Here is a 111,892-nt window from a genome sequence, read left to right as displayed (position 1 = left end):
CGTCGGCTGCACGGCGAGCGAGATCGACATTCGTCCGAGCTGCGTGCAGATGCTCGCCGACATCGGCCATCCGCACAGCACGGGCGCCGAACAATACGACATCACGTACGAGAACGTGCAGGCGGGCGAACGCACGAGCCATCTGTTCCGGCTTGCGAACTTCAACCATGCGATCGTCATCGGCACGGGCGATCTGAGCGAGCTCGCACTTGGTTGGTGCACCTACGGAGTGGGCGATCACATGTCCCACTACAACGTGAACGCGAGCGTGCCGAAGACGCTGATCACGCATCTGGTGCGCTGGGTTGCCGAGTCGGGACAGATCGGCGGAAGCGGAACCGATGTGCTCGAAAACATCCTCTCCACCGATATCAGCCCGGAACTCATCCCCGGCAAGACGAGCGGCGTGGTGGAGCAGAAGACGGAGAGCGTCATCGGCCCGTACGAATTGCAGGACTTCAATCTGTACTACACGTTGCGCTTCGGCTTTGCACCAACGAAGGTCGCGTTTCTCGCGTTGCATGCATGGCGCGATCGCGATGCGGGCGCGTGGCCGGAAGGACCGACCGTTACGCGGAATCAATACGACATCGGCGCGATCCGCAAAAATCTGCGCATCTTCCTGGATCGGTTCTTCCGCACGAGTCAGTTCAAGCGCTCATGCGTGCCGAACGCGCCGAAGGTCGGCTCGGGCGGCTCGCTTTCGCCGCGCGGCGACTGGCGCGCGCCGAGCGACGGCCAGGCGACGGTGTGGCTCGCGGACCTCGAACGCGTGCCGACGAAGGAGTGATATCCGACGTCCTCGCGAATATACGGACCGCCTGCTCGATGAAACGCGGCTAGAATCGAAAACATCTGTCCCGCGCGGGACACGACCTTTTTTCGAACCCCTTGAATCGATCTTTACGCGAGGCACGCCATGAAACGCATCACCGCCATCATCAAACCGTTCAAGCTCGACGAAGTTCGCGAAGCGCTGGCCGAAGTGGGCCTGACCGGTCTCACGGTCACGGAAGTGAAGGGCTTCGGCCGTCAGAAGGGGCATACCGAGCTTTATCGTGGTGCAGAGTATGTCGTCGACTTCCTGCCGAAGGTGAAGATCGAAGTCGTCGTCGCGAACGATCAAACCGATCAGGTCATCGACGCGATCATCGGCGCCGCGCGCACGGGCAAGATCGGCGACGGCAAGATCTTCGTCGCCGATGTCGAGCGCGTGATCCGCATTCGCACCGGCGAGGAAAACGAAGCGGCAGTCTGAGCGCCGTCGTTCTTTCGTTTTCATCGAGGCCCGCCGTTTGCGCGGGCCTTTTCTTTGCGCTTGCACCAGCGCGATGCGCGTCGAAAAGATCGCTTGCCGGAGGGCAGGAATCCGCGTCCGTGCGGTAACATCGGCTATCCCATTATCATTTTGTAAGGAAATAGTTGATGCATCACGCGATCGGCTTCATTCAGGATCTCGCAGTGATCATGGCCATCGCGGGCGTGGTGACGGTGCTCTTTCACCGTCTGCGGCAGCCGGTCGTGCTGGGTTATATCGCGGCGGGCGTGATCATCGGGCCGTACACGCCGCCGTTCAATCTGATCCACGACGAAGCGACCATCCAGACGCTCGGCGAACTCGGCGTCGTCTTCCTGATGTTTTCGCTCGGGCTCGAATTCAGCTTGCGCAAGCTCTTCAAGGTCGGCGCGACCGCCTTCGTCGCCGCGCTTTCGGAAATCGTGCTGATGATCTGGGTCGGCTACGAGATCGGGCGATGGTTCGGCTGGAGCTCGATGGACTCGCTCTTTCTCGGCGCGATGCTCGCGATCTCGTCGACAACCATCATCGTGAAGGCGCTTTCCGAACTCGGCATGAAGGGCGAGCACTTCGCGCAGATCGTGTTCGGCATTCTGATCGTCGAAGACATACTCGCGATCGCGATGCTCGTGCTGCTCTCCGGCATCGCGCAGACGGGGTCCGTAAGCGCTGGCGTCGCGGTCGTCACGCTCGGCAAGCTGCTGCTTTTCATGACGGTGTCGCTGGTCGTCGGCATTCTCACGGTGCCGCGCGCGCTCAACTACGTCGCGAAGGCGAAGAGCGACGAGATGCTGCTCGTCACCGTGCTCGGCTTCTGCTTCGGCTTCTGCCTGCTCGTCGTGAAGCTCGATTATTCGATCGCGCTCGGCGCGTTTCTCATCGGCGCGATCATGGCGGAGTCGCGGCATCTCGCGCGCATCGAGCATCTGATCGCGCCGGTGCGCGACATGTTCTCGGCGATCTTCTTCGTCACCATCGGTTTGCTGCTGAACCCGACGGTGCTCGTCGACTACGCGTGGCCGATCGCCGTCATCACGATTGCCGTCGTGCTCGGCAAGATCGTGTCGTGCGGGCTCGGCGCGTTTCTCGCCGGCAAGGACGGCCGCACGTCGATGCGCGTCGGCATGAGCGTCTCGCAGATCGGCGAGTTCTCGTTCATCATCGCGTCGCTCGGCCTGTCGCTGAAGGTCACGAGCAGCTTTCTCTATCCGATCGCGGTGGCCGTGTCCGCGCTCACGACGCTCTTCACGCCGTATCTGATCCGCGCCGCCGATCCGCTCACGATGCGCCTTTCCCGCGCGATGCCCGCGCCGCTCGCGCATACCTTCGGCCTGTATTCGCAGTGGCTCGCGAGCCTGACGCCCGCGTCCGGCGGCCCGACGCTTTTCTCGATGACGCGGCGCATCGTCATGCAGATCGCGGTGAATCTCGCGCTCGTCGCGGCGATTTTTCTCGGCGCGTCGTATGCGGCCCCGTTCGCGTCGGGCTATCTCGCGCGCTGGCTCGACACCGATAACGCGCAGCGCGTCGTGCTGTGGGGCGCCGCGTTGGTGATCGCGCTGCCGTTTCTCGTCGCGGTGTATCGCAAGCTCGAATCGCTCGCGCTGCTGCTCGCCGAAGTGAGCGTGCAGCCCGCGAAAGCGGGGCGCTTCACGAGCGCGATCCGTTCGGCGATTTCCGGGCTCATTCCGATCGTCGCGATGTTCGGCGTCTTCCTGCTCGTCGCGGCACTGTCGGGCGGGATCCTGCCGCCGTTCGGGTTGATGGTCGGCGTGCTCGTGTGCGTCGCGCTGTTGCTGACCGTGTTGTGGCGCTGGTGCGTGAAAATCCACGCGACGATGCAGATCGCCTTGCGCGAGACCTTCGAGGAGCCGCGCGACCATTGAGGGTTTTCGTCACGGGATAGCCCCGACAGCGGCCCGTACCGGGTTCCCGCGATAATGTGAGCCAATGTGACCAAATGTGTGCTGGTTTGCCCCGTGCAGGTCTCAGGCGGATAATCGGGGTTTGTCCACTCTCCTTATGGCGTTCGAGCGCCTGAATCAGGAATGAGCGATAACAAAACGTCCAACGACGCAAGCAGCACCGATGCCCGCCGCAGCGGCGCCGATTCACAAGCCGCCCCGCGCAGCGCGAACCCGACGGCCTCGCCCGAAGCCGCCGCCGCGGCCTCGGCGCCCGGTCCGCAGGCGAGCGCGACCGAACGGGCATCGACGGATGCGCCTTCGAGCGCGTCGAACGTCGAGCCGGCCGACACGGCGCAAGCCCGCCGCGACGACGCGCTGCAGGACGCCCGCGAGGCGCGCGCATCGGCGGCTAGCGCGACCGCCGCGCAGGAAGCCGCGGTGCGCGAGAAGCAGCGCGCATCGGCGAAACCGCGTGCGAGCCTCGCCGAAAACTTCGAGGCCGCGACCGATGCGGAAGCCGCCAGCACCGCGAACGCGCAATCCGCGTCATCCGATTCCCCGACTGGCCGCGCCACCGTTCTGCCGCCCGAATTCACCGAGGTGCCGGACTTCGGCAAGCTCAATCCGCCGCCGCTGCCCGCCACCGAGCAGACGTCCGCGCAGCCTCAACCCGCGTATCTCAAGCAATCCGATTCGGCGTGGTCCGTCTTTGGCCGCGTGATCGCGGCGCGCGCGCGGCAGATTTTCGATCGCGCGGGACAGCGCATGACTCAGCGCACGTTGCGCATCGGCGTGTCGGCGCGGATCTTTCATCCGGAGCCGGGCGCGAAAGGGTTGCGCGGCAAGACGCTGCAATATCTCGAGGAATCCATCGCGCATTGGGTGATGTCGCGCGACGTGCTCGTGTTCATGATTCCGACGGTCGGCAATCAGGGCATGCTGCACACGAGCAATATCCGTCTGCGCGACTACGCAAAGCATCTCGACGGCCTGCTGCTGCAAGGCGGCGCGGACGTCTCGCCGCAGTCGTACGAAGAAGCGACGACGCGTCCCGAATGGCCGGGCGACCGCGTGCGCGATATGTACGAACTGGAGTTGCTGCATGAGTTCGTCGAGTCGGGCAAGCCGGTGCTCGGCGTGTGCCGCGGCTGTCAGCTCATCAACGTGGCGTTCGGCGGCACGCTTTACGGCGACATCGCCACCGATGTGCCCACGGCCGGCATCCACGTCAACGAGCAGTACGACCAGCATAGGCATTCGATCCGCTTCCCCGAAGGCTCCACGCTCGTCAACATGTTCCCCAACCAGCGCGAGGCGATCGTCAACTCGATCCACCATCAGGCGGTGAAGACGATCGGGCGCGATCTGAACATCGAGGCGGTGTCGGCCTCCGATGGGATCATCGAGGCGGTGCGCTACCGGAAGGCGCCGTTTGTCGTCGGCGTGCAGTGGCATCCGGAGTTTCATCGCGCGGGCGGCGCGGAACTGCTCGATTGCACGCCGCTGCTCGATACGTTTCTGCGCGTCGCGCGCGAAACACGCTTCTGACGCGAGACGCGTTTTCGACGTCGCCAAGCAGGAAGGCCCGCTCGGATCGAGCGGGCCTTCTTCGTTTTCAGATGCGTATCGCGCAGATCAACGCGACGGCGACGCGCTCACCGGCGCGAGTCCGGCTTCCGTCTGCTTTTGAAGCTGCTCGACCTGCAACTGCAGCGTGCGCAGCTTACGTTCGGCTGCGAGCTTGTCCGTCTGCAGCACGGCCGATTCGGCCTGCAATTGCTGCTGACGTTGCGACACCTGCGAATCCTGCTGCTGCGCGAGTTCGAGATCGGCGGTGAGACGGTTGGCGCGATCCGCCGATTTCGCGATCACGCGATCGAGCAGCGCTTTCTGCGCCTGCAATTGCGCGCGGCGGATTTCGCCATCGGCAAGCTCGAAGCTCTTGCGTGAGAACTGCGCGTAGATCGTTTCCGCGCGGGCCGCGTCCTGTGTCTTCACGACGCGCCACAAGCGCGCGTCCTGCGACAGCGCGACGTAATACAGCATTTCCTGCGCGAGGAAGTAGAGCCGCGCCCCGTAACTGCCGTTGCGCGTGGCGCGCAACTCGGTGAGGCTTCCCGCCTGCACGAGACTCTGCAACTCGGCGATGTTCCCCTCGACGCGCGGCGCGTTCGAGTTGGCGGTCAAGTCGGAGAGGTCTACGGGCGCGGGTTGCGCGGGCTCGCTTGCGGCGGATTTCGCCGCCGTTGCGGGCGCCGCGAACGTGCTGCCGAAAGGCGCAAGGAAACCACACAGGGACAAGGCGAGGGCGAGCGTCGCGTAACGGAGATGATGACGTAGTTGCTTCATGTTGGCGTCGTGGCCGGGAATGGTTGATCGTTCTGATGCGTATTGCGCGCTTCAGCGCGCGCTGTTCGCGGATGCGCGACCGGACGAGGCCGCGTTGCTGTCGAGTGTCGGTGAGTGCTGAAGCATCGCGTAGAGCGTGGCCGGATTCGTCGATTCCGACGCCTTCGACTGGCTCGCGATTGTTGCGGCCGGCGTCGAGCGCGTGCGCCGCGCGGGTCCGTGCTTGGCGGACCGGCTCGCGATTTTTTCGACCCGCGTCGCCCGCGCCGGTCGCGCCGATTCCTGCTTCACGACGCGCGCGTCCGACGCAGGGATGCGGTAAAAGGCCGGCTTCCCTCGCGGCGTCAGTACGGCTCGCACACGACCGCCGTTCTTTTCCGGTCCTGCCGTCGATGCCGCAGGTGACTTCGGATTGTCAGCAGTCACGATTCCTGGCGCGACGGAGTCATTGGCGGTTGCGGCCGGGAGCGAGGCGGGAGGCTCCGCGACCGAAGGCTGCGCGTCCGTCGCGGGTTGATCGGCCGTCGATACGGCGGTCGCCGCGACCGGCGCCGGAGCCGATGCGGGCTCGGCTTGCTGCGTGCGCGTCTCGCTCTGCGCGGCCGGTGCGGCGTCGCGCTTCGAGTCCGACGGATATCCGGGCACGAGCCATACGATGAACACGCCGCAAGCCGCCGCGATCGCAGTCGCGACCGGCGCGCTCAGGCGATAGGTCCGTACGGTCTTCGGAGCGTTGACCGCCAGTTGGATGGGATCGGTGCGCGAGTCGCTGGCGTTGCTCGGGGCATTCGAGCCTTGCATGAGGCGCAGCATCGCGCGGGGAATGTCCTCTTTGCCGAACACGCCCCACAGGCTCGTGGCGCGATAGGGCGAACTGGTGTCGGACAGGCTCAGCGCCGGCACATAAGCCGTGGCGAAGCGCGCGGCGAACAGCGCGACTTCGGATTCCGACTGGACAGGTCGCGCGCACGCGGGCGTCCACTCGCAACCGAATTTCAAGGACGGATCCTTCAGCACGCGCAGCGCCGGCAGACGCAGATTGCCTTCCACTACGATCAAGGGTTCGGACATGAAGATTCCACATGCATGCGCCCGGGCGTGGGCAACGCGACAACTCACCCGGACCATCGTGGTGTATGGAGACAGCACCGCGGGTTCGACGCGAGAATCGCCGAAATTTCGACCCGCGATCATACGAAACGGTCACGTCCCCGACGACCAGAAGATTCCTATTGTCGATTTTTGACAGGAATGCTTATTGACCGAGCCGATCCTCGTGTGCTCAGTCGAGCGGATACACGTATCGAAGAGAGAAAAGCGCGACGCCCGCCATGTGATCCGCTTCGCGCGCCGCGAGTTGCCAGCCGCGCGATTCGTAAAAGCCGATCGCCACGGCGTTCTGTTCGAGCACGGAAAGATACAGTTCCCGCGCCCCGCGCGCGCGTGCCCAGCGCGCCGCTTCCTCGAGCATCGCGGTGCCGGTGCCGAGGCCGCGATGTCCCGGCAGCGCGTGCAGATTGTCGACGAGCACGCTGCCCGCCGCATCCGGCTCGACGAGACAGATGAAGCCGACCGGCTCGCCCTCGTGCTCCGCGATGAACACGGTCGCCGCGCCGGCCGCGACATCCTTCATGCGTGCGATCCAGTGTTCGGCGCGCTCCGCGCTCAGATCGCGATCGAGATACTCGTCCGGCAGGATGCCCCGATACGCCGACGCCCAACTCGACGCGTGCATCGAGGCGATGAGGGCGGTGTCTTCGGCGGTCGCCGTGCGTAGCCTGATATTCGCGTTCATCTTTTGAGGTGCTGTCAGTTAAAAGTTAGGCATACGTAATCGTATTTTAAGCTTTATTTCGGCGATATTGCGCGAAGTTGTGTACAGTCGCGAGCGGCGCGGCGTTAAGATTGTCGACGTTGCACTTACAAAAGATGGCACAAGTCGTCCCGTCGTGGCGGCCGGCCGAGCACGGCGACCGTGTACGGTCTTGCGGCCACGCCGAAACCAAAACTGAGTGCGCCCACAGCTCTTTCGAGAAATTCATGTCCACAGCCCACGTAGCACCCGCCAACGAGTCGAAGTTCAAGACGGTGTTTCGCGTCGTCAGCGGAAACTTCCTTGAAATGTATGACTTCATGGTCTACGGCTATTACGCCTCGGCGATCGCCAAAACCTATTTTCCGAGCGGCAACGAATTCGCCTCGCTGATGCTCGCGCTGTCCGTCTTCGGCGCGGGCTTTCTGATGCGGCCGGTCGGCGCCATCGTGCTCGGCGCCTATATCGATCATCACGGCCGGCGCAAAGGCCTGATCCTCACGCTCGGGCTAATGGCCGTCGGGACCGCGTGCGTCGCGCTCGTGCCGGGCTACGCGACCATCGGTGCGCTCGCGCCGGTCATCGTACTAGGCGGGCGGCTGCTGCAAGGATTCTCGGCCGGCGTGGAGCTGGGCGGCGTCTCCGTGTATCTGTCCGAAATCGCGACCAAGGGCAACAAGGGCTTCTATTGTTCGTGGCAGTCGGGCAGCCAGCAGGTCGCCGTCGTGTTCGCCGCCCTGATCGGCGTCATCATGAACCGGCTCCTTCCGCCCGAGCAGATGACCGCGTGGGGCTGGCGCGTGCCGTTTTTGATCGGCTGCCTGATCGTGCCGTTTCTCTTCATCGTGCGGCGCTCGCTGCGTGAAACAGACGAGTTCCTCGCGCGGAAGCATCGTCCGAGCATGGGCGAGATCGCGCGCTCGATCGGGCAGAACTGGGGCATCGTGCTGGCCGGCATGGGCATGGTCATCATGACGACGGTGTCGTTCTACATGATCACCGCGTACACGCCGACCTTCGGCAAGGAAGTGCTGAAGCTCTCCGCGATCGATGCGCTCGTCGTGACCGTATGCGTCGGCATCTCGAATCTCGTCTGGCTGCCGCTGATGGGCGCGGTCTCGGATCGCGTCGGCCGCCGCCCGGTGCTGCTCGTCTTTACGATTCTCACCATTCTGACGTCGTATCCGGTCGTGCAATGGCTCGTCGCGGAGCCGTCGTTCGTGCGTCTGCTGATGTGCGAACTGTGGCTCTCGTTCCTGTACGGCAGCTACAACGGCGCGATGGTGGTGGCGCTGACCGAAGTAATGCCCGTCGATGTACGCACGACCGGCTTCTCGATGGCCTATAGCCTCGCGACGACCATCGGCGGTTTCACGCCCGCGATTTCGACGTATCTGATCCACGCGACCGGCAACAAGGCCGCGCCCGGACTGTGGATGGGACTTGCCGCGGTGTGCGGCCTGATCGCGACGCTCGTGCTGTATCGCTCGCCCGAGGCGCGCAATCAGTACAAGACGGCGTGATCCGGCTGAACAGTCGAAAAAAATCTCCGCCGATGATGAAGCGGGGATTTTTTATGCGGGAAGCGCCGCCAGCGCCGCCGCGGTGTCGTCGATGACTTCGCGCCATTGCCCCGGCGCGCGCTGACGCACGAGCCGCGCGCCCGGATACCACGCGCATTCGGCGCTGCCGATGCCCCAGCGCCAGTCGGCGGCGAACGGCAGCATTACCCAGAGCGGCTTGCCGAGCGCGCCCGCGAGGTGCGCGACGGACGTATCGACGGAGACGACGGCGTCGAGCCGATCGACGATCGCGCCCGTATCGGCGAAGTTTTCGAGCCGGTTTTCCAGCAGATGAATCGATGCCGCGTTCGGATGCGCGCCCAGCAAGTCACGCTCGCGGCCCGTGACGAACGGCTGCAGCACGACCCAGTCGATGCCTTCGAGCGCGAACAGCGGCGCGAGCTCGGCGACAGGGATCGAGCGCGTTTCGCCCGGCTGCATCCGTCCGGACCAGGCGATGCCGATCTTGCGCTTGTGCTGGCCACCGATCGAGCCGCGCCACTTGCGCCGGTATTCGGCGGGCACGACGAGATAGGGCGCGCGCGCCGGGATCGCGTCGAGCGCGGTCATGCCGAGCGCGAGCGGCAGGCTTAACAGCGGACAGAACGCGTCGGCGTGCACCGGGACGCCATCGGACTTGCTCTTCAGTTCCACGCGCGCGGCATGCGCGGCAGGCGCGAGCAGCGGCACGAGCGCGGGCTGCACTTCGAGCACCAGCTTGCCGGCGAGCTTCGCCGCGAACGGCACGAAACGCGCGAACTGCAAGGTGTCGCCAAAGCCCTGCTCGGCGCGCACGAGCAGCGTGCGGCCCGGCATCGGTTCGCCGTTCCAGCGTGGCAGGCGCGGCGGCGGCTCGCTGCCGGGCGTCTGCAGACGCCACTCGTAACCGGCGAGACCGCGCGCGTAATCGCCGATGGCGAGCAGGGCCAGCGCCCGGTTCAGATGCGCGGCGGGCATCGAAGGATCGATGCGCAACGCTTCGTCGAATGCGCGCAGCGCCGCCTGATGCGCGCCGAGCGCAAGCCGCGCGTTGCCGAGGCACAGCCAGGCGACGCCGTATTTCGGATCGAGCCCGACCGCGCGCTCGAAGTGCGCGATGGCGTCATCGTGACGGCCCAGCTTCGCGAGCGCGTGACCAAGCCCGAAATAGCCCGGCGCGAAATGCGGATGCAAGGCGACGGCTTTCTGCAGCGCTGGCAGCGCGTCTTCCGGATGGCCGTGCGTTTCGAGGAGATTGCCGAGATTGAAGTGCGCGGCGACGTAGTTCGGCTCGGCGTCGAGCGCGGCGCGAAAGTGCGCGATCGCGCCGAGGGTATCGCCGAGCGCGTTCAACGCCATGCCGAGATTGTTGTGCGCGCCGGCATGACGCGGACGCAGCGCGAGCGCGCGCCTGAACGCCTGCGCGGCGTCTTTGAAGCGCTGCAGCGCGGAAAGCGAGTTGCCGAAGTTGTTCCACGCGGCGGCGTCGTTCGGCTGCAGGCGCAGCGCCTTTTCGAACGCGTCGGCGGCGTCTTCGTGACGGCCGGCCGCCGTGTAGGCGTTGCCGAGGTTGTACTGCGCGAGCGGAAAGCCCGGCGCGAGCGTGAGCGCGTTGCGAAAGCGCTCGATCGCGTCGTCGAGACGGCCGAGCGCCTTCAGCGCGTTGCCGAGATTGAGCTGCAGGCCGGCATCGGTCGGGCGCAGGTCGACCGCGCGGCGCACGAGCTCGGCCGCTTCCGCGTGCTGGCCCTGTTGATGGCGCAGCACGCCGAGATAGTGCAAGGCGTCGACATGATGGGGTTCGGCGGCGAGCGCGGCCTGATAGTCGCGCTCCGCGTCGGTCAGGCGACCGTCGCGATGGGCCGCGAAACCGCGGGCGAATACGGTGTCCATGACGGGGAAACTGCTGTCCCGGAAAAGCAAACCTCGCATTTTCCCACACCGGCGACAGCGCCCCGCCAAAGCGACGTTGACTTGTTGCGGCGATGGCACTTAACATATGAACATCTATTCATATGTTGACGATGTCCGTGGCTTCCGATCCGGTTTCCGATTCTTCCGCCGCCGTCCCGATCACTTCCGATGACCGCGTCGTGCCGCTCGCCGATCTGTTCCGTCTGCTCGGCGACCCGACGCGCCTGCGCATCGTGCTCGCGTGCGTCGAACGCAAGCGCGCGGTGGGGGCGATCGCGGAGTTGCTCGGGTTGTCCGCGTCGCTGGTGAGCCATCATCTGCGGCTCTTGCGCGCGGCGCGAATCGTGCGGGCCGAACGCCAGGGCAAGCAGGTTTTCTACGTGGCGGCGGATCGCCATATCAGCACGATGCTCGCCGAGTTGCGAGAGCACATCGCGGAGCCGCAGGCCGATGCCGCGGACATCGAATGACACTCACCGAACAACGAGCACGCCGATGAGCACGCATCAGCACGACAAACACGAGCATCACGACGGGCACGAGCACGGGCACGCGCACGGGCACGGGCACGGCGGACATGGACATCACCATCATCACGCGCCGCAGGAAGGGCAGGGCCGCACGTTCGCGCTCGCGGTCGGCCTGAATCTGCTGATCGTGATCGTGCAGGCCATCTACGGCTTTCTCGCGCATTCGACCGCGCTGCTCGCCGACGCCGGCCACAATCTCTCCGACGTGCTCGGCCTGCTGCTCGCGTGGGGCGCCGTGTGGCTCGGCAAGCGCCGGCCGAACGCGCGCTATACGTTCGGTCTCGGCAGCTCGTCGATTCTGGCGTCGCTCGCCAACGCCGCGCTCCTGCTGTTCGCGTGCGGCGCGATCGTCCTCGAAGCGATCGAGCGTCTCTTCGATCCGGCGCCCGTCGCGGGCCTCGACGTGTTCATCGTCGCGACGCTCGGCATGGTCGTGAACGGCTTTTCCGCGTGGCTCTTCATGCACGGCAGCAAGGAAGACCTCAACGTGCGCGGTGCGTTCCTGCACATGGCCGCCGATGCCGCGATCTCCGCCGCCGTCGCGGTGAGCGGCCTCATCATCCTGTTCACGGGCGCGAGCTGGCTCGATCCGCTGATGAGCCTGATCGTCGTGTCGGTGATCGTCTACGGCACCTGGGGACTCGGGCGCGACGCGATGCGCCTCGCGATGGCCGCCGTTCCGCCTTCGGTCGACATGTCGCGCATCGAGCGATATCTGACCGGGCTTCCCGGCGTGCGCGACGTCCACGACCTGCACGTCTGGGCGCTCTCGACGACCGAAAACGCGCTCACCGTGCATCTCGTGATGCCGCAAGGCCATCCCGGCGATGCGTTCGTGCAGGACGTCGTCACGACCTTGCGCAGCGAATATTCGATGCATCACGCGACCGTGCAGGTCGAGTTCGGCGAGGCATGCCAGGCGTGCGTGCTCAGCGAGCGCGGCCACGCCCACTGAGCGAGCGGTTCGCGGGCGTACACTAGAGCGCGTGACGTTTCAGGGAGGACCGACTGCATGTTCGCGCCAAAGCTGAATCCGAACGACAAGCTGGACGTGGCGCCCGTTCTCATCGTCGGCGCCGGTCCGACGGGCCTCGCCGCCGCGATGAGTCTCGCGCGCGCGCACATTCCGGTGAGGCTCGTCGACCGCGCGCGCGAGCCGTCGCCGCATTCACGCGCGATCGGCATTCAGGCGCGCACGCTCGAACTCTTCGAACAGCATCGCGTCGTCAAGCCGTTTCTCGAGCTCGGCCATCGCGCGCGCGTCGCGAATCTCTATTCCAACGGCCAGCGCCTCGCGCGCCTCGATTTCGATCCGCTGCAGACGCGTTATCCGTATCTGCTCTTTCTCGAACAGTCGCAGACCGAACGTCTGCTCGCCGAGCATCTGGCGGGCTGTCGCGTCGATATCGAGCGCGGTGTCGAAGTGGTCGATGTGTCGCAAGGCTCCGCCGGTCTGCACGCGACGCTGCGCCATCCGAACGGGCGCGACGAGCTGCTGCGGCCTTCGTATCTGATCGCCGCGGACGGCGCGCACAGTTTCGTGCGGCATCGGCTCGGCATCGGTTTCGACGGCAAGACGTTCGATCAAACGTACCTGCTCGCCGATCTCGATGCGGACTCCGACTGGCCCGACGACGAATTTCACATCTTCGCTTCGGGCGAAGGCTTGGCCGCGCTCTTTCCGATGGGCGGCGACCGCGCGCGCCTGATCGCCGATCTGCCCGCGCCTGCCGCAAGCGCGGTCAACGCGGCCGGCGCGAAAGCCGGCCCGACGCTCGACGAATGCCGCGCGCTCGTCGAGCGGCGCGTGCATCACAAGATCGCGCTGTCGAACATGACGTGGTCGTCGTACTTTCATCTGAATAGCCGCATGGTCGACAAGCTTCGCGTGGAGCGCGTGTTCCTGGCCGGCGATTCGGCGCACGTGCATAGTCCCGCCGGCGCGCAGGGCATGAACACCGGCATTCAGGAAGCATTCAATCTCGGCTGGAAGATCGCTCGCATGCTCGCGGGCAACGCGCCCGAGCGGCTGCTCGACACTTATCACATGGAGCGGCATCCGATCGAGCGCGACGTGCTGCGCCAATCGAGCATGCTCACGCAGATGGCCGGTGCCGAGCATGGCCCGATGAAGCTGATGCGCGATCACGTGATGCCCGCGCTCGCCGCGATCGGTCCGTTGCGCGACGCGATGCGGCGCACGGTCAGCGAGCTGTCGATCAACTATCGCAAGAGTCCGCTCACGCTGGAGCGTCTGCTCGACGGCGGTCCGCGCGCGGGCGAGCGCGCGCCCGATGCGCGTGTGCATGTCGTCGACGGGCCGCTCGGGCGTTTGCCGGGCGTCGGCTGTCTTTACGATCTGCACGATCCCGGCTGCTTCTCGCTGTTTCTGCTGGTGAATCCGTCGGGCGAGGACGATATCGCCCTCGCGCCCGCGACGATCATCGTCGCCCACGCGATGCGCGATCCCGATCTCGACGGCCTCGCGCGGTCCGTCGAAGCGATCCTGCCGAACGCGGTGCGCGTGTGGCGCATCACCGACACGCAAGGCGACGGCGCGAACTCGCTCACCGACAACTATGGCCGCACGCGCCCCGCGTTCTATCTCGTGCGTCCCGATGGCTATATCGCGGCGCGCGGGCGGGCGCCGTCGGATGTGCACGCGCTCTTGCGTCACTGCGAAACGTGGTTCGGCGCGCAGGAGACGAACATCGAGCGGCAGCCGCAACGCGAGTATCGGGAGGATTGAAAAAGCCCTGCGGTGCAGGGCTTCGAGGAGTTTCAGGCGGTCGCAGCTTTCGGCGTCAGATCTATTCGATGCAGACTGAGCGCCTCGCGCACGATCGGCTCCATCGTCGCGCTCGCTTCCGGATTGTCGAGCGCGGCGAGAATCGCGAGCCGCATGCGCGGCTCCCAGAACCGGCGGATGTGGTCCGCGACGCTATCGACGGCTTCGGGGCGGTCCGGCATCGAATCGAAGAATTCGCCGATGCGGTTCGCCATCTCGATCAGGTTATCGACATCCATTGCTTATTTTCCTGAAGAAGTCGTGGCCAGGTTGAGCAGTTCGAGCTGCTGCGTGTTGAAGCGCGAATACTCCTTCTGCCATTGCGACGGCTGCTCGACCGGCATCACCTGCACCGCCGTCACCTTGTACTCCGGACAGTTCGTCGCCCAGTCGGAAGAATCCGTCGTGATGACGTTCGCGCCCGACTCGGGGAAGTGGAACGTCGTATAGACGACGCCCGGCTGCATGCGCTCCGAGATCTTCGCGCGCAACACGGTCTGCCCCGCGCGCGACTCGATGCCGACCCAGTCGTCCATCTTGATGCCGCGATCTTCCGCGTCGACCGGATGGATCTCCAGGCGATCCTCGTCGTGCCATTGCGAGTTTTCGGTACGACGCGTCTGCGCGCCCACGTTGTATTGCGACAGGATGCGCCCCGTCGTGAGCAGCAGCGGATATTTGCGCGTGACCTTTTCCGGCGTCGCGACGAACTTCGTAATGACGAAGCGTCCCTTGCCGCGCACGAATTCGTCGATGTGCATGGTCGGCGTGCCGTCCGGCGCGCGCTCGTTGCACGGCCACTGGATGCTGCCGAGCTCGTCGAGACGTTCGTACGAGACACCGTGGAACGTCGGCGTGAGACGCGCGATCTCGTCCATGATCTCGGACGGGTTCGCGTAGTTCATCTCGTAGCCGAGCGCGCGCGAAAGCTTGATGGTCACTTCCCAGTCGGAGAAGCCCGCGAGCGGCGGCATCACCTTGCGCACGCGCGAGATGCGGCGCTCGGCGTTGGTGAAGGTGCCGTCCTTTTCGAGGAAGGTCGAACCGGGCAAGAGCACGTGCGCGTACTTCGCCGTCTCGTTCAGGAAGATGTCCTGCACGACGATGCATTCCATCGACGACAGCGCATCGGCGACGTGCTGCGTGTTCGGATCCGACTGAACGATGTCCTCGCCCTGGCAGTAAAGGCCCATGAAGGTGCCGTGCATCGCGGCATCGAACATGTTCGGAATGCGCAGGCCCGGTTCCGGCTGCAGCTTCACGTCCCACGCTTCTTCGAAGAGCGAGCGCGTCGCAGCATCGCCGATATGCCGATAGCCCGGCAGCTCGTGCGGGAACGAGCCCATGTCGCACGAGCCCTGCACGTTGTTCTGGCCGCGCAGCGGATTCACGCCGACGCCTTCACGGCCGACATTGCCGGTCGCCATCGCGAGGTTCGCGATGCCCATGACCGTCGTCGAGCCTTGCGCGTGCTCCGTGACGCCGAGGCCGTAATAGATCGCGCCGTTGCCGCCCGTCGCGTACACGCGCGCGGCTTCGCGCACCAGTTTCGCGGGCACGCCGGTGACGCTTTCCATCGCTTCGGGCGAGTTCTCTTCCGTCGCGACGAAATCGCGCCATTGGCCGAACGCGCGCTCCTCGCAGCGCTCGGCGATGAAATCGTCCTTCAGCAAGCCTTCCGTGACGATCACGTGCGCGAGCGAATTGACCATCGCGACGTTCGTGCCGGGGCGCAATTGCAGGTGATACTGCGCCTTGACGTGCGGCGTATCGACGATATCGATGCGGCGCGGATCGATCACAATGAGCTTCGCGCCTTCACGCACGCGGCGCTTCAGCCGCGAGCCGAAGACGGGATGGCCGTCGGTTGGATTCGCGCCGATCACGATGATCACATCCGACTGTTCCACCGATGCGAACGTCTGCGTGCCCGCCGATTCGCCGAGCGTCGTCTTGAGGCCGTAACCGGTCGGCGAATGGCAGACGCGCGCGCAGGTATCGACGTTGTTGTTGCCGAACGCCGCCCGCACGAGCTTCTGCACGAGATACGTCTCTTCGTTCGTGCAGCGCGACGACGTGATGCCGCCGATCGAATCGCGTCCGTACTTGTCCTGAATGCGGCGGAACTCGCTCGCCGCATAGTTGAGCGCTTCGTCCCACGACACTTCGCGCCACGGATCGGTGATCTTCGCGCGGATCATCGGCTTCTTGATGCGGTCCTTGTGCGTCGCGTAACCCCATGCGAAGCGGCCCTTCACGCACGCGTGGCCTTCGTTCGCCTGGCCGTTCTTGTTCGGCGTCATGCGCACGACGGTGTTGCCCTTCATCTCCGCCTTGAGCGAGCAGCCGACGCCGCAATACGCGCACGTCGTGATGGCGGAATGCTCCGCCTGGCCGAGCATGATGACGCTCTTTTCCTGCAGCGTCGCGGTCGGGCACGCGGCGACACACGCGCCGCACGACACGCATTCGCTTTCCATGAACGGCACGTTTTCGCTCGCGGCGACGCGCGATTCGAAGCCGCGTCCGGCGATGGTCAACGCGAACGTGCCTTGCGTTTCCTCGCACGCGCGCACGCATCGATTGCAGACGATGCACTTCGACGGATCGTAGGTGAAGTACGGGTTCGACTCGTCCTTCCTGTCCTTCAGATGGTTTGCGCCTTCGTAGCCATAGCGCACTTCGCGCAAGCCGACGACGCCCGCCATGTCCTGCAACTCGCAATCGCCGTTGGCGGGACAGGTGAGGCAGTCGAGCGGGTGATCGGAGATATAGAGCTCCATCACGTTCTTGCGCAGCGATTGCAGCTTGTCGCTTTGCGTGCGTACTTTCATGCCCGCTTCGACGGGCGTCGTGCACGATGCCGGATAGCCGCGCTTGCCTTCGATCTCGACGAGGCACAGGCGGCACGAACCCCACGGTTCGAGCGAATCGGTGGCGCAGAGCTTCGGCACGTTGACGCCGGCTTCGATCGCGGCGCGCATCACGGACGTGCCGGCCGGAACCGTGACGCTTTCGCCGTCGATTTCCAGCGTCACGTCGACATCCGCATGACGCAGCGGCGTGCCGTAGTCGGTTTCGTCGAACGGATCGCGGCGCTGCACCGATGCCGCGCTCTTGCACGCGCAGTTGCCGGAGCCGCAGCCGTTGATGGTGTTGGACATGTTTGTCTCCTTTTCTTTACGCCGCCTTCTGCGCGGGCGTGCGGGGCAAGCCGAAATCTTCGGGGAAGTGATCGAGCGCGGACATCACCGGAAACGGCGTCATGCCGCCCATCGCGCAGAGCGAGCCGGACACCATCGTGTCGCACAGTTCGCGCAAGAGCGTGATCTGCTTCACCGACGTATCGCCCTCGCGAATCTTCGCGATGACTTCCTCGCCGCGCGTCGAGCCGATGCGGCACGGCGTGCACTTGCCGCACGATTCGAGCGCGCAGAAGTGCATCGCGTATTGCGCGAGCTCGGCAAGGTTCGACGTGTCGTCGTGAACGACGAGCCCGCCGTGGCCGACCACCGCGCCGACCTTCGCGTACTCCTCGTAATCGAGCGGAATATCCCACTGGCTTTCCGGCAGATACGTGCCGAGCGGACCGCCGACTTGCACCGCGCGCGCGGGACGTCCGCTCGCGGTGCCGTCGCCGTAGGTATAGATCAGCTCGCGCAGCGTCACGCCGAACGCGAGTTCGACGAGTCCGCCTTGCTTCACGTTGCCGGCGATCTGGAAGGGCAGCGTGCCGCGCGAACGGCCCATGCCGAAGTCGCGATAGAAGGCCGCGCCCTTCGCGAAGATGATCGGCACCGTCGCGAGCGTGATGACGTTGTTGATGACCGTCGGCTTGCCGTACAGACCCGTGAGCGCGGGCACCGGCGGCTTCGCGCGCACGATGCCGCGCTTGCCTTCGAGCGATTCGAGCAGCGCCGTTTCCTCGCCGCACACGTACGCGCCCGCGCCCTTTGCGACATACAGCTCGAACTCGTGCGACGTGCCGAGCACGCTCGCGCCGAGCCAGCCCGCGTCGCGCGCCTTGTCGATCGCACGGTTCAGCGTCGCGATCGAATGCGGATACTCGCTGCGCACATAGATGTAGCCCTTGGTCGCGCCGACCGCCACGCCCGCGATGATCATGCCTTCGATCAGCATGTACGGATCGCTTTCCATGACGAGGCGGTCGGAGAACGTGCCGGAGTCGCCTTCGTCGGCATTGCAGACGATGTATTTCTGGTCCGCCAGCGCGCCGCGCACGGTCTTCCATTTGATGCCCGCCGGAAACGCCGCGCCGCCGCGTCCGCGCAGGCCGGAATCGAGCAGCGCTGCGCAGACGGCGTCGCCGTTCATGTCGAGCACGTTGCGCAGGCCATGGAGTCCGCCGAGCGCGACGTAATCGTCGATCGACAACGGATCGGTAATGCCGATGCGCGCGAACGTCAGACGCTGCTGGTTCTTCAGATACGGAATCTCATCGACGATGCCGACGTTCTTTTCATGCGCGCTGCCTTCGTGGAAGCCCGCATCGAAGAGCGAGGCGACGTCTTCCGCGTCGACGTTCGAATAGCCGATGCGCCCGTCCGGCGTCTCGACCTCGACGAGCGGTTCAAGATAGAAGAGGCCGCGCGAGCCGTTGCGCACGAGTTGGACGTCGAGGCCGCGCTTCAGCGCTTCGCTCGCGATGGCTTGCGCGACGGCGTCCGCGCCCAGCGCGAGCGCGGCGGAATCGATCGGTACATAGATGCGGGTCATGCCGTCACCTCCGCGACTTTCGTCTGCGCCGCTGCATACAGGCGGTCGAACTTCGCCGGCGTCACGCGCGCGTGCAGTTCGCCGTTGATCGTCATCGCCGGGGAGAGCGCGCATTGACCGAGGCAGAACACGGATTCGAGCTCGGTCTCTTCGGCATGGCCGCTGTCGAAGCGGCAACCCGTGTGTCCTTCGATGTGATCCTTCAGCGCTTCCGTGCCCATGCTGCGGCACGCTTCCGCGCGGCAAAGCTGCACGGTCACGCGCGCGGGCGGGGCGGACCGGAAGTGATGGTAATACGTGACGACGCCATGAACTTCTGCGCGCGACAGCGACAGCGTTTGTGCGAGCGGCGCGATCGCCGTCTCCGGCACATAGCCGACTTCGTCCTGGATGGCGTGAAGAATGGTCATCAACGTCGCGCCTTGTACCGCGTGGCGACGCACGATTTCAGCGGATGCAGCGGCGGAAAGCTGCGGATGTGTCATGGGGCTCCTCCAACACTCGGCATATGTTTTGTTGGTACATATTTGGACGGATATAATTACGGGTGCCGAGCCTGTAAAAGAACAATAGGCGTCGTGATATATCTTGGCAATAGGAAGGGGGAGTGCATATGGTGGACGTCGAATGCCGCGCGGAGTTGATCCTGCGCGACGCGGATGGCCGGGAAACCAGTCTCAGCGCGGTTGTGCCGCTTTTGAAGCTCGTCGCGCAGACGGGCAGCATCGCGAACGCCGCGAGCGCTAAGGGTTTGTCCTATCGTCACGCGTGGGGTTTGTTGCGCGAAATCGAAGCGCGGCTGGGCGGTGCGCTCATCACCAAATCGCGCGGTCGCGGCTCGGTGCTGTCCGAACTGGGCGAATCGGTATTGCGCGCGCAGCGCGTGTGCGGCGAGCGGCTCGAAACGCCGTTGCAGGCGGTGGCGAACGATGTGGCCATCGAGCTGAACCGGCGTCTCGCGGGCGGCGTCAGCCAGGTGCGGATTCACGCGTCGCACGGTTACGCGGTCGCGGCGCTCGTGCGCGCGCTGGGCGATCAACGCGTGCCGGTCGACATCAAATATCGCGAGAGCGCCGAAGCGGTGAGCGCCCTCGCGCGCGGCGAGTGCGAACTGGCGGGCTTTCACTTGCCGATCGGCGAATTCCGTTCCACTTGCGCGGACATTTATCGGCCGTTTCTGGACCGGAACAGGCATCAGCTCATCCGGCTCACACGCCGCACTCAAGGGCTGTTTCTGCCGAAGGGCAATCCGAAGCAGATTTCCGGCTTGCGCGATCTCGCGCGCGGCGACGTGCGCTTCGTCAATCGTCAGCCGGGTTCGGGCACGCGCATGCTGCTCGATCTGTCGTTGCGTAGCGTGGGCGTCGATCCCGATCAAATCAACGGCTACGCGACCACCGAGCTCACGCATTCGGCGATCGCCGCGTTCGTCGCGAGCGGCATGGCCGATCTCGGCTTCGGCGTGCAGCCCGCCGCTCATCATTTCGCGCTCGATTTCATCCCGATCATCGACGAGGATTACTTCTTCGCGTGCGAGCGCGCCCGGCTCGACGAGGCGCAGCTCGCGTCGGTGCTGCGTATTTTGCGCAGCGACGGCTTCACGGAGAGCGTCGCTCATCTGGAGGGCTACGATCCGGCGCACTGCGGCTTGCTCGTCGATGTCGACGAAGGCCTGCACGGCTGAAACGGAAACGCGCTGTAAAAGAGCGGGGCGGACGCAAAACTGCCATCGACGGCGAATTGAGCTAACCTAACGCTTTGCTGTCGACTTCACTGCCATGAAACTCTCGTTGCTTGCTTGTTCTTCCGCCGCGCTCGTCGCTGGCGCGATCTATATGGTTCCCGTCGCCTTTGCCCAGAACTCGCCGGGCGTGCCGGGCGGCGTGCTGCAGGACCAATTCCGTTTGAACGAGCATCCGCAGATGCAGTTCGCGGCGTCGGCGCCGTCGGCGAAATATCAGCAGGGCAAATCGGCCATGCGCCGCCGTGGCGATAACGGCGATCCGAACGGCTGCAATCTGAAGTGTCCGCAGGACGGTTCGAACTAAGGCAAAAAAAAGACCTCGCACGGAGCGAGGCCAAGGTACTTGGAATGACACCTGGCCCGCCGCAAACCGCCGACGTTCCGAAGTGCAGCTTCAGAATAGGCTGAGGCTCGGACGGCGAGAATCGGAGTTTTCTGAGTAAACCGGCTTTCGATCTGTTGGTCATTGACACAAAGCAACAGCATTCGGACCGCTCCGATACGAACGCAGCGCGTGGCCGCCTATTCTCTCGGACGTAGCGATGGTTGTCTCTGTCCTCGCTATGTCTCTCAAGGATGTTTGCCCCGCCCCCGTGCGGGGCTTTTTTTTCGTCTCTCGTTGTGCCTGCCGTGCGGCCAAAGAAAAACCCGCGATGCTTGCGCGATCGCGGGTTTCACGGGGGTGTTTTGGTGGAGGCGGCGGGAATCGAACCCGCGTCCAGAAGCGCTCTACGACCAGTTCTACATACTTAGTTCTGTCATTTGATTTAACCGTAACGACGCGGACGAACACGCTGCGTTACGGCGATTCACTAGATTTTCGACTCGGGCGTCGTGACGCCACCAAAGCTTATCTGACGTATATGACCTCTCGTGGTATTGCTACCCTAACCCGTCAGCGAATTAGTGAGAGGACGGCTAGCCCTTAGGCTGCCAGTGCGAACGTATCGTCGTTTGCAGTTACGTTTTTCCCATTGATTAACGAGGTGACGGGTCCTCGGTATGCCCTGACCGCTTCACAACCCCTGTCGAAACCAGGTCGCCCCCAAGCGGAAGAGAAATTATCCCACGAAAAGCCATGTGAGGCGAATCGCGGGACTTTCAAGTCAGGCGATGTCACGCAGCAGATGCTGCAACTCCTCAGGCGAATCGACGACGTGATTGGCGTGCCAGCGGCGCGGCGGAATATCGTCGCCGCAATAGCCGTAGGCTGCCGCCACGGTGATCATGCCAGCCGCGAAACCGGCCTGCACGTCGCGCAAATCGTCGCCGACATAGACGATGCGCTCCGGCGCGACATCCAGCAGCTCGGCCGCGTGCAGGAGCGGTGCCGGATGCGGCTTCGAATGCGGCGTCGTGTCGCCGCAGACGAGGCAGCCCGCGCGCGTGTCGAGTCCCAGCAAGGCCACGAGCGGCGCGGCGAACCGCGTCACCTTGTTCGTGACGATGCCCCAGCGCACGCCGCGCGCATCGAGTTGATCGAGTATCTCGGCGATGCCCGGAAAGAGCGTCGTCTCGATGCACAAATCGGCTTCGTAATTGGCGAGGAATTCCTCGCGCATCGACGCGAAGTCGTGATGCTCCGGCCCGATCTCGAACGCGCCGCCGAGCAGACCGCGCGCGCCCCCCGACGCGAACGGCCGCAACGTTTCGAGCGGGCGCATTTCGAGGCCGCGATCGTGCCGCATCTTGTTCACCGCGGCGACGAGGTCGGGCGCGGTGTCGGCGATCGTGCCGTCGAGGTCGAACAGCACGGCCTGGCACAGCCCGAGGCCATCGCCTTCTGCGAGGCGCTGGGGCAGGGGATTCGTGTCTTCCGGAAGGGGCGTGGTATCGATGGTGCCCGTAGACAAGGGATCGTCGTTGGTCATGGCGTCAGGCTTCGCGGCGGCAAGCCATCATGTAGTTGATGCTCGTGTCGTTCGACAGGCCGAAGTGCCTGGAGATCGGCCGATACGTGATGCCCTTGATATCGACGGGCAAGAGCGAGGCGGCGCGCGCGAACGTGGCGAGCTCCGACGGTTTGATGAAGCGCGCGTAATCGTGCGTGCCGCGCGGCAGCATGCGCGCGATGTATTCCGCGCCGATGACGGCGAACAAATACGCCTTCGCGTTCCGGTTCAACGTGGAGAAGAAGACCCAGCCGCCTGGCTTCACGAGCGCGGCGCAAGCGGCAACGGTGCCCGCGGGATTCGGAACGTGCTCGAGCATCTCCATGCAGGTGACGACGTCGTATGAGCCCGGTTCGCGCGCGGCGAGCGCTTCCGCCGAGATTTCTTCGTACGCGACCTCGACGCCGCTTTCGAGACTGTGCAGATCCGCGACGCCGAGCGCGCTCGACGACAAGTCGATGCCTTTGACGTTCGCGCCGCGCGTGGCCATCGACTCGGACAAAATGCCGCCGCCGCAGCCGATGTCGAGAACGCGTTTGCTCATCAGATGCGCGTGCGCGTCGATCCAGTCGAGCCGAACCGGGTTTAGTTCATGCAGCGGCTTGAACTCGGCGTTCGGGTCCCACCAGCGATGCGCGAGCTCGCTGAATTTCTGCAGTTCGTGGGGATCGACGTTGGTCATGTTCGGGAGTGCCTTGTTTGAGTCGTGAATCGATTAGGACCGAGTATATAGGCGACGCAATGGGCGGGCAAAACGCGCCATAGCCGAAGCCTACCTGAATCGGCGGCCCATTAAACGAATGCGCGAAATGCTTCGGGCATAAAAAAACCCCCGCCGAGGCGGGGGTTTGATCTGCGGCAATCCTGCTCGCTATTACTGCTGCGGCTGACGCGTCGTGCCGACAACTTCGACTTCCACGCGACGATCCGGTGCGAGGCAAGCGATGAGTTGCTTGCGATTCTTCTGTTGGCAGCTACCCTTCGTGACCGGGTCGCGCTTGCCCTTGCCTTCCGTGTAGATACGGTTGGCTTCGATGCCCTTGCTGACCAGGTAAGCCTTCACAGCTTGCGCACGGCGCAGCGACAGACGATCGTTGTACTTGTCCGAACCGATGCGGTCGGTGTAACCCGTTGCAACCACGACTTCGAGGTTCAGCGCGCCGATCTTCGATGCCAGGTCGTCAAGCGCCGTCTTGCCAGCCGGCTTCAGAACAGCCTTGTCGAAGTCGAACAGGGCGTCAGCTTGATACGTGATCTTCTGCGTCGTGATAGCAGGCGGCGGCGGAGCGACCGGCGTCGGCGGCGGTGCAACTTGCGCGACCAGCGCGCCGTCGCACTTCGCGTTTGCCGTAGCCGGCGTCCAGAATGCGTCGCGCCAGCACAGTTCGTTCGTGCCGTTCATCCACACATACTCGCCCGTACCGTTCACCCAGTTGTCATTCACGGCTTGTCGCGAGGCCGGCACCGACTGTGCCGAGGCCGATGCAGCCATAACTGCGGTAGCTGCAATGAACGCGAGCTTTGAAAGTTTATTCATATTTCTCCTCTCGAAATTGAGATTACCGCAGGTTTACTGCGAGCCTGTAGACGAAGACAAGTCATACATTGCTCGAAGTATAACATTCCCTACGGAACAAAACGCGCTGTATAGACTTCGAGCAGTGTCTAAGTTTGTGCGTTGGCATTTTGCCATATCGTTCCCTTGCAACGATAAAAATATCCCCGCACGCTGCACGCCCGCAACCTTATGTGGTGCATGCGCAACAAGAAGGGGACAGGAGACGGTCAGGCCCGAAGAAGGCGCGAAATCCGCGCATATTGCGTGCCTGAATGCCATTTCCTGCGTGTTTTTATCGCGGGTACTTTATCGATCAGCAAAAAGACGAGGCGGCATGATAGCCCGCCGAAGTGACGAAAGGACGGAAATCGTTCCCCGGTTTTTGTAAGTAATTGGTACGACGTTGCGCAATGCGAACTCGGTGTGCACATTCCGGCTGGACGCGCAACACACTGTATGTATACAGCAGTCGTCAGGGCGCCAATGTCGCGCGTGGTAGAATCTCCTGATGCGCTGCGTTCGCACGCATAAATATGACATGCGCAGCATATGCACCGTACGCAGCGCTCAGAGGCGTGCGCCGCATATGGGGGCGCGCAGCGTACGCCGGCTACGCCCCGCGGCAGCCTCAAGTCGTGCGGCTGACGGGCGAGTTTCGCGAAATCGTCGCGCGCTGCCGTGTCGCCGCTGCATAGTTCAAGACACGGATAATGGATCAATTCGCCAAAGAGACTCTGCCAATCTCCCTCGAGGAGGAAATGCGCCGCTCGTATCTCGATTACGCGATGAGCGTGATCGTCGGGCGGGCGCTTCCCGATGTACGCGATGGCTTGAAGCCGGTGCATCGTCGGGCGCTCTACTCGATGCACGAGCTGAACAACGACTGGAATCGCGCGTACAAGAAGTCGGCGCGTATCGTCGGTGACGTCATCGGTAAGTACCATCCTCACGGCGACGCGTCCGTCTACGAGACGATCGTTCGGATGGCGCAGCCGTTCTCGCTGCGCTACATGCTGGTCGATGGCCAGGGCAACTTCGGTTCGGTCGACGGCGACAACGCCGCGGCGATGCGTTACACCGAAATCCGCATGGCGAAGATCGGCCACGAGCTTCTGGCCGACATCGACAAGGAAACGGTCGACTTCGGGCCGAACTACGACGGCAGCGAAAACGAGCCGCTCGTTCTGCCGGCGCGCATTCCCAATCTGCTGATCAATGGCTCGGCCGGCATCGCGGTCGGCATGGCGACCAACATTCCGCCGCACAACCTGCGCGAAATCGTCGACGCCTGCCTGCATCTGCTGAATACGCCCGAGGCCACCGTCGACGAACTCATCGAGATCGTGCCGGCGCCGGACTTCCCGACCGCCGGCATCATCTACGGCGTGGCGGGCGTGCGCGACGGTTATCGCACGGGGCGCGGGCGCGTCGTGATGCGCGCGGCCACGCACTTCGAAGAGATCGACCGCGGCCAGCGCATGGCCATTATCGTCGACGAAATTCCGTATCAGGTGAACAAGCGCACGCTGCTCGAGCGCATCGCCGAACTCGTCAACGAGAAGAAGCTGGAAGGCATTTCCGATATTCGCGACGAATCCGACAAGTCGGGCATGCGCGTCGTGATCGAGCTGAAGCGCGGGGAAGTGCCGGAAGTCATTCTGAACAACCTGTACAAGCAGACTCAGCTGCAGGACACGTTCGGCATGAACCTGGTCGCGCTCGTCGACGGCCAGCCGAAGCTCCTGAACCTGAAGGAGATGCTCGAGTGCTTCCTGTCGCATCGACGGGAAGTGCTGACGCGGCGCACTGTATACGAACTGCGCAAGGCCCGCGATCGCGGGCACGTGCTCGAAGGTCTCGCTGTCGCGCTCGCTAACATCGACGAATTCATCGCGATCATCAAGGCCGCGCCGACGCCGCCTATCGCGAAGCAGGAACTGATGGCGCGTCCGTGGGATTCGTCGCTCGTGCGCGAAATGCTCACGCGCACCGAGACCGAGGCTTCGGGCGGCCGCGCGGCGTATCGTCCGGAAGGGCTGAATCCGGCATACGGCCTGCAGGAAGACGGTCTGTATAAATTGTCGGACGTTCAGGCGCAGGAAATTCTGCAGATGCGTCTGCAGCGCCTGACGGGTCTGGAGCAGGACAAGATCGTCGGCGAGTATCGCGAAGTGATGGCGCAGATCGCCGACCTGCTCGACATCCTCGCGCGGCCGGAGCGGATTCGCCAGATCATCGTCGAGGAGCTGGGCCAGATTCGCGCCGAGTTCGGCGACGACCGCCGTTCTCGTATCGAGATGAACGCGACCGAGCTCAACACCGAAGACCTCATCACGCCGACGGACATGGTCGTCACCATGTCGCATTCCGGTTATGTGAAGTCGCAGCCGCTTTCCGAATATCGCGCGCAGAAGCGCGGCGGTCGCGGCAAGCAGGCGACGCAGATGAAGGAAGACGACTGGATCGACACGCTCTTCATCGCGAACACGCACGATCACATGTTGTGCTTCTCGAATCGCGGCCGCGTGTACTGGATCAAGGTCTATGAAGTGCCGCAGGGCTCGCGCAACTCGCGCGGCCGTCCGATCGTCAACATGTTCCCGCTGCAGGATGGCGAGAAAATCAACGTCGTCCTGCCGGTCAAGGAATTCTCGGTCGACAAGTACGTGTTCATGACGACCGCGCTCGGCACGGTCAAGAAGACGCCGCTCGAAGCGTTCAGCCGTCCGATGAAGAAGGGCATCATCGCGGTGGGTCTCGACGAGGGCGATTACCTCATCGGCGCCGCCATCACCGACGGCCAGCACGACGTCATGCTGTTCTCCGACGCGGGCAAGGCCGTGCGCTTCGACGAGAACGACGTGCGCGCGATGGGCCGCGAGGCGCGCGGCGTGCGCGGCATGCAGCTCGAAGACGGGCAGCAGGTCATCGCGATGCTCGTTGCGGGCGGCGAGAACCAGTCGGTGCTGACGGCGACCGAGAACGGCTACGGCAAGCGCACCCCGATCAACGAGTACACGCGTCATGGCCGCGGCACGAAGGGTATGATCGCGATCCAGACGTCGGAGCGTAACGGCCGCGTCGTCGCGGCGACGCTCGTCGAGCCGGAGAGCGAGATCATGCTGATCACGACCGCGGGCGTGCTTATTCGCACGCGAGTTTCGGAAATCCGCGAAATGGGCCGTGCAACTCAAGGTGTTACACTCATCAGCCTTGACGAGGGAACGAAGTTGTCGGGACTGCAGCATATCGCCGAAGCGGAAGCCGAGGCCGAACTCGAGGCAGACGCCGGTTCGGAAGATTCTGCAGCGAAACCGGGTGACGCGGAAAATGGTGAAGGCGAAGAAAACGCCTGATATTTTTTGTGTCCCAACGCTCTCGTTATCGCTTTTGAAAGCTCGGATTGGTTAAGCTGCGCGACGTGACATGAGCGGGTTGCCGGCGTCGAAACGACAGGCAACGCTCGTCGCCAGTGCTGAACTGGATATTTTTTACAGGGAGTAATAATGCAAGGACGTTTCAAGCAGTGGATGTTGCTGGCCGCTTTCGTGCCGACCTTCGCGATGGCTCAGTCGCTTCAGAATCAGGCGCCCGCGCAAACGGCCGCACCGGCAGCCGCAGCAGCACCGGTTGATCCGGCCAAGCAAGCCGCGATCAAGGACCTGCTCGACGCGATCGACGCGCAGAAGCTGGTCGGTGCGATCGGTAACAGCGCGCAGATGCAATCGAAGCAACTCGTGCCGGCGATCCTCTCGGACGCGCTGTCCGAGAACAAGACGATGAACGACAAGCAGAAGCAAGCCGCCGTTCCGACGCTGCAGAAGAACGCAGTGCCGAAGCTGGTTGACTCCGCCGGCCAGGTTTTCGCCACCGACGCCTTCCGCAAGGACGCGATGCAAGCTCAGTACGACGCATACGCGAAGTACTACTCGACGGACGAGATCAAGGATCTGACCAACTTCTACAAGAGCACGACTGGCCGCAAGTTCATCCAGGTTCAGGACCAGGTTGGCCGCGACGTCGTGAATGGCCTGATGCAGAAGTACATGCCGCAAGCCATCAAGGCAACGCGCACGCAAGCCGATCAGGAAGTGGCGAGCGTCAAGCCGAGCGCCAAGTAAGCTCGATGACGTCGGCCTGACGGGAATCCGCCGGCCGGGCTCACCGCCCCGTGCATTGGCGGGTTTTCAGGACAGTGCGATAATGGCTGTTTGCGCGCGAGCGCAAGCAGCCATTTCTTTTTCGGGCGCGAAAACGGTGATTGCGCGGTCTTCGCTGCATTCGCCGCGCAATTCGCGCCTGCCGAATCGGATTTCCGGGACCTCCAGATGCGCGTGTTCAATTTCTCCGCCGGCCCAGCCGCCATGCCAGAAGAAGTCCTGAAGCAGGCAGCCGATGAAATGCTCGACTGGCAAGGCAGCGGCATGAGCGTGATGGAAATGAGTCACCGCGGCGCGGAGTTCATGTCGATCCACGAGGCCGCGCTCACCGATCTGCGTGAACTGTTGGACGTGCCGGCGTCGCATCGCATTCTGTTTCTGCAGGGCGGCGGCATCGGCGAAAACGCCATCGTGCCGATGAATCTGCTTGGCAAGCGGCAAACCGCCGACTTCGTCGTCACCGGTTCATGGTCGACGAAATCGTTCAAGGAAGCGCAGAAGTACGGCACGCCGCATCTCGCGGCGAGCGGCAAGACCGAAGAAGGCTTCACGCGCGTGCCGGCTTTCAGCGAATGGAAGCTGTCGGACGATCCGGCCTACGTGCATCTGTGCAGCAACGAAACCATCGACGGCGTCGAAGCCTTCGAGATTCCCGATCTGGGCGACATCCCGCTCGTCGCCGACGCGTCCTCGCACATCCTCTCGCGCCCGATGGACATCGCGAAGTTCGGCGTGCTCTTCGGCGGCGCGCAGAAGAACATCGGCATGGCGGGCGTGACCGTCGTGATCGTGCGCGAAGACCTGCTCGACCGCGCGCTATCCATCTGTCCTTCGGCGTTCGAGTGGAAGACCGTCGCCGAGAACAACTCGATGTACAACACGCCGCCCACGTATGCGATCTACATCGCCGGTCTCGTGTTCAAGTGGCTGAAGAAGCAGGGCGGCCTCACGGCGATCGAAGCGCGCAACGTCGAAAAGGCGAAGCTGCTGTACGACACCATCGATTCGAGCGATTTCTACGTCAACAAGGTCGAGCGCCCGAACCGTTCGCGCATGAACGTGCCGTTCTTCCTCGCCGACGAATCGCGCAACACCGATTTCCTGGCCGGCGCGAAGGCGCGCGGGCTGTTGCAACTGAAGGGCCACAAGTCCGTCGGCGGCATGCGGGCATCGATCTACAACGCGGTGCCGATCGAGGGCGTGAAAGCGCTCGTCGATTACATGAAGGAATTCGAGCGCGAAAGCGCTTAAACCTGGCTTCAAACATCAAGCACCGCATGGACGACGATCTCAATTCAAGACTCAAACCGCTGCGTGAGCGCATCGATGCGCTCGACGCGCAACTCATCGGGCTGCTGAATCAGCGCGCTTCCGTCGCGCTCGAAGTCGGCGAAGTGAAGAAGCATTTCAATGCGCCCGTGTTTCGTCCGGAGCGCGAGATGCAGGTCATCGCGCGCCTGCAGGAAATGAGCGACGGGCCGCTCGCCGACGAGCACATCGCGTCGATCTGGCGCGAGATCATGGCCGCGAGCCGCGCGCTCGAACAGACGATCAGCGCTGCGTTCCTCGGCCCGGTCGGCACCTATAGCGAACAGGCGATGTTCGAATACTTCGGGCATTCGATTCAGGGCGTGCCGTGCCCGTCGATCGACGAAGTGTTCCGCGCCGTCGAGGCGGGCGCGGCGCAGTACGGCGTCGTGCCGGTCGAGAATTCGGCGGAAGGGGCGGTGTCGCGCACGCTGGATCTGCTGCTGCAGACGTCGCTCTTGATCGGCGGCGAACTCGCGTTGCCGATCCATCACAATCTGCTGACCGCGTCCGGCACGCTCGACGGCGTGAAGCGCGTATGCGCGCATCCGCAGGCGCTCGCGCAGTGCCAGCGCTGGCTGTCCGCGAACGCGCCGCATCTGGAACGGCAAGCGGTGTCGAGCAACGCGGAAGCCGCGCGCATGGCGGTCGAAGATCCGACGGTCGCGGCCATCGCCGGCGATCGCGCCGCGACGCATTACGGCCTCGGCGTCGTGTTCTCGATGATTCAGGACGATCCGCACAATCGCACGCGATTCGTGATCGTCGGCAAGCAGCCGACGGATTCGAGCGGCCACGATCAGACGTCGCTCATCGTCACGGTGAAGAACGAATCCGGCGCGGTCTTCAAGCTGCTCGAGCCGCTCGCGAAACACGGCGTTTCGATGACGCGCTTCGAGTCGCGTCCCGCGCGTTCGGGCGCGTGGGAGTACTACTTTTATATCGACATCGAAGGCCATCGCGACGATGCCGCGGTTGCGGCCGCGCTCGACGAACTCGGGCGCAAGTCCGCGTTCCTGAAGATTCTCGGTTCGTATCCGCGGGCGCGTTGAGCGGCCGCTTCGTTTTCAGCTTCAGGCTGCATCGATGTTCTCTTTCAATAAACTGGTTATCTTCGGCGTCGGCCTGATCGGCGGATCGCTCTCGCGCGCGTTGCGTGAGCGCGCGGGGCTCGAAGGTCGCGTCGTCGGCGTGGGTCGGTCGCGTGCGTCGGTCGAGCGCGCCATCGAACTCGGCGTGATCGACGAAGCCGCCGCGCTCAACGACGACGCCGCGCTCGTCAAGGCGCTCGAAGGCGCCGACGTGGTATTGCTCGCCGCGCCCGTCGCGCAGACCGAGCCGCTGCTCGCGCGCATCGCGCCGTTTCTCGACGCGCGAACCATCGTCACCGACGCCGGCAGCACGAAATCCGATGTCGTCGCGGCGGCGAAGCGCGCGCTCGGTGCGCGCGTCGCGCTGTTCGTGCCGGGCCATCCGATCGCCGGGCGCGAGTCGAGCGGCGTCGATGCGGCATTGCCCGATCTGTACGTCGATCGCAATGTGGTGCTGTGTCCGCTGCCGGAAAATGCGGCGGATGGCGTCGAACGCATCGCGTCGATGTGGCGCGCGAGCGGCGCGTGCGTGCGTCAGATGAGCGAGGCGCAGCACGATCGCGTGTTCGCGTCGGTGAGTCATTTGCCGCACGTGCTCTCGTTCGCGCTCGTCGATCAGATTCTCGACACGCCCGATGCCGATCTGAAATTCTCGTTCGCCGCGGGCGGCTTTCGCGATTTCACGCGCATCGCGGCGTCGAGTCCCGAAATGTGGCGCGATATCTGTCTCGCGAACCGCGCCGCGCTGCTCGCCGAGCTCGACGATTACACCGCGGTGCTCGCGCGTTTTCGCGCGGCGATCGACGCCTCGGACGGCGCGGCGCTCGAAGCGGCGTTCGCGCGTTCGCGCGTCGCCCGGAAAGAATGGCAGGAACGCGGCGGCATCAAGCCTTCGAACGACATCGCCGCCAAGTAAGCCGCGAAACAAGGAAACAACATGGAACATCTCGATCTCGGACCTTTTTCCCGCGCGTCCGGCACCGTGCGCCTGCCCGGCTCGAAGAGCATTTCGAACCGCGTGCTGCTGCTCGCGGCGCTTGCGCACGGTGAAACGTCGATCACGAATCTGCTCGATTCCGACGACACGCGCGTGATGCTCGCCGCGCTCCGGAACCTGGGCGTCGCCGTGCGCGAGGACGGCGAGCGCGTGATCGTCGGCGGGACGGGCGGCGCGTTTCCGTCGAAATCGGCGGAGCTGTTTCTCGGCAACGCGGGTACGGCGGTGCGTCCGCTGACCGCGGCGCTGGCCGTGAACGGCGGCGAATATCGCGTCCACGGCGTGCCGCGCATGCACGAGCGGCCGATCGGCGATCTCGTCGACGGGCTGCGTCAGATCGGCGCTGCGATCGATTACGAGCTCAACGACGGCTTCCCGCCGCTCAGGATCCACGCCGCGAAGATCGCCATCGACAAGCCGATCCGCGTGCGCGGCGACGTGTCGAGCCAGTTTCTCACCGCGCTCCTGATGAGCCTGCCGGTCGTGGAAGGCCGTAACGGTCCCGTTACGATCGAGATCGAAGGCGAACTCATTTCGAAGCCGTACATCGAAATCACGATTCGTTTGATGGAGCGCTTCGGCGTCACGGTCGAGCGCGACGGCTGGGCGCGCTTCACCGTTCCCGCCGGCGTGAGCTACAAGTCGCCGGGCGCGATCATGGTGGAAGGCGATGCGTCGTCGGCCTCGTATTTCCTGGCGGCGGGCGCGATCGGGCATGGACCGGTGCGCGTGGAGGGCGTCGGTCGTTCGAGCATTCAGGGCGATGTCGGCTTCGCGGACGCGCTGAACCGCATGGGCGCGAACGTGATGATGGGCGAGGACTGGATCGAAGTGCGCGGCGTCGAATCGGACGATGGCAGGCTCGCGCCCATCGACATGGATTTCAACCTGATTCCCGACGCCGCGATGACGATCGCCGTGGCCGCGCTCTTCGCGAGCGGCACGACGACGCTGCGCAATATCGCGAGCTGGCGCGTGAAGGAAACGGATCGCATCGCCGCGATGGCGAACGAGTTGCGCAAGGTCGGCGCGACCGTGGAAGAGGGTGCGGATTATCTCGTCGTCACGCCGCCGGCGAAACTGACGCCGAACGCCGCGATCGACACCTACGACGATCACCGCATGGCGATGTGCTTTTCGCTCGTGAGCCTCGGCGGCGTGCCGGTCCGCATCAACGATCCGAAATGTGTGGCTAAAACCTTTCCGGACTACTTCGACCGCTTCTCGACGCTCGTGAAAGCGTAACGGGAGCGCTGTACCGTGAAACGCGATGACTTCGACTTCCATGATCGTAATAACGGGCCAGAACGGCCAGACTCAATGAAACCGACCCGTCCTTTCGACCCAACACCAGTGATTACCATCGACGGGCCGACGGCGTCGGGCAAGGGCACGGTCGCGGCGATCGTCGCGGCGACGCTCGGCTTCCACCTGCTCGACAGCGGCGCGCTCTACCGGCTCGCGGCGCTCGCGAGCATCCGCTACGAAGTGGACAAGGACGACGCCCCCGGCCTTGCAAAACTGGTCGAGGCGCTCCATATCACGTTCCGCGAAGGTTGCGCGCAGCTCGATGGCGCCGATGTCTCGGGCGAAATCCGGCAGGAAGAAGTCGGCAACCGCGCCTCCGCCATCGCCGTGCATCCCGAAGTGCGCCAGGCGCTCGTCGCGCGCCAGCGGGCTTTTCGCAAGCGCCCCGGCCTCGTCGCCGACGGCCGCGACATGGGCACGGTCATCTTCCCCGACGCCACGCTGAAGGTGTTCCTGACTGCAAGCGTCGAGGCGCGCGCGGCGCGGCGGTATAAGCAATTGATGCAAAAAGGTTTTTCTGCTAATATGGATGACTTGCTGCGAGATTTGCGCGCACGCGATGCCCGGGACATGAACCGGAGCGCCGCGCCGCTCAAGCCTGCGGCGGATGCGAAGACGCTGGACACCTCCGGTTTGTCGATCGATCAAGCGGTCGAGCAGATCATCGGCTGGTTCAGCGAGATTCGTGTAGTGCAGTAGAAGTAAGGTGCTCTGCCGGGAGGCAGGGCGTGTGTTAAACCATTAACCCCGTATGGCGTTGCGCATCTGGGTAAAGCCCGCCGGTTCATTCCGAATCACCGCGCAAAGGCCGTGCAAATATCGATTTTTATGTCCGACCTGCAAACCTCCACCCCGAATACCGAATCCTTTGCGGCTCTGTTCGAAGAGTCGCTGACCAAGCAGGACATGCGCGCCGGCGAAGTGATCTCCGCCGAAGTCGTGCGTGTCGACCACAACTTCGTGGTCGTCAACGCTGGTCTCAAGTCCGAAGCCTATATTCCGCTCGAAGAATTCCTGAACGACGCGGGTGAAGTGGAAGTGCAGGCGGGCGACTTCGTTTCCGTCGCGATCGACGCGCTGGAAAACGGCTATGGCGACACCATCCTGTCGCGCGACAAGGCGAAGCGCCTCGCTTCGTGGCTGTCGCTGGAAAAGGCGCTGGACAACAACGAACTCGTGACCGGCACGATCACCGGCAAGGTCAAGGGCGGCATGACCGTGATGGTCAACGGCATCCGCGCGTTCCTGCCGGGTTCGCTCGTCGACACGCGTCCGGTCAAGGACACGACGCCGTACGAAGGCAAGACGCTCGAATTCCGCGTCATCAAGCTCGATCGCAAGCGTAACAACGTGGTGCTGTCGCGCCGCGCGGTCATCGAAGCGACGCAGGGCGAAGAGCGCGCGAAGCTGCTCGAGACGCTGAAGGAAGGCGCGATCGTCGAAGGCGTGGTCAAGAACATCACCGACTACGGCGCGTTCGTGGACCTCGGCGGCATCGACGGCCTGCTGCACATCACCGACATCGCATGGCGCCGCGTGCGTCACCCGTCGGAAGTCCTGTCGGTTGGCCAGGAAGTCACCGCCAAGATCCTCAAGTTCGACCAAGAGAAGAACCGCGTTTCGCTCGGCATCAAGCAACTGGGCGACGATCCGTGGGAAGGCATCTCGCGCCGTTACCCGTCGGGCACGCGCCTGTTCGGCAAGGTCACGAACATCACCGACTACGGCGCATTCGTCGAAGTGGAATCGGGCATCGAAGGCCTCGTCCACGTGTCGGAAATGGACTGGACCAACAAGAACGTTGCGCCGTCGAAGGTTGTTCAACTGGGCGACGAAGTCGAAGTCATGGTTCTCGAAATCGACGAAGACCGCCGCCGTATCTCCCTCGGCATGAAGCAGTGCAAGCCGAATCCGTGGGATGACTTCAGCCGCAACTTCAAGAAGGGCGACAAGATCAGCGGCGCCATCAAGTCGATCACCGACTTCGGCGTGTTCATCGGTCTGCCTGGCGGCATCGACGGTCTGGTTCACCTGTCGGATCTGTCGTGGTCGGAAACCGGCGAAGAAGCCGTCCGCAAGTACAAGAAGGGCGACGAAGTCGAAGCCGTGGTTCTGGGCATCGACGTCGACAAGGAACGCATCTCGCTCGGCATCAAGCAGCTCGAAGGCGATCCGTTCAGCAACTTCGTGGCGATCAACGACAAGGGCGCTATCGTCGACGGCGTTGTGAAGTCGGTCGATCCGAAGGGTGCGGTCATCACGCTGTCCGGCGAAGTCGAAGGCTACCTGCGTGCTTCGGAAATCGCGCAAGACCGCGTGGAAGATGCGCGCAACGTGCTGAAGGAAGGCGAGAAGGTCAACGCGATGATCATCAACATCGATCGCAAGTCGCGTGGCATCAACCTGTCGATCAAGGCGAAGGATTCGGCCGAACAGCAGGAAGCCATGCGCAGCCTGCAGGGCGACTCGAACGCCGCCGCGACCGGCACGACCAACCTCGGCGCGCTGCTCAAGGCCAAGCTCGACGGCCAGAACAGCTAAGCCCTTAACGGCACAGCTGCAGAATGACCAAATCGGAATTGGTCGCCCAGTTGGCGTCGCGATTTCCGCAACTTGTCCTCAAGGATGCGGATTTCGCGGTGAAGACGATGCTGGATGCGATGTCGGAGGCTCTGGCCAACGGTCATCGCATCGAGATTCGCGGCTTCGGCAGCTTCGGGCTCAATCGTCGTCCGTCGCGCGTCGGGCGCAATCCCAAGTCGGGTGAAAAGGTGCTGGTGCCGGAGAAATTCGTGCCGCACTTCAAGCCGGGCAAGGAATTGCGCGAACGCGTCGACGGCCGCGCGGGCGAGCCGCTGAAAGCTTCGAATGACGACGATGCCGACGATCTCTGATCGGCACGCATCCTGACTGATGATCCTTCAGGATTTTCGGTTCGCGGCGTCGGCCTGCGAGGCAATCGACCAGAAAAGCACCCTTCGGGGTGCTTTTTTTATGCGCGGCGTTTCGATAGCAGCGATCCAGCGCGACGGGTGCGTTGTTTGCTAAAAATTCATGCGTCGAGCGGGCGACTGCCGGCGCCCGGGAGCATCAATTACAATACCGGTCACTTTGACCTGGGTGTTCAACCGCGCAGGCCCGGCCGAAACGGAAGGGCCGTCTGGTGCAACCGCTCTTGCGAGACCCTACATGAAATTCATCGTCTGGCTGATCCGCGTTCTGGTATTCGTGCTGTTGCTGGTGCTGGCGCTCGCCAATACCCAGCCCGCGACGCTGAACTTTCTCGCGGGCTACGCGTGGCAGGCGCCGCTTATTCTGATCGGCCTCGCGTTTTTCGTGGTGGGATTGCTCGCGGGGCTCGTGTCGGCTGTGCCGGCCAGGGTGCGTCTGCGCATGGAGAACGGGCGTCTGAAGCGCGAGCTGCGCGTCGCTCGCGAGACGCCGGTGGTGAAGGAAGAACCGCCGATGCCGCCGCTCATCTGACCTTTCGCGCAGACATCTGACACTCAACGACTAATCGCATGGATCTAGACTTCTGGTGGCTGCTTGTCATCCCCGTCGCTTTCGCGCTGGGGTGGATGGCGTCCCGCTATGACTTGAAAGCGCTGTTGTCCGAAAATGCGAATCTGCCGCGCTCGTATTTTCGCGGCCTCAATTTTCTGCTCAACGAGCAACACGACAAGGCGATCGATGCGTTCATCGAAGTCGCCAAGCTCGATCCCGAAACGATCGAACTGCATTTCGCGCTCGGCAATCTGTTTCGCCGTCGCGGAGAGACCGATCGCGCGATTCGCGTGCATCAGAATCTGTTGAGCCGCGCCGATTTGCCGGTCGCGGAACGCGATCACGCGCTCTACGAACTCGGACAGGATTTCCTGAAGGCGGGCCTGCTCGATCGCGCCGAGGAAACGTTCAAGTCGCTCAACGCCGGCGAATATTCGCTCGGCGCGCAGCGCGCGCTGCTGACCATCTACGAGATCGAAAAGGACTGGCCGAAATCGATCGCGACGGCCGAGCAGATCGAAAAGATGGGCGCGCCCTCGCTGCATATGGAAATCGCGCATTTCCACTGCGAGCTCGCGCAGGAAGCGCTTCAGCGCAAGAATCCAGATGGTGCGCGCGCCGAACTGAAGCTCGCGCTGGCATCGAACCCGGACAACGTGCGCGCGACCATCCTGGCAGGCGATGTCGAAGCGGCCGCCGGCAACGTCGATGTGGCGATCGCGCACTGGAAGCGCGTCGAGGAGCAGAACGAGGCGTATCTGCCGCTCGTCGCCGAGAAGCTGATGAAGGCGTACGCCGCGCTCGGGCGCAAGGAAGAGGGCGTCGATCTGCTGATCGATTACGCGACGCGCTATCCGTCGAACGATCTGCTCGATGTCGCCTACAAGCACGTTCAAGAGTTGCGCGGTCTCGAAGCCGCGCACGAGCTGGCACGCAAGCAGATGCAAAGCGCGCCGAATCTCGCGGGCATGACGCGTCTGCTCGAGGCGCAGGAGGCGACGGCCGACGAGCCGCGCCGCGGCGAGCTCGAACTGATGCGTAATCTGGTGAAACAGCGCACTAAGAATCTGCCGCGTTATACGTGTCAAACTTGCGGGTTCCGTGCGCGTCTATTCTATTGGCAATGCCCCGGCTGCAGCGGCTGGGAGACGTACGCGCCGCGTCGCGTCGAGCCGATCACGAGCTCGGCCTGAGCCAGCGCGGCGAGCATGACATCGGGCGGCGCGCGAATGCGCCGCTTCTGCCACCGGCATTTCAGGAACAACCGGAAAGCGTATGAAAGTGACCATCGTCGGCACGGGTTACGTCGGTCTCGTAACCGGCGCGTGCCTTGCCGAAATCGGCAATGACGTGTTTTGCGTGGACGTCGATCCGCGCAAGATCGAAATTCTCAACAATGGCGGCGTGCCGATCCACGAGCCGGGCCTTCAGGAAATGCTGAGGCGCACGCGCGCGGCAGGCCGCATCCAGTTTTCCACCGACGTGAAGGCGAGCGTCGAGCACGGCGACATTCAATTCATCGCGGTCGGCACGCCGCCCGACGAAGACGGCTCAGCCGATCTGCAATACGTGCTCGCCGCCGCGCGCAATATCGGCAAGTATTCGAACGGCTTCAAGGTGATCGTCGATAAATCGACGGTGCCGGTCGGCACGGCGCTGCAAGTGAAGCGCGTCGTCGAGGAAGAGTTGCGGGCGCGCGGGCTCGGCGAGTCGGAGAAGCACGGCTTCTCGGTCGTGTCGAATCCTGAGTTCCTGAAGGAAGGCGCGGCTGTGGACGACTTCATGCGCCCGGATCGCATCGTGATCGGCATCGACGACGACCGCGCGGGCAACCTCGCGCGCGAGAAGATGAAGCGCCTCTACACGCCGTTCAACCGCAATCACGAGCGCACGCTGTACATGGACGTGCGTTCGGCCGAGTTCACGAAGTACGCCGCTAACGCGATGCTCGCGACGCGCATCTCGTTCATGAACGATCTGTCGAATCTCGCGGATACCGTCGGCGCCGACATCGAATCGGTGCGGCGGGGCATGGGCTCGGATCCGCGCATCGGCTATCACTTCCTGTATGCGGGCTGCGGCTATGGCGGCTCGTGCTTCCCGAAGGACGTGCAGGCGCTCGCGCAAACCGCGCGCGAAAACGGCCACACGCTGCGCGTGCTCGAGGCGGTCGAAGCGGTCAATAACGATCAGAAGGAAGTGCTCGTCAACAAGATCGTGAAGCGCATGGGCGAGGATCTGCGCGGGCGCACGTTCGCCGTGTGGGGCCTCGCATTCAAGCCCAATACCGACGACATGCGCGAGGCGTCGAGCCGGCGCATCATCGAGGCGCTGCTGCAGCGCGGCGCCACGGTGCGCGGCTACGATCCCGTCGCGCGCGACGAGGCAGAGCGCGTGTTCGCGCTCGATCTCGCGGATCGCCCCGACGACTTCCAGCGCCTGCATCTCGTGAACACGCAACAGGATGCGCTGACGGACGCGGACGCGCTCGTCATCGTGACCGAATGGAAGGAATTCAAGAGCCCGGATTTCTGGCACTTGAAGAGCGCGTTGAAGACGCCGGTGATCTTCGACGGCCGCAATCTGTATGAACCGGAAGCGATGGCCGAAATGGGCATCGACTACTTTGCAATAGGACGTCCCCATGTCGAACTCGACCGCAACGGCAGCCACAACTAACGCCGATATTCCCGTCGTCCCGCTTGCGCGCGTTTCGGCGGCGCGCGTGCTCGTGGTCGGCGACGTGATGCTCGACCGCTACTGGTTCGGGGACGTCAACCGCATCTCGCCCGAAGCGCCCGTGCCGGTCGTGCACGTGCAGAAGAAGGAAGACCGCCTCGGCGGCGCGGCGAACGTCGCGCGCAACGCGGCGGCGCTCGGCGCGCAGGCCGGCCTGCTTTGCGTAGTGGGACATGACGAGCCGGGCGAGCGCATCGTCGAGTTGCTCGGCGAAAGCAAGGTCGCGGCGCATCTCGAGCGCGATCCCGAACTGCTCACGACCATCAAGCTGCGCGTGCTGTCGCGTCAGCAGCAGTTGCTGCGCGTCGATTTCGAGAACACGCCGAATCATGAAGTGCTGCGCGCGTGTCTCGAACGGTTCACCGAGATCCTGCCGCAGCACGACGTGATCCTCATGTCCGATTACGCGAAGGGCGGCCTCACGCACGTCACGCAGATGATCGCCGACGCGAAACGCGCCGGAAAGCCCGTGCTCGTCGATCCGAAGGGCGACGACTGGGACCGTTATCGCGGCGCGACGCTCATCACGCCGAATCGCGCGGAGTTGCGCGAAGTCATCGGCCAGTGGAAATCGGAAGAAGATCTGCACGAGCGCGTGAGGAAACTGCGTGCGGAGCTCGATCTTTCAGCGCTGCTCCTCACGCGCTCGGAAGAGGGCATGACGCTCTTCACCGAGGACCAGGTGCTGCACACATCGGCCGAAGCGCGCGAAGTGTATGATGTCTCGGGCGCCGGCGACACCGTCATCGCAACGGTCGCGACCATGCTGGGCGCGGGTGTGCCGCTCGTCGACTCGATCGTCTATGCGAACCGCGCGGCGGGCATCGTCGTGGGCAAGCTCGGTACGGCGACCGTCGACTACAACGAACTCTTCGCCTGACCTTATCTGAAATAACGCCATGACCATCATCGTTACCGGTGCAGCCGGCTTCATCGGCAGCAATATCGTCAAGGCGCTCAACGAGCGTGGCGAGAATCGCGTGATCGCGGTCGACAACCTCACGCGCGCCGACAAGTTCAAGAATCTCGTCGATTGCGAAATCGACGATTACCTCGACAAGACCGAGTTCGTCGAGCGCTTCAAGCGCGGCGATTTCGGCCGCGTGCGCGCGGTGTTCCACGAAGGCGCCTGTTCGGACACGATGGAAACCGACGGCCGCTACATGATGGACAACAACTTCCGCTACAGCCGCGACGTGATGGACGCGTGCCTCGCGCAGGGCGCGCAGTTCCTGTATGCATCGTCGGCGGCGACATACGGCGGATCGAGCCGTTTCGTCGAAGAGCGCGAAGTCGAGAAGCCGCTCAACGTGTACGGTTATTCGAAGTTCCTCTTCGATCAGATCGTGCGGCAGGTGCTGCCGAAGGCGGAAAGCCAGATCGCCGGCTTTCGCTATTTCAACGTGTACGGCCCGCGCGAAACGCACAAGGGACGCATGGCGTCGGTCGCGTTCCACAACTTCAATCAGTTCCGCTCGGAAGGCAAGGTCAAGCTCTTCGGCGAGTACAACGGCTATGCGGCCGGCGAGCAGACGCGCGACTTCATCTCGGTCGAAGACGTCGTGAAGGTGAATCTGTTCTTCTTCGATCATCCGGAGAAGTCGGGCATTTTCAATCTCGGCACCGGGCGCGCGCAGCCGTTCAACGACATCGCGTCGACGGTCGTGAACTCGCTGCGCGCGTTGAACGGCGAAGCGGCGCTCTCGCTCGCCGAACTCGTGCAGCGCGGTCTGATCGAGTACGTGCCGTTCCCCGACGCGCTGCGCGGCAAGTACCAATGCTTCACGCAGGCGGACCAGTCGAAGCTGCGCGCAGCCGGTTACGACGCCTCGTTCCTTACGGTTCAGGAAGGTGTCGATCGCTACGTGCGTTGGCTATTCGGCCCGCTATAAACGCGCTTCGAGCCTCTCTAAACTGGGTCTCACGGTTGGCGCTGGTGCCGGCCGGTTCTTCACGGAGACTCAGTCATGTTCAAGCAAGCACTCTCGTCGATCGCTGCGTTCGCGCTCATCTTTTCCATCGGTAGCGCGTTCGCGGCCGTCGACGTCAATACCGCCAACTCCGACGCGCTGCGCGGCATCAAGGGCATCGGTCCGGCGAAGGCGAAAGCCATTCTCGATGAACGTCAGGCGCACGGTCCGTTCAAGGACGCGAGCGATCTCGGCACGCGCGTCAAAGGCATGGGCGGCAAGACCGTCCAGCGTCTGGAAGCGGAAGGACTGACAATCGGCGCAACGACGAAGACCGCGGCCGTCGCCGCACCGCCTGGCGGCGCGAACTCGGCTGTCGCGACGCCGGTTTCGGCGTCCGCATCAGCTAAACCGGTCATTGTGAAGAAATAAGCACGGCCCGGAGGCGCGCCCTGGTGCGCGGCGCGCCATCGATCTCCTTCAGCCTTCGGATGTCTTGGGCTCCCCGCGGACGGCCTCCCCGCGGGGCTTTTTGCATGCGTGGACGGCGCGCGCGAGCGGCATTCCATCCGTGCATCAGGGATGCGCCGGCATCGGCGGAACCGGTGGGCTACAATCGACGAATCCCTATATCAAAATCCGCGCGGAAAGGCAGTGTCGTCCGCGGGAATCCGAATCGGCTCCGCATATGGCTTACATGACTATCGAAGACACGATCGGCAACACGCCGCTCGTGCAACTCGTCCGCATCGTGGACGATGAAATTCGCAGCCGCAACAACGTCGTGCTGGGCAAGCTCGAAGGCAACAATCCGGCGGGATCGGTGAAGGACCGGCCGGCGCTGTCGATGATCAGGAAAGCTGAAGAGCGCGGCCGCATCAAGCCGGGCGACACGCTCATCGAAGCAACGAGCGGCAACACCGGCATCGCGCTCGCGATGGCCGCCGCGATGCGCGGCTACAAGATGGTGCTGCTGATGCCGGAAGATCTGTCGATCGAGCGCCGCCAGAGCATGGCCGCGTATGGCGCCGAAATCGTGCTGACGCCGGTGACGGGCGGCATGGAATACGCACGCGATCTCGCCGACCAGATGCAGCGTGACGGCAAAGGCATCATTCTCGATCAGTTCGCGAACCCGGACAATCCGCTCGCGCATTACGAAGGCACGGGCCCGGAGCTGTGGCGTCAGACCGAAGGCCGCCTTACGCACTTCGTCTCGTCGATGGGCACGACCGGCACGATCATGGGCGTGTCGAAGTATCTGAAGGAGCAGAACGAAAAGATCGAGATCATCGGCGCTCAGCCGGAAGAAGGCTCGCGCATTCCGGGCATCCGCAAGTGGCCGGAAGCCTATCTGCCGAAGATTTTCGATCGCAGCCGCGTGGATCGCGTGGAGAACGTAAGTCAGGCGGCCTCCGAAGCGATGGCGCGACGCCTCGCATCGGTCGAAGGCATTTTCGCGGGCATTTCGTCGGGCGGCGCGTGCGAAGTGGCGCTGCGCATTGCGCGCCAGGTGGAGAACGCGACGATCGTGTTCATCGTCTGCGATCGCGGCGATCGTTATCTTTCGACGGGCGTGTTCCCGGCATGATGCCGCGCATCCTGATCGCGCAATGAGAGAACCCCGGCGAGCCGGGGTTTTTTACGTCTGTAGCGGACAAACGTCACTGCGAATTCGCGCCCGTGTCGCCCGCGACCATGCGCGCCTTGACCGCTTCGCCAAGCTGATACACCGCGAGCGCGTAGAAGAAGCTGCGGTTGTAACGCGTCAGCACGTAGAAGTTCTTCAGCCCGAGCGTGTATTCGGTCGCGCGGCCGGGCGTGGGCAAATCGACGACGGTGAGCGGCGTCGGCGCTTCTGCGTCGATATTCAAGCCCGGCTCGTTGAGCAGCATGCCGGCCTTCGTCAGTTGCGCGAGCGACCATTTCGGTTCCGGCGCGCCATCGGCGGCGGCCTGCGCGATGCCCTGACTGCCGACATCGCCGGCGATGCGCCACACGACCGGCCGGCCCGGTTCCCAGCCGTTCTGCTTCAGATAGTTCGCCACACTGCCGATGGCGTCTGCCGGGCTCGTGCGCAGATCGATGCGGCTGTTGCCGTCGTAATCGACCGCGTATTGCACGATGCTGCTCGGCAGGAACTGCGGAATCCCGATCGCGCCCGTGTATGAACCGAGGACGGTCGTCGGATCGATCTGCGAATCGCGCGTCCACACGAGCAGGTCTTCGAGATTCTTGCGGAACGTCGCCATGCGCTCGACGCGGTTCGGCGTGTTCGGGTAATCGAAGGTGAGCGTGGTCAGCGCGTCGAGCGCGCGGAAGTTGCCCATGTACTTCCCGTAGATCGTCTCCACGCCGATGATTCCGACGATTACCTCCGGCGGCACGCCGAATTGCTCGGACGCGCGCTGCAGCGTCGCCTGATTCGCGCGCCAGAACTTCACGCCCGCGTTGATGCGAACCGGCTCGATGAAACGCCCCTGGTACGCGCGCCAGTTCTTGGCCTGCGGCGTGGGCGAAGGCAACACCAGTTTCGCCGCGGTCGCCGAATAGCTCACGCGCGCGAACAGGTCGTGCAGCGCAGACGAATCGAAGTCGTAGCGCGCGACCATGTCATTGATGAACGCATCGACATTCGGATTGTTCGCGTAGCGCTGCGGCACGATCTCTTCTTCGAACACCTGCCCTTGCGGCGTCGCGGCCTGCGGCTGCTGCGACTGCGCAAAGGCACTGTTCCCGGAGAGAAAGCCGAGCGCGCAGACGAGGGAAGCAACGAGTGCGCGCTTTGCCGGCCTGGATGAAGCCGTGAAGACGAACGGAGCAAACTGGAAAGTCATAGTGTGCGTGGTTGGGGGCGGTTGGGGCGATGCCGGATGCGCGAGTGGCCAAAAACGCCTGTGAAGTCGAATCGATGCAACGATTCTCAACGGAACGCAACAGCCTGCAACATGCCGCGCGCAATCGCTCGGCCGGCAAGGCGTCGGGGCAGTATAACCGACGCTTCGCGCCCATATCGGCCATGTGCCCGGGCGAGGGCGGCCGTGCCGGACGGTGTGGTAACTTAACGTCAATTACGCGACAAGTGGTCGCGTATGACGAAAAAATACGAGACGAGAGCCGACGACAAGCGGCATTGCGAGACATCATGGCCACCGGCTTCTACTCCCACCCCGACTGCCTCCAGCACGACAACGGCCAATGGCATCCCGAGTGTCCGGCGCGCCTGCAGGCGATCGAAGACCAGCTGATCGCGAGCCGGATCGATTCGCTCATCGAGCGCGAGGAAGCGCCGCTCGCCGACGAAGCCGACCTTGCGCGCGTGCATACGCAGGCGCACATCGACTACATCAAGAGCCGCACGCCGGAATCGGGCCGAAGCGAACTCGACCCCGATACGTCGATGTGCCCCCAGTCCTATCGCGCGGCGTTGCGCGCGGCGGGCGCGGCGGTCGCGGCCACCGATGCCGTCATCGAAGGCCGTTACGACAACGCGTTTTGCAGCATCCGGCCGCCGGGCCATCACGCCGAGCCCGCGCGCGCGATGGGCTTCTGCCTATTCAACAACGTCGCGATCGCCGCGCGGCATGCGCTGGAAGTGCACGGCCTGCAGCGGGTCGCGATCGTCGATTTCGACGTGCATCACGGCAACGGCACCGAAGCCGCGTTCAGCGGCGATTCGCGCGTGCTGATGTGCAGTTTCTTCCAGCATCCGTTCTATCCGTTTTCCGGCGCCGACAATCACGCGGCGAACATGGTCAACGTGCCGCTCGCCGCGCGCACTAAGGGCATGCAGGTGCGCGAGGTCGTCGACATGATGTGGCTGCCGCGGCTCGAAGCGTTCAAGCCGCAGATGATCTTCGTCTCGGCCGGCTTCGATGCGCATCGCGAAGACGACATGGCGAACATGGGTCTCGTCGAGGACGATTACGCGTGGATCACCGAGCAGATTCGCGGCGTCGCGAAGCGCTACGCGCAAGGGCGCATCGTGAGTTGTCTCGAGGGCGGCTATAACCTGTCGGCGCTGGGCCGCAGCGTCGTTGCGCATCTGCGGGTGCTGGCGGAAATCTAGCGGGCGCGAGCGCGCGCGTAGTCCGCGCGCACGAGCGTCCAGTCGATCAGCTCGCGGATCACGCGCTCGCGGTCGAGATCGTTGAGCGTTTCGTGGGCGCTGCCTTCGTGGACGATGAGCGTGGTGTCGGTCGATCCCGCGTTGGCTTCGAACTCGCGGCTGCCGGCGGGATCGCAGATCGCGTCCGCGCTGCCGTGAAAGACGAGAAGCGGCAGCTTGATGTCGCCGCGCTTTTCCGCCACGCGCTCCATGCCGGCGAGAATCTGCGCGGCAGTGCGTGCGCAGACGGCTGCGTGATGCACAAGCGGATCGCGCTTGTACGCTTCGACGACGCCCGGCGCGCGCGACAGCAGCACCGGATCGATGCTGAACGCGGCGACGCGCGGCGCGACCACGCCCACGATGCGGCTCAGTTTGGCCTTCCAGCGCGGCGTGCCCGGTCCGATCTTCAACGCCGGGCTCGACAGGATCAGACCGGCCAGCTTGTTCGCCTGCGCACGCTCGGCGGCGTAGAGCGCCGCGATCGTTCCGCCCATGCTGTGGCCCATCAAAAAGAGCGGCGTGCCGGCGGGCGGCGTGGCCGCGCACGCTTCGAGCAGGACATCGGTGTCGCGCAGATAGTCCGTGAAGACGCGAACCCACGCCCGTTCGCCCGACGACTTCCCGTGTCCGCGCAGATCGATCGCGATCAGCTCGATGCCCGCCGCGTTCAGCGCGGTCGCGAGCGCGTCGTAACGGCCCGCGTGTTCGCCGAGACCGTGGACGAGCGCGATCCGCGCGTTGAGTTCGATGCCCGGCGCGGGGTGCCAGCGATGCAGAAACAGTTCGACGCCGTGTCGCGTCGTGACGGCGCTCGTCGAATAGATAGTGCGTGACATGGCGCGGTAAATATCTCCACGTTATTAGCCGATCTGAAATCATTATTAAACAGAATGTAACGCGTCCTGTAAAATCCCCGCCACGATACGAACAGCTAAGAACGAGCGGCGGCCGGCGGCGCGGGTGGGTTCCACCCGACAAGCCTTCCGCCGTTTGCATTTTCATGATCGAAATACGCAATCTTTCGCAGCGTTTCGCGGGGCCCCGAGGCTGGGTCGAAGCGCTGCACAACGTCAATCTGACGATTCCCGCCGGCGAAGTGTTCGGCATCATCGGGCGCAGCGGCGCGGGCAAGAGCACGCTGGTTCGCACGATCAATCTGCTGACGCGGCCGAGCGAAGGCAATGTGATCGTCGACGGACGCGATCTCACGACGCTCGGCAAGGACGATCTGCGCGCCGCGCGCCGCGACATCGGCATGATCTTCCAGCATTTCAATCTGCTGAGTTCGCGCACGGTGTACGACAACGTCGCGCTGCCGCTCGAACTCGCTGGCAAGAAGCGCGCGGAAATCGAAGCGGCCGTGTTGCCGCTGCTCGATCTCGTCGGCCTCACGACGCACAAGGACAAGTATCCCGCGCAGATCAGCGGCGGACAGAAGCAGCGCGTCGGGATTGCGCGGGCGCTCGCGAGCAAGCCGACAGTGCTGCTCTCCGACGAAGCCACGTCCGCGCTCGATCCCGAAACCACGCGCGCGATTCTCGATCTGCTGCGCAAGATCAATCGCGAGCTCGGGCTCACCATCGTGCTCATCACGCATCAGATGGAAGTGATCAAACAGGTCTGCGATCGCGTCGCGGTGCTCGACGCCGGGCGCGTGGTCGAAGAGGGCAAGGTCGTCGATGTCTTCATGCAGCCGCATCACGAAGTCACGCGCGCACTGATCGGCGACGTGATCGCGCACGAGTTGCCGCCCGCATTGAAGGCACGCGTGATCGAGCGGCTCAAGACCGGCAGCGGTCATTTGCTGCGGCTCGCGTTCACGGGCTCGGGCGTCGATCAGCCGATTCTCTCGGAGACGATCCGCCGCTACGAACTCGATTTCAACATCCTGCACGGCCAGATCGACGAGATTCAGGGGCAGGCATTCGGATCGCTCGCGGTGCTCGCGGGCGGTCAGCCGGTGAAGATCGCCGAAGCGATCGAATATTTGCGCTCGCAGGGCGTCGTCGTGGAGGAGTTGTCCCATGTTGAGTGAAATGTTCGACATGTTCGTCCAGTCGTTCTGGGAAACGCTGATCATGGTCGGCATCTCGGGACTCGTCGGCGCGGCGGTCGGTTTGCCGCTCGGCGTGCTGCTCTATCTCACCGATCGCGACGGCGTGCTGCAGAACATCGGCGTGAATCGGGTGCTCGGCGGCATCGTGAATGCGGTGCGCTCGACGCCGTTCATCATCCTTCTCGTCGCGGTGATTCCGTTCACGCGGCTCGTCGTCGGCTCGTCGATCGGCACCGCGGCCGCCGTCGTGCCGCTGACGATCGCCGCTGCGCCGTTCATCGCGCGGCTCGTCGAGACGGCACTGCGCGAAGTGGATCGCGGACTCATCGAGGCCGCGCAGGCAATGGGCGCGACGACATCCCAGATCGTCTTCAAAGTGCTGTTGCCGGAATCGCTGCCGGGCGTCGTCGCTGGATTGACGATCACGTTCGTGTCGCTCGTCGGCTATTCGGCGATGGCGGGCGCGATCGGCGGCGGCGGTCTCGGCGATCTCGGCATCCGCTATGGTTATCAGCGTTTTCTTCCTGAAGTGATGATCACGGTCGTCGTGATTCTCATCGTGTTCGTGCAGCTGGTTCAGTCGTTCGGCGACTGGCTCGTTCGTCGTCTCAGTCACAAATAACCACTCAAGAAACCATGCAACGTCGATTCATTCTGAAGTTCGCCGCCGCGCTGTTGAGCGCAACGCTGTTCAACGGTGCCGCGCACGCCGATGAAGCCATCAAGTTGGGCGTGACCGGCGGCCCGCACGCGCAGATCATGGACGTGGTGAAGCAGGTCGCCGCGAAAAACGGGCTGAAGATCACGGTCGTCGAATTCTCGGATTACGTGCAGCCGAACGCCGCGCTCGCCGCCGGCGATCTCGATGCGAACAGCTATCAGCATCTGCCGTATCTCGACGCGCAAGTGAAGGATCGCGGCTACAAGCTCGTCAAGGTCGCCGATACGGTGACGTTCCCGATGGGCATCTACTCGAAGAAGCTGAAGTCGCTGTCGGCGCTTGCCAACGGCGCGCGCATCGCGGTGCCGAACGATCCGACCAACGGCGGCCGCGCATTGCTGCTGCTGCAGAAGCAAGGTCTCATCAAGCTGCGCGCGGATGCGGGTCTGAAAGCGACGCCGCTCGATATCGTCGAGAATCCGAAGAAGCTGAAGATCGTCGAACTCGACGCCGCGCAGATTCCGCGCTCGCTCGACGACGTCGATGCCGCCGCCATCAATACGAACTTCGCGATGGAAGCGGGCCTGAAGCCGAAGTCGGACGCGATCGCAATCGAAGATCCACGCGGTCCGTATGTGAACATCATCGCGGTTCGCGCGGCCGACAAGGACAAGCCGTGGGTTGCGAAGCTGATCGCGGCGTATCACTCGCCGGAAGTGAAGCAGTTCATCGAAGGCAAGTACGCCGGCGCGGTGATTACGGCCTGGTAATCGTTTTCATGGTCGGATTCGGGTTTTCGTGGATATAAATAGAACGATCGTTCGATAAAATTCGGCTCATACCTATTGCACGATCGCCGACCCCACCCGCTTTTGGAGGGGTGATCTTACGCGTCACTCGTATAATGGCGCTGGGTTGACGTAATCGTAACTTTGGAGCGTGTGCATGAAAATTCTGGTGCCAGTCAAGCGCGTGGTCGACTACAACGTGAAGGTCCGCGTGAAATCGGATAACACGGGTGTCGATATCGCCAACGTGAAGATGTCGATGAACCCGTTCGACGAAATCGCCGTGGAAGAGGCGGTGCGTCTGAAGGAAGCGGGTGTTGCTACGGAAGTGATCGCCGTATCGTGCGGCGTGACGCAATGTCAGGAAACGTTGCGGACGGCGCTGGCGATCGGTGCGGATCGCGCGATTCTGGTCGAATCCGCCGATGAGTTGCAGCCGCTGGCGGTCGCGAAGATCCTGAAGGCATTGGTCGATCAAGAGAAGCCTGAGCTCGTCATCCTGGGCAAGCAGGCCATCGACGACGACTCGAATCAAACCGGCCAGATGCTCGCTGCACTGGCGGGTCTGCCGCAAGCGACGTTCGCATCGAAGGTCGTCGTTGCCGATGGCAAAGCCACGGTATCGCGCGAAGTCGATGGCGGCGCCGAAACGCTGTCGCTGAAATTGCCCGCAGTCGTCACGACCGATCTGCGTCTGAACGAGCCGCGCTATGTGACGCTGCCGAACATCATGAAGGCGAAGAAGAAGCCGCTGACGACGGTGAAGCCCGCCGATCTCGGCGTCGATGTCGCGCCGCGTCTGAAGACGCTGAAAGTCGTCGAGCCACCGAAGCGCAGCGCGGGCATCACCGTGCCCGACGTGAAGACGCTGGTCGAAAAACTGAAAACCGAAGCGAAGGTGATCTGAACATGACGATTCTCGTAATTGCAGAACACGACAATGCGTCGATCAAGGCAGCGACGCTGAACACGGTTGCGGCGGCATCGAAGATTGGTGGCGATGTGCATGTGCTGATCGCAGGATCGAACGCGCAGGGCGCGGCGGATGCGGCGGCGAAGATCGCGGGCGTTTCGAAAGTGCTCCTCGCCGATGCGCCGCAACTCGCTGAAGGCTTGGCGGAGAACGTCGAAGCTACGGTGTTGAACATCGCGAAGGATTATTCGCACATTCTGGCTCCGGCGACCGCGTACGGTAAGAACATCGCGCCGCGTATCGCTGCACACTTGGATGTCGCGCAAATCAGCGACATCACCGCCGTCGATAGCGCCGATACTTTCGAACGCCCGATCTACGCAGGCAACGCCATCGCCACGGTTCAATCGAGCGATCCGATCAAGGTCATCACCGTTCGCGCGACGGGCTTCGATCCGGTCGCGGCGGAAGGCGGCAGCGCAGCGGTCGAGAAGATCGAAGCCGCAGCCGATGCAGGCATTTCATCGTTCGTGTCGCGCGAAGTCACCAAGCTCGATCGTCCGGAACTGACGAGCGCGCACATCATCGTGTCGGGTGGCCGTGGTCTGGGCAGCGGCGAGAACTACACGAAGACGCTAGAACCGCTCGCCGACAAGCTCGGCGCGGCGCTGGGCGCATCGCGCGCGGCGGTCGATGCGGGCTATGTCCCGAACGATTTTCAGGTCGGTCAAACCGGCAAGATCGTCGCGCCCCAACTGTACGTGGCGGTCGGCATCTCGGGCGCGATTCAACACTTGGCCGGCATGAAGGACTCGAAGGTCATCGTCGCCATCAACAAAGACCCCGAAGCGCCGATCTTCAGTGTCGCCGATTACGGTCTCGTCGGCGATCTGTTCTCGGTCGTGCCGGAACTGGTGAAAGAGCTCGGCTAACCGCGCCATGTGAGTCGAACACTCACCACAAAAATAAGAAAGGGCGCGACGAACGTTGCGCCCTTTTTTTGTACCCGAAAATTGAAACAGGAGGAGACAGGACGATGAGCTATCGCGCACCCGTCAAGGACATGTTGTTCGTAGTGAAGGAGCTGGCGGATATCGACTGCATCGCCGCGCTGCCCGGTCACGAAGACGCGGGCTTCGATACGGCGCAGGCCGTCGTCGAAGAAGCCGCGCGCTTTTGCAGCGAAGTAATCGCGCCGCTGAACGTCGAAGGCGATCGCAATCCAAGCGCCTGGGCGAACGGCGAAGTCACGACGACGCCCGGCTTCAAGAACGCGTTCCGCCAGTTCGCGGAAGGCGGCTGGCAAGGCGTCGTGCATCCGGCGGACTTCGGCGGACAGGGCCTGCCGAAGCTCATCGCGACGCCGTGCATCGAAGCGCTCAACTCGGCGAATCTCTCTTTCGCGCTGTGCCCGCTGCTCACCGACGGCGCAATCGAGGCGCTCCTCACCGCCGGCAGCGACGAGCAGAAGGCGCGCTATCTGCCGAAGTTCATTAGCGGCGAATGGACCGGCACGATGAACCTCACCGAGCCGCAGGCGGGTTCCGATCTCGCGCTCGTGCGCACGCGGGCCGAGCCGCAGGGCGATGGCACGTACAAGGTCTTCGGCACGAAAATCTTCATCACGTACGGCGAACACGACATGGCGAAGAACATCGTCCATCTCGTGCTCGCGCGCACGCCCGATGCGCCCCAGGGCGTGAAAGGCATCTCGCTCTTTCTCGTGCCGAAGTTCCTCGTCAATGACGACGGCTCGCTCGGCGAGCGCAACGACGTGCATTGCGTGTCGATCGAGCACAAGCTCGGCATCAAGGCGAGCCCGACGGCCGTGCTGCAATACGGCGATCACGGCGGGGCGACCGGGTATCTGATCGGCGAGGCGAATCGCGGCCTCGAATACATGTTCATCATGATGAACGCGGCGCGTTTTGCGGTCGGCATGCAGGGTGTCGCGATCGCCGAGCGCGCGTATCAGCAGGCGGTCGCGTACGCGAAGGAGCGCGTGCAGAGCCGTCCCGTCGATGGCAGCGCGAAGGAGCCGGTGACGATCATCCATCACCCCGACGTGCGCCGCATGCTCTCGACGATGCGCGCCTACACTGAAGGCGCCCGCGCGCTCGCCTACGTCGCAGCGTCGCACAGCGATCTCGCGCACGGCCATCCGGACGACGACGCGAGGAAGAGTCATCAGGCGATCTACGAATATCTCGTGCCGATCGTGAAGGGCTTTTCCACGGAAATGTCGGTCGATGTCGCGAGTATCGGCGTGCAGGTGCATGGCGGCATGGGCTACATCGAGGAGACGGGCGCGGCGCAGCATTATCGCGACGCGCGCATTCTGCCGATCTACGAAGGCACGACGGCGATTCAGGCGAACGACCTCGTCGGCCGCAAGACCGTGCGCGATGGTGGCCGTGCGGCGCAAGCGCTGCTCGCGCAGATCGATCAGACGATCGCCGCGCTCGCCGAAGTCGATGGCAAGCCGTTCAAGTCGATGCATCGACATTTGAGCGCGGGAAGTCTGTCGCTGGCGCGCGCGATCGAGTTCATCGTCGCGAAGTTCAAGAGCGACCCGAACGCGGTGTTCGCGGGCAGCGTGCCGTATCTGCGGCTTGCGGGCATCGTGTTGTCCGGATGGCAGATGGCGCGCGCGATGCTCGTCTCGCAGGTGAAGCGCGCGGAAGACGAGCGCTTTCATTCCGCGAAGATCGCGACAGCCGAGTTTTTCGCGGAGCACATTCTGTCGCTGGCTCCTGGGATCGAGGCGTCCATCGTCAGCGCGAACGGCGGGGAAGGGGTGCTCGCACTCAGCGAAGATCAGTTCTAGAAACGACAAAGCGCCTTCATCGAAGGCGCCTTTGCTTTGCTTTGATGCGACAACGCGAATTACGCGTTCGCGTATCCCGGACGCGTCTTCACGCCGACGTCGCCGAAATAGCGATGCACCGAAAGGTCGTCCGCGCGGATCGCGGGCTGCTTGCCGGACATGAGATCGGCGAGCAATTGGCCGGAGCCGCACGACATCGTCCAGCCGAGCGTGCCGTGGCCCGTGTTCAGGAACAGGTTCGGCACCGGCGTGCGGCCGACGATCGGCGTGCCGTCAGGCGTCATCGGGCGCAGGCCGGTCCAGAACGTGGCGTTCGTGGTGTCGCCGCCGCCCGGGAAGAGGTCGTTCACGCACATTTCGAGCGTTTCGCGACGCGCCGCTTTCAGGTTCTTGTCGTATCCGACAATTTCCGCCATGCCGCCCACGCGGATGCGGTCGTCGAAACGCGTGATCGCGATCTTGTACGTTTCGTCGAGCACGGTCGACACAGGCGCGCGGTTCGCATCGACGATCGGCGCGGTAATCGAATAGCCCTTCAGCGGATAGACCGGAATCTTGACGAGATCGCCGAGCAGTTTCGGCGAATACGAGCCGAGCGCGACGACGTACGAATCCGCCGTCACCAGTTCCTTGCCGCACTGCACGCCGGCGATGCGGCCATTCGCGACGGCGAGCGCGTCGATCGACGTGTTGTAGCGGAACTTGACGCCGAGCGCTTCGGCCATTGCGGCGAGCCGCGTGGTGAACATCTGGCAGTCGCCGGTTTCATCGTTCGGCAGACGCAGACCGCCCGTCAGCTTCTGCGACACGGCGGCGAGCGCGGGTTCGGCCTTCTTGAGTTCGTCGGCGGTGAGCAGCTCGAACGGCACGTTCGCGTCTTTCAGCACGGCGATGTCCTTGCCCGCGCCATCGAATTGCTGCTGCGTACGGAACAGTTGCAGCGTGCCCCCCGTGCGGCCTTCATAGGAAATGCCCGTGTCCGCGCGCAGCGCCTGCAGGCAGTCGCGGCTGTATTCGGCGAGGCGGACCATGCGGCCCTTGTTCACCGTGTAGCGATCTTGCGTGCAGTTACGCAGCATTTGCCACATCCATTGCAACTGATTCATCGTGCCGTCGAGGCGGATCGCGAGCGGCGCGTGCTTTTCGAACATCCACTTCACGGCCTTCAGCGGCACGCCCGGCGCGGCCCACGGCGATGCATAACCGGGAGAGATCTGTCCGGCGTTCGCGAAACTCGTTTCGAGCGCGGGGCCGGCTTCGCGATCGATGACCGTGACTTCGTGGCCGGCGCGAGCAAGGTAATACGCGCTCGTCACGCCGACGACGCCGCTTCCGAGGATAACGATTCGCATGTGATCTCCAATTCGATTTCGCTGGACAGCCGGCCAAACCTGCGACACCCTGTCCGTCTAGTGTTATCGCCTATAGTATTGAGATCAAAGCAGTTTTAGTTATTGTATTTGGTCGATTTTCAGGAAAAAGAAATGCGAACGCAGCGAAATCCGGTCCGTACGCTCGACAAGCTCGATCACAAGATCTTGAACATCCTTCAGGAGGACGGCCGCATCGCGATGAAGGATCTGGCGGAGCGCGTCGGATTGTCCGTGACGCCGTGTATCGAGCGCGTGAAACGCATGGAGCGCGACGGCGTCATCGTCGGCTATTACGCGCGCGTGAATCCGACTGAACTCGGCGCGGCGCTGCTCGTGTTCGTTGAGATCACGCTGGATCACAAAAGCGGTAACATGTTCGAGCAGTTCCGGCGCGAAGTGCAGAAGATTCCCGAAGTGCTCGAGTGTCATCTCGTGTCGGGCGATTTCGACTATCTGATCAAGGCGCGGATCGGCGAAATGGCGGACTATCGCAAGCTGCTCGGCGACATCCTGTTGCAACTGCCGGGCGCGGTTCAGTCGAAGAGCTATGTGGTGATGGAGGAGATCAAGGAGACGCTGAAGATTCTCGTCGAGACGTGATTTTCCGCTTGCGACGAAACGTCGATACTGTATATTTGTACAGTATCAATCGTTGGATTTTGTCGCAAATGTCATCGCCGGATCGTGAATATCCCGTCGCGCCGCCCGCTCCGTTGAAGGGGCGCGGCGCGGTCACGAACATCCAGGGCCGCTACGAGAAGGACGAGCGCGAGCGCGTCGACGACGGCTGGCTGCACGCCGCGGATGCCGAGGACGAGAGCGCGCCGCCGCTGCGCACGCAGGTGTTCGAAGAGCGCGCCAAAACCATCCTCACGCGCAACAGTTCGCCGGACATTCCGTTCTCCGTATCGCTCAATCCCTATCGCGGATGCGAACACGGCTGCATCTACTGTTTCGCTCGTCCGACGCACAGCTATCTCGGACTGTCGCCCGGCCTCGATTTCGAAAGCCGCATTTACGCGAAGATCAACGCGCCCGAATTGCTCGAACGCGAACTGGCGAAGCCGAACTACGAGCCCGAGCCGATCGCGCTCGGCGTCAACACCGACGCGTATCAGCCGGTCGAACGGGATCTGCAACTCACGCGGCGCGTCATTCAGATGCTGCACGACTGCGGCCATCCGTTCGCGGCGATCACGAAGAGCTCGCTGATCGAGCGCGACATAGACCTGCTCGCGCCGATGGCCGAACGCGGCCAGATGATGGCGGCGATCACAGTCACCACGCTCGATGCCGATATCGCGCGCACGCTCGAACCGCGCGCGGCCACACCTTCGCGGCGTCTACGCACGATTCGCACGCTCGCGGAGGCGGGCATCCCAGTGGGCGTGAGCATCGCGCCGGTCATTCCGTTCGTGACGGAGCCGGACCTGGAGCGTGTGCTGGAAGCGTGCGCAGAGGCGGGCGCGACGACCGCGAGCTATATCGTGCTGCGTCTGCCATGGGAAGTCGCGCCGCTCTTCAAGGATTGGCTGGCCGCGCATTTTCCCGACCGCGCGGATCGCGTGATGAGCCGCGTGCGCGACATGCGCGGCGGCAAGGATTACGACTCGGATTTCTCGAAGCGCATGAAAGGCGAGGGCCTTTGGGCCGACATGCTGAAACAGCGCTTTCAGAAGGCGACGAAACGTCTTGGGCTTAATGCAAGACAGCGCGGGATTCTCGATATGTCCGAGTTTCAGCGACCGGCGAAACGGCCGCCGCCGCCGGCGAGCCCGCAGCTCGATTTGTTCTGACGTTCTATTGCGACAAAGTCTTCGCGGCTTCGACCTGGCCTTCGAAATAAGTCTGGAACGTGAGCGCGAGACCGGTCATCAGCAGAAATGCGCCGATCAGCAGCGAAAAGATCACGACGAAGATCACGGTCCAACCGGAGCGGCTTTCGCGTCCCGTGTGCGCGTTGAATTGCGCGTCCCACTTGGCGTCCGGGCGCAGGCCGTAGACGAGCGCGGAGAGGAAAGCCGCAAGCAGCGAGATTGCGCCGGGAAATGCCAGCGCCCAGCCGAGAATCGACGTGCGCTCCGTTTCGGCGAGCAGCAGATAGCCGAACGCACCCATGACGATACCGACGATATGCGCCCAGCCGTACTTGTCGCGCATTCCATAGAGATAGAAGCGATGCAGTCCGATATAGCCGAACAGGAACGCCAGTGCGGCGGTCAGCGTTTTCGAGCGGAAGTATGGCGGAACCTGCTTGCCGGCCGGCTTGGAGCCGGATTGCGTGGCGACGGACGAGGAAGTCATCAGCGAAAGCGGTGGTGGATTGAGGCGGACGCCGGTCTGATATTTTACGCCTACCGCCGAGCACGCCGCCCATGGCACGTTGCCGCATCGGCGTGATTTCCGGTATCTGGCAACGCGCCGAAGTCTTGCCGAACTTGGCGTCACATGCAAAAAATGCGTTAAGTGTTTGTTAGCGCGTCGGAATCCGGCTATAATCGCCTGTTCTCGTTGTTCCGAACCCCGGTTTTCAAGGATTTCAGCATGGTCATCATCCGCTTGGCTCGTGGCGGCTCGAAGAAGCGCCCGTTCTACAACATCGTCGCAACCGACTCGCGTAGCCGCCGTGACGGCCGCTTCATCGAGCGCGTGGGTTTCTACAACCCGGTCGCGACCAAGGGCGAATCGCTGCGCATCGCGCAAGATCGCCTGACGTACTGGCAAGGCGTTGGCGCGCAACTGTCGCCGACCGTCGAGCGTCTCGTCAAGCAAGCTCAGCAAGCCCAGCCGGCTGCTTGAGTTCGCTGAGCCGACGCTGTAGTAAACGCTCGAAACCTGCCCAAAGGTTCGCCGATGTCCGCGCGCGATTCTGAATCCGGCCGCGCATCGGAAAACATCGGCCGAACGAAGCCGGGGCAAGATGAAAGTTCCGCCACGTTTGGCGCGTTCGTCCGCAAGCCGGGCGCGCGCCGCGTGGCGGGCGACGTTTCGGGTAGCAACAAAGGCAGCGATAAAGGCAGCATTCAGCCGGAAGCCGCAATCGAGCGGGTCGAGGCTTTGCCCGAAGACGCCGTCGAAGTCGGTTTTATCGCCGATGCGTACGGTCTGAAGGGTTGGGTCAAGATCGTTCCGCACGCGAACGGCAAGCAGGGCGGCGACGCGCTGCTGAGCGCCAAACGCTGGTGGCTCGTCAAAGGCCGCGATCGCAAGTCCGCGCGCTGCCTGCAGTCGAAAGTGCACGCCGATACCATCGTCGCGTGTCTGGCCGGCTGCGATGACCGCGATGCGGCGCTCGCGCTGAAGGGCCATACGGTGAATATCGCGCGTGGCGATTTCCCGAAGCTCGACAGCGACGACGAATTCTACTGGGTCGATCTGATCGGCCTCGATGTCGAAAATGAAGCTGGCGTTGCGCTTGGTCGCGTCGCCGATCTGATCGACAACGGCGCGCATTCCATTCTGCGGATCGAGTATCCGGATACGAACAAGGACGGCGCGCCCGTCACCGGCGAGCGGCTCATTCCGTTCGTCGGCGTATATGTGAAGACGGTGGACCGGGCGGCGAAGCGTATCGTCGTCGACTGGGACGCCGATTATTGAACATCGGCACGTTACGGAGAGAGCGATGCAGTTCGATGTCGTAACGCTCTTTCCCGAAATGTTTCGCGCGCTGACCGACTGGGGCATCACCAGCCGGGCGGTGAAGCAGGAGCGGTTCGGTCTGCGTACGTGGAATCCGCGCGATTTCACCACGGACAACTACCGCACCGTCGACGATCGCCCTTACGGCGGCGGCCCCGGCATGGTCATGCTGGCGCGCCCGCTGGAAGACGCGATCCACGCGGCGAAGGCTGCGCAGCGCGAGCAGGGCATCACGTCGACGCGCGTCGTGATGATGTCGCCGCAAGGTGCGAAGCTGGATCACGATCGCGTGATGCGATTCGCGCAGGAACCCGGTCTCGTATTGCTGTGCGGCCGTTACGAAGCGATCGATCAGCGCCTGATCGACCGTGAAGTGGACGAAGAAGTGAGCCTCGGCGACTTCGTGCTGTCCGGCGGAGAACTCCCCGCCATGGCGCTGATGGACGCCGTAGTGCGTCAGTTGCCGGGTGTGCTGAACGACGCGCAATCGGCGGTGCAGGACAGTTTCGTCGATGTGCTGCTCGATTGCCCGCACTACACGCGTCCGGAAGAGTACGACGGCGTGCGCGTTCCCGATGTGCTGCTCGGCGGCCATCACAAGGAAATCGACGCCTGGCGCAGGCGCGAAGCATTGCGCAACACATTCAACAAGCGGCCCGATCTGATCGAGCGGGCGCGCCGCAGCAAGATGTTGAGCCGTGCCGATGAGGCGTGGCTCGCAGAACTCGCGAAGGAAGCGTCGAAGCCCGCATAGGTTTCGAGCGGACGAGCGGGAAAATGGGGGCGTCGAGTGGTATCGGCGCCTGAAGCAAACCCATCCTCTACCGGGGCCTGACTCAATACAAGGCACACAACTCCGGCAAGATGGCACAAGGAGTCAGTAATGAATCTGATTGAGCAACTCGAGAAGGAAGAGATCGCACGCGTTCTGGGCGAGAAGAGCATCCCCGACTTCGCGCCGGGCGATACCGTCGTCGTCAACGTGAACGTGGTCGAAGGCACGCGCAAGCGTGTTCAGGCTTACGAAGGCGTCGTCATCGCGAAGCGTAACCGTGGCCTGAACTCGAACTTCATCGTCCGCAAGATCTCGTCGGGCGAAGGCGTCGAGCGTACGTTCCAGACCTACTCGCCGCTGCTCGCGAGCATCGTCGTGAAGCGTCGTGGCGATGTCCGCCGTGCGAAGCTCTACTACCTGCGCGAGCGTTCGGGCAAGTCGGCTCGAATCAAGGAAAAGCTGGTGTTCAAGGACAAGTCTGCTGCTTCCGCAGAGTAAGTCCCTCGCCAGAAGCAGTACGGAAAAAGCACCCCTCGGGTGCTTTTTTCTTTGGTGTGTTCAAATTGAGGCTTCCACAGAACCGTTCTCGACCCGTGTCCACCGGAAAGACTTCGACTCCCCGCATCCTCGAACCCGAAACGATGCCCGTCCTCTCGACGGGCGAGACACTCCCGCCCGTTCCGCCCGAGCGCCTCACGCCTGAAGGCTTGCGCGCGCGTTTCGCGATGGATCTCGACTGGGCGCAGGAAGAGCGCGAGCAGCGCATCAAGGCGATCGGCGGCGATCCGCGCGTGGCGTCCGTGCTGGTGCCGCTCGTCGTGCGCGAGGGCGGCTTGACCGTGCTGCTGACGCAGCGCGCCGATCATCTGTCGGATCACGCGGGGCAGATCAGTTTTCCGGGCGGCCGACGCGAGCCCGAAGACGCCGATGCCGCCGCCACCGCGCTTCGCGAAGCCTACGAAGAGGTGGGGTTGGGCGCGGAGCATTGCGAGGTCATCGGCGCGATGCCCGAGTATCTGACGGGCACGGGTTTCAAGGTGACGCCGGTCGTCGCGCTCGTGAATCCGCCATTCACATTGAAGGCCGATACACGCGAAGTCGCCGATATCTTCGAAGTGCCGCTCGCGTGGCTCATGAATCCCGCGAATCATGAAGTGCGGGTCTTTCGCTGGGAAGGCGGCGAGCGTCGTTTTTTTGCCATGCCATACAGCCCCGGCGACGGGAAGGCTCCTTATTTCATCTGGGGCGCAACGGCTGGCATGTTGCGCAATTTTTATCGCTTCCTCGTGGCTCGCGCGTGACGGCGCGAAAAGTCCGCGCCCTTGTTGCGCGTTGCGCAAATACTTAGCGCATTAAAGGCGTCGGGCGCTGTGCTATCGTTACGCGAAACTCGAACTATCCGACCGTTTCGGCGCTTCGCATGACTTTTTTCTCCGTATTGCTGGCTCTCGTCATTGAGCAGATGCGCGCGTTATCGCCGCACAATCCGATTTCGGCGTTGCTTCAATATCATGCGGAATCCACCGCGCACGGTTTCGATGCCGGCAAGGAGAAGCATGGCATCGTCGCGTGGCTCGTGGTCGTGCTGCCGTGGACGCTCTTCGTCGGGCTCGTCTATTACGTGCTCTATCGGATCAACTTCGTTCTGGCATTCTTCTGGAACGTAGTGATCGTCTATTTCACGCTCGGTTTCCGGCAGTTCAGCCACTATTTCACCGATATCCATCTCGCGCTCAACAACGACGACGTTCCGCGCGCGCGGGAAGTCCTGGCCGAGTGGACCGGCATCGATACGGTCGACATGCCCGTCAGCGAAATCGTCCGGCATACGCTGGTTCATGCGGTCGTGGCATCGCACCGGCACGTGTTCGGCGTGTTCTTCTGGTTTCTGATTCCGATCGGCCCGGCGGGCGCGGTGCTCTATCGCATCGCCGAATACCTCGCGCGCGCGTGGTCGAAGCCGAATCCCGAGCGCACCGCGGAGTTCTCGTCGTTCGCGCAACGCGCGTTCTTCATCATCGATTGGGTGCCCGCGCGTCTGACGTCGCTCGGTTTCGCGATCGTCGGCAATTTCGAGGACGCCATTTACGCGTGGCGCAATCACGCGCGCCAATGGCCGGACGCAAACGAAGGCGTGTTGCTGGCAGCGGGCAGCGGTGCGCTGGGCGCGCGTCTCGCGGGGCCGCTCGCCGAGCCGCTTTCGGTCGAAGCGCTTGCCGTCGGCGATGCCAGTCCGTTGCCCGTCGGCGACGATTGCACGCCGCGCACGCTGCAATCGGCTGTCGGCCTCGTATGGCGGGCAGTCATTTTGTGGATGTTGCTGCTGCTGATGCTGACGATCGCCGTGTGGCTGGCGTAATCAATCGTCGAGCGGATCGCGCGCCGTCTGGCAATTCCAGCAGACGGTGAACTGCGGCTCCAGCCACTCGCCGCAATGCTTGCACTTCCAGGGCCGGGCGTTCGCGTCCGGCCCTTTTCTCGCGCGCTCCAGAAGGCGCAAGGCCAGCGCTTCGTCGCGATCGTCGACGATCCAGATTTCCGGCGCGCACTGATCGGCCGGAATCTCCCCCATCGCGCCATTCAAATAACGGTTGTGCAACTCGCACGGCACGCCCGCGGCCGACAGCACGTTCACCCAATGCTGCGCCGTGATGAGATCGGGAGCGCCCGTGAGCCGCTTCATCGAACGATCTGGCTGGCTTCGTGCACGAGTTGCGCGTAGAGCGCGTGACGTTCGGGGCGAATCTTTCCCGCTTCGACGGCTTCGAGCACCGCGCATCCCGGCTCGTGCAGATGATGGCAGTTGTAGAAGCGGCAATGTCCGAGATAAGGCCGGAAATCGGCGAAGGCTCGCTCGAGCTGGCCTTCCGACAGATGATGCAGGCCGAATTCCTGAAAGCCCGGCGAATCGATCAGCGAGCCGCCGCCTGGCAGATCGTAGAGGCGCGTGAATGTGGTCGTATGACGGCCGCTGTTGAGCGCGGACGAAATCTCGCGTGTGGCGGCGTCGGCATCGGGGACGAGCAGGTTCACGAGCGTCGATTTGCCCATGCCGGATTGACCGAGCAGGATCGTCGAGCGGTCTTTGAGGCGTGCGTCGAGTTGCGGATGAACGTCGCCGGGCGCCATCTTCGCCGAGAGCTCGATCACCGTGTAGCCGAGTTCGCGATACGGCGCGAGACGTTCGCGCGCGAACGGCAACGCGCTTTCGACATCGATCTTGTTCAATACGATCAGCGATTCCAGACCGTGCGCCTCGGCCGCGATCAGCGCGCGTCCGAGCAGGTCTTCGCTGAAATGCGGCTCGGTGGCGAGCACGATCAGAAGTTGATCGAGATTCGCCGCGAAGAGCTTCGACTTGAACTGATCCGAGCGATAGAGCAGATTGCGCCGTTCGGCGATCTCGACGATCACGCCCTGATCCGCCGACGACTGCTCGTAGAACACGCGATCGCCTACGGCCACTTCGCTTTTCTTGCCGCGCGGGAAGCACTGGAGCATCGCGCCGCCGTCTTCGGGCGTGACGAGATAGTGCCGCCCGTGCGCGGCGATCACCGTGCCTTCGAGCCGTGCCGCCGCACCTGACCGCTTGAACCCGCGCGTCATGCGGCGTGCTGCATCAGGCGGTCGATGCGCTGCGAGGCGGGCGGATGCGAGTAGTAGAACGCGGTGTAGATCGGATCGGGCGTGAGCGTCGACGCGTTGTCTTCATACAGCTTCACGAGCGCGTTCACGAGATCCTTCGGATCGGTCTGGCTGGCGGCGAAAGCATCGGCTTCGAACTCGTTCTTGCGCGATGTCAGGCTGCCGAGCGGCGTGATGAAGAACATGAACACGGGCAGCACGAGCATGAAGAGCACGAGCGCCAGCCCGTTATTGCTGCCGACGAGCGACGGCCGCACGCCGAGACCTTCGTAGAACCACGTCGTCTGAATGAGCCAGCCCAGCAGCGCGAGCATCGCGAGGCTGATGCCGAACATGACGACCATCAGCTTCAGAACGTGACGGCGCTTGAAATGGCCGAGTTCGTGCGCGAGCACCGCTTCGATTTCGTTGCCGGAAAGCCGCGCGAGCAGCGTGTCGAAGAACACGATGCGCTTTGCCGCGCCGAAGCCGGTGAAATACGCGTTGCCGTGCGCCGAGCGGCGGCTGCCGTCCATCACGAACAGGCCTTTCGCGGCGAAGCCCGTGCGCGACATCAGATTCGTGATACGTGCGACGAGCGCTTCATCCTTCAGCGGTTCGAACTTGTTGAAGAGCGGCGCGATGAAGGTCGGATAGATGATCATCGCGAGCAGCTGGAAAGCCACCCAGACCATCCACGTCCACAGCCACCAGAAGGTGCCGGCGCGATCCATGAGCCAGAGCGTGAGCAGCAAGAGCGGCGCGCCGATCACGATGGCGAGCACCGTGCCCTTGACGAGATCGACGAAGAAGAGCTTCTTCGACATGCGATTGAAGCCGAACTTTTCCTCGATCACGAAATGGCGGATGTAGTCGAACGGCAGATCGATGACGCTCGTGATCGCCACCACCGACGCCACCAGCGCGATCTGTCCGAGATAGCCGCGGCCGAGCCAGTCCGAAATGGCGAGATCGAGCGCCTGGACGCCGCCGAGCAGCGTCAGCGCGACGAGCACGACCGCGCTCGTGACGACTTCGATCATGGTGAGGCGCGTGCGCTCGACGGTGTAATCCGCGGCGCGCTGATGCGCCGTGAGCGGAATCGTGCCGCTGAATTGCGCGGGCACGCCGTTGCGATGCGCGGCGACGTAGCGGATCTGGCGCGATGCGAGCCACAGCTTGGTCGAAACCATCGCGACGAGGGCGACGACGAAGATCGTCGAGAAGGCGAGAGTGAGGTTGGTCATCCGGGAATTCCGATTGAACTATGCGAGAATTATAGGTTCTAGGCCGTGCCGGCGCGCTCAGAAACTGTGCGGCATGGCTTTCCCATCTTTCAGGCCGCTTTTCATGACCGACATCTCCACCACGCCCGAATCAGAAGAAAACGCGCTCGCGCGCAGCGACATGAACCTCGTGTGGCTCGACATGGAGATGACCGGCCTCGATCCGGACAACGATCGCATCATCGAGATCGCGGTGGTCGTCACGAATTCGACGCTCGACAAGATGGTCGAAGGCCCGGTCCTCGCGATTCATCAGACGGAAGAAGCGCTCGGCCGCATGGACGAGTGGAATCGCAACACGCACGGCCGCTCGGGGCTGACGGAGCGCGTGAAGGCGTCGACGGTCGATGAAGCCGAAGCCACGCGCCAGATCCGCGATTTTCTCGGGGCTTACGTGCCGCCCGGCAAATCGCCGATGTGCGGCAACTCGATCTGCCAGGACCGCCGCTTCATGGCGCGCTGGATGCCCGAACTGGAGACGTTCTTCCACTATCGCAATCTCGACGTCAGCACGTTGAAGGAACTGTGCCGCCGCTGGCAGCCGGCGATTTACAAGGGCTTTCAGAAGCGTGCGATGCACACGGCGCTCGCCGATATCCACGAGTCGATCGACGAGCTCAAGTACTACCGCCAGCATTTCCTGATTCCGTCGGCGAGCGCAGCCGCGTCCTAGAGCGCAGCCGCGTCCTAATTCTTCGGCGGGCGGATCGCGCTCTTCGGACGAAACGCGGCGACCACTTCCGGCCGCGTTTCGATATACGGCCCGCCGATCAGATCGATGCAATACGGCACGGCCGCGAAAATGCCCGGCACTTTCGTTCTGCCGTCTGCGTCTTTCAGACCTTCGAGCGTTTCGCGGATCGACTTCGGCTGGCCCGGCAGATTGATGATGAGCGCAGCGTGGTCTTCCGTTTCGCGAATCACCGCGACTTGCCGCGAGAGAATGGCCGTCGGCACGAAATTCAGGCTGATCTGGCGCATCTGCTCGCCGAAGCCGGGCATCGGCTTGGTGGCGACGGCGAGCGTCGCCTCGGGCGTCACGTCGCGGCGGGACGGGCCGGTGCCGCCTGTCGTCAGCACCAGATCGCAGCGGTGCGTATCGACGAGCTCGACGAGCGTCGCGGAAATGGTCGCGGCGTCGTCGTGAATCAGCCGCGTCTCGGCCCGAAACGGCGTCGAGAGCGCCGCGCCGAGCCACTCGACGAGCGACGGCAAGCCCTTGTCCTCGTAGACGCCGGAAGACGCGCGATCGCTGATCGACACCAGTCCGACTATCAGTTCGTCACGCGTCGTCATCGCGATCGTCCTCGTCGTCTTGCGCGCCCGACGCGTTCTTGATCCACTGGAAGAGTTCGCGGTAATAGCGCGGCGGCTTTTGCTGCTCGCGCTCCTTGCGCGCGTTGCGGATCAGCGTGCGGCCTTCCTGCGGATCGACGCCCGGATGCGTGCGGATGAATTCGGTGAGCGCGGCGTCATCGGCGAGCAATTGTTCGCGCGTGCGCTCGATCCAGTGCATGCGCGCGGTTTCGGCCTTGTTCACGCCGCGATGGGTGTCGAGCGCGGTGCGCAGCGCGGCGACTTCGTCTTCGGTCAGCGAGCGCATGACCTTGCCGACGTACTGCAACTGACGGCGCTTGCCTTCGTGATCGGTGATGCGGCGTGCCTCGCGCACGGCGTCGCCGAGATCCTCGGGCATCGGCATGCGTTTGAGCGCATCCTTGGGCAGCGCGATGAGCGCTTCCCCCAGCTCCTGCAGCGCGTGCATTTCGCGCTTGAGCTGGGATTTGCTCGGACGGTCGTAGCCGTTTTCGTCGGCCTCGCGATCGTCGTCGCGGCCGGAATCGATCGGTTGAATGCGGGTTTTACGGTTCATCCCGACATTGTAGCTTGCGCCCGCATCGCTTTTGCCGGGTCGCGGCCGGCGCTGCGACAAACCTTGGCGGGTGAATGCACGCCGTCCTTGCTATGATCGCGTGATACGCCGGTCCCGCTTTGCGATGCTCGACGACGAGCGCATCTGGCAGGGAATCCCGAAGCAATCACGACATGCGCGGGCGCGACACGCCCGACTTCCAAAGGCAACCAAAAATGGCAGCAGACATGGACGTCAAGCAACGCTACTTCCCGCATACGCAGGACGAGCTGAAGGAGATCGCCTCCGACATCCTGCGCTACGCGAAGGAACTCGGCGCGAGCGATGCGGCCACCGAGATCTCCGAGGGCGACGGCCTGTCGGTGAGCGTGCGGCGCGGCGAAGTGGAGACCATCGAGCACAATCGCGACAAGATGGTCGGCGTGACCGTGTTCATCGGCAAGAAGCGCGGCAACGCGAGCACTGCGGACTTCACGCGCGACGCATTGCGCGACACGGTCGCGGCCGCGTACAACATCGCGCGCTTCACGGCGGAGGACAGCGCGGCCGGCCTCGCGGAAGCCGAGTTGCTGGAAAAGTCGCCGCAGGACCTCGATCTTTATCACCCGTGGGACATCGACGCCGAAGAGGCCGCCGAGATCGCGCGCCGCGCGGAGGCCGCAGCGTTCGCCGTCGACAAGCGCGTGACCAATTCGGAAGGCGCGAGCGTTTCCGCGCAGCATTCGCAGTTCGTGCTCGCGACGTCGCGCGGCTTCATGGCGGGCTATCCGTACTCGCGTCACTACATTGCGTGCGCGCCGATCGCCGCGGCCGGCCGCGACATGCAGCGCGACGACTGGTACACGTCCAAACGCGATGCATCCGCGCTTGCGGCGCCCGAAGCCGTCGGCCGCTACGCCGCCGAGCGGGCGCTCGCGCGGCTCAACGCGAAGAGCCTCGACACGCGCAAGTGCCGCGTGCTGTTCGAAGCGCCGCTCGCGGCGGGCATTCTCGGCGCGTTCGTGCAGTCGGTGAGCGGCGGCGCGTTGTATCGCAAGACTACGTTCCTCGTCGATAGCCTCGGCAAGCCGGTGTTCGCGCCGCATATCCAGATCGTCGAGGATCCGCATGTGAAGGGCGGCATGGGCAGCGCCCCGTTCGACGAAGAAGGCGTGCGTACGCAACGCCGTAACGTCGTCGAGGATGGCGTCGTGCAGGGCTATTTCCTGTCGACGTACTCCGCGCGCAAGCTCGGCATGCAGACGACCGGCAACGCGGGCGGCTCGCACAATCTGACGATGACGAGCGCGCACACGAAGCCCGAGGACGACTTCGAAGCGATGCTGAAGAAGCTCGATACCGGCCTCCTGCTTACCGAACTGATGGGGCAGGGCGTGAACTACGTGACGGGCGACTACTCGCGCGGCGCGTCGGGTTTCTGGGTCGAGAACGGCAAGATCGTGCATGCCGTCGAGGAAATCACCGTGGCGAGCACGCTGCAGGAGATGTTCCGCCATATCGAGGCAATCGGCGCGGATACCGTCGTGCGCGGCACGAAGGAAATCGGCTCGGTGCTGATCGAGCGGATGACGGTCGCGGGCCAGTAAGCCGCGCCGGTCGAGAAGAGAAAGGCTCCGGAGCGCATCCGGAGCCTTTTTTCATTCCGGCTTCATTCCGACGAGGCGATGCGCTCGTAGGTCACGAAGGCGAACGCGAAATCGTTCGGCGCCGCTGCGCGATGCGGCTCGCGCGACACTTCGCGCCACAACTCGGGATCGGGCGCCGGAAAGCGCGTGTCGCCATCGAAATCGGCGTCGATCTCGGTGACGATCATCTTGTCCGCACGCGCAATGGCATCCTGATACAACTGCGCGCCGCCGATCAGAAACGCTTCCTTCGCCGGTTCGAGCGCGAGCGCCGCTTCGAGGCTCGTCACGACATCGCAGCCTTCGTAGCGCCGGGTGCCGTCGCGCGACACGACGATATTGCGCCGCCCCGGCAGCGCCCTGCCGATGGATTCATGCGTCTTGCGGCCCATGATGATGGGCGCGCCCATCGTCGTGCGCTTGAAGAAGGCGAGATCCTCGGGCAGGCGCCAGGGCAGTTGGTTTTCGCGTCCGATCACGCCATTGCGCGCGCGGGCGACGATCAGAGTCAGCGTCGTCATGGAATAGAAGTCCGGCAAGCTGGCGCGCGCGGGCAGCGCGGCCGGGTGACGATTCTAACCGACGCTTGCGGCGCGGCCAGCGCTCGGCGCGCCGCGCGGGCCTACGCCTCCGGCGCTTCGTCGCCGAGCGGCAGCGTCGTGTGCCATGGGGGCGGCGCGATCTCGTCCCATAGCGTCACGCTGACGCCCGAGCCAGTCGGACGATCGTCGGGCAGGCCCGACGCGGCGGATTCGTCCGCGTTCTCGCCATTTTGATGCGCGTCGGTTGTTTCTCCGCGCCTTAAAGAACTATCGCGTGCCATCGTGACGACATAACCAAGTAATAAATTCCCGCCACGGAAATATCCGGAAATAAAGTAATCGCTTTCTCGGTAAAACGATTAAGCGGGAGTCGAATGCAGGGATAAAGATGAACGCTCGTTCGGCAGCGAGTATTTCTTACCTTCGAGCGCGGTTCTATTGGAGCGAATTGCGTGCCATGTCCGGCAGAGCGTTGCTGCGCAATGAATCGCGAAAATCCGACGAAAGTCCGCAGCAAAAATTCGGCTGTAAACGTTTCACTGCTGAAACATGAAGGCAGAAAAACGTGAACTTCCGGCGAAATCGGTATAAGATTTTGTCTTATTAAATTGTGCGCAATCTCGTTGATAATCGTGTGAGAAATTCTTGCCAAGGCCGTCCTGTCAAGGTTTTGTGGCTAATCCGGCGACTCTCGCGATATTTGTTTCCGGGGTTTCTGGGTTATAGTAGTCTCTCAAAAACGGCGCAGAATCAGACATAAAGGGTTTCGTGGAAGGGTGCGTGGTGTTTCGCGCCGTGTCCCGGGGGCGACGGTTCGAATGGCAAATCCTCTCCAGACGTTTGCGAGCAACGTGCGAGGGCAACGAAGTTTGCGATGTAGCGCGAGCCTTGAACTACGTGACCTTTTCAACGAATGTTGAACAAAGGATCTGAATAATGGACGTCGCTCGGCGGCAACTCATCTATGTGACTCGCGATCCAAGCGAGACGCTGTGCGCGCGATTCGAGGAGCGCGGTTGGCATATCGAAATCGTCGCGAACGCGCGCGACACGCGCAAGGCTTTGCGCAGCGATCTGGCGACCGGCGGGCTGCTCGATCTGTCGAGTCATTTCGAATCTCATGAACTGGCGGCGTTCGAATCGTCGCTGACGATGACCAACGTGGGCTGGGTCGCGGCCACGGTTGCCGGGCAACTGGAAGACGCTGCCGTGCGGCGTCTCATTCGCGACTATTGCTTCGATTACGTGACGCTGCCGACGTCCAACGACCGCATCGTCGATTCCGTCGGTCATGCGTACGGCATGGTTTCGCTGCATGACGCCGCGTCGAACGATGCGCGCAGCGAGGGCCGCGCCGAGGGCGAAATGGTCGGTTCGTGCGACGCGATGCTCGCGCTCTTCCGCTCGATCCGCAAAGTCGCGATGACCGATGCGCCCGTGTTCATCTCCGGCGAATCCGGCACCGGCAAGGAACTCACGGCTGTTGCCATTCACGAGCGCTCGGCGCGCCGCGATCAGCCGTTCGTGGCGATCAACTGTGGCGCGATTCCCGCGCATTTGCTGCAATCGGAGCTCTTCGGCTACGAACGCGGCGCTTTCACGGGCGCGAATCAACGCAAGATCGGCCGTGTCGAAGCGGCCAATGGCGGCACGCTGTTCCTCGATGAAATCGGCGACCTGCCGCTCGAAAGCCAGGCGAGCCTGTTGCGCTTCCTGCAGGAGCGCAAGGTGGAGCGCCTCGGCGGACACGGCTCGACGCCCGTCGACGTGCGCATCATTTCCGCGACGCACGTCGACATGCAGACCGCGATGATCGAAGGGCGCTTTCGCGCGGACCTGTATCACCGGCTGTGCGTGCTGCAGATCGACGAGCCGCCGCTGCGCGCGCGCGGCAAGGACATCGAGCTGCTCGCGAAGCACATGCTCGACCGCTTCAAGAAGGACGCGAGCCGTCGGCTGCGCGGATTCTCGCCGGATGCGATCGCCGCGATCCACAACTACGGCTGGCCGGGCAACGTGCGCGAGCTCATCAACCGCGTGCGGCGCGCCATCGTGATGTCGGAAGGGCGCCAGATCACAGCGCGCGATCTCGAACTCGGCGAATACGTCGAAGTCGCGCCGGTCTCGCTCGCACAGGCGCGCGAGGCCGCCGAACGACAGGCGATCGAACTCGCGCTGCTGCGCCATCGCGGGCGTCTTGGCGACGCCGCGCACGAATTGGGCATCTCGCGCGTGACGCTGTATCGGCTGTTGAGCGCGCATGGCATGCGTCACATCGAGGTCGATGCGCCCTCGGAACACGCCACGCGCGGCTGACAGCCAGGTCGCGGACGAACACCGGACGGGCGCCACAAGGCGCCCGTTTTTTCGTGCCGCTGCACTAAGCGCCCGCATCCATCGCTTGGTAAAATCGATCATTTACGCCTTCCGCTCGCGAGGGCGCGCAGCGTACCCAGGGAACATCGAATGAAACAGTATCTCGAGCTCGTCCAGACGATTCTCGATACCGGCACTTGGCAGGAAAACCGCACGGGCATCCGCACGATCAGCATGCCCGGCGCGATGCTGCGTTTCGACCTGCAGCAAGGCTTCCCGGCCGTGACCACGAAAAAGCTCGCGTTCAAGTCGGCGATCGGCGAACTCGTGGGCTTTCTGCGCGCGTCGAAGAGCGCGGCGGACTTTCGCGCGCTCGGCTGCAAGGTGTGGGACGCCAACGCCAACGAGAATCCGGAGTGGCTCGAGAATCCGTATCGCCAGGGTCCGGACGATCTCGGCGACGTCTACGGCGTGCAGTGGCGCAAGTGGCCCGCGTACAAGCTCGTCGACGCCTGCGCGGGCGACCAGATCGCCGACGCCACGAATCGCGGCTATCAGCTCGTGACGAGTTTCGTCGAAAACGGGCGCGAGCAGGTGCTGCTGTACAAGGCGATCGATCAGTTGCGTCAATGTCTCGACACGATCATCGAGCGCCCGACCGACCGGCGCATTCTGTTTCACGCGTGGAATCCGGCGAAGCTCGACGAGATCGCGCTGCCCGCGTGCCATCTGCTGTATCAGTTCATCCCGAACGCGGTGACGCGCGAGATTTCGCTGTGTCTGTACATTCGCAGCAACGACGTCGGCCTCGGCACGCCGTTCAATCTGACCGAAGGCGCGGCGCTCCTGCATCTCGTCGGACGGCTGACGGGCTACAAGCCGCGCTGGTTCACGTACTTCATCGGCGACGCGCACATCTACGAAAACCAGCTCGACATGCTGCACGAGCAACTGAAGCGCGAGCCGCTGCCTTCGCCGCAACTGATCATCTCCGATCGCGTGCCGGATTACGCGGTGACGAAGCGCTATGAACCGGAATGGCTGGAGAAGATCGAGCCGAAGGATTTCGCGCTCGAAGGCTACAAGCATCACGACGCGCTCACGGCGCCGATGGCCGTATAAGCCGGGTTTCGTCGCTTTGCACAAGAAAACGCGCGGTCGAGGCCGCGCGTTTTGTTTTTGGGGTCTTAACCGCGATGGTGCTCGTTGCCGCCGCCACGTTGCTGTTGCGGTTGTTGCGGTTGATGAGGCTCCCGATTCTGCATCTGCGGCGGCGGAGCCTGACGAACTTCCTGATGCATCGGCTGACGCGTTGGCTCCTGGTGAGGCTGCGGCCGCTGCGCTTCCGGCTGCGGATGAGGCGGCGGCATCTCATGGCGCGGCTGTTCGACCCGCGCCTGGCGATACGCCTCCGGCGACGCGTGATTGGGCTGCGGCTGCATCGAATGCATCGGCATGCGTTGATCGACGTGCGGCGCATCGTTTGCGCGTTGACGCTGCCACATCGGTTGATACGCCTGCTGCGGCGCGCGCGGCTCGCGCGAAACGGCATGTCCGCGCGATGAATCCCCATGCGCGAAGCGCGGATCGTTCGCGCCGAATTGCGCAGCCTGCGGCGGATGCGCAACGCCGTAGCCATGCGGCTGCGCAGGCTGAGCGGGAACCGGCGCCGGCAACGCGCCCCCCGCGATGACCGACCGCGCCGGTCCATGCGTCGCGACGAGATGCACCTGTTCGTTGCGCGCGCCGTACCCGCCGCGCGGATCGCGATTCTGCTGCACGTACCGGTCATGAAAAGCCGGCGGCGCGACGGGCGCGCGTGTCGCGACCACCGGTCGTCCGAATCCGGCCTGCGGCGGCTGATAACTCGCGCGTCGCCCACCGGGCGCGAAGCTGTCGCGCGTCGGCGCAATGCCCGGCGCGCCCGCGAAGAAGCGCGGATGGCGCCAGCGCGACGGATCGACCGCGTACGGCTGACGTCCGACCGGCTGGCCAAGCACGAACAGGTTCGTCGGCACGGCCGTCAGCCCGCGCGGCGCGTGATAGTTGACGTACGTATTGCGCACATAGACATTGCGGTTCACGCGTTCGAAATAACGCGGACTCCAGCCATCACGATGCGGACGCCACGCTTCGCCCGGTCCGAGCGGAAACCACGCGACGCCCGCCGCCGCGATGCCGCCGACCGTCACCGCGACGTTCCAGTCGGGGCCGCCATCGCCATCGCCGACGAAACCGACGAGCGCAGGCGAATACGCGGGCGGCGCGCTGACGTCCATCGGGCCGGGCACCCACGCCCATCGCGATCCGATATACGCCCAGCGGCCATAGTGATACGGCGCGAAGCCCCACGGCGCGTCGTCGATCCATGTCCATCCCCACGGATCCTGCCAGGCCCAATGTCCCTGACGATACGGCGCCCAGTCGGCGGACACGGCGGTCGGCGTCCAGACCGGCCCGTACGACGGATCGTTGCGCCACGTTCCGTTGGCGTCGAGATCCTGATAACCGGGCACGTCGCGCGATACATATCGCGCCGAAATCGAGCGATCTTCGGATGCGTCGCGCCCGGCGGCCCATTCATCGAACGCGTCGGGCGCGGGCGCCGCATTCGCCGATGCCTGCTGCAGATTCGTGCCCTCGAACGTCATCTGCTGCCCGCCCGCGAGTTGCACGGAGCCACCGTCGCCGTACGCGGTGACGCCGCCGCTTCGCACCGTCACGGTCGTCGCGCGGCCATCGGGCGCGACGTCGACGCGCATCTCGCCGGGCGTCGTGATCGCGAGCGCGGTGTTCGGCGTGTCGATCTCGTAGGTCGTGCCGGGCGGGAGTTCGCGCACGCGCGTCGACAGCGTGCCCTGGGCGATCTTGAGTTGCACGGTGTCGTCGTCGAGCGCGAGGACGGACAGCGCCGTCGATGACCCGAGCCGCACCGCCGTCGAACCGATATGCAGTTCGGAGCGCGCGTTCTCGTCGTTCCAGAGTTGATCGCCCGTCGTCAGCGGACGATTGATCTGCGCGTAGGACCAGTCGGATGCGCCCGCTGGCTCGGTCGTCACCGTGCCCGCCATGTAGTTGAGCCGCGCGATGCGTCCGGGCGGATCGCCTTGTCCGGTTTGCGCGAACGCGTTAAGCCCCGATGCCGACAAAAGCACGCACAAAGCGGCGATCTTGATCTTCATTACGTTCTCCGGCGGCCGCGCGTGCGTTCCGTTCGGCGCACTGAGTTCGCGAGACCTGTCGGATCAATGTATCGCCGGCGCCTGTATCCGTACGATGCCGTTTGTAACGGCTCGCAGGCGCGCGTAACAAAGCTTTATCGCGCGGACAGGAAGCCTTCGAAATGCCGATGCCCCGCGGGCGTCACGCGCAGGACGCGGCGTTTCGCCGTGCGCTCGATCCAGCCGTGCGACTCGCACGCGTCGAGAAACGCCGCGCCGAGCGCGCCGCCCAGATGCGGCCGGCGCTCGCTCCAGTCGATGCAGGTGCACGCGAACCGTCGCCGCCGCGCGCGCTGCGCCTTCAGATCGATGCCGAGTTCGGCGAACGCCTGCGCGCCTTCGGGCGTGGCGTCGAGCGCGGCGGGGCCGTGCGCGGCGTCGTGACGATCGGCGGCGGCGAGCCAGTTGCGCGCGATCATCCGCTCGAAGAGCTGCACGGCGAGCTCGCCCGCCAGATGGTCGTAGCAGGTGCGCGCGAAACGCATTTCGACAGGCACGGCGGAAGGCGGCCGTTCCGGCGCGCGCTGCGGCGCGCTCGCCCGCGCGAGATTGGCGAGCGCTTCGATGGCCGCGGCGATATCCGCCGTCGCGATCCGGTAGTACCGATGCCGTCCGCTCACTTCGAGCGCGAGCAGTCCGCCTTCGGTCAGCCGCGCGAGATGCCCGCTTGCCGCCGATGGCGACAGCCCCGCGATCATCGTCAGTTCGCCGGCGGGGCGCGCGGTGCCGTCCATCAGCGACCAGAGCATGGCGGCGCGGCCCGGATCCGCGATCAGCGCGCCGATGCGCGACAGGCCGGGAAAATGGCGCGCGCGGGAATCGGCGTCGTCGAAAGCGGGGTTCATGGCGATTTCCGTATCGGGCGAAGTAGTCGATGCGTCCACTGTAGCGCGATCGCGCAACCGACGTTTCACCGTGCGCCGAAATGTCGATGCGCGAGGCGCGGCGCTAGAATGACCGCTGGCATTTCGAGGCAGCAGGGGAGAATTCCATGGCCAGATTCATTCTCGCGAGCGCTATAGGCGTTCTCGTGCTCTGCGCGGGCTGCGCGGGCGCGCCGTCGTCAGCGGCGGGCAGCGGCGGCAGCATCACGATGTACGGCACGATCGATCAGGGCATCACCGTCCACGATTGAATATTGCCGACCCTATAATCGGCATTCATTTTCCGCATCAGACGGGCTTCCCATGAATACGCCGACCTCATCCCCCATTCCAGCCGTCCCGAAAAGCCGTGCGGAAACCACTTTCCGCTTTCTCGCCGAGCCGACTTCGGTGAATTTCGGCGGCAAGGTGCACGGCGGCGCGCTGATGAAATGGATCGACGAAACCGCCTACGCCTGCGCCGCGATGTGGTCCGGGCGCTATGCGGTCACGGTGAGCGTCGGCAACATCCGTTTTCGGCGGCCGATTCTCGTCGGCAATCTGGTCGAATTGCGCGCGCGCGTCGTGACGACGGGGCGCACCAGCATGCACATCCACATTTCCGTGCATGCGGGCGATCCGAAAGTCGGCGAGCTTCAGCAGACGACCGATTGCCTGATGGTTTTCGTCGCCGTCGATGAAAAAGGCCAGCCGACGCCCGTGCCTGCGTTCGTGCCGGAAACGGAAGAGGAAAAGCGCCTCGCGAAATACGCGATGGACGTGAAGGACGCGCTCGATGCAATCGTCGAGCTGAAGCCGGAAGAGGTGGCAGCGGGGAAGGTGTAACCCGCCGCTCTTCGGGCAAGAACGCGCTTACCTTTTTCCCACCATTTCCTCCGGCTTGACCCATTCATCGAACTGCTGCTCGGTCACGTGACCGAGCGCGAGCGCGGCGGCCTTCAGCGTCGTGCCTTCCTTGTGCGCCTTTTTCGCGATCTGCGCGGCCTTGTCATAGCCGATATGCGGATTCAACGCCGTCACGAGCATCAGCGATTCGTTCAGCAGACTGTCGATGCGCTTCTCGTTCGGCTCGATGCCCACCGCGCAGTTATCGTTGAAGCTCTGCGCGCCGTCCGCGAGCAGGCGGACCGATTGCAGCACGTTGTGCGCGATCATCGGCCGGAACACGTTCAGCTCGAAGTTGCCGCTCGCGCCGCCGAAGTTCACCGCGACATCGTTGCCGAAGACCTGGCAGCAGAGCATCGTGACGGCTTCGGATTGCGTCGGGTTCACCTTGCCCGGCATGATCGAGCTGCCCGGCTCGTTCTCCGGGATCGACAGCTCGCCCAACCCGCAGCGCGGTCCGCTCGCCAGCCAGCGGATGTCGTTGGCGATCTTCATCAGGCTCGCCGCGACCGTCTTCAGCGCGCCGTGCGCGGCGACGAGCGCATCGGCGGCGGCCATCACCTCGAACTTGTTCGGCGCGGTCTCGAACGGCAGGCCGGTGAGCTTGCCGATCGCCTGCGCGACCTTCACCGCGAATTCCGGATGCGCGTTCAGCCCCGTACCGACCGCCGTGCCGCCCTGCGCGAGCTGATACAGATGCGGCAAAGTCGCCTCGACGTGCTTCATGCTCTGATCGAGCTGCGCGACGTATCCCGAAAACTCCTGCCCGAGCGTGAGCGGCGTCGCGTCCTGCAAGTGCGTACGGCCGATCTTCACGATCTTGTCGAACGCCTTCGCCTTCTTGTCGAGCGTATCGCGCAACGTTTTCAGCGACGGCAGCAGATGCTTCTTGATCGCCACGGCCACGGCGACGTGCATCGCGGTCGGAAACACGTCGTTCGACGACTGGCCGCGATTCACATCGTCGTTCGGATGCACGAGGCGCTCCTCGCCGCGCGGACCGCCCATGATTTCGCTCGCGCGATTGGCGATCACCTCGTTCAGATTCATGTTGGTCTGCGTGCCCGAGCCGGTTTGCCAGACGGCGAGCGGAAATTCGTCGGGATGCTTGCCGTCGATGATTTCCTCGGCCGCCTGAACGATCGCCTTCGCCTTCTTCGAGTCGAGCACCTTCAGGCCTTCGTTCACTTCCGCGGCGGCGTGCTTGATGATCGCGAGCGCGGTGATCAGCTCGGGCGACTGCTTTTCCGTCGAAATCTTGAAGTTTTGCAGCGAGCGCTGCGTCTGCGCGCCCCAGAGCTTGTCGTTCGGCACGGCGATCTCGCCGAACGTGTCCTTCTCCATCCGTACGTCGCCCTTCGCATCGTGTGACATGGCGTGAGTTTCCTTACGAAGTTGGATCAAAGCTGCTTGTCGACGGGCAGCATCATGAAGAGGCCCGTCATCGCATTGCGATAAAGACCTGCCTCGGGATCGAAATTGTAGGTGACGAGACTGCCGTTTTCCTCGGTGATCCAGACGAGGCCCGACTGCGGCGCGCCCGTGCGCCGAAGCTCCTCCGTCACCGCCGCGCTCGCCAGTTGCACCTGCCAGCTCACCTTCGGCGAAATGCCGTTCTCGAAGAGTTTCGCGGCTTCCTCGGCGATCGGCTTGCTGTGGATCACGAGCGCGAGCTCGGTATTGAGCTTCGCCGAACGCGGATCGAGATTCATCGAGCCGATCACGAGGATACTCCGATCGATCACATAGGCCTTCGCGTGCAGGCTCGCGCGCGACTGCGAGCCGAAGAGACCCGCGCGCGGACTGCTTTCGCCTTCGACCTGAATCGGCTTGAACTCGTACAGTTCGACGCCGCTTTGCAGCATCGGAATGCGATACGGCGCGTAGCCCGCCTGCACGGCGACGGCATCGGTCGCGGCGAGCGAATTCGTCAGCACCGCGACGCGCACGCGGCGCTTCGTCAGACCGGCGAGCGCCTTCACGCCCGCGTCGTGCGGCACGAAGTAGGGCGACAGGATCAGGAATTCGCTCTGCGCGTCCTTCAGCAGAGCGACAAGGCGCTCCATCGGCGGGCTTTTATAGTCGTCGCTCGGATGCTCGATCTTCGATGGCGAATCGACCCGGAACTCCGTCGGCGCCCACACGAGGCCCATTTCCTCGCGCGCGATCTGCTGCGCGAGCGGCGTCGCATTGAGCGGCTTCGCGTTCAGCGGATCGGCCTGCTCGCGCCAGTGCTTGCGCAAGTCGTCGCGGGTCTTGTCGAGTTCGCGGGCGTCGAACTTCTGCTTGTTGAGCGCGCGCAGCGGGTACGCGAGCGAACTGTTCCAGTAATCGTCGAAGCTCGCGGATATTTCTTGCGTGACCGGACCGGCGGCGAAGACGTCGAGATCGCGAAACTGCAAGGTCGGGCTCGCGCTGAAGTACTCGTCGCCGAGATTGCGGCCGCCGACGATCGCGATCTGGTTGTCCGCGATCATCGCCTTGTTGTGCATGCGGCGCGTGAAGTGACTGAGATTCGTGAAGAAATTCTGCGTGCGCTCGGAGAAGCTGCGTTGCGCGCTGCCGTACGGGTTGAACACGCGAATCTCGATCTTGTCGTGCGAATTGAGCGCCGCCATGATCTGGTCGATGTCCTTGAAGTTCAGATCGTCGACGAGCATGCGCACGCGCACGCCGCGATCCGCCGCATACAGCGCCGCGCCGAGCAGCAGCTTGCCGGTGTTGTCCTCGTTGGCGATGTAGTACTGCATGTCGAGCGTCTTCGTCGCCGCGCGCGCGAGTGCGATGCGCGCCTGCAGCGCGTCGGTGCCGGTCGGCAGCAGGCGCACCGCCGACTCGTCCGGATGCCGTTTCTCGAGCGGCGCGAGGGCGGTCGCGAGGGGCGTCGTTTCCGTCGATGCCAGCGCGTGGCTCTCCGGCCGGTCGAACGCCGTCGCGGGCGGGCGCGTCTCGCAAGCGGCGACGAGCGTCGTCATCGTCACGATGACGGCGATGTTGCGCACGGCGGCGCCGAATGTTCGTGCGCGCGCGTCGCGGCGCGCGATTTCCCGCAATCCCCGGTTTTCCGACACTTCGATTCCCCGTTCTGGTCGCCGCTCGTGAAGCGCTCGGCGACGTTTTCGCGTTTTCGGTCTTCAGCACGAAAGTAGCAAGGAGCGTACTCGCGCCGGATCTCGAAATTATTCTATGGGAAATCGGGAAAGCGCCGAACGTTGCACTGGGCGGTGGCGTACGGACGAAAAAAAGCCCGCTGGCTAGAGCGGGCCTACAACCCCTGTCACAGATGTCTCAAGGAGGAGACGGGTTCATCGTAGCAATGCGCGCCGCGCGGCCCAACCAAGCATTCGTGCTATGCAAATCGGCGCGCGGATCGTGTGCTTATCAGACGTGACCGTGCGGCGCGGCGCTCGCGGCGCCGGCGTCGTCCGGCCGTGGCGTGATGCCGGTTTCGATGAAGCGCCGGCTGATGCGATGGAAGCGCAGCGTCATCAGCACGGCGACGCTCGCGAGCCCGGCCGCGAGGCCCCACCACAGGCCCTTCGCGCCGAGTTCGAAGTGGAACGCGAGCACATAGCCGGTCGGAAAGCCGACGCCCCAGTAGCCGAACGCGGCGGCGAGCATCGGAATGCGCGTGTCCTTCAGGCCGCGCAGGCAGCCGGAGCCGACCGTCTGCATGCCGTCGACGATCTGGAACACCGCCGCGACGCCGAGCAGCGACGCCGCGAGCGCGACGGTATGCGCGTTGGCGGGATCGTCGAGATGCAGATACAGCCCGACGATCGCGCGCGGCACGGCGATCAGCACGAGCCCGGAGCACATCATGAAGCCGACGCCGAGCGCGAGCGCGACGAAGCCCGCGTGACGCGCGGCGACAGGCACGCCCGCGCCGACCCAGTAGCCGACGCGCACGTTCGCCGCCTGGCCGATCGCCAGCGGCACCATGAACGCGACCGACGCGACGTTGAGTGCGATCTGATGCGCGGCGAGCGGCGCTTCGCCGAGCAGGCCGACCATCATGCCGGTGGCGAGAAAGAGCGTCGATTCGACCCCGTAGGTGATCGCGACGGGCCAGCCGATGCTGAACAGTTCGCCCATCAGCGGCAGGCGCGGGCGCGCGCGCGCGACGAAATGCCGGTAGCGCGGCCGCAGATGCAGCACCGCGACGAGCGCGATCGCGATGCCCCAGACGGTGATCGTCGTCGCCGCCGCCGAGCCGAGGAAGCCTTCGCGCGGCAGGCCGTACGCGCCGTGGATCAGGCCGTAGTTGAGAAAGCCGTTGACGAACACGCCGCCGATGGAGATCCACAAGAGCCTGCGCGCCGCGCCAATGGCGGGCAGAAACGCGCGCATCATCCCGACGCCGATCAGACTGCCGGGCGTCCCCCAGCGCAGCACCGCGCAGTATTCGCCGACGTTCTTCGCGAGCGTCGCGGGTTCGTGGAACGCGAGCAGGATCGGTTCGGCGTAGCTCAGCAGCACGAACGCGGGCACGGCGAGCAGCAAGGAGAGCACGAACCCGGTCCAGTAGATGCCTGGCACGCGATGATCGGCATTCGCGCCGCGCGCATGCGCCACCGACACGGAAACGGACGTCAGCACGCCCTGCAGGAGCGTCACGACGACGAAAAAGAGATTCGCGCCGAGGCCGCCCGCGGCGAGGGCATCGGGGCCGAGCGAGCCGAGCAGGATGGTGTCGGTGACGCCCATCGCCATCTGCGAGAGCTGCGCGATGGCAAGCGGCGCGGCGAGACGCGCCGTGTCGACGGCGTGACGCGAGAGGCTCGGCGGTCCTTGATGCGCGCGCGCGGCGCGCGTGACTGGCGGTTGCATGTTGATCGGATCGAAACGAAAAGGCCGCAATGAGTGCGGCCGGACTGGAACGCGAGGGGGCAAGGATCGAAGCGCAAACGCGCTGACGGGAACCGACGCTGAAACCAGAACGAAAGAACAGACCGTCAGCTTATTGCGTCGCGTGCGGCATGTCGATGACGCGTTTGCTTATGCCCGGATTTTCGCAATTGCGCGGCGTGTGCGCGCAAATCGCCGCGCGCTTAATCGGGCGCGCGCACGTAAATCGTCTGGCCGTCGAGCTTCACTCGCTGACCCGCGCGGATCTTGCAGGTCTTGCGCAGTTCCACCTGGCCGTCGACGGTGACATCGCCCATGGCGACGCGTGCCTTCGCCGAGCCGCCGCTGTCCGCGAGGCCCATCAGCTTGAGCAGATTGTGGAGTTCGATGAAGTCGCCCGTCAGGGTGAATTGGAGTGGCGGCATGAGGCGGGCAAGGCGGGAATGCGGGAAGGGCTCAATGATAAACCACGCCGGGCATGCGCCGTGCTCAGGGATCGCGAGGACCGGTAATCCCCACTCAAGCGCGCTCGTTGGCAAATGTAGCCAGATGAAACCGTCGGTAACAGTGACTGATTTTCGCGAACTTGCCCGATTGACCGCCGGTCCGACCATTTGATCGATGCAGCTTCGGTCATCTTTCCAATCGACAAAAGTCGCGCGGATCGCTCGTTTCACCGTCGTAAGAGCGCCGCCGACGCCAACTAAAGAGAGGACTAGCTCATGACTCGCGCACGAATCCTTTTGATCGGCTCCGCCATCGCCACGTTCGCCGCTTCGGGCGCCTATGCGCAAACCGCGACCCAGTCCGCACCGGTGCAGACTCAAACGCAAGCGCAAGTGCAGCCGATGCAAGCCCAACAGCCGATGACGCCGCCGCCGCAGAACCTCGTCGCGCCCGCGCCGACCGATCCGCTCGTCGAGCGCCGCAATGCCAATGCGAAGGCGAACGCCGAATACAGCGCGTCGAAGAAGGCGTCGAAGGCCGAATTGAAGGCGCAAACCGAGCAGGCCAAGGCGCAGTACAAGGAAGAGGTGAAGAACGCGAAGATCAATCGCAAGGCGGACAAGGACGCCGCCAAGGCCGAATTGAACGCGACCGAGCCGAACGCACCGAAGGACACCGGCTTGCAGCATTAAGCGGGCGAACCGGGAATCGCCGCGAGCTCGCGTTTGGCGCGGCTCGCGGCATCGAACAAGGGAGAAGACCATGAATCGAAAAACTCATGCACTGCTGGCCGCGCTGATCGCGGGGACGTTCGCGAGCGCGAGCGTGGCATCGTTCGCACAAACGACGTCGGATACGCCGACTGCCGCCGATCAAAAGGCCGCGAAGGAACAGAGCAAGGCCGACAAGAAGGCGGCCGTCGCGCAAGCCAAGGCCGACAAGAAAAAGACCGAGGCGCAATCGGACGCCAATGAAGCCGCCGCCGAAGCGAAGCTCAAGAACGCGAAGAAGGCCGACTGACGCAAATCTTTTCCAGCGATGCGAGCCCGGTTCCGTGCGAGCCGGGCTCGTTGCATTTGGGGCCAAAACCCTTGTCGAGCCAAAGGCTTGCGCGTGCGGGTTGTATGGATATACAGTGTGCGTCACTCATTTCCCGCCGCCTTTTCTCCCGTGCTCACGCTCCCCGACACCGCCGACGAATCCACCACGAAACAGGTCGCCGACTATCTCGCGAAGCTCAACGAGGCGCAGCGTCAGGCCGTCGAATTCGGCGTCGACGAACCGGGGCGCGCGGGCGGGCCGCTGCTCGTCATCGCGGGCGCGGGATCGGGCAAGACCAACACGCTCGCGCATCGCGTCGCGCATCTGCTGGTGAAAGGCGCGGATCCGCATCGCATCCTGCTGCTCACGTTTTCGCGCCGCGCGGCGCTCGAAATGACGCGGCGGGTGTCGCGCATCGCAATGAACGCGCTCGGCACGAGAAGCGCAATCGCGCAGGGTTTGTCGTGGTCGGGCACGTTCCATAGCGTCGGCGCGCGGCTGTTGCGCGAATACGCCGATCTCGTCGGGCTCGCGCCGTCGTTCACCATCAACGATCGCGAGGATTCGGCCGATCTCATGAACCTCGTGCGGCACGAGCTCGGTTTGTCGCCGAAGGAAAAGCGCTTTCCCGCCAAATCGACGTGCTTCGCGATCTACTCGCGCGTCGTCAACACCGGCGCGTCCCTGGCGACCGTGCTCGATCAGTCGTATCCGTGGTGCCGCGAGTGGGAAGCGGACCTGAAGCGCCTCTTCGCCGCGTACGTCAGCGCGAAACAGGCGCAAAGCGTGCTCGATTACGACGATCTGCTGCTCTACTGGTCGCATCTCGCGGCGGAGCCGTCGATTGCCGCCGATCTCGCGAGCCGCTTCGATCACGTTCTCGTCGACGAATATCAGGACACGAACCGTCTGCAGGCATCCATTCTTCTCGCGATGAAACCGGACGGGCGCGGCCTCACCGTCGTCGGCGACGATGCCCAATCCATCTACTCGTTTCGCGGCGCGACGGTGCGCAACATCCTCGATTTTCCCGGCCACTTCGATCCGCCCGCCGCGACCGTCACGCTCGACCGCAACTATCGTTCGACCTTGCCGATTCTCGAAGCGTCGAACGCGGTGATCGGCCTCGCGACCGAGCGCTACACGAAGAATCTGTGGACCGACAAGGCATCGGCGCAAAAGCCGCGCGTCGTTGCCGTCGCCGATGAAGCCGATCAGGCGCGCTATGTCGTCGAAAAAGTGCTCGAAGCGCGCGAAGGCGGCATGAAGCTCAAGGCGCAGGCGGTGCTGTTTCGTGCCGCGCATCACAGCGCGGCGCTCGAAATCGAATTGACGCGCCGGAACATTCCGTTCGTGAAGTTCGGCGGGCTGAAGTTTCTCGATTCCGTTCATGTCAAGGACGTGCTCGCGGTGTTGCGCTGGGCCGAGAATCCGCGCGATCGCGTCGCGGGCTTTCGCGTCGCGCAGTTGTTGCCGGGCGTCGGACCGGCGATCGCCGGGCGCCTGCTCGACAGCGTGAGCGCGCCGGACGCGGTGGCGTCGAATGCGATCGCCGCGTTTCAGGCGCCCGCGCGCGCGTCGGAGGACTGGCCGCGTTTCGTCGGCCTGATGGCGAAGCTCTGCGGCCGCGACTCCGGCTGGCCCGCCGAGTTCGAAATGATCCGGCGTTGGTACGAGCCGCATCTGGAACGCAATCACGAGGACGCGGCGATCCGCATCGGCGACGTGTTGCAGATGGAAAGCATCGCGGCGACGTATCCCACGCGCGAGCGCTTTCTCACCGAACTGACGCTCGATCCACCCGACGCGACCAGCGACGAATCCGGCGTGCCGCTGCTCGACGAAGACTATCTGATTCTCTCGACGATCCATTCGGCGAAGGGCCAGGAATGGCGCAACGTGTTCGTGCTGAACGGCGTCGACGGCTGCATTCCGTCCGATCTCGGCACGGGCAGCGACGAAGAACTCGACGAGGAACGGCGGCTGTTATACGTCGCGATGACGCGCGCGAAGGAAGACCTGCACATCATCACGCCGCAGCGCTTCTACGTGTACAACCAGACGCATCTCGGCGACCGTCACGTATGGGCGCAGCGCACGCGTTTCATTCCGCCGCATCTGATGCAGAACTTCGAAGCGGCCGCGTGGCCGCCCGTCATCGCGCCCGCTGCGCCGACGGCGGCGGGGCTGGCTGCGGCCGCGAAAGCGAAGATCGATATCGCGGCGCGCCTAAAGGGAATGTGGGACTGACCTGAATCTCAGCGCTGCGCGCGCGATGCACGCGGCGCGCGCGGCGACGGCGAGAAGATGCTGCGCAGCCATGCTGCGAAGCGTGTGTAGCCGTCGTAAGGCTCTTCGACGAAAAGCTCGGGCCGCAGCGAGCGCAGATATTCCAGCACTTGCTGCGCTTCCTGCTTCTGGATCGAGCCATAGAAGATGCCGAGCCGCAGCAGGCAGCGCAGTTCGCCGAGCTTCTCGCGCGCGGTCGAACCGATGCTCGTCTCCACCGAAATCTTGGTTTCATACACGCGCTGACGTAGCGAATCGGCGAGACGCCATGCGGGCGTCTGCATCTTTTCCTCGACTTCGCGAATATCCGCCGCCGCCGATTTGATCTGCGAGGCGAGCATGTCGACTTGCGATACGTCGCCGTCCGCTTCGGTGACGATCGCCGTCGCCCACGCGCGCGATGCCTTGACGAGATCCTCGGCGGTCCAGTCCGCGCGGATCGCGAAGGCGAAGCCGTGCTCGGCCGCCTGCCGGATCAGGATCTCGACGACGTCCGGAAACTCCTTGTCGAGCGCGCGCTTCGCCCACGCGTACTGGCCGTGCGTGAGCATGCGCTGCACCGCCTGCTCGGTGAGCGGCGTGTTGTTGTCCAGGAGCTTCGCGCGCAGGAAGTCCTCGAACGAAGGCGTGACGAATTGCGGATCCAGCTTCAGCGACAGACGCGTGAACGCTTCGAAATCGCGCTGCAGCGAAGCGATGGTCTCGTCGCGTAACGATAAGGTGATTTGACGCATGTTGGTTCCCGGTTCCGCCTTCGATCTCCGAAGGCGGGAAAAGCTGTCGGCGCCGCGTCTCAGGCGGAGTCCATTCGTTTCTGTTATCGGCGCGCGCTTCAGGAACTTGAGGATTCTTCGATGCTCTTTGAAAGCCGTTTAACGGCTGATGGAGAGAAAACGTTTAGCGCAGCACGGCGAACTGCCACGCGAAAAACACCGCGAGCGACACGGCAATCGTCAAAAGCGGCCGTTTCGTGAACGCGCAAACGATGATCGCGACGATCGCAGCCACGAGCTGCGGATTGCGCCAGGTGATTTCCGCGCCGTTGCCGTGCGGCGAGACGGTCATCGGCACGATGATCGCGGTGAGCACCGTCACCGGCACGAACGAAAGCGCGGTGCGGACGATCGGCGGAAAGGGCAGGCGTTCGCCCAGCACGAACACGGCGGCGCGGATCGCAAACGTAACGGCCGCCATGCCGAAGATCAGCGTGACGTAGTTCATTGCGTGCGCTCCTTCGCGTTCTTCAGACGATGTTTCGCGTGGCCCTTCGCCTGCGGACGGTTTTCCATCAGCGTGAGCAGCATGCCGACGGCCACGCCGACGAACACCGCCGCGAGCAGGCCGAGCTTGTACGGCCAGCCTTGCCACGCGAAGGACAGGACGCCCGATGCGAGCGCCGCCGCGACGAAGCGCACGGCGACGAGCTGCGGCACGACGATCGCGATGAACGTCGCGACCATCGCGAAGTCGAGCCCGAGCGATTTCAGTCCGGGAAACGCGGCGCCGAACAGGAGGCCGAGGAGCGTCCACAACTGCCAGTTCAGATACATCGCGACGCCGGAGCCGAAGAAGTAGTGCGGCCCGATCTCGCCCGGCGCGCGCTTCCGATAGTGCGCGTAGGCGACGGCGAAGACCTCGTCGGTGAGCATGCCCGCGAGCGCCCAGCGCCAGCGGCGCGGCAGATGCGCGACATACGGCGCGAGCGTCGCGGAATAGAGCACATGACGCAGATTGACGACGAGCGTCGTCGCCAGAATGACGGCGAAGCTCGCGTGCGACGCGATCAGGCCGACCGCGATGAACTGCGCCGAGCCCGCGAACACGACGAGCGACATCAACTGGCCGTGCCAGAGCGTGAGCGGACTTGCGGTGACGAGCGTGCCGAAGATCACGCCGAAGGGCGCGGCGCCGATCATCATCGGGATGGTGTCGCGTGCGCCGGCGGCGAATTCGCGCAAAGGTGTTGCTTTCAAGATTTCCTCCTATGGAAGCGAGGATACGCAAAACGTCGATGAGAATGCTTGTACGTTCTTGCGCTTTCCCGAGGCCGGACCGCCTAACGCCAGCGGCCGGGCGGCACGCCGAACGTGCGCTTGAAATGGCGCGTGAAGTGACTCTGATCCGTGAAACCGCTCGCCGCCGCGACATCCGTCACGGATGCGCCCGCGCGCAACGCCGGCAGCGCGCGCACGATCCGCAGCTGATTGCGCCACGCATGCGGCGCGAGACCGGTTTCGCGCGTGAAGAGGCGCGCGGCGTGGAAGGTCGAGAGACCGACCGTCTGCGCGAGTTCGGCGAGCGTGACGGGTTCGAGGAGATCGTCGGCGAGGCGGGATTTCATCGTCGTGACGCGGTGCGCGTCGGCGGCGAGCGGCGCGATGCGCGGACGTTCGAGCGCGTGGCGTCCGAGCAGCGTCGTCACTGCATCGACGAGCGCCAGTTCCGCGGCGAGCGGGTCGGCGCCGTTTTCCAGCAGGCGATGCGCGATCTGCAAACGCCGCGCGAGATCGGGATCGCGGATGATTTCATCCGGAAACCACGGCGACGATTCCGGCCGCCCCGACAGGTCGCGCGCGAGAGTTTCGACGAACGGCACCGGCAGATAGAACACGCGATAGCGCCAGCCCGCATCGACGGCCCGCGCGCCGGTATGCACTTCGCCGGGATTGATCACCGGCACCGAACCGGCTTCGGCGACGTGATGCGCGCCGCGATAGTCGAAGCACTCCGCGCCGGCCTCGATCACGGGCACCGTATAGGCGTCATGCCAGTGCGGCGAGAATTCGTGATCGTAGTATTCGGCCGTGACCATGTCCGCGTCCGGCACGAGCGGCGAGCGCCAGTAGCGTGCGGCATTGCGGAAACGGTCGGCGTGCATGATCGAGCAATTCTGAGATAAGCGGAATCGCCCAGTTTACAACTTTGCTTCGCGCCCGGCCGGACAGTTGCGTGTCACTTCACCGGTATGGTCGTGCCCTCGGGCATCGGAACCGCCGTCACGCTGTTTTTCGGGCTGCCGGTCGCGATGCGGTCGCTGTAAGTCAGATAGACGAGCGTATTGCGTTTCGTATCGACGACGCGCACCACATGCAGCGTCTTGAAGATGAAAGACATGCCGGCCGAGAACACGTCGGTTTTCTGCTTGAGCGGTTCGGCTATCTTGATCGGCCCGACCTGGCGGCACGCGATCGACGCTTCCGTCGGATCTTCGGCGATGCCCAGCGTGCCTTTCACGCCGCCCGTGCGCGCGCGGGACACATAGCAGGTGACGCCCTGGACGAGCGGATCGTCGTACGCATCGACGGTCACGCGGTCCGATCCGGTGAAGCGGAAGTTGGTGTTGACGCTCGCGATTTCCTCCGCGTGCGCGAGTCCGGCGCCGGAGAAAAGTGCGAGCGATGCGGCGAGCGCGAGGACGGAGCGGTTCATCGTCATCCTTCGGAAAAGAGAAAGGGCGTCGTATTGTATCGACGCCCTTGGCTCTTCGATGCATCTCGTGCCCGCATGCGGTCAATGAAAGATCAGATACAGAATCACCAGCACGATGACCGGCACGCCGAGCAGCCATCCGAGTAGATAAGGCATGTTGTCCTCCTTCGCATGTTGTTTTCGACGGTTTCAGTATCGCGAGGATGCGCCGCCCGCGTTAGCCGTGCGTGTCCGAAATGCGTGTAGGCGACGTCCTATCATCACTTTCTTGCGGCTTACAGATTCGTAATGTGATTGGATCAGGCCGCGCGGTTTTTCTTCGCGGGAACATCGCGATACAGCGTGCGCACGTAATCGAGATGCGCGCCCGCGCACTCCCGCGCCCGCGCCGGATCGCGCGCTACGATCGCATCGAAGATCGCGCGATGCTGCGTCATCAGGTTCGCTTCGACTTCGTCGTCGTAATCGACGAGACGGTGCGACGTGAGCATCGATTCGCGCACCAGTTCATTGAGTCCGTGCATGACGTGCGTGAGCGCGACGTTGTGCGTCGCGTCCGCGATGGCGAGATGGAACGCCGCGTCTCTCTCCGCGATGCGCGTGCTTTTTTCGGCGACGGCGTTTTGCAGCGCGTCGAAGGCAGCGGCGATGCGCGCCAGATCGTCGTCGGTGGCGCGCTCGGCGGCGTAGGCGGTCGAGAGCGTTTCGAGGCCGTGGCGAAGTTCGAGAACGTCGGCGCTCGCGTTCGGTTGTTGCTCGAGCAGGGCGGCGAGCGGATGCGACACGAGCGGCGCGGTCACATCCGATACGACAAAACCGCCGCGCCCGGCCGCGCGGATGAATCCGTCCGACTCCAGACGGATCAACGCCTCCCGCAGCGACGGACGCGACACGTTCAACTGCTCCGCCAGATCGCGCTCGGCGGGCAGGCGCTGGCCCGGCAGCAGCGTGCCGTTCGAAATCAATTCCCGGATCTGTCCCGACACGACATCGGAGAGACGCACGCGGGCGTAGGAATGCGCATGGACGGGCTGGAAAGTCATCGTTCGACGTGAATGCGAGGTGAAAGCCGGGGAATGCCCGAGTTTGACACGAAAGAGGCATCTCATTAAAGTCTTGGTCAGACCAAGCTTACCAAATCGCCGAACCCGTCATGAAAGTCGCCTTGTTCGTCCCCTGTTTCATCGACGCTTTTTATCCGCAGGTCGGCATCGCCACGCTCGAACTGCTCGAACGGCTGGGCGTGGACGTCGACTATCCGCAGGATCAGACCTGTTGCGGCCAGCCGATGGCCAATAGCGGCGCACACAAGGAGGCTGCCGGCGCCGAGCGCGTGTTCGCGCGCAATTTCGCCGACTACGACTATGTCGTCGGGCCATCGGCGAGTTGCACGCATCACGTACGCGAGCATTTCACCGCGATCGAGCAGACGAGCGCCGTGCAGAAGGTGCGGCGCAACACGTTCGAGCTCGTCGAATTCCTGCACGACGTGCTGAAGGTGCGCGAGTTTCCGTGGGCCGAATTTCCGCACAAGGTCGGGCTGCACAACAGTTGCAGCGCGGTGCGGCATCTGCGCGAAACGTCGAATTCGGAAGTGGCCGGAACGCCGTATTCGAAGCCGCGCACGCTGCTCGAACGCGTGAGGGGTATCGAGTTTGTCGCGCCCGCGCGTGCCGACGAATGCTGCGGATTCGGCGGCACGTTCTCGGTGACGGAAGAGGCCGTCTCCGTGCGGATGGGTCAGGACAAGGTGCGCGATCACGTCGGCGCGGGCGCGGAGTACATCGTGTCGGGCGACATGTCGTGTCTCATGCATCAGCAAGGCTGCGCCGAGCGCATGAAAGCCGATGCGAAGTTCATCCACATCGCGCAGGTTCTGAACGGAGCGCGCGCATGAGCAAAAGCGTTCGGATCGATCACGCGAAGGCGGCGGGCGCGTTCCTGCAGAAGCCAGATCACGTCGCGTTCCACGACAAGCGTCTGTGGGACTTGCGCAGCAAGCGCGACGCGCAGGCGCACGGCATCCCCGAATGGGAGACGATGCGCAATCTCGCATCGGCGATCAAGGAACACACGCTGTCCAATCTCGCCGATTACATCGCGCAGTTCGTCGATCAGGCCGAGAAAAACGGCGTCGTCGTGCATTTCGCGGCGAACGCCGAGGAGCACAACGCGCTCGTCTTCAAGCTGATGAGCGAGCGCGGCATGACGTCGCTCGTGAAGAGCAAGTCGATGCTCACCGACGAGTGCTACATGCGCGACTATCTCGGACCGCGCGGCATCACGGTGATGGAAACCGATCTCGGCGAGCGCATCCAGCAACTCGATCATCAGGATCCGAGCCATATGGTCGTGCCGGCCGTGCACAAGCTGCGCGCGGACGTGGCCGAACTGTTCGGCAAGACGATCGGCACCGATCCGCGGAACAGCGACATCCACTATCTCGCGGAAAGCCAGCGCATGAACACGCGGCCGTATTTCGTGCGCGAGAAGACGGCGGGCATGACGGGCTGCAACTTCGCGGTCGCGGAGACGGGCACGGTCGTCGTGTGCACGAACGAGGGCAACGCGGATCTTTCGGCGAACGTGCCGCCGCTGCATATCGCGTCGATCGGCATCGAAAAGATCATTCCGACGATCAGCGATCTCGGCGTGTTCGTTCGAATGTTGTCGAGAAGCGCGCTCGGCTCGCCGATCACGCAGTACACGTCGCATTTTCGCGCGCCGCGTCCGGGCACGGAGATGCACTTCATCCTCGTCGATAACGGCCGCTCAGAACGCCTCGCGATGGACGATTTCTGGTACTCGCTCAAGTGCATCCGCTGCGGCGCGTGCATGAATACGTGTCCGGTGTATCGCAGAAGCGGCGGGCTTTCGTATGGCGGGACGTACTCCGGTCCGATCGGCGCGATCATCAATCCGACGCACGATTTGAAGCGCTATAGCGCGCTGCCGTTCGCGTCGACGATGAACGGCAGTTGCACGAACGTGTGTCCCGTGAAGGTGAACATTCACGAGCAGATCTACAAGTGGCGCGAGGTCATCGCCGAGAAGCACGAAGTGCCGTTCGTGAAGCAGGAAGTGCTGAAGATGGCGGGGCGCCTGCTCGCGAGCCCGACGCTCTATCGTGCGACGGTCGCATCGCTCGGCGGCGCGTTGAAGCGCCTGCCCAACTTCGTGCTCTACAACCCGCTCAATATCTGGGGACGCGGCCGCGATCTGCCCGAAGCGCCCGCCGAGACTTTTCACGAGTGGTACAGGAAAAACCGGAAGCTCGATAAATGACGACTCGCGAAGCTTTTCTCTCGAAGATCCGCGCGGCGCAGCCCCCATCGCGTCCGCGCCCGGACGTGCCCGTGTTCCCGTCGCCGGAAGGCGAACTGAAGGCGCGCTTTACGACCGCGCTCACCGCGATGGGCGGCACATGCGTCGAAGCGGCCCGTCTCGAAGACGTGAACGCGCTGATCGCGGCACGCTTTGCCGATGCGAAGGTGATTGCATCGGCGGTTCCGGGCGTCGACGGCACGCGGCCGCTTTCATCCGATACCGTGCCGGCATCGCTTCAGGATGTCGATGTGGGCATCGTGCGAGGGCGCTTCGGCGTCGCTGAAACGGGCTCGGTGTGGTTCAGCGAAGAAGAGTACGTCGTGAACGCGATCGGCTATCTGTCGCAGCATCTCGTCGTGCTGCTCGACCCGGCGCAACTCGTCGAGGGCTTGCAGCAGGTGTATCGACGCGACGATTTCAAATCGGCGCGCTATGCGGTACTCGTGACGGGGCCGTCGGCGACGGCGGATATCGAAGGCGTGCTGATTCGCGGCGCGCAGGGCGTGCGCTCGCTGACCGTCGTGTGGCTTGCGTGAAGCGATGAAGTCAGCGCACAAAGCAAAAAGCCCAGTCATGCGACTGGGCTTTTTGACAGAAGCTTTTGGCTCCCCGACCTGGGCTCGAACCAGGGACCTACGGATTAACAGTCCGGCGCTCTACCGACTGAGCTATCGGGGAACAACTGAAACATCTACAACTGAAATAAAAACTCAGCCAACTGACCGAGCTCTTTTGAAACCGACTTGCTGGAGTTTTTGGCTCCCCGACCTGGGCTCGAACCAGGGACCTACGGATTAACAGTCCGGCGCTCTACCGACTGAGCTATCGGGGAACATCTACAGCAGAGAAGCGGAATTATAGGGGGCTGCTTTTGGCGTGTCAACGCTCAATCTTCATTTGATACGCATTTTTTGCAATCAAATGAAGCGCGTGCGTCGGCGAGCGCAACAATCAACGCTCGAGCAGACTCAGCTTTTCCTTGACGTCCTTGAACTCGTCCGCTTCCGGAAGCGAACCTTTCGTCTTCGTGATGCTCGGCCAGTTACGCGCGAGTTCAGCGTTCAGTTCGGTGAAGTGCTGCTGGTCGCCAGGCACATCTTCTTCGGCGTAGATAGCGTTCACCGGGCACTCGGCGACGCACACGGCGCAGTCGATGCACTCGTCGGGATCGATCGCGAGAAAGTTGGGACCTTCGCGGAAGCAATCCACCGGGCACACGTCCACGCAATCGGTGTACTTGCACTTGATGCAGCTTTCGGTCACAACGTGAGTCATTCAGGCTCCTGCATGCGGAATTCGTGGGGGCGGCGCCCTGGCGGCTGCATGGGCCGGGAGGTGCGCTTGCCGAAACGCATATTGTAGCGTAACGGTAAAAGTGGGCGCGCGGCGCGCGAAGCGCTCTTTATATCGATTCGTGATGTATGTATGCGCGGCGTCGCAAAAGGGCGGGGCGCGGATCATGTCCGCGCGGACATTCGGGTAACATGACCCTAAAGGCCTCGGGCTGCGCGCTGGCAAGCAGGCAAAGCGCGCGGTCCATTCGCGTGGATGTTCCCGTCAGAACCATGATCATCAATTCGCTGCTCGATACCGACCTCTACAAGTTCACGATGATGCAGGTCGTGCTGCATCACTTCCCCGCGGCGCATGTCGAATATCGCTTCCGCTGCCGCACGCCGAATGTCGATCTCGTGCCGTATATCGATGAAATTCGCGACGAAGTGCGCCAGCTTTGCAATCTGCGCTTCAAGGAAGAGGAACTGGATTATCTGCGGCGCATGCGCTTCATCAAGAGCGACTTCATCGATTTCCTCGCGCTCTTCCATCTGAATGAAAAGTCGATCCGCATTTCGCCGTCGCCCAAGAAGAACGGCGAGATCGACATCGAGATCGAAGGGCCGTGGCTGCACACGATTCTCTTCGAGATTCCGGTGCTCGCGATCGTCAACGAAGTCTATTTCCGCAACACGCAGCGCAAGCCCGAGTACGAAACCGGCCGCGAGCGCCTGCGCGACAAGATCAAGCTGCTTGCCACGCCACCCGAATATTCGGACTGCAAGATCGCCGATTACGGCACGCGCCGCCGTTTTTCGGGGCAGTGGCACGAGGAAGTCGTGCTGACGCTGAAGGACAAGCTCGGTGCGCAGTTCGCCGGCACGAGCAACTGCTTCTATGCGATGAAGCACGGCTTGCGGCCGCTCGGCACGATGGCGCATGAGTACTTGCAGGCGTGTCAGGCGCTCGGCCCGCGTCTGCGCGACTCGCAGATCTTCGGCTTCGAGATGTGGGCGAAGGAATATCGCGGCGACCTCGGCATCGCGCTGTCGGACGTCTACGGCATGAAGGCGTTTCTGCGCGACTTCGACATGTACTTCTGCAAGCTGTTCGACGGCGCGCGCCACGATTCGGGCGATCCCTTCGATTGGGGCGAGCGCCTCATCCGGCATTACGAAGAAAACCGCTGCGACCCGCGCACCAAAGTGCTCGTGTTCTCCGACGCGCTCGATATCCCGAAGGTGCTGCAGCTGTACGAGCGTTTTCGCGGACGTTGCCAGCTCGCGTTCGGCGTCGGCACGAATCTCACCAACGATCTCGGCTATCAGCCGCTGCAAATCGTCATCAAGATGGTTCGATGCAACGGTCAGCCGGTCGCGAAACTCTCCGATTCGCCCGGCAAAAACATGTGCGACGACAAGGCGTATCTCGCCTATCTGCGTCAGGTCTTCGGCATCGAGCAGCCGGTCGGCGACGACTGAGCGACGCGCATTCGTCCATTCGGCCTATGCCGTTCGGCCGAGGTTCGTGCGTGTATGCCGCTCGCTATAATTCGGACGCGTCGTAAATCATCGCGGCGCGCACGAATCTCAAGCACGCCAACACGAGGACGGCACCATGGATACATCGGACGCGCGCCGCAATATTCTCGCGCGCATTCGCAGCGCGCAGGGCCGTCGCGGCACGGCTACGGATGCCGAGCGCGCTGGCGCAGACGAGTATGTCGAGCGACATCCGGCGGGTCCGCGTCCTCCGTTGCCTCAGACGCGTGACGAGCTGATCGCGCGCTTCACGCTCGAAGCGGAGCGTCTCTCCACGACCGTCGCCGAAGTCGAATCGCTCGACGATGCGCCCGCCGAAGCCGTGCGCTATCTCCAGTCGCTGAACCTTCCCGTCGATGTCGTCGCGTGGCCCGCGCTTGCTCATCTGCGCTGGTCCGAAGCGGGCATTCGGGCGGCGTTTCGCAAGCCTGCCGATGAAGATCTCGTCGGCATCACCGGCTGCTTCTGCGCGACGGCTGAAACCGGTTCGCTCGTGCTGCTCTCGGGCGCGCAGACGCCCGCATCCGGCGCGCTCTTGCCGCAGACGCATATCGCGATCGTGCCGGCGTCGCGCATCGTCGCCGCGCATGAAGATGCATTCGCGTTGATGCGCGCCGAGCGCGGCGAGTTGCCGCGCGCGGTGAACTTCGTGTCGGGTCCGTCGCGCACCGGCGATATCGAACAGACCATCGTGCTCGGCGCGCATGGGCCGTATCGCGTGCATGTGATCGTCGTGCGCGGAGCGTGAGTCAATGCGGCGTCTGGTTTTGTACGTGCCTTGCGCGATGCTGGCGCTGATCGCGGCGCCGGCCGCTGCTGCGACGCTCGACGGCGCGACGCTCCCGGCCACATGGGGCATACCGTTCGTCGGCATCCTGCTTTCCATCGCGGTGTTTCCGCTCGTCGCGCCGAAGGTTTGGCATCACCATTTCGGCAAGATCGCGGCGGGGTGGGCGATCGCGTTCCTCGCGCCGTTCGCGCTTGCGTTCGGTGTCGGCACGGCGGGCAGCGTGCTCGTCCACGCGATGCTCGAAGAGTACGTGCCGTTCATCATTCTGCTCGCAGCGCTGTATACGGTCGCGGGCGGCATTTGCGTGCGCGGCAACCTGCACGGCTCGGCTCATCTCAATACCGGACTGCTCGCACTCGGCACCGCGCTCGCGAGCGTCATGGGCACGACGGGCGCGGCCATGCTGCTGATCCGTCCGCTTTTGCGCGCGAACGACAATCGCAAGCACGTCGTGCATGTCGTCGTGTTCTTCATCTTTCTCGTCGCGAACGCAGGCGGCTCGCTCACGCCGCTCGGCGATCCGCCGCTTTTTCTCGGCTTTCTCAACGGCGTCGGCTTCTTCTGGACTACCGTGCATCTCGCGCTGCCGATGCTCTTCGTCTGCGCCGTGCTCCTCGCGGTGTTCTTCGTGCTGGACGGTTTCTACTGGCGCAGGCACGACGCGCGGCCCGCGTTTCTCGACCCGACGCCGGATACGCCTCCGCTTGGCATCGACGGCAAGATCAATTTCGCGCTGCTCGCGGCGATCGTCGTGCTCGTGCTGATGAGCGGCATCTGGAAACCCGGCATCACGTTCGACATCTTCGGCACGCATGTCCAGTTGCAGAATCTCGTGCGCGACGTGCTGCTCGTCGCCGTGCTGCTCGCATCGCTCGCGCTCACGCCGAAAAGCGCGCGCGCGGGCAACGCGTTCGACTGGGCGCCCATCGAGGAAGTCGCGAAGCTTTTCGCGGCGATCTTCATCACCATCGCGCCGGTCATCACGATCCTGCGCGCGGGTGAATCGGGCGCGTTCGCGGGCATCGTGCACGCGGTGTCGGATGCGCAGGGCAAGCCCGTCGACATCGCGTATTTCTGGGCGACCGGTCTTCTGTCGTCGTTTCTCGACAACGCGCCGACCTACCTCGTCTTCTTCAATCTCGCGGGCGGCGACGCACGCACGCTCATGACCACCGACGCCACGACGCTCGCCGCCATCTCCGCGGGCGCGGTCTTCATGGGCGCGAACACGTATATCGGCAATGCGCCGAATTTCATGGTGAAGGCGATCGCCGAATCGCGCGGCGTACGCATGCCGAGTTTCTTCGGTTTCATGGCGTGGTCGGGCGCGATTCTCTTGCCGCTTTTCGCCGTTCTGGGCTGGCTATTTTTCTAGGAGCAACCGATGAAGAAGAAAGTGCTGGTAGCGCGTCCCACATTTCCCGACGTGATCGAGCGACTGAAGCAGCATTTCGATGTCGATGTGAATCTCGGCGACGTGCTCCCGCAGGAAGAATTCGCGCGGCGTCTCGCCGACAAGGACGGCGCGTTCACGGCGGGCGAGATGGTCGGCGAGAAAGAGCTCTCGGGCGCGCCGAATCTGAAGGTCGTTGCGAACATGGCGGTCGGCTACAACAACTTCGACATGCAGGCGTTCGACGCGCACAAGGTGCTCGGCACCAACACGCCCAACGTGCTGAACGAAACCACGGCCGATTTCGGCTGGGCGCTGATGATGGCGGCGGCGCGTCGCGTCACCGAATCCGAGCACTTTCTGCGCGCGGGCAAGTGGCAGAAGTGGTCGTTCGACTCGTTCCTCGGCACCGATGTCTACGGCTCGACGCTCGGCGTGATCGGCATGGGGCGCATCGGGCAGGCGCTGGCGCGGCGCGCGGCCGGCTTCAACATGCGCGTGATGTATCACAACCGTTCGCGCGTCGCGCCGGAAATCGAGCGCGAGCTGAATGCCGAGTACGCGTCGAAGGAAGATCTGCTCAAGCGCGCGGATCATGTCGTGCTCGTCGTGCCTTACTCGAAGGAAAGCCATCATACGATCGGCGCGGCCGAACTCGCGCTGATGAAGCCGACGGCGACGCTGACGAATATCGCGCGCGGCGGCATCGTCGACGATGCGGCGTTGATCGCGGCGTTGCGCGACAAGCGCATCGCGGCGGCGGGCATCGACGTGTTCGAGGGCGAGCCGAATTTCAACCCGGATTTCCTGCTGCTCGACAACGTCGTGCTGACGCCGCATATCGCGAGCGCGACCGAAGGCACGCGCCGCGCGATGGCCAATCTCGCGGCCGACAATCTCATCGCCGCGCTGGGCGAAGGGCCGCGCGCAGGCAATCCGCCGAACCCGATCAATCCGGACGTACTGAAGAAATGATGGAACTGCTGGTTGGCGCGATCGCCCTGCTGGCGATCGCGCTGGTGGTCTCGCTCGTCGCGCTCGTCATGTCGATGCGGCGCAATTCGAACGCGGTCATCTTCGACGAGTTCGAAGCGCTCACCGATCGCGTCAACGACATGGGCGAGGCACACGCGCGCGCGCAGGAACGGCTCGAACGCGGCTTGCGTGGCGATATCGCGGAGAGCGCGCGCGTCTCGCGCATGGAATCGCAAAGCGGCTTCGCGCAATTCCATCAGACGCTTTCGACGCAACTGGCGAGCACGTCGAACGTGCAGAACGCGCAATTCGACGCGCTTGCGCAGCAGCTCGCACAGCAAAGCCAGCAGGCGCGCGAGGATCAGGGCAACGCGTTGAAGCGCTTCGCCGATTCCATGTCGCTGCATCTCGCGCAGCTTTCCGAAGCGAACGAGCGGCGGCTCGGCGAAGTGCGCGCGACGCTCGAAGCGCGCCTGAAGGACATCGAGGCGAACAACGCGACGAAGCTCGACGAGATGCGCCGCACCGTCGACGAAAAGTTGCACGCGACGCTGGAGCAACGGCTCGGCGAGTCGTTCAAGCTCGTCTCCGACAGGCTGGAGCAGGTGCATCGGGGACTCGGCGAGATGCAGACGCTCGCGGCGGGTGTCGGCGATCTGAAGAAGGTGCTGACCAACGTCAAGACGCGCGGCATCTGGGGCGAAGTGCAGCTCGAAGCGCTGCTGGAACAGTTGCTCACGCCCGATCAGTACGCGAAGAACGTCGCGACGGTTCCGAAGAGCAACGAACGCGTCGAGTTCGCGATCAGGCTGCCTGGCCGGCACGACGCGCCGGGTGCGCCGGGCGACGTGGCTACGCCCGTGTGGCTGCCCATCGACGCGAAATTTCCGCGCGAGGACTACGAGCGTCTGATCGATGCGCAGGAACGCGCGGACCCGGCCGGTGTCGAGGACGCGTCGCGCGCGCTGGAAGGGCGCTTGCGCGCGGAGGCGAAATCGATCGCGCAGAAGTACGTTGCGCCGCCGCACACGACGGACTTCGCATTGCTCTTCCTGCCGACCGAAGGTCTCTACGCGGAAGTCTTGCGCCGTCCTGGCCTGAGCGATTCGTTGCAGCGCGAGTTTCGCGTGACCGTCGCGGGACCCACGACGCTGACCGCGCTCCTCAACAGCCTGCAGATGGGCTTCCGCACGCTGGCCATCGAGAAGCGTTCCAGCGAAGTGTGGCAGGTGCTCGGCGCGGTGAAGACCGAGTTCGGCAAGTTCGGCGAAGTGCTGGCGCGAACAAAGTCGCAGCTCGAAACGGTGACGCGCTCGATCGAAGCGGCGCAGACGCGCACGCGGCAGATGGGCAAGCGCCTTCGGGATGTCGAGGCGTTGCCCGGCCAACAGGCGGCGGGATTGTTGGGCGAGGCGTTCGGCGATCCGTCATCGCCCGAAGGCGACGACGAGCCGTGATGCAGGACGCGATTCAGGACGCGAGGCGTTCGAGCGGCTCGCCCGTCACGCGCACGATGCGCCAGTCGGGCAGCACGGTCGCGCCCATCTTTTCGTAGAAATCGATGGCGTTCTGATTCCAGTCCAGCACCGACCATTCGAAGCGGCCGCACTGGCGCTCGACCGCGAGCGCGGCGAGCTTCTTCAGCATCAGCGTCCCGAGGCCGCTGCCGCGCATCGAAGGACGCACGTAGAGGTCTTCGAGATACAGGCCGCGCTTGCCGAGGAAGGTCGAGAAGTTCTGGAAGAAGAGCGCATAGCTGACGATTTCGCCTTCGACTTCCGCGACGAGCGCTTCAGCGGCCGGTCGTGCGCCGAAGAGCGCGTCATGCACGCCTTGCTCCGTCGCGATGAACAGATGCGTGAGCTTCTCGAACTCGGCCAGCTCGTACATCAGGCCGAAGATCGCGGCGACGTCGGCGGGCGAGGCCGCGCGGATGATCGGGGCGCTCACGCTTCCTCCGGCGCGTCGGAGAGCACGATCTCGATGCCGCCGAAACGCGAGGCCACCCAGTTGTACGCGTGGCACGCGATCCACAGCAGGATGAAACCGAGAATCGCGTTCAGGAGCAGCGCGCTCGTGACGGTGCTCACTTCCACCGAGCCGTATCGCACGAACGCGACCACGACGCCGAGCAGCACAATGGGCACGCTGAAAGTCAGGTACACGAGAATCAGCGCCTTGGCGGTCTGTCCCGGTGCGATGAATGAAATCTGCTTTTTCATGGAAGGAAAGCCCCGTCTATCGATGTAGGAATGTTTGTACCGGCTGGCGGCGGCGCCGGATCAGATCAGGCCGTCGAACGGCACGATTTCGACTTCGTCGCCCGCTTCGACGTCGCCGCGCGCGTGCTCGAGCACGATGAAGCAGTTCGCTTCGCTCATCGAACTCAGCACGCCGGAACCCTGCGGACCGGTAGTGACGACGCGAAAGCGCCCGTCGTCGTCGCGCGTCGCGATTCCGCGCTGGAACTCGGTGCGGCCCGCGCGCTTTTTCATCGGCTCGGCGGCGCGCGCGCGGATGACGGTGAGCGGCTGGCGCATCGCGCCCGACATCGCCAGAAGCGCCTCGCGCACGATGAAGTAGAACGTCGCCATTACGGCGACCGGGTTCCCCGGCAACCCGAAGAAGAGCGCCGACTCGCCCGCGCCCGGGCGCTCGCCCGACCACAGCCGGCCGAATGCCAGCGGGCGGCCGGGGCGCATCGCGATCTTCCAGAAGGCGACGTCGCCGAGCGAATTCATCAGCGCGCGCGTGAAGTCCGCATCGCCAACCGACACGCCGCCCGAACTGATGACGACATCGGCGCTTTCGGTCGCATGACGCAGCGCCTTTTCGAGCGAGGCGCGATCGTCGCGCACGATACCCAGATCGACGGTTTCGACGCCGAGCCGCTTGAGCATTGCGAAGAGCGTGTAGCGATTACTGTCGTAAAGGCTGCCAGGGTTCAGCGTTTCGCCGACCGAACGCAATTCGTCGCCCGTCGAAAAGAAGGCGACGGTGAGCCGCCTGCGAACCGACACTTCGCCGATACCGAGCGACGCGAGCAAACCGAGATCCGACGCCCGCACGACGCGACCCGCGAGCAGCGCCGGCTTGCCTTTCGCGAGATCCTCGCCGGAGAGGCGGCGATTCTGGCCGGCACGGATCGTCGCCGGCGAAAAGCGGATCGCGTCGCCTTCGCGCGTGACGAACTCCTGCGGCACGACCGTGTCGCAGCCGGGCGGGATGAGCGCGCCCGTCATGATCCGCACGCATTGATCCGCGCCCGGCGCGCCTTCGAACGGCCGTCCGGCGAGCGCCGTGCCCGCGACGGACAAGCCGACCGTATCGCCACCGCGCGAGAGCACATCGCCGGCGAACGCGTAGCCGTCCATCGCGGAATTGTCGTAAGCGGGAACGTCGATGGGCGAGATCACATCCTCGGCGAGCACGCGGCCGAGCGCGTCGAACAGGCTCACGCGCTCGATCTGCGCGTCCCGCATGCGCGGCATGGCCCACTGACGCACGATTTCCTGCGCGGCTTCAACGGGCAGCGCATTCGGATCGTAGTGGGCGACGCAGGCGGAAAAATCCTTGGACGTGGTCATGAATCGGCGTGGATCGCGGCCGGAATCCGGCGAAGCAGCACGTGGCCGCGCGGTGGTTGAGCGCCCGCAATGGCGATGTGAGCGGGCAGCCGGTTGAACGAGTCAGCGGCGTTCCAGATCGGCGAGCTGCTGTAAATCGTTGATATTGTAAAACGCGCGTTCGTCGTGAAATTGGACTTCCACCGCCTTGTGGCGCGCGTACCACGCGCGCACCTTGCGCTCGCCCGCGTCCAGCCAGGCGTCCAGGTCGTCGGCGAGCGATGTACGCAGCAACGCGAAAACGGGGTGGGCCATGACTTCGCCCGACGCGTCGATTGTTGCTGCGTATGCAACGTCGCCGCCGTGCGCGTCGAGTGCTTGCATCAACGCGGCGCCGATGTGTTCGTCGACGAAAGGGGCGTCGCAAGGCGCGGTCAGAACGAATTCGGTGCTCGCAACGCGCAACGCAGCGGCGATGCCGGCGAGCGGCCCGGGGAAATCCGCGCGCGCGTCCGCGACAACGCGCGCGCCGAATGCCGCGCCGAGGCGCGCGTAGTCTTCGATGGAACGATTTGCGCTGATCAGAAGCGCGCCCGCCTGAGGCGCGATGCGCCGCATCACGTGCAACGCGAGCGGCTCACCGCGAAACGGCTGCATGCCCTTGTCGATGCCGCCCATGCGCGAGCCGCGTCCGCCCGCGAGCACGAGCGCCGTGACGCTGGACGATGAATGAGCGCTCAGCACGAACGATCCGCCGCGCTCAGCCGCCGATGTACGACATCTCGACGCGACGTGCATCGTCGCGAGATGGCGCCGACGCGCTGCCGCGCAATTGCGAATACCGGTCGCCGCGCGCCTCCCAGATTCGCGCGATGGCTGTGGCGACTTCGTCGTCGCCCGCGCCGCTGCGGATCAGTCCGCGCAGGTCGTGGCCGGAAACCGCGAAGAGACACAGATACAGCTTGCCTTCCGTCGAGAGCCGGGCACGCGTGCACGAGTCGCAAAACGCGCGTGTGACGCTCGAAATCACGCCGATTTCACCGCTGCCGTCGCGATAGCCCCAGCGCTGCGCCGTTTCCGCGGCCGTGTGGGCTTCGAGCGGTTCCAGCGGAAAGTGCGCGTCGATGCGTTCGACCACTTGCACCGAAGGCAGCACTTCGCTCATGTTCCAGCCGTTCGACGCGCCGACATCCATATATTCGATGAAACGCAGAACCGCGCCGCTGCCTTTGAAATGGCGCGCCATCGGGACGATTTCCTGATCGTTCGTGCCGCGCTTCACGACCATGTTCACCTTGATCGGAGCGAGCCCGGCGGCTTGCGCCGTCTCGATGCCGTTCAGCACGTCGGCGACCGCGAAATCGGCATCGTTCATGCGGCGAAAGAGGGCGTCGTCGAGCGCATCGAGGCTCACTGTGACGCGCGACAAACCCGCGTCCTTCAGCGACTTCGCCTTGCGCGCGAGGAGCGAGCCGTTCGTCGTGAGCGTCAGATCGAGCGGGCGGCCTTCCGGCGTGCGCAACAGCGCGAGCCGCTCGATCAGGAATTCGATGTTCTTGCGCAGAAGCGGCTCGCCGCCCGTAAGGCGAATCTTTTCCACGCCATGCGCAACGAATACGCGCGCGAGGCGCTCGATTTCCTCGAACGAAAGCAGGGCGGCGTGCGGGAGAAACTGGTAATCCTTATCGAACACTTCGCGTGGCATGCAGTACACGCAGCGAAAGTTGCAGCGATCTGTCACGGAAATGCGCAAATCCCGCAATGGGCGCGCGAGCGTGTCCGTGAGCAGCCCGGACGGCGATGTCGCGGCGCCGGAGAAATCCGGGATCGCGCTGACATCGGCGAGAGGAATGATGCGTCGGGGCATGATGACTCGGGGCTCGGCTCGGCCGCTTCGGCCTTGTTCGAATAATGGTTGGATCGTTCCATTCTAACGGAAGCGGGACATCGGGACGCACTGCCACGGAGTCGCGGTTTTCCCTCGGTTCAGCCGTTCTACGACGCAAAAAAACGCCATCGATCGGGGATCGATGGCGTTTCTGGCTTTTGCCCGTTCACCGGAGTGAACGGGACGCGCGCGCTTAGTGGGCCTGCTTGCTGGTTTCCACTTGCTGCATGGGCGCGGTGTCGGCCGGCGGAAGTGCCTTGCGTTCGCGCGGCACGCGCACCGCAGCCGGCTCGCGTGCGGCGGCGGCATTGGCTTCGCGCAGCTTGCCTTCGTCGGTGTTCACCCAGACGAGGCCCGCACGCTCCAGCATCGGCTGAAGGGTGTCGACGGCGATCGGCGTCGACGTTGCAGGCGCGGCGGGCGCAGCGACCTTCACCGGCTCGGCGACGACTGCGACAGGCTCCGGCGCGAAGACCGGCGCTTGCGTCTGCGCTTGCGCGATCTCGACCGGCTTCACTGGCTCGACGGCCGTCGCTTCGGGCGTCGATGCGACAGCGGCGGTCTTCACCGGCTCGGCGACTTCGGCAGGCTCGGCCGCGACCGGCTCGACGGGCGTCGGCGCCGTTTCCACGGGCTTCGGCTCTTCGGATGCGACCGGCGCGAACGCGGGTGCGAACGGATCGGCCAATTTCGTCTCGGCGACCTTCGGCTCCGGACCGAACGGATTCTCGACCTGCGGTGCCGGAGCGGGCTTGGCGAAGAGATCGAAGTTCGTCGGTTCGGGCGTTTGCGCCTTCAGTTCGAAAGGCTCGGCCTCAACAGTCTTGGCGACCGGCGCTTCCTCCGCAGCGGCGGGCGCTTGCTCTTGCGGCTTCGCTTCGAGGGGCTGAGCGGCCGGTTGCTGCACCGACGCTTCCACCGGTTGCGGCGCGGCCGGGCGGGGTTCGCGACGTGCAGCCGCTTCCTGCGCGGCTTCCGCATCAAACACGCCGGCTTGCGCCGAGGTGCTCTCTGCTGCGCCTTCTGCTTCGGCGACGTCCGCCGCGTGGTTCACCGTCATGCCGTCTTCTTCGCGCTCGCGACGACCGCCACGACGCCCACGGCGACGGCGACGACGCTCTTCGCCGTCACGTGCGGCCGCCGCGTCGGATGCCGCATCGATGCCGGTCACTTGCGCGTCCGCATTGGCTTGCGCCGCTTCGACGATTTCCGACGGCACCGTTTCGCCTTGCGTCAGCGCCTCGACGGCGGCTTCCGGTTGCGGCTTGCGACGCTCGCCGCGTTCCGCGCGCTCGGTTCGTTCAGCGCGGTCACCACGCTCGGCGCGTTCGCCACGATCCGGACGCTCGCGGCGTTCCGGACGTTCGGTCGCTTCCGGACGCGCTGCGCGTTCCGCGTTGCGGTCGCGCGCTTCACGCGGTTCGCGTGGCTCGCGTGCCTCACGCGGCTCGCGTGCTTCGCGTGCCTCGCGCAGTTCACGACCTTCGCGTCCGCCACGCGCCTCGCGATCCTCGCGACGGCCGCCCTGGCGCGCGGCGCCGTTGGCGCCCGCCGCCGTGCCTGCCGCAGCGCCTTCGCGCGCGGCGCCGCCGCTACGGCGATTGCGGTTGCGATCGCCGCCGCCGGTGCGTTCACCGCGTTCGCGCGGCGCGCGCGTGGCCGGTTGTGCTTCGACCGGAGCCGGCGCGGGTTGCGGCGCAGGCTGAATGCCGAACAGATTCTTGATCCACGCGATGAATCCGCCGCTCGCCGGAACGGGCGTCGGCGCGGGCGCGGCCTCGACGGGCGCGGGCTTCACCGGCGCGCTCGGCGCGGGCTTCTCGGGCGTGATGCCCTTCACGGCGGCCTCCTGCTTCGGCTTCACCTCTTCGGTGCGCTTGCTGTAGCCGGTCTCCGATTCGAGCTCGCTCGCCGCTTCGACGGCCATCTTCCACGACGCGCGCGGATCGTCGAGACGCGCATCGTCGTGACGCAGACGCTCCAGCTTGTAGTGCGGCGTTTCGAGATGCTTGTTCGGAATCAGGACGACATTGACCTTGAAGCGCGACTCGATCTTGTTGATTTCCGAGCGCTTTTCGTTGAGCAGGAAGGCGGTCACCTCGACCGGCACCTGGCAATGGATCGCCGCGGTGTTTTCCTTCATCGCTTCTTCCTGAATGATCCGCAGCACTTGCAGCGCGGACGATTCGGTATCGCGGATGTGACCCGTGCCGTTGCAGCGCGGGCAGGTCACGTGGCTGCCTTCCGACAGCGCCGGACGCAGGCGCTGACGCGACAGTTCCATCAGGCCAAAGCGCGAAATCTTGCCCATTTGTACGCGGGCGCGGTCGTGCTTCAACGCATCTTTCAGGCGCTGCTCGACTTCGCGCTGGCTCTTGGCCGATTCCATGTCGATGAAATCGATCACGATCAGCCCGCCCAGATCGCGCAGACGAAGCTGACGCGCGACTTCGTCGGCGGCTTCGAGATTGGTGCGCGTCGCGGTTTCCTCGATGTCCGCGCCCTTGGTCGCGCGCGCCGAGTTCACGTCGATGGCGACGAGCGCCTCGGTGTGATCGATCACGATCGCGCCGCCCGACGGCAGCGGCACCGTGCGCGAGTACGCGGTTTCGATCTGATGCTCGATCTGGAAGCGCGAGAAGAGCGGCACGTCGTCGTGATAGCGCTTCACCTTCGAGAGGTTGTCGGGCATCACGATATCCATGAAGGCGCGCGCCTGGTCATGGATTTCGGTCGTGTCGATGAGAATTTCGCCGATATCCGGCTGGAAGTAGTCGCGAATCGCGCGGATGACGAGGCTCGATTCGAGATAAATGAGCATCGGCTGGCCGGCGACGCCGCTCTGCGACGCGGCTTCGATCGCGCGCCACAGTTGCATCAGGTAGTTCAGGTCCCACTGGAGCTCTTCCGCCGAACGGCCGATACCCGCCGTGCGCGCGATGATGCTCATGCCTTCCGGCAGTTCGAGCTGCGCCATCGTTTCGCGCAGTTCCTGCCGTTCGTCGCCTTCGATGCGGCGCGACACGCCGCCGCCGCGCGGGTTGTTCGGCATCAGGACGAGGTAACGTCCGGCCAGCGAGATGAACGTGGTCAGCGCCGCGCCCTTGTTGCCGCGCTCTTCCTTCTCGACCTGGACGATGAGTTCCTGGCCTTCGCGCAGCGCGTCCTGAATGCGCGCGGAGCGCATCTCGACGCCATCGCGGAAATACTGGCGGGCGACTTCCTTGAACGGCAGGAAGCCGTGGCGGTCTTCGCCGTAGTTGACGAAGCAGGCTTCGAGCGACGGCTCGATGCGGGTGACGACTCCCTTGTAGATGTTGCCTTTGCGCTGTTCGCGCCCGGCGGTTTCGATGTCGATATCGATGAGCTTCTGCCCATCGACGATGGCGACGCGCAATTCCTCTTGCTGCGTCGCGTTAAACAGCATTCGTTTCATGAAACGGCTCCAGAATGGCTCCGTCCTCCCTCGTCGTGCGAATCGGCGTCGGTGACTGATACATCACGCGCGCGAAGCGGGAAGGTGGGCGTGCCACGCTTTTTTGTGTGTTGTCACAAAGCACGCTGGAGCGGGACTTCTGGCGGGAGAATTGCCGAAAGCAGGCCGCGGCTTCCGCATCGGACAGCCGCGCCGTGGGGCGCATTGCGAAGCAACTGCGAGACGTACGACAGATCGCTCGGCTCGTGGCGAGGATGAACGGCGGCGCTGCGGCTCCGCGTCTCAAAATGGACGCGCCGAACCGGCCTGCGCTCTTGCAAAGAGCCTGATTCCTCCCAACGGCGGCCGCGAGGAAGAGCGGTCTCGCGCAAACCGGCGCGATGCTTCGTAACCGATCCTCTTTGCTGCCTTGCCGCGCCGGCACGGCCGCGGGCCCGACTTGTTTCTGTCGGCTCCCGTCGGCTCGCGGCCGCATGTCTCGCCTCGTTTGCGGCGTTGTCGCGCTTCGCAGAAATCAGCGCAGCAGCGATTTCGCCGTCAGTTGTTCGCAAAATCGGCGAGCGTCGATTTGCCTTTTTCTCCCGCTCGACGGCAGGGTCGATCCGGGCTGGCATCCGGTTTTGCCGGGCGCCGTCGCTTCTCGCCGATAAAATTCTTTTTGACCAAAAATCCGTTACCGTCGGCGATCGACTCGACCGAACGCGCCTGTGGGCTCCGTCCTTGCCGGTGATATCGCCGTGCGTGCAACTCGTCGCTCTCGATTTTCCGGGTGAGCAACCGACCTTGGGCGCAAGTAAAATGATGGTTTATCGCTTGCACCGATACAGTCTGAATAATTCGGCCGCTGCTTGATCCTAAGCGTCGACCTTTTCAGGCTGCTCGCAAATTATATTCAGAATGAATGAGTTAGGCAAAACATCCCATAAACAGGTCGCAAGCGAACAAGTGTCGATGATCGAAGTCGACGAAACGGCCGCCGGTCAGCGGATCGACAATTTTTTGCTGCGCGTCTGCAAGGGCGTCCCGAAGAGCCATATTTACCGCATTCTCCGAAGTGGCGAAGTGCGCGTGAACAAGGGACGCATCGACGCGGCTTACCGGCTCGAACTGGGCGATCTCGTGCGCGTGCCGCCGATCCGCATCGCGCAGCAGGACGCGGCGCCGGTGTCGTCGAACGCGCCCGCCGCCGAATTCCCGATTCTCTTCGAGGACGACCATCTGATCGTCATCGATAAACCGTCCGGCGTCGCGGTGCATGGCGGCAGCGGCGTCGCGTTCGGCGTCATCGAGCAGTTGCGCAATGCGCGGCCGCACGCAAAATTTCTCGAACTGGTGCATCGGCTGGATCGCGAGACGTCGGGCGTGCTCATGCTCGCCAAGAAGCGCCAGGCGCTCGTCGGGCTGCACGAGCAGATTCGCGAAAATCGGGTCGACAAGCGCTATTACGCGTGCGGTCACGGCGACTGGCAGAGCGACTGGGGCCGCCGGCGCATCGTCAAGGCGCCGTTGCATAAATATGTCGCAGCGGATGGCGAGCGGCGCGTGCGAATCCAGGAGAACGGGCTGCCGTCGCATACGGTCTTCAATCTGATCGAGCGCTGGCGCGACTACGCGTGGGTCGAGGCAGAGCTGAAAACCGGCCGCACGCACCAGATTCGCGTGCACATGGCGAGCATCGGCCTGCCGATCGCGGGCGACGCCAAATACGGCGATTTCACGCTGAACAAGGAATTGGCCCGCCCGAGCGCGAAGCCGTCGCTGAAACGCATGTTTTTGCACGCGTATCGACTGAAAATCACGCACCCGGCGACGGGCGAGCCGCTGCAATTCGAAGCGCCGCTGCCCGTCGAGTGCAAACGGTTCATCGAACAACTGAAAAACCGGGAGACCGAGTAAATGGCGCGGCAGCAATTCGATCTGATCGTTTTCGACTGGGACGGCACGCTGATGGATTCGACCGTCCACATCACGCGCAGCATTCAGGCCGCGTGCCGCGACCTCGGGCTGCCGGTTCCCGCCGATGAATCCGCGAGCTATGTGATCGGCCTCGGCCTGAAGGACGCGCTGCAGATATGCGCGCCGACGCTCGATCCGTCCGACTATCCGCGCCTGGCCGAACGTTACCGCTTCCATTTCCTGACGATGGGCCAGAAAACCGAACTCTTCGGCGGCGTGCGCGAACTGCTGCAGGAATTGCGCGATCTCGGCTATTTTCTCGCGGTCGCGACGGGCAAGAGCCGCGTCGGGCTGAATCGCGCGCTCGACGAATCGCGGCTCACGAGCCTCTTCGACAGCACGCGCTGCGCGGACGAAACGTTCTCGAAGCCGCATCCCGCAATGTTGCAGGAACTCACGCGCGAGCTCGGGCAGGATCTCGGGCGCACGGTGATGATCGGCGACACGACGCACGATCTGCAGATGGCGATCAACGCGGGCGCGGCGGGCGTCGGCGTCGGTTATGGCGCGCATCCGGCCGATTCTCTCGCGGCGCTCAAGCCGCAGTACTGCGCCGACAGCGTCGCGTCGCTCGCCGGCTGGCTGCGGGAGCACGCATGAGCGAACCGGTGCGGGTATGCGCGTCCGACGAACTCGTCGATGGCGGCGCGGGCGTGCGCGTCAACGCGACCGAAGCGAGCGGCGACGCGGTCGTGTTCTTCGTCCGATACGGCGGCGAAGCGTTCGGTTATCTGAACCGGTGCGCGCACGTGCCGATGGAGCTCGACTGGAACGAGGGCCAGTTCTTCGAAAGCTCGGGCCTATACTTGATGTGCGCGACGCACGGGGCGATCTACGAGCCCGATACCGGCAAATGCGTCGGCGGTCCTTGCCGCGGCGCGCGCCTGCGGGCCGTGACGGTCGAAGAGCGCGACACGCCGGAAGGGCGCGCGGTCTTCTGGCTGCCCGACGACGCCGTGCGTCCCGCCTGATTCAATCTCTACACATCCACGACGCATGTCCGACAACATTCCGCCGCGCAATAACGACAACTGGGAGCGCGAAGCGCTCGAACGCATCGCGCTCGCCGCGATTCGCGAGCAGCGCGCCGCGCGTCGCTGGCGCATCTTCTTTCGCTTCCTGTTTCTCGGCGTGATCGCGCTGATCGCCTGGGGCGTGTTCGATTTCACCGGCGATCGTGCCGCGAAGGCTGGCAAGCACACGGCGCTCATCGATCTGCAGGGCGAGATCTCCGCGAACAGCGATGCCAGCGCCGACAACATCGACGGTGCGCTACAGAGCGCGTTCGAGGACGAGAACACGGCGGGCGTGATTCTGCGCATCAACAGTCCGGGCGGCAGTCCGGTGCAGGCGGGAATCATCAACGGCGAAATCCGGCGGCTGCGCGCGAAGTATCCGAAGACGCCGCTGTACGTGGTCGTCGACGACATGTGCGCGTCGGGCGGCTATTACGTCGCGGCGGCGGCGGACAAGATTTACGTCGACCGCGCGAGCATCGTCGGCTCGATCGGCGTGCTGATGGACGGCTTCGGCTTCACGGGCCTGATGGACAAGCTCGGCATCCAGCGCCGCATGCACACGTCGGGCGCGAACAAGGGCGCGTTCGACCCGTTCTCGCCGGAAACACCCGCGATGAACGCGCACGCGCAGGAAATGCTCGATCAGATCCACACGCAGTTCATCGATGCCGTGAAGCTCGGGCGCGGCAAGCGTCTGAAAGACGATCCGGAGCTGTTCTCGGGCATGTTCTGGACCGGCGAAAAGAGCGTCGAGCTCGGTCTCGCCGATGGTTTCGGCGACGCCAGCTATGTCGCGCGCGAGGTCATCAAGCAGCCGGATATCGTCGATTACACGCAAAAGGAAAGCATCAGCGAGCGTGTGGTGCGGCGCTTCGGCGCATCCGTGGGCGATGCCGCCATGCGCGCGCTCACGCTCGGCGGCAAGCCCCAGTTGCGCTGAGTTTTACGAAGCCAGCAAGAGGAAGATCGCCGGGCGCTTATGCAGGTCCGGCGCGGCCTGCTTCTTCCAGTCGGCCGCCGTGCGCGTGACGATGTTTTCGCCCGGCAGCGTCAGATCGACGGCGACGCAAATGAGCGTCGACGGCGCGCAGCCAGCGATGAGCGCGTCGAGCATCGCCTTATTGCGATAGGGCGTCTCAATGAAAATCTGCGTCTGATTGGCCTTGCGCGACAGTTGCTCCAGCTCGCGCAGCCGTTTCGCGCGTTCGCCGGCATCGACCGGCAGATAGCCGTTGAACGCGAAGCTCTGGCCGTTCATGCCGGAAGCCATCAGCGCGAGCAAGATCGAGCTCGGTCCGACGAACGGCACGACCTTCACGCCACGCTGATGCGCGCGCCGCACGAGCAACGCACCGGGATCGGCGACGGCGGGACAGCCCGCTTCGGAGACGAGGCCGGCGTCGGTGCCGGCGAGGATCGGCGCGAGCAGCTTGTCGATTTCCGCTGGCGGCGTGTTCACGTTCAGCTCGCGCACCTCGATTTCCTGAATCGGACGTTCGGTGCCCACTTTCTTCAGAAAGGCGCGCGTCGTTTTGGCGTTTTCGCCGATGTAGTACGCGAGCGCGGCCGCCTGCCCGCGCACCGGTTCGGGCAGAACTTGGGCGAGAGCGTCGGCGTCGCCTTCGCCGAGCGTGTTCGGAATCAGATAGAGAACGCCGCTCATGCCGCCTCCAGCACCGGATAGCCGGCGTTCGCGAGCATTCCGGTCAGCGCGATCAGCGGCAGGCCGATCAGCGCGGTGGGATCGTCGGATTCGATCGCTTCGAGCAACGCGATGCCCAGGCCTTCCGCCTTGGCGCTGCCGGCGCAGTCGTACGGCGTTTCGGCACGCAGGTACGTCTCGATCTGGGCGTCCGAATAGCGACGAAACCGCACGCGCGTGACGATATCGGCGGATTGCGCGTCGCCCGTGCGGCTGTCGAACAGGCAAAGCGCGCTGTGGAATTCGACGCTGCGTCCGCGCATCGCCTGGAGCTGGGCGAAGGCTTTCTCGTGCGTGCCGGGCTTGCCGATCTGCTTGCCGTCGAAGGTCGCCACCTGATCCGAGCCGATCACGAGGGCGTTCGCGTCGTTGCCGCTCCGTCCGGCCGCCGCACGCGCCTTGGCGATCGCGAGCCGAACCGCGGTCGCTTCGGGCGTTTCGTTGGCGAGCGGCGTTTCGTCGATATCGGGCGACACGACGTCGAACGGAATGCGCAGGCGTTCGAGCAATTCGCGCCGATAAGGTGAACTGGACGCCAGAATCAGGCGTGGCGGCGATTTCGAAGCTTCAGACATGAGACGAACCGGACAAAAAAGGGTGTAAAAACGACGGGCTGCGATTCAGCCCTTAAGTATTTGACTCGAAAGAATAAAGCCGATATGATTTTGGGCTTTTCATCGGTACGTGCGCGGGCGAAGGCTCTCCTGTCATCGATGAAACCGGTCGAGCCGAAGAGTCAGAAAGCACGAGGTCAGACAGCATGATGCCGGCCAGATGCACATTGGGGCAAATTCGGGCAAGTCGGGCCTGCATCGAAGCTGCATTTAAGCCGAGTCGCGGTGCATACTGAGCACTCACCGGTAGCACTAACCCAAGTAAGGCCAAGCAGGAGCGCACATGACTCAGAATCCTGGCAAACCTGTGAGCCCCGCCGATCCGCGCGCGCTCGACATTTACGAATTCGCCAAGAGCGGCAGGCAATCGGCCGGCGCGCTGCGTGTGTCGCAGATGCCGCGCATGTTAGCCGAAGTGCCGGCTGATGTGCCAGACGGCGATACCGTGTTCACCTGGCAAGGCGAGGGCTCGACCCAGCCGGAATTGCAGGACGACGGCACGGAGGCGCCGCAGCCGTATCTGCGTCTTGCGGTGCACGGTTCGGTGTGGCTCACGTGCCAGCGCTGCCTTCAGCCGTATTCGCAGCATCTCGATGTCGATGCGACATATCGGATCGTGGCGACGGAAGAAGAAGCGGACGAATTTCCGCTCGACGACGATGAAGTCGAAGTGATCGTGGGCTCGCGCCAGTTCGATCTCGTCGACTTGATCGAAGAGGAGTTGTTGTTGTCCTTGCCGCTCGTGCCCAAGCACAACGTATGTCCCGAGACGCACGAAAGTCTGCTTCCGGGCACGGCGGACGACGAGCCGGATGAAAGCGATGTGACGGATGAAGACGAAAAGCCGAATCCGTTTGCCGTGCTGGAGAAGCTCAAGGGCGGCTCCGACGGCAAGAAGCACTGAAATGGTTTTGTAGCACGCAACAAACTGGTAGCGCGATGTGCGCACCCGATGGCCGAACGGCCGAGGGCTGTCGGCGGATCGGGCTGTGTTAGAATTCGCAAAATTTTTCTGGAGTAATCATGGCAGTTCAGCAAAACAAGAAGTCGCCGTCGAAGCGCGGCATGCACCGTTCCCACGACTTCCTCCCGACGGCTCCGCTGGCTGTCGAGCCGAGCACGGGCGAGGTGCATATGCGCCACCACGTGAGCCCGAACGGCTACTATCGTGGCAAGAAAGTCATCAAGACGAAGAACGACTAAGCGTTCATCGACGCTCGATGCGCCCGCCGGAATCATTCCACGGGCGCGCGGGCGCAACTCGCTCTTGACACTTTCCCGGTACGACGAGAAGGCGGCATTTCACTGCCGCTTTTTTGTGTCCGAAATTCGTCGCGTTCCATGACTGTAAAGATAACCATCGACTGCATGGGAGGCGACCACGGTCCGGCCGTGACCGTTCCCGCTGCCGTCAATTTCGTGCGCTCGCATCCCGACGCGCACCTGATGCTCGTCGGTCTCGAGCAGCCCATCCGCGCTCAGCTCAAGAAGTACAAGGCTTCCGACGAGCCGCGTCTGACCGTCGTTCCCGCCAGCGAAGTCGTCGCGATGGACGACCCGGTCGAAGTCGCGCTGCGCAAGAAGAAAGATTCGTCGATGCGCGTCGCGCTCAATCTCGTGAAAGAGGGCGAGGCGCAGACCTGCATTTCCGCCGGCAACACCGGCGCGCTCATGGCGGTGTCGCGCTATGTGCTGAAGACGCTCGCCGGTATCGAGCGGCCTGCCATTGCGTTCGCGATGCCGAGCCAGAAGGGCTACACCACGGTGCTCGACCTGGGCGCCAACGTCGATTGCGAACCCGAGCATCTGCTGCAGTTCGCGGAGATGGGCCACGCGCTCGTATCGGCGATCGAAGGGCGCGAACGGC

109 protein-coding genes, 2 tRNA genes and 1 other RNA gene (2 of these 112 cut by a window edge) are annotated in these 111,892 nt (G+C 63.8%); 66 read left to right on the top strand and 46 right to left on the bottom strand.

The window, feature by feature from the left end; translation table 11 throughout:
- The 4 genes from LDZ23_RS10310 to LDZ23_RS10295 form a co-directional block, all read left to right on the top strand.
- A protein-coding gene (locus LDZ23_RS10310) for an NAD(+) synthase (RefSeq protein WP_008342453.1) crosses the window boundary here: on the top strand, positions 1–790 show its 3' portion. It extends 1,265 nt beyond the left edge of the window; 790 of the gene's 2,055 nt are visible here — the last part of the coding sequence; its start codon lies beyond the left edge, outside the window; it ends in the stop codon at positions 788–790.
- A gap of 129 nt (positions 791–919) precedes the next feature.
- Positions 920–1,258 carry a P-II family nitrogen regulator gene (gene glnK / locus LDZ23_RS10305; RefSeq protein ID WP_008342452.1) on the top strand — a complete coding sequence of 113 codons (339 nt, stop codon included), beginning with the start codon at positions 920–922 and terminating at the stop codon, positions 1,256–1,258.
- 167 nt (positions 1,259–1,425) lie between these two features.
- Positions 1,426–3,183, top strand: a complete 1,758-nt coding sequence (locus LDZ23_RS10300) for a cation:proton antiporter (protein WP_034472734.1) — start codon at positions 1,426–1,428, stop codon at positions 3,181–3,183.
- 162 nt (positions 3,184–3,345) lie between these two features.
- On the top strand, positions 3,346–4,752 hold the full coding sequence (locus tag LDZ23_RS10295) for a gamma-glutamyl-gamma-aminobutyrate hydrolase family protein (RefSeq protein ID WP_244807487.1): 1,407 nt from the start codon (positions 3,346–3,348) through the stop codon (positions 4,750–4,752).
- Positions 4,753–4,839: 87 nt separating this feature from the next.
- Here the strand turns inward: LDZ23_RS10295 and LDZ23_RS10290 are convergent, their stop codons facing one another.
- The 3 genes from LDZ23_RS10290 to LDZ23_RS10280 form a co-directional block, all read right to left on the bottom strand.
- The gene (locus LDZ23_RS10290) at positions 4,840–5,553 is read right to left on the bottom strand and encodes a DUF2968 domain-containing protein (RefSeq protein ID WP_244807486.1); all 714 of its coding nucleotides are present in this window, start codon (positions 5,551–5,553) and stop codon (positions 4,840–4,842) included.
- A 51-nt stretch (positions 5,554–5,604) separates the two neighbouring features.
- Complete coding sequence (locus tag LDZ23_RS10285) at positions 5,605–6,624, bottom strand: hypothetical protein (RefSeq protein WP_244807485.1); 1,020 nt, start codon at positions 6,622–6,624, stop codon at positions 5,605–5,607.
- 211 nt (positions 6,625–6,835) lie between these two features.
- Complete coding sequence (locus LDZ23_RS10280; RefSeq protein ID WP_008342446.1) at positions 6,836–7,348, bottom strand: GNAT family N-acetyltransferase; 513 nt, start codon at positions 7,346–7,348, stop codon at positions 6,836–6,838.
- A gap of 245 nt (positions 7,349–7,593) precedes the next feature.
- Between LDZ23_RS10280 and tcuC the strand changes: the two genes are divergently transcribed.
- Entirely contained in the window at positions 7,594–8,889 is a 1,296-nt protein-coding gene (tcuC, locus tag LDZ23_RS10275; protein ID WP_244807484.1) for an MFS transporter, read from the top strand.
- A gap of 51 nt (positions 8,890–8,940) precedes the next feature.
- Here the strand turns inward: tcuC and LDZ23_RS10270 are convergent, their stop codons facing one another.
- A complete protein-coding gene (locus LDZ23_RS10270; protein WP_008342444.1) occupies positions 8,941–10,800 on the bottom strand; it encodes a tetratricopeptide repeat protein in 1,860 nt (619 codons plus the stop codon).
- Between the two features lie 131 nt (positions 10,801–10,931).
- Here LDZ23_RS10270 and LDZ23_RS10265 point away from each other — a divergent pair, with 131 nt between their 5' ends.
- From LDZ23_RS10265 to LDZ23_RS10255, 3 genes are read left to right on the top strand one after another with little or no spacing between them, the layout of a single operon-like run.
- Positions 10,932–11,291, top strand: coding sequence for an ArsR/SmtB family transcription factor (locus LDZ23_RS10265; RefSeq protein WP_085955275.1), 360 nt, complete (start codon positions 10,932–10,934; stop codon positions 11,289–11,291).
- A 25-nt stretch (positions 11,292–11,316) separates the two neighbouring features.
- Entirely contained in the window at positions 11,317–12,306 is a 990-nt protein-coding gene (locus LDZ23_RS10260; RefSeq protein ID WP_244807483.1) for a cation diffusion facilitator family transporter, read from the top strand.
- A 57-nt stretch (positions 12,307–12,363) separates the two neighbouring features.
- Complete coding sequence (locus tag LDZ23_RS10255; RefSeq protein WP_244807482.1) at positions 12,364–14,100, top strand: FAD-dependent monooxygenase; 1,737 nt, start codon at positions 12,364–12,366, stop codon at positions 14,098–14,100.
- A 32-nt stretch (positions 14,101–14,132) separates the two neighbouring features.
- Here LDZ23_RS10255 and LDZ23_RS10250 read toward each other — a convergent pair whose 3' ends face one another.
- From LDZ23_RS10250 to LDZ23_RS10235, 4 genes are read right to left on the bottom strand one after another with little or no spacing between them, the layout of a single operon-like run.
- The gene (locus tag LDZ23_RS10250) at positions 14,133–14,378 is read right to left on the bottom strand and encodes a formate dehydrogenase subunit delta (protein ID WP_008342440.1); all 246 of its coding nucleotides are present in this window, start codon (positions 14,376–14,378) and stop codon (positions 14,133–14,135) included.
- A gap of 3 nt (positions 14,379–14,381) precedes the next feature.
- The gene (gene fdhF, locus LDZ23_RS10245) at positions 14,382–17,303 is read right to left on the bottom strand and encodes a formate dehydrogenase subunit alpha (protein ID WP_244807481.1); all 2,922 of its coding nucleotides are present in this window, start codon (positions 17,301–17,303) and stop codon (positions 14,382–14,384) included.
- 16 nt (positions 17,304–17,319) lie between these two features.
- Complete coding sequence (locus LDZ23_RS10240; RefSeq protein ID WP_244807480.1) at positions 17,320–18,876, bottom strand: formate dehydrogenase beta subunit; 1,557 nt, start codon at positions 18,874–18,876, stop codon at positions 17,320–17,322.
- Positions 18,873–19,361, bottom strand: a complete 489-nt coding sequence (locus LDZ23_RS10235) for an NAD(P)H-dependent oxidoreductase subunit E (protein ID WP_008342437.1) — start codon at positions 19,359–19,361, stop codon at positions 18,873–18,875. The genes LDZ23_RS10240 and LDZ23_RS10235 overlap by 4 nt, the downstream gene beginning before the upstream one ends.
- A gap of 128 nt (positions 19,362–19,489) precedes the next feature.
- On the opposite strand from LDZ23_RS10235, the gene LDZ23_RS10230 reads away from it, so the two are divergent.
- Positions 19,490–20,560, top strand: a complete 1,071-nt coding sequence (locus LDZ23_RS10230) for a substrate-binding domain-containing protein (protein ID WP_008342436.1) — start codon at positions 19,490–19,492, stop codon at positions 20,558–20,560.
- Between the two features lie 94 nt (positions 20,561–20,654).
- Positions 20,655–20,924, top strand: a complete 270-nt coding sequence (locus LDZ23_RS10225) for a hypothetical protein (RefSeq protein ID WP_008342435.1) — start codon at positions 20,655–20,657, stop codon at positions 20,922–20,924.
- Positions 20,925–21,308: 384 nt separating this feature from the next.
- Here the strand turns inward: LDZ23_RS10225 and ssrA are convergent.
- The 4 genes from ssrA to ompA form a co-directional block, all read right to left on the bottom strand.
- Positions 21,309–21,667: a transfer-messenger RNA gene (gene ssrA, locus LDZ23_RS10220) on the bottom strand.
- A gap of 59 nt (positions 21,668–21,726) precedes the next feature.
- Entirely contained in the window at positions 21,727–22,491 is a 765-nt protein-coding gene (gene gph / locus LDZ23_RS10215) for a phosphoglycolate phosphatase (protein ID WP_008342397.1), read from the bottom strand.
- A gap of 4 nt (positions 22,492–22,495) precedes the next feature.
- Positions 22,496–23,194: a bifunctional 2-polyprenyl-6-hydroxyphenol methylase/3-demethylubiquinol 3-O-methyltransferase UbiG gene (ubiG, locus tag LDZ23_RS10210; RefSeq protein WP_008342396.1), complete on the bottom strand. Its 699-nt coding sequence runs from the start codon at positions 23,192–23,194 to the stop codon at positions 22,496–22,498.
- Between the two features lie 192 nt (positions 23,195–23,386).
- Positions 23,387–24,049 (bottom strand): outer membrane protein OmpA, encoded by a 663-nt coding sequence (ompA, locus tag LDZ23_RS10205; protein ID WP_033537188.1) that lies wholly within the window; start codon positions 24,047–24,049, stop codon positions 23,387–23,389.
- A 731-nt stretch (positions 24,050–24,780) separates the two neighbouring features.
- Here ompA and gyrA point away from each other — a divergent pair.
- From gyrA to cysM, 16 genes are all read left to right on the top strand, one after another.
- Positions 24,781–27,426: a DNA gyrase subunit A gene (gyrA, locus tag LDZ23_RS10200; RefSeq protein WP_075583528.1), complete on the top strand. Its 2,646-nt coding sequence runs from the start codon at positions 24,781–24,783 to the stop codon at positions 27,424–27,426.
- Between the two features lie 150 nt (positions 27,427–27,576).
- Positions 27,577–28,191, top strand: a complete 615-nt coding sequence (locus LDZ23_RS10195; RefSeq protein WP_008342389.1) for a DUF2059 domain-containing protein — start codon at positions 27,577–27,579, stop codon at positions 28,189–28,191.
- 207 nt (positions 28,192–28,398) lie between these two features.
- The gene (gene serC / locus LDZ23_RS10190; protein WP_008342388.1) at positions 28,399–29,481 is read left to right on the top strand and encodes a 3-phosphoserine/phosphohydroxythreonine transaminase; all 1,083 of its coding nucleotides are present in this window, start codon (positions 28,399–28,401) and stop codon (positions 29,479–29,481) included.
- Positions 29,482–29,507: 26 nt separating this feature from the next.
- On the top strand, positions 29,508–30,590 hold the full coding sequence (gene pheA, locus LDZ23_RS10185) for a prephenate dehydratase (RefSeq protein ID WP_008342386.1): 1,083 nt from the start codon (positions 29,508–29,510) through the stop codon (positions 30,588–30,590).
- A gap of 34 nt (positions 30,591–30,624) precedes the next feature.
- Complete coding sequence (locus LDZ23_RS10180) at positions 30,625–31,545, top strand: prephenate dehydrogenase (protein ID WP_008342384.1); 921 nt, start codon at positions 30,625–30,627, stop codon at positions 31,543–31,545.
- Between the two features lie 21 nt (positions 31,546–31,566).
- On the top strand, positions 31,567–32,871 hold the full coding sequence (gene aroA / locus LDZ23_RS10175) for a 3-phosphoshikimate 1-carboxyvinyltransferase (protein WP_008342383.1): 1,305 nt from the start codon (positions 31,567–31,569) through the stop codon (positions 32,869–32,871).
- A gap of 75 nt (positions 32,872–32,946) precedes the next feature.
- On the top strand, positions 32,947–33,633 hold the full coding sequence (gene cmk / locus LDZ23_RS10170; RefSeq protein ID WP_008342380.1) for a (d)CMP kinase: 687 nt from the start codon (positions 32,947–32,949) through the stop codon (positions 33,631–33,633).
- A 111-nt stretch (positions 33,634–33,744) separates the two neighbouring features.
- Positions 33,745–35,475 carry a 30S ribosomal protein S1 gene (gene rpsA / locus LDZ23_RS10165; RefSeq protein ID WP_174447740.1) on the top strand — a complete coding sequence of 577 codons (1,731 nt, stop codon included), beginning with the start codon at positions 33,745–33,747 and terminating at the stop codon, positions 35,473–35,475.
- Between the two features lie 23 nt (positions 35,476–35,498).
- Complete coding sequence (locus LDZ23_RS10160) at positions 35,499–35,828, top strand: integration host factor subunit beta (protein ID WP_008342376.1); 330 nt, start codon at positions 35,499–35,501, stop codon at positions 35,826–35,828.
- Between the two features lie 295 nt (positions 35,829–36,123).
- A complete protein-coding gene (locus LDZ23_RS10155; RefSeq protein ID WP_008342374.1) occupies positions 36,124–36,417 on the top strand; it encodes a LapA family protein in 294 nt (97 codons plus the stop codon).
- 38 nt (positions 36,418–36,455) lie between these two features.
- Positions 36,456–37,631, top strand: a complete 1,176-nt coding sequence (gene lapB, locus LDZ23_RS10150; RefSeq protein WP_008342373.1) for a lipopolysaccharide assembly protein LapB — start codon at positions 36,456–36,458, stop codon at positions 37,629–37,631.
- Positions 37,632–37,713: 82 nt separating this feature from the next.
- A complete protein-coding gene (locus LDZ23_RS10145; RefSeq protein ID WP_034472707.1) occupies positions 37,714–39,117 on the top strand; it encodes a UDP-glucose dehydrogenase family protein in 1,404 nt (467 codons plus the stop codon).
- Positions 39,083–40,057: a D-glycero-beta-D-manno-heptose-7-phosphate kinase gene (gene rfaE1 / locus LDZ23_RS10140; RefSeq protein WP_008342371.1), complete on the top strand. Its 975-nt coding sequence runs from the start codon at positions 39,083–39,085 to the stop codon at positions 40,055–40,057. The genes LDZ23_RS10145 and rfaE1 overlap by 35 nt, the downstream gene beginning before the upstream one ends.
- Before the next feature lie 19 nt (positions 40,058–40,076).
- Positions 40,077–41,069, top strand: coding sequence for an ADP-glyceromanno-heptose 6-epimerase (rfaD, locus tag LDZ23_RS10135; protein WP_244807479.1), 993 nt, complete (start codon positions 40,077–40,079; stop codon positions 41,067–41,069).
- 75 nt (positions 41,070–41,144) lie between these two features.
- Positions 41,145–41,519: a ComEA family DNA-binding protein gene (locus LDZ23_RS10130; protein WP_008342369.1), complete on the top strand. Its 375-nt coding sequence runs from the start codon at positions 41,145–41,147 to the stop codon at positions 41,517–41,519.
- A 256-nt stretch (positions 41,520–41,775) separates the two neighbouring features.
- Entirely contained in the window at positions 41,776–42,678 is a 903-nt protein-coding gene (gene cysM / locus LDZ23_RS10125) for a cysteine synthase CysM (protein WP_034472705.1), read from the top strand.
- A gap of 73 nt (positions 42,679–42,751) precedes the next feature.
- On the opposite strand, the gene mltB is transcribed toward cysM, so the two are convergent.
- Complete coding sequence (gene mltB, locus LDZ23_RS10120) at positions 42,752–43,924, bottom strand: lytic murein transglycosylase B (RefSeq protein WP_008342366.1); 1,173 nt, start codon at positions 43,922–43,924, stop codon at positions 42,752–42,754.
- A gap of 308 nt (positions 43,925–44,232) precedes the next feature.
- On the opposite strand from mltB, the gene LDZ23_RS10115 reads away from it, so the two are divergent.
- Positions 44,233–45,156: a histone deacetylase family protein gene (locus LDZ23_RS10115; RefSeq protein ID WP_244807478.1), complete on the top strand. Its 924-nt coding sequence runs from the start codon at positions 44,233–44,235 to the stop codon at positions 45,154–45,156.
- On the opposite strand, the gene LDZ23_RS10110 is transcribed toward LDZ23_RS10115, so the two are convergent.
- Positions 45,153–46,034: an alpha/beta hydrolase gene (locus tag LDZ23_RS10110; RefSeq protein WP_244807477.1), complete on the bottom strand. Its 882-nt coding sequence runs from the start codon at positions 46,032–46,034 to the stop codon at positions 45,153–45,155. The genes LDZ23_RS10115 and LDZ23_RS10110 overlap by 4 nt on opposite strands.
- Positions 46,035–46,198: 164 nt before the next feature.
- Here LDZ23_RS10110 and LDZ23_RS10105 point away from each other — a divergent pair, with 164 nt between their 5' ends.
- The 6 genes from LDZ23_RS10105 to LDZ23_RS10080 all read left to right on the top strand — a co-directional run bounded on the left by LDZ23_RS10105 (position 46,199) and on the right by LDZ23_RS10080 (position 52,443).
- The gene (locus tag LDZ23_RS10105) at positions 46,199–47,233 is read left to right on the top strand and encodes a methionine ABC transporter ATP-binding protein (RefSeq protein WP_008342360.1); all 1,035 of its coding nucleotides are present in this window, start codon (positions 46,199–46,201) and stop codon (positions 47,231–47,233) included.
- Positions 47,223–47,876, top strand: a complete 654-nt coding sequence (locus LDZ23_RS10100) for a methionine ABC transporter permease (RefSeq protein ID WP_008342358.1) — start codon at positions 47,223–47,225, stop codon at positions 47,874–47,876. Before LDZ23_RS10105 ends, LDZ23_RS10100 begins: the two co-directional genes overlap by 11 nt.
- A 14-nt stretch (positions 47,877–47,890) precedes the next feature.
- Positions 47,891–48,685, top strand: a complete 795-nt coding sequence (locus LDZ23_RS10095) for a MetQ/NlpA family ABC transporter substrate-binding protein (protein WP_008342356.1) — start codon at positions 47,891–47,893, stop codon at positions 48,683–48,685.
- A gap of 175 nt (positions 48,686–48,860) precedes the next feature.
- On the top strand, positions 48,861–49,610 hold the full coding sequence (locus LDZ23_RS10090; RefSeq protein WP_034472697.1) for an electron transfer flavoprotein subunit beta/FixA family protein: 750 nt from the start codon (positions 48,861–48,863) through the stop codon (positions 49,608–49,610).
- Positions 49,611–49,612: 2 nt separating this feature from the next.
- Positions 49,613–50,548, top strand: a complete 936-nt coding sequence (locus LDZ23_RS10085) for an electron transfer flavoprotein subunit alpha/FixB family protein (protein ID WP_244807476.1) — start codon at positions 49,613–49,615, stop codon at positions 50,546–50,548.
- Positions 50,549–50,652: 104 nt separating this feature from the next.
- On the top strand, positions 50,653–52,443 hold the full coding sequence (locus LDZ23_RS10080) for an acyl-CoA dehydrogenase (RefSeq protein ID WP_244807475.1): 1,791 nt from the start codon (positions 50,653–50,655) through the stop codon (positions 52,441–52,443).
- A 59-nt stretch (positions 52,444–52,502) separates the two neighbouring features.
- Here the strand turns inward: LDZ23_RS10080 and LDZ23_RS10075 are convergent, their stop codons facing one another.
- A complete protein-coding gene (locus tag LDZ23_RS10075) occupies positions 52,503–53,795 on the bottom strand; it encodes a D-amino acid dehydrogenase (protein WP_008342350.1) in 1,293 nt (430 codons plus the stop codon).
- 132 nt (positions 53,796–53,927) lie between these two features.
- Between LDZ23_RS10075 and LDZ23_RS10070 the strand changes: the two genes are divergently transcribed.
- Together LDZ23_RS10070 and LDZ23_RS10065 are read left to right on the top strand one after the other, a co-directional pair.
- A complete protein-coding gene (locus tag LDZ23_RS10070) occupies positions 53,928–54,416 on the top strand; it encodes an Lrp/AsnC ligand binding domain-containing protein (RefSeq protein ID WP_008342349.1) in 489 nt (162 codons plus the stop codon).
- Positions 54,417–54,484: 68 nt separating this feature from the next.
- Positions 54,485–55,612 (top strand): PA0069 family radical SAM protein, encoded by a 1,128-nt coding sequence (locus LDZ23_RS10065; protein ID WP_008342347.1) that lies wholly within the window; start codon positions 54,485–54,487, stop codon positions 55,610–55,612.
- A 4-nt stretch (positions 55,613–55,616) separates the two neighbouring features.
- Here the strand turns inward: LDZ23_RS10065 and LDZ23_RS10060 are convergent, their stop codons facing one another.
- A complete protein-coding gene (locus tag LDZ23_RS10060; protein WP_008342345.1) occupies positions 55,617–56,120 on the bottom strand; it encodes a TM2 domain-containing protein in 504 nt (167 codons plus the stop codon).
- Positions 56,121–56,360: 240 nt separating this feature from the next.
- Between LDZ23_RS10060 and rpsP the strand changes: the two genes are divergently transcribed.
- From rpsP to LDZ23_RS10030, 6 genes are all read left to right on the top strand, one after another.
- Positions 56,361–56,615, top strand: coding sequence for a 30S ribosomal protein S16 (rpsP, locus tag LDZ23_RS10055; RefSeq protein ID WP_008342343.1), 255 nt, complete (start codon positions 56,361–56,363; stop codon positions 56,613–56,615).
- Between the two features lie 54 nt (positions 56,616–56,669).
- A complete protein-coding gene (gene rimM, locus LDZ23_RS10050; protein ID WP_008342341.1) occupies positions 56,670–57,416 on the top strand; it encodes a ribosome maturation factor RimM in 747 nt (248 codons plus the stop codon).
- A 25-nt stretch (positions 57,417–57,441) separates the two neighbouring features.
- Positions 57,442–58,212 (top strand): tRNA (guanosine(37)-N1)-methyltransferase TrmD, encoded by a 771-nt coding sequence (trmD, locus tag LDZ23_RS10045; RefSeq protein ID WP_008342340.1) that lies wholly within the window; start codon positions 57,442–57,444, stop codon positions 58,210–58,212.
- Positions 58,213–58,341: 129 nt separating this feature from the next.
- Entirely contained in the window at positions 58,342–58,731 is a 390-nt protein-coding gene (rplS, locus tag LDZ23_RS10040) for a 50S ribosomal protein L19 (protein WP_008342338.1), read from the top strand.
- 143 nt (positions 58,732–58,874) lie between these two features.
- On the top strand, positions 58,875–59,534 hold the full coding sequence (locus tag LDZ23_RS10035) for a CoA pyrophosphatase (protein WP_008342336.1): 660 nt from the start codon (positions 58,875–58,877) through the stop codon (positions 59,532–59,534).
- A gap of 119 nt (positions 59,535–59,653) precedes the next feature.
- The gene (locus LDZ23_RS10030; RefSeq protein WP_008342334.1) at positions 59,654–60,592 is read left to right on the top strand and encodes a CobD/CbiB family protein; all 939 of its coding nucleotides are present in this window, start codon (positions 59,654–59,656) and stop codon (positions 60,590–60,592) included.
- Here the strand turns inward: LDZ23_RS10030 and LDZ23_RS10025 are convergent, their stop codons facing one another.
- Genes LDZ23_RS10025 through LDZ23_RS10015 form a run of 3 tightly spaced genes read right to left on the bottom strand, consistent with a single transcriptional unit; the run spans position 60,593 to position 63,104 of the window.
- On the bottom strand, positions 60,593–60,916 hold the full coding sequence (locus LDZ23_RS10025; protein WP_008342333.1) for a putative signal transducing protein: 324 nt from the start codon (positions 60,914–60,916) through the stop codon (positions 60,593–60,595).
- Positions 60,913–61,839, bottom strand: a complete 927-nt coding sequence (gene rsgA / locus LDZ23_RS10020) for a ribosome small subunit-dependent GTPase A (protein ID WP_008342332.1) — start codon at positions 61,837–61,839, stop codon at positions 60,913–60,915. The genes LDZ23_RS10025 and rsgA overlap by 4 nt, the downstream gene beginning before the upstream one ends.
- Positions 61,836–63,104, bottom strand: a complete 1,269-nt coding sequence (locus tag LDZ23_RS10015; protein WP_008342330.1) for a M48 family metallopeptidase — start codon at positions 63,102–63,104, stop codon at positions 61,836–61,838. The genes rsgA and LDZ23_RS10015 overlap by 4 nt, the downstream gene beginning before the upstream one ends.
- Positions 63,105–63,207: 103 nt before the next feature.
- Here LDZ23_RS10015 and orn point away from each other — a divergent pair, with 103 nt between their 5' ends.
- The gene (gene orn / locus LDZ23_RS10010) at positions 63,208–63,816 is read left to right on the top strand and encodes an oligoribonuclease (RefSeq protein WP_033537098.1); all 609 of its coding nucleotides are present in this window, start codon (positions 63,208–63,210) and stop codon (positions 63,814–63,816) included.
- A gap of 14 nt (positions 63,817–63,830) precedes the next feature.
- Here the strand turns inward: orn and mog are convergent, their stop codons facing one another.
- Together mog and yjgA are read right to left on the bottom strand one after the other, a co-directional pair.
- Positions 63,831–64,439, bottom strand: a complete 609-nt coding sequence (gene mog, locus LDZ23_RS10005) for a molybdopterin adenylyltransferase (RefSeq protein ID WP_008342326.1) — start codon at positions 64,437–64,439, stop codon at positions 63,831–63,833.
- Entirely contained in the window at positions 64,426–65,016 is a 591-nt protein-coding gene (yjgA, locus tag LDZ23_RS10000; RefSeq protein WP_033537112.1) for a ribosome biogenesis factor YjgA, read from the bottom strand. Before yjgA ends, mog begins: the two co-directional genes overlap by 14 nt.
- 215 nt (positions 65,017–65,231) lie before the next feature.
- Between yjgA and pmbA the strand changes: the two genes are divergently transcribed.
- Complete coding sequence (gene pmbA, locus LDZ23_RS09995) at positions 65,232–66,602, top strand: metalloprotease PmbA (RefSeq protein WP_008342321.1); 1,371 nt, start codon at positions 65,232–65,234, stop codon at positions 66,600–66,602.
- 62 nt (positions 66,603–66,664) lie between these two features.
- Here the strand turns inward: pmbA and LDZ23_RS09990 are convergent, their stop codons facing one another.
- Both LDZ23_RS09990 and LDZ23_RS09985 read right to left on the bottom strand, forming a co-directional pair.
- Entirely contained in the window at positions 66,665–67,162 is a 498-nt protein-coding gene (locus LDZ23_RS09990; RefSeq protein ID WP_008342320.1) for a dihydrofolate reductase, read from the bottom strand.
- 101 nt (positions 67,163–67,263) lie between these two features.
- On the bottom strand, positions 67,264–67,464 hold the full coding sequence (locus LDZ23_RS09985) for a hypothetical protein (protein WP_008342315.1): 201 nt from the start codon (positions 67,462–67,464) through the stop codon (positions 67,264–67,266).
- A gap of 655 nt (positions 67,465–68,119) precedes the next feature.
- Between LDZ23_RS09985 and LDZ23_RS09980 the strand changes: the two genes are divergently transcribed.
- Positions 68,120–69,499 carry a sigma-54 dependent transcriptional regulator gene (locus tag LDZ23_RS09980; protein ID WP_008342313.1) on the top strand — a complete coding sequence of 460 codons (1,380 nt, stop codon included), beginning with the start codon at positions 68,120–68,122 and terminating at the stop codon, positions 69,497–69,499.
- 150 nt (positions 69,500–69,649) lie between these two features.
- A complete protein-coding gene (locus tag LDZ23_RS09975; protein ID WP_008342312.1) occupies positions 69,650–70,621 on the top strand; it encodes a thymidylate synthase in 972 nt (323 codons plus the stop codon).
- A gap of 65 nt (positions 70,622–70,686) precedes the next feature.
- On the opposite strand, the gene LDZ23_RS09970 is transcribed toward LDZ23_RS09975, so the two are convergent.
- Together LDZ23_RS09970 and LDZ23_RS09965 are read right to left on the bottom strand one after the other, a co-directional pair.
- Complete coding sequence (locus LDZ23_RS09970; RefSeq protein WP_008342311.1) at positions 70,687–72,681, bottom strand: DUF6600 domain-containing protein; 1,995 nt, start codon at positions 72,679–72,681, stop codon at positions 70,687–70,689.
- 134 nt (positions 72,682–72,815) lie between these two features.
- The gene (locus LDZ23_RS09965) at positions 72,816–73,565 is read right to left on the bottom strand and encodes an ArsR/SmtB family transcription factor (protein ID WP_008342310.1); all 750 of its coding nucleotides are present in this window, start codon (positions 73,563–73,565) and stop codon (positions 72,816–72,818) included.
- A gap of 146 nt (positions 73,566–73,711) precedes the next feature.
- Here LDZ23_RS09965 and LDZ23_RS09960 point away from each other — a divergent pair, with 146 nt between their 5' ends.
- The gene (locus LDZ23_RS09960; protein ID WP_200889189.1) at positions 73,712–73,855 is read left to right on the top strand and encodes a hypothetical protein; all 144 of its coding nucleotides are present in this window, start codon (positions 73,712–73,714) and stop codon (positions 73,853–73,855) included.
- A 52-nt stretch (positions 73,856–73,907) separates the two neighbouring features.
- Positions 73,908–74,429, top strand: coding sequence for an acyl-CoA thioesterase (locus LDZ23_RS09955; protein WP_033537097.1), 522 nt, complete (start codon positions 73,908–73,910; stop codon positions 74,427–74,429).
- Between the two features lie 27 nt (positions 74,430–74,456).
- On the opposite strand, the gene fumC is transcribed toward LDZ23_RS09955, so the two are convergent.
- The 4 genes from fumC to LDZ23_RS09935 form a co-directional block, all read right to left on the bottom strand.
- On the bottom strand, positions 74,457–75,863 hold the full coding sequence (fumC, locus tag LDZ23_RS09950; RefSeq protein WP_008342308.1) for a class II fumarate hydratase: 1,407 nt from the start codon (positions 75,861–75,863) through the stop codon (positions 74,457–74,459).
- 26 nt (positions 75,864–75,889) lie between these two features.
- The gene (locus LDZ23_RS09945) at positions 75,890–77,464 is read right to left on the bottom strand and encodes a phospholipase D family protein (protein ID WP_033537110.1); all 1,575 of its coding nucleotides are present in this window, start codon (positions 77,462–77,464) and stop codon (positions 75,890–75,892) included.
- A gap of 406 nt (positions 77,465–77,870) precedes the next feature.
- Entirely contained in the window at positions 77,871–79,319 is a 1,449-nt protein-coding gene (locus tag LDZ23_RS09940; RefSeq protein ID WP_034472804.1) for an MATE family efflux transporter, read from the bottom strand.
- A gap of 221 nt (positions 79,320–79,540) precedes the next feature.
- Entirely contained in the window at positions 79,541–79,762 is a 222-nt protein-coding gene (locus LDZ23_RS09935; protein ID WP_008342305.1) for an RNA-binding S4 domain-containing protein, read from the bottom strand.
- 297 nt (positions 79,763–80,059) lie between these two features.
- Between LDZ23_RS09935 and LDZ23_RS09930 the strand changes: the two genes are divergently transcribed.
- From LDZ23_RS09930 to LDZ23_RS09920, 3 genes are all read left to right on the top strand, one after another.
- Positions 80,060–80,476: a hypothetical protein gene (locus LDZ23_RS09930; RefSeq protein ID WP_033537095.1), complete on the top strand. Its 417-nt coding sequence runs from the start codon at positions 80,060–80,062 to the stop codon at positions 80,474–80,476.
- Positions 80,477–80,546: 70 nt separating this feature from the next.
- Complete coding sequence (locus LDZ23_RS09925; protein ID WP_008342303.1) at positions 80,547–80,804, top strand: hypothetical protein; 258 nt, start codon at positions 80,547–80,549, stop codon at positions 80,802–80,804.
- Positions 80,805–80,954: 150 nt separating this feature from the next.
- A complete protein-coding gene (locus LDZ23_RS09920) occupies positions 80,955–83,075 on the top strand; it encodes an ATP-dependent helicase (protein ID WP_033537094.1) in 2,121 nt (706 codons plus the stop codon).
- A gap of 8 nt (positions 83,076–83,083) precedes the next feature.
- Here the strand turns inward: LDZ23_RS09920 and LDZ23_RS09915 are convergent, their stop codons facing one another.
- The 6 genes from LDZ23_RS09915 to LDZ23_RS09890 all read right to left on the bottom strand — a co-directional run bounded on the left by LDZ23_RS09915 (position 83,084) and on the right by LDZ23_RS09890 (position 87,586).
- Complete coding sequence (locus LDZ23_RS09915; RefSeq protein WP_008342301.1) at positions 83,084–83,848, bottom strand: DUF4088 family protein; 765 nt, start codon at positions 83,846–83,848, stop codon at positions 83,084–83,086.
- 163 nt (positions 83,849–84,011) lie between these two features.
- Positions 84,012–84,335 (bottom strand): branched-chain amino acid transport AzlD family protein, encoded by a 324-nt coding sequence (locus tag LDZ23_RS09910; RefSeq protein ID WP_008342300.1) that lies wholly within the window; start codon positions 84,333–84,335, stop codon positions 84,012–84,014.
- Entirely contained in the window at positions 84,332–85,033 is a 702-nt protein-coding gene (locus LDZ23_RS09905; protein WP_085955274.1) for an AzlC family ABC transporter permease, read from the bottom strand. The genes LDZ23_RS09910 and LDZ23_RS09905 overlap by 4 nt, the downstream gene beginning before the upstream one ends.
- Positions 85,034–85,170: 137 nt before the next feature.
- Positions 85,171–85,992 carry a helix-turn-helix transcriptional regulator gene (locus LDZ23_RS09900; RefSeq protein ID WP_008342298.1) on the bottom strand — a complete coding sequence of 274 codons (822 nt, stop codon included), beginning with the start codon at positions 85,990–85,992 and terminating at the stop codon, positions 85,171–85,173.
- Positions 85,993–86,066: 74 nt separating this feature from the next.
- Entirely contained in the window at positions 86,067–86,543 is a 477-nt protein-coding gene (locus LDZ23_RS09895) for a CreA family protein (RefSeq protein WP_008342297.1), read from the bottom strand.
- Positions 86,544–86,842: 299 nt separating this feature from the next.
- Positions 86,843–87,586 carry a FadR/GntR family transcriptional regulator gene (locus tag LDZ23_RS09890; protein ID WP_034472660.1) on the bottom strand — a complete coding sequence of 248 codons (744 nt, stop codon included), beginning with the start codon at positions 87,584–87,586 and terminating at the stop codon, positions 86,843–86,845.
- Between the two features lie 110 nt (positions 87,587–87,696).
- Here LDZ23_RS09890 and LDZ23_RS09885 point away from each other — a divergent pair, with 110 nt between their 5' ends.
- Genes LDZ23_RS09885 through LDZ23_RS09875 form a run of 3 tightly spaced genes read left to right on the top strand, consistent with a single transcriptional unit; the run spans position 87,697 to position 90,406 of the window.
- Complete coding sequence (locus LDZ23_RS09885; RefSeq protein WP_008342295.1) at positions 87,697–88,440, top strand: (Fe-S)-binding protein; 744 nt, start codon at positions 87,697–87,699, stop codon at positions 88,438–88,440.
- Positions 88,437–89,828 carry a lactate utilization protein B gene (locus tag LDZ23_RS09880; RefSeq protein WP_008342293.1) on the top strand — a complete coding sequence of 464 codons (1,392 nt, stop codon included), beginning with the start codon at positions 88,437–88,439 and terminating at the stop codon, positions 89,826–89,828. Before LDZ23_RS09885 ends, LDZ23_RS09880 begins: the two co-directional genes overlap by 4 nt.
- Positions 89,825–90,406 (top strand): LutC/YkgG family protein, encoded by a 582-nt coding sequence (locus LDZ23_RS09875; protein WP_008342291.1) that lies wholly within the window; start codon positions 89,825–89,827, stop codon positions 90,404–90,406. Before LDZ23_RS09880 ends, LDZ23_RS09875 begins: the two co-directional genes overlap by 4 nt.
- A 66-nt stretch (positions 90,407–90,472) precedes the next feature.
- On the opposite strand, the gene LDZ23_RS09870 is transcribed toward LDZ23_RS09875, so the two are convergent.
- The 3 genes from LDZ23_RS09870 to fdxA form a co-directional block, all read right to left on the bottom strand.
- A tRNA-Asn gene (locus LDZ23_RS09870) sits at positions 90,473–90,548 on the bottom strand.
- 78 nt (positions 90,549–90,626) lie between these two features.
- Positions 90,627–90,702, bottom strand: a tRNA-Asn gene (locus tag LDZ23_RS09865).
- A 119-nt stretch (positions 90,703–90,821) separates the two neighbouring features.
- Positions 90,822–91,145 carry a ferredoxin FdxA gene (gene fdxA, locus LDZ23_RS09860; protein WP_008342289.1) on the bottom strand — a complete coding sequence of 108 codons (324 nt, stop codon included), beginning with the start codon at positions 91,143–91,145 and terminating at the stop codon, positions 90,822–90,824.
- 290 nt (positions 91,146–91,435) lie between these two features.
- On the opposite strand from fdxA, the gene pncB reads away from it, so the two are divergent.
- The 5 genes from pncB to LDZ23_RS09835 all read left to right on the top strand — a co-directional run bounded on the left by pncB (position 91,436) and on the right by LDZ23_RS09835 (position 97,301).
- The gene (gene pncB / locus LDZ23_RS09855) at positions 91,436–92,626 is read left to right on the top strand and encodes a nicotinate phosphoribosyltransferase (protein WP_008342288.1); all 1,191 of its coding nucleotides are present in this window, start codon (positions 91,436–91,438) and stop codon (positions 92,624–92,626) included.
- A gap of 136 nt (positions 92,627–92,762) precedes the next feature.
- A complete protein-coding gene (locus LDZ23_RS09850) occupies positions 92,763–93,434 on the top strand; it encodes a LutC/YkgG family protein (protein ID WP_008342286.1) in 672 nt (223 codons plus the stop codon).
- A gap of 4 nt (positions 93,435–93,438) precedes the next feature.
- Positions 93,439–94,851 (top strand): sodium:proton antiporter, encoded by a 1,413-nt coding sequence (locus tag LDZ23_RS09845; RefSeq protein WP_008342283.1) that lies wholly within the window; start codon positions 93,439–93,441, stop codon positions 94,849–94,851.
- A 9-nt stretch (positions 94,852–94,860) separates the two neighbouring features.
- Positions 94,861–95,844, top strand: a complete 984-nt coding sequence (locus tag LDZ23_RS09840) for a 2-hydroxyacid dehydrogenase (RefSeq protein WP_008342282.1) — start codon at positions 94,861–94,863, stop codon at positions 95,842–95,844.
- Positions 95,841–97,301, top strand: coding sequence for a DNA recombination protein RmuC (locus LDZ23_RS09835; protein WP_033537092.1), 1,461 nt, complete (start codon positions 95,841–95,843; stop codon positions 97,299–97,301). The genes LDZ23_RS09840 and LDZ23_RS09835 overlap by 4 nt, the downstream gene beginning before the upstream one ends.
- Positions 97,302–97,314: 13 nt before the next feature.
- Here the strand turns inward: LDZ23_RS09835 and LDZ23_RS09830 are convergent, their stop codons facing one another.
- The 6 genes from LDZ23_RS09830 to LDZ23_RS09805 all read right to left on the bottom strand — a co-directional run bounded on the left by LDZ23_RS09830 (position 97,315) and on the right by LDZ23_RS09805 (position 104,734).
- Positions 97,315–97,734 carry a GNAT family N-acetyltransferase gene (locus tag LDZ23_RS09830; protein WP_051078884.1) on the bottom strand — a complete coding sequence of 140 codons (420 nt, stop codon included), beginning with the start codon at positions 97,732–97,734 and terminating at the stop codon, positions 97,315–97,317.
- A 56-nt stretch (positions 97,735–97,790) separates the two neighbouring features.
- Positions 97,791–98,066, bottom strand: coding sequence for a hypothetical protein (locus LDZ23_RS09825; protein WP_008342276.1), 276 nt, complete (start codon positions 98,064–98,066; stop codon positions 97,791–97,793).
- Positions 98,067–98,126: 60 nt separating this feature from the next.
- On the bottom strand, positions 98,127–99,431 hold the full coding sequence (moeA, locus tag LDZ23_RS09820; protein WP_008342275.1) for a molybdopterin molybdotransferase MoeA: 1,305 nt from the start codon (positions 99,429–99,431) through the stop codon (positions 98,127–98,129).
- A gap of 102 nt (positions 99,432–99,533) precedes the next feature.
- The gene (gene mobA / locus LDZ23_RS09815; RefSeq protein WP_235366333.1) at positions 99,534–100,088 is read right to left on the bottom strand and encodes a molybdenum cofactor guanylyltransferase MobA; all 555 of its coding nucleotides are present in this window, start codon (positions 100,086–100,088) and stop codon (positions 99,534–99,536) included.
- An 82-nt stretch (positions 100,089–100,170) separates the two neighbouring features.
- Positions 100,171–101,277 carry a GTP 3',8-cyclase MoaA gene (gene moaA / locus LDZ23_RS09810; RefSeq protein WP_008342271.1) on the bottom strand — a complete coding sequence of 369 codons (1,107 nt, stop codon included), beginning with the start codon at positions 101,275–101,277 and terminating at the stop codon, positions 100,171–100,173.
- 214 nt (positions 101,278–101,491) lie between these two features.
- Positions 101,492–104,734 carry an Rne/Rng family ribonuclease gene (locus tag LDZ23_RS09805; RefSeq protein ID WP_244807474.1) on the bottom strand — a complete coding sequence of 1,081 codons (3,243 nt, stop codon included), beginning with the start codon at positions 104,732–104,734 and terminating at the stop codon, positions 101,492–101,494.
- Between the two features lie 495 nt (positions 104,735–105,229).
- On the opposite strand from LDZ23_RS09805, the gene LDZ23_RS09800 reads away from it, so the two are divergent.
- From LDZ23_RS09800 to LDZ23_RS09780, 5 genes are read left to right on the top strand one after another with little or no spacing between them, the layout of a single operon-like run.
- Positions 105,230–105,586: a hypothetical protein gene (locus tag LDZ23_RS09800; protein ID WP_144403826.1), complete on the top strand. Its 357-nt coding sequence runs from the start codon at positions 105,230–105,232 to the stop codon at positions 105,584–105,586.
- 45 nt (positions 105,587–105,631) lie between these two features.
- Positions 105,632–106,630: an RluA family pseudouridine synthase gene (locus LDZ23_RS09795; protein ID WP_033537091.1), complete on the top strand. Its 999-nt coding sequence runs from the start codon at positions 105,632–105,634 to the stop codon at positions 106,628–106,630.
- Entirely contained in the window at positions 106,631–107,290 is a 660-nt protein-coding gene (locus LDZ23_RS09790; protein WP_008342265.1) for an HAD-IA family hydrolase, read from the top strand. It begins immediately after the preceding gene.
- A complete protein-coding gene (locus LDZ23_RS09785; protein WP_008342264.1) occupies positions 107,287–107,661 on the top strand; it encodes a Rieske (2Fe-2S) protein in 375 nt (124 codons plus the stop codon). The genes LDZ23_RS09790 and LDZ23_RS09785 overlap by 4 nt, the downstream gene beginning before the upstream one ends.
- 25 nt (positions 107,662–107,686) lie before the next feature.
- Positions 107,687–108,649, top strand: a complete 963-nt coding sequence (locus tag LDZ23_RS09780) for a S49 family peptidase (protein ID WP_008342262.1) — start codon at positions 107,687–107,689, stop codon at positions 108,647–108,649.
- A 3-nt stretch (positions 108,650–108,652) separates the two neighbouring features.
- Here LDZ23_RS09780 and LDZ23_RS09775 read toward each other — a convergent pair whose 3' ends face one another.
- The gene (locus LDZ23_RS09775) at positions 108,653–109,372 is read right to left on the bottom strand and encodes an SAM-dependent methyltransferase (RefSeq protein ID WP_008342260.1); all 720 of its coding nucleotides are present in this window, start codon (positions 109,370–109,372) and stop codon (positions 108,653–108,655) included.
- A complete protein-coding gene (locus LDZ23_RS09770) occupies positions 109,369–109,986 on the bottom strand; it encodes a Maf-like protein (protein ID WP_008342258.1) in 618 nt (205 codons plus the stop codon). The genes LDZ23_RS09775 and LDZ23_RS09770 overlap by 4 nt, the downstream gene beginning before the upstream one ends.
- A 322-nt stretch (positions 109,987–110,308) precedes the next feature.
- Between LDZ23_RS09770 and LDZ23_RS09765 the strand changes: the two genes are divergently transcribed.
- From LDZ23_RS09765 to plsX, 3 genes are all read left to right on the top strand, one after another.
- Positions 110,309–110,929: a DUF177 domain-containing protein gene (locus LDZ23_RS09765; RefSeq protein WP_008342256.1), complete on the top strand. Its 621-nt coding sequence runs from the start codon at positions 110,309–110,311 to the stop codon at positions 110,927–110,929.
- A gap of 119 nt (positions 110,930–111,048) precedes the next feature.
- Positions 111,049–111,228 carry a 50S ribosomal protein L32 gene (rpmF, locus tag LDZ23_RS09760; protein WP_008342254.1) on the top strand — a complete coding sequence of 60 codons (180 nt, stop codon included), beginning with the start codon at positions 111,049–111,051 and terminating at the stop codon, positions 111,226–111,228.
- Positions 111,229–111,366: 138 nt separating this feature from the next.
- Positions 111,367–111,892 carry the 5' portion of a phosphate acyltransferase PlsX gene (gene plsX / locus LDZ23_RS09755; RefSeq protein WP_033537090.1) on the top strand. 626 nt of this gene lie beyond the right edge of the window, so the window shows 526 of its 1,152 coding nt (coding positions 1–526); it begins with the start codon at positions 111,367–111,369; its stop codon lies off the right edge, out of view.

It is taken from the genome of Caballeronia zhejiangensis (assembly GCF_022879815.1).
GTDB lineage: Bacteria > Pseudomonadota > Gammaproteobacteria > Burkholderiales > Burkholderiaceae > Caballeronia > Caballeronia zhejiangensis.
This window is presented reverse-complemented; position numbering and strand designations above follow the sequence as displayed.

Excerpts from the sequence above, each read along its gene's own strand:
- glnK (WP_008342452.1), top strand. The coding sequence starts at position 920 with ATGAAACGCATCACCGCCATCATCAAACCGTTCAAGCTCGACGAAGTT.
- LDZ23_RS10300 (WP_034472734.1), top strand. The coding sequence starts at position 1,426 with ATGCATCACGCGATCGGCTTCATTCAGGATCTCGCAGTGATCATGGCC.
- LDZ23_RS10295 (WP_244807487.1), top strand. The coding sequence starts at position 3,346 with ATGAGCGATAACAAAACGTCCAACGACGCAAGCAGCACCGATGCCCGC.
- LDZ23_RS10290 (WP_244807486.1), bottom strand. The coding sequence starts at position 5,553 with ATGAAGCAACTACGTCATCATCTCCGTTACGCGACGCTCGCCCTCGCC.
- LDZ23_RS10285 (WP_244807485.1), bottom strand. The coding sequence starts at position 6,624 with ATGTCCGAACCCTTGATCGTAGTGGAAGGCAATCTGCGTCTGCCGGCG.
- LDZ23_RS10280 (WP_008342446.1), bottom strand. The coding sequence starts at position 7,348 with ATGAACGCGAATATCAGGCTACGCACGGCGACCGCCGAAGACACCGCC.
- tcuC (WP_244807484.1), top strand. The coding sequence starts at position 7,594 with ATGTCCACAGCCCACGTAGCACCCGCCAACGAGTCGAAGTTCAAGACG.
- LDZ23_RS10270 (WP_008342444.1), bottom strand. The coding sequence starts at position 10,800 with ATGGACACCGTATTCGCCCGCGGTTTCGCGGCCCATCGCGACGGTCGC.
- LDZ23_RS10265 (WP_085955275.1), top strand. The coding sequence starts at position 10,932 with ATGTCCGTGGCTTCCGATCCGGTTTCCGATTCTTCCGCCGCCGTCCCG.
- LDZ23_RS10260 (WP_244807483.1), top strand. The coding sequence starts at position 11,317 with ATGAGCACGCATCAGCACGACAAACACGAGCATCACGACGGGCACGAG.
- LDZ23_RS10255 (WP_244807482.1), top strand. The coding sequence starts at position 12,364 with ATGTTCGCGCCAAAGCTGAATCCGAACGACAAGCTGGACGTGGCGCCC.
- LDZ23_RS10250 (WP_008342440.1), bottom strand. The coding sequence starts at position 14,378 with ATGGATGTCGATAACCTGATCGAGATGGCGAACCGCATCGGCGAATTC.
- fdhF (WP_244807481.1), bottom strand. The coding sequence starts at position 17,303 with ATGTCCAACACCATCAACGGCTGCGGCTCCGGCAACTGCGCGTGCAAG.
- LDZ23_RS10240 (WP_244807480.1), bottom strand. The coding sequence starts at position 18,876 with ATGACCCGCATCTATGTACCGATCGATTCCGCCGCGCTCGCGCTGGGC.
- LDZ23_RS10235 (WP_008342437.1), bottom strand. The coding sequence starts at position 19,361 with ATGACACATCCGCAGCTTTCCGCCGCTGCATCCGCTGAAATCGTGCGT.
- LDZ23_RS10230 (WP_008342436.1), top strand. The coding sequence starts at position 19,490 with ATGGTGGACGTCGAATGCCGCGCGGAGTTGATCCTGCGCGACGCGGAT.
- LDZ23_RS10225 (WP_008342435.1), top strand. The coding sequence starts at position 20,655 with ATGAAACTCTCGTTGCTTGCTTGTTCTTCCGCCGCGCTCGTCGCTGGC.
- gph (WP_008342397.1), bottom strand. The coding sequence starts at position 22,491 with ATGACCAACGACGATCCCTTGTCTACGGGCACCATCGATACCACGCCC.
- ubiG (WP_008342396.1), bottom strand. The coding sequence starts at position 23,194 with ATGACCAACGTCGATCCCCACGAACTGCAGAAATTCAGCGAGCTCGCG.
- ompA (WP_033537188.1), bottom strand. The coding sequence starts at position 24,049 with ATGAATAAACTTTCAAAGCTCGCGTTCATTGCAGCTACCGCAGTTATG.
- gyrA (WP_075583528.1), top strand. The coding sequence starts at position 24,781 with ATGGATCAATTCGCCAAAGAGACTCTGCCAATCTCCCTCGAGGAGGAA.
- LDZ23_RS10195 (WP_008342389.1), top strand. The coding sequence starts at position 27,577 with ATGCAAGGACGTTTCAAGCAGTGGATGTTGCTGGCCGCTTTCGTGCCG.
- serC (WP_008342388.1), top strand. The coding sequence starts at position 28,399 with ATGCGCGTGTTCAATTTCTCCGCCGGCCCAGCCGCCATGCCAGAAGAA.
- pheA (WP_008342386.1), top strand. The coding sequence starts at position 29,508 with ATGGACGACGATCTCAATTCAAGACTCAAACCGCTGCGTGAGCGCATC.
- LDZ23_RS10180 (WP_008342384.1), top strand. The coding sequence starts at position 30,625 with ATGTTCTCTTTCAATAAACTGGTTATCTTCGGCGTCGGCCTGATCGGC.
- aroA (WP_008342383.1), top strand. The coding sequence starts at position 31,567 with ATGGAACATCTCGATCTCGGACCTTTTTCCCGCGCGTCCGGCACCGTG.
- cmk (WP_008342380.1), top strand. The coding sequence starts at position 32,947 with ATGAAACCGACCCGTCCTTTCGACCCAACACCAGTGATTACCATCGAC.
- LDZ23_RS10160 (WP_008342376.1), top strand. The coding sequence starts at position 35,499 with ATGACCAAATCGGAATTGGTCGCCCAGTTGGCGTCGCGATTTCCGCAA.
- LDZ23_RS10155 (WP_008342374.1), top strand. The coding sequence starts at position 36,124 with ATGAAATTCATCGTCTGGCTGATCCGCGTTCTGGTATTCGTGCTGTTG.
- lapB (WP_008342373.1), top strand. The coding sequence starts at position 36,456 with ATGGATCTAGACTTCTGGTGGCTGCTTGTCATCCCCGTCGCTTTCGCG.
- LDZ23_RS10145 (WP_034472707.1), top strand. The coding sequence starts at position 37,714 with ATGAAAGTGACCATCGTCGGCACGGGTTACGTCGGTCTCGTAACCGGC.
- rfaE1 (WP_008342371.1), top strand. The coding sequence starts at position 39,083 with ATGTCGAACTCGACCGCAACGGCAGCCACAACTAACGCCGATATTCCC.
- rfaD (WP_244807479.1), top strand. The coding sequence starts at position 40,077 with ATGACCATCATCGTTACCGGTGCAGCCGGCTTCATCGGCAGCAATATC.
- LDZ23_RS10130 (WP_008342369.1), top strand. The coding sequence starts at position 41,145 with ATGTTCAAGCAAGCACTCTCGTCGATCGCTGCGTTCGCGCTCATCTTT.
- cysM (WP_034472705.1), top strand. The coding sequence starts at position 41,776 with ATGGCTTACATGACTATCGAAGACACGATCGGCAACACGCCGCTCGTG.
- mltB (WP_008342366.1), bottom strand. The coding sequence starts at position 43,924 with ATGACTTTCCAGTTTGCTCCGTTCGTCTTCACGGCTTCATCCAGGCCG.
- LDZ23_RS10115 (WP_244807478.1), top strand. The coding sequence starts at position 44,233 with ATGGCCACCGGCTTCTACTCCCACCCCGACTGCCTCCAGCACGACAAC.
- LDZ23_RS10110 (WP_244807477.1), bottom strand. The coding sequence starts at position 46,034 with ATGTCACGCACTATCTATTCGACGAGCGCCGTCACGACGCGACACGGC.
- LDZ23_RS10105 (WP_008342360.1), top strand. The coding sequence starts at position 46,199 with ATGATCGAAATACGCAATCTTTCGCAGCGTTTCGCGGGGCCCCGAGGC.
- LDZ23_RS10100 (WP_008342358.1), top strand. The coding sequence starts at position 47,223 with ATGTTGAGTGAAATGTTCGACATGTTCGTCCAGTCGTTCTGGGAAACG.
- LDZ23_RS10095 (WP_008342356.1), top strand. The coding sequence starts at position 47,891 with ATGCAACGTCGATTCATTCTGAAGTTCGCCGCCGCGCTGTTGAGCGCA.
- LDZ23_RS10090 (WP_034472697.1), top strand. The coding sequence starts at position 48,861 with ATGAAAATTCTGGTGCCAGTCAAGCGCGTGGTCGACTACAACGTGAAG.
- LDZ23_RS10085 (WP_244807476.1), top strand. The coding sequence starts at position 49,613 with ATGACGATTCTCGTAATTGCAGAACACGACAATGCGTCGATCAAGGCA.
- LDZ23_RS10080 (WP_244807475.1), top strand. The coding sequence starts at position 50,653 with ATGAGCTATCGCGCACCCGTCAAGGACATGTTGTTCGTAGTGAAGGAG.
- LDZ23_RS10075 (WP_008342350.1), bottom strand. The coding sequence starts at position 53,795 with ATGCGAATCGTTATCCTCGGAAGCGGCGTCGTCGGCGTGACGAGCGCG.
- LDZ23_RS10070 (WP_008342349.1), top strand. The coding sequence starts at position 53,928 with ATGCGAACGCAGCGAAATCCGGTCCGTACGCTCGACAAGCTCGATCAC.
- LDZ23_RS10065 (WP_008342347.1), top strand. The coding sequence starts at position 54,485 with ATGTCATCGCCGGATCGTGAATATCCCGTCGCGCCGCCCGCTCCGTTG.
- LDZ23_RS10060 (WP_008342345.1), bottom strand. The coding sequence starts at position 56,120 with ATGACTTCCTCGTCCGTCGCCACGCAATCCGGCTCCAAGCCGGCCGGC.
- rpsP (WP_008342343.1), top strand. The coding sequence starts at position 56,361 with ATGGTCATCATCCGCTTGGCTCGTGGCGGCTCGAAGAAGCGCCCGTTC.
- rimM (WP_008342341.1), top strand. The coding sequence starts at position 56,670 with ATGTCCGCGCGCGATTCTGAATCCGGCCGCGCATCGGAAAACATCGGC.
- trmD (WP_008342340.1), top strand. The coding sequence starts at position 57,442 with ATGCAGTTCGATGTCGTAACGCTCTTTCCCGAAATGTTTCGCGCGCTG.
- rplS (WP_008342338.1), top strand. The coding sequence starts at position 58,342 with ATGAATCTGATTGAGCAACTCGAGAAGGAAGAGATCGCACGCGTTCTG.
- LDZ23_RS10035 (WP_008342336.1), top strand. The coding sequence starts at position 58,875 with ATGCCCGTCCTCTCGACGGGCGAGACACTCCCGCCCGTTCCGCCCGAG.
- LDZ23_RS10030 (WP_008342334.1), top strand. The coding sequence starts at position 59,654 with ATGACTTTTTTCTCCGTATTGCTGGCTCTCGTCATTGAGCAGATGCGC.
- LDZ23_RS10025 (WP_008342333.1), bottom strand. The coding sequence starts at position 60,916 with ATGAAGCGGCTCACGGGCGCTCCCGATCTCATCACGGCGCAGCATTGG.
- rsgA (WP_008342332.1), bottom strand. The coding sequence starts at position 61,839 with ATGACGCGCGGGTTCAAGCGGTCAGGTGCGGCGGCACGGCTCGAAGGC.
- LDZ23_RS10015 (WP_008342330.1), bottom strand. The coding sequence starts at position 63,104 with ATGACCAACCTCACTCTCGCCTTCTCGACGATCTTCGTCGTCGCCCTC.
- orn (WP_033537098.1), top strand. The coding sequence starts at position 63,208 with ATGACCGACATCTCCACCACGCCCGAATCAGAAGAAAACGCGCTCGCG.
- mog (WP_008342326.1), bottom strand. The coding sequence starts at position 64,439 with ATGACGACGCGTGACGAACTGATAGTCGGACTGGTGTCGATCAGCGAT.
- yjgA (WP_033537112.1), bottom strand. The coding sequence starts at position 65,016 with ATGAACCGTAAAACCCGCATTCAACCGATCGATTCCGGCCGCGACGAC.
- pmbA (WP_008342321.1), top strand. The coding sequence starts at position 65,232 with ATGGCAGCAGACATGGACGTCAAGCAACGCTACTTCCCGCATACGCAG.
- LDZ23_RS09990 (WP_008342320.1), bottom strand. The coding sequence starts at position 67,162 with ATGACGACGCTGACTCTGATCGTCGCCCGCGCGCGCAATGGCGTGATC.
- LDZ23_RS09985 (WP_008342315.1), bottom strand. The coding sequence starts at position 67,464 with ATGGCACGCGATAGTTCTTTAAGGCGCGGAGAAACAACCGACGCGCAT.
- LDZ23_RS09980 (WP_008342313.1), top strand. The coding sequence starts at position 68,120 with ATGGACGTCGCTCGGCGGCAACTCATCTATGTGACTCGCGATCCAAGC.
- LDZ23_RS09975 (WP_008342312.1), top strand. The coding sequence starts at position 69,650 with ATGAAACAGTATCTCGAGCTCGTCCAGACGATTCTCGATACCGGCACT.
- LDZ23_RS09970 (WP_008342311.1), bottom strand. The coding sequence starts at position 72,681 with ATGAAGATCAAGATCGCCGCTTTGTGCGTGCTTTTGTCGGCATCGGGG.
- LDZ23_RS09965 (WP_008342310.1), bottom strand. The coding sequence starts at position 73,565 with ATGAACCCCGCTTTCGACGACGCCGATTCCCGCGCGCGCCATTTTCCC.
- LDZ23_RS09960 (WP_200889189.1), top strand. The coding sequence starts at position 73,712 with ATGGCCAGATTCATTCTCGCGAGCGCTATAGGCGTTCTCGTGCTCTGC.
- LDZ23_RS09955 (WP_033537097.1), top strand. The coding sequence starts at position 73,908 with ATGAATACGCCGACCTCATCCCCCATTCCAGCCGTCCCGAAAAGCCGT.
- fumC (WP_008342308.1), bottom strand. The coding sequence starts at position 75,863 with ATGTCACACGATGCGAAGGGCGACGTACGGATGGAGAAGGACACGTTC.
- LDZ23_RS09945 (WP_033537110.1), bottom strand. The coding sequence starts at position 77,464 with ATGACGACGCTCGTCGCCGCTTGCGAGACGCGCCCGCCCGCGACGGCG.
- LDZ23_RS09940 (WP_034472804.1), bottom strand. The coding sequence starts at position 79,319 with ATGCAACCGCCAGTCACGCGCGCCGCGCGCGCGCATCAAGGACCGCCG.
- LDZ23_RS09935 (WP_008342305.1), bottom strand. The coding sequence starts at position 79,762 with ATGCCGCCACTCCAATTCACCCTGACGGGCGACTTCATCGAACTCCAC.
- LDZ23_RS09930 (WP_033537095.1), top strand. The coding sequence starts at position 80,060 with ATGACTCGCGCACGAATCCTTTTGATCGGCTCCGCCATCGCCACGTTC.
- LDZ23_RS09925 (WP_008342303.1), top strand. The coding sequence starts at position 80,547 with ATGAATCGAAAAACTCATGCACTGCTGGCCGCGCTGATCGCGGGGACG.
- LDZ23_RS09915 (WP_008342301.1), bottom strand. The coding sequence starts at position 83,848 with ATGCGTCAAATCACCTTATCGTTACGCGACGAGACCATCGCTTCGCTG.
- LDZ23_RS09910 (WP_008342300.1), bottom strand. The coding sequence starts at position 84,335 with ATGAACTACGTCACGCTGATCTTCGGCATGGCGGCCGTTACGTTTGCG.
- LDZ23_RS09905 (WP_085955274.1), bottom strand. The coding sequence starts at position 85,033 with ATGATGATCGGCGCCGCGCCCTTCGGCGTGATCTTCGGCACGCTCGTC.
- LDZ23_RS09900 (WP_008342298.1), bottom strand. The coding sequence starts at position 85,992 with ATGCACGCCGACCGTTTCCGCAATGCCGCACGCTACTGGCGCTCGCCG.
- LDZ23_RS09895 (WP_008342297.1), bottom strand. The coding sequence starts at position 86,543 with ATGAACCGCTCCGTCCTCGCGCTCGCCGCATCGCTCGCACTTTTCTCC.
- LDZ23_RS09890 (WP_034472660.1), bottom strand. The coding sequence starts at position 87,586 with ATGACTTTCCAGCCCGTCCATGCGCATTCCTACGCCCGCGTGCGTCTC.
- LDZ23_RS09885 (WP_008342295.1), top strand. The coding sequence starts at position 87,697 with ATGAAAGTCGCCTTGTTCGTCCCCTGTTTCATCGACGCTTTTTATCCG.
- LDZ23_RS09880 (WP_008342293.1), top strand. The coding sequence starts at position 88,437 with ATGAGCAAAAGCGTTCGGATCGATCACGCGAAGGCGGCGGGCGCGTTC.
- LDZ23_RS09875 (WP_008342291.1), top strand. The coding sequence starts at position 89,825 with ATGACGACTCGCGAAGCTTTTCTCTCGAAGATCCGCGCGGCGCAGCCC.
- fdxA (WP_008342289.1), bottom strand. The coding sequence starts at position 91,145 with ATGACTCACGTTGTGACCGAAAGCTGCATCAAGTGCAAGTACACCGAT.
- pncB (WP_008342288.1), top strand. The coding sequence starts at position 91,436 with ATGATCATCAATTCGCTGCTCGATACCGACCTCTACAAGTTCACGATG.
- LDZ23_RS09850 (WP_008342286.1), top strand. The coding sequence starts at position 92,763 with ATGGATACATCGGACGCGCGCCGCAATATTCTCGCGCGCATTCGCAGC.
- LDZ23_RS09845 (WP_008342283.1), top strand. The coding sequence starts at position 93,439 with ATGCGGCGTCTGGTTTTGTACGTGCCTTGCGCGATGCTGGCGCTGATC.
- LDZ23_RS09840 (WP_008342282.1), top strand. The coding sequence starts at position 94,861 with ATGAAGAAGAAAGTGCTGGTAGCGCGTCCCACATTTCCCGACGTGATC.
- LDZ23_RS09835 (WP_033537092.1), top strand. The coding sequence starts at position 95,841 with ATGATGGAACTGCTGGTTGGCGCGATCGCCCTGCTGGCGATCGCGCTG.
- LDZ23_RS09830 (WP_051078884.1), bottom strand. The coding sequence starts at position 97,734 with ATGTACGAGCTGGCCGAGTTCGAGAAGCTCACGCATCTGTTCATCGCG.
- LDZ23_RS09825 (WP_008342276.1), bottom strand. The coding sequence starts at position 98,066 with ATGAAAAAGCAGATTTCATTCATCGCACCGGGACAGACCGCCAAGGCG.
- moeA (WP_008342275.1), bottom strand. The coding sequence starts at position 99,431 with ATGACCACGTCCAAGGATTTTTCCGCCTGCGTCGCCCACTACGATCCG.
- mobA (WP_235366333.1), bottom strand. The coding sequence starts at position 100,088 with ATGGGCGGCATCGACAAGGGCATGCAGCCGTTTCGCGGTGAGCCGCTC.
- moaA (WP_008342271.1), bottom strand. The coding sequence starts at position 101,277 with ATGCCCCGACGCATCATTCCTCTCGCCGATGTCAGCGCGATCCCGGAT.
- LDZ23_RS09805 (WP_244807474.1), bottom strand. The coding sequence starts at position 104,734 with ATGAAACGAATGCTGTTTAACGCGACGCAGCAAGAGGAATTGCGCGTC.
- LDZ23_RS09795 (WP_033537091.1), top strand. The coding sequence starts at position 105,632 with ATGAATGAGTTAGGCAAAACATCCCATAAACAGGTCGCAAGCGAACAA.
- LDZ23_RS09790 (WP_008342265.1), top strand. The coding sequence starts at position 106,631 with ATGGCGCGGCAGCAATTCGATCTGATCGTTTTCGACTGGGACGGCACG.
- LDZ23_RS09785 (WP_008342264.1), top strand. The coding sequence starts at position 107,287 with ATGAGCGAACCGGTGCGGGTATGCGCGTCCGACGAACTCGTCGATGGC.
- LDZ23_RS09780 (WP_008342262.1), top strand. The coding sequence starts at position 107,687 with ATGTCCGACAACATTCCGCCGCGCAATAACGACAACTGGGAGCGCGAA.
- LDZ23_RS09775 (WP_008342260.1), bottom strand. The coding sequence starts at position 109,372 with ATGAGCGGCGTTCTCTATCTGATTCCGAACACGCTCGGCGAAGGCGAC.
- LDZ23_RS09770 (WP_008342258.1), bottom strand. The coding sequence starts at position 109,986 with ATGTCTGAAGCTTCGAAATCGCCGCCACGCCTGATTCTGGCGTCCAGT.
- LDZ23_RS09765 (WP_008342256.1), top strand. The coding sequence starts at position 110,309 with ATGACTCAGAATCCTGGCAAACCTGTGAGCCCCGCCGATCCGCGCGCG.
- rpmF (WP_008342254.1), top strand. The coding sequence starts at position 111,049 with ATGGCAGTTCAGCAAAACAAGAAGTCGCCGTCGAAGCGCGGCATGCAC.